107 protein-coding genes and 3 other annotated features (1 of these 110 running past the window's edge) are annotated in these 115,343 nt (G+C 48.6%); of the genes, 22 read left to right on the top strand and 85 right to left on the bottom strand.

The window, feature by feature from the left end; translation table 11 throughout:
• Nucleotides 1–4: 4 nt before the first annotated feature.
• From rpmI to dnaE, 28 genes are all read right to left on the bottom strand, one after another.
• On the bottom strand, nucleotides 5–211 hold the full coding sequence (gene rpmI, locus ACW9JV_RS05515; RefSeq protein ID WP_457332161.1) for a 50S ribosomal protein L35: 207 nt from the start codon (nucleotides 209–211) through the stop codon (nucleotides 5–7).
• A 43-nt stretch (nucleotides 212–254) separates the two neighbouring features.
• Complete coding sequence (gene infC, locus ACW9JV_RS05510) at nucleotides 255–764, bottom strand: translation initiation factor IF-3 (RefSeq protein ID WP_457332159.1); 510 nt, start codon at nucleotides 762–764, stop codon at nucleotides 255–257.
• Nucleotides 765–850: 86 nt separating this feature from the next.
• Nucleotides 851–972, bottom strand: a sequence feature (ribosomal protein L20 leader region).
• 57 nt (nucleotides 973–1,029) lie between these two features.
• Nucleotides 1,030–2,973, bottom strand: a complete 1,944-nt coding sequence (gene thrS / locus ACW9JV_RS05505) for a threonine--tRNA ligase (RefSeq protein WP_457332157.1) — start codon at nucleotides 2,971–2,973, stop codon at nucleotides 1,030–1,032.
• 206 nt (nucleotides 2,974–3,179) lie between these two features.
• A complete protein-coding gene (locus tag ACW9JV_RS05500; protein WP_457332155.1) occupies nucleotides 3,180–3,311 on the bottom strand; it encodes a hypothetical protein in 132 nt (43 codons plus the stop codon).
• Nucleotides 3,308–4,165, bottom strand: a complete 858-nt coding sequence (locus ACW9JV_RS05495) for a putative sporulation protein YtxC (protein WP_457332153.1) — start codon at nucleotides 4,163–4,165, stop codon at nucleotides 3,308–3,310. The genes ACW9JV_RS05500 and ACW9JV_RS05495 overlap by 4 nt, the downstream gene beginning before the upstream one ends.
• A 138-nt stretch (nucleotides 4,166–4,303) precedes the next feature.
• Nucleotides 4,304–5,413 (bottom strand): cyclic dehypoxanthinyl futalosine synthase, encoded by a 1,110-nt coding sequence (gene mqnC, locus ACW9JV_RS05490; RefSeq protein ID WP_457332151.1) that lies wholly within the window; start codon nucleotides 5,411–5,413, stop codon nucleotides 4,304–4,306.
• A 113-nt stretch (nucleotides 5,414–5,526) separates the two neighbouring features.
• Nucleotides 5,527–6,459 carry a primosomal protein DnaI gene (gene dnaI, locus ACW9JV_RS05485; protein ID WP_457332149.1) on the bottom strand — a complete coding sequence of 311 codons (933 nt, stop codon included), beginning with the start codon at nucleotides 6,457–6,459 and terminating at the stop codon, nucleotides 5,527–5,529.
• An 11-nt stretch (nucleotides 6,460–6,470) separates the two neighbouring features.
• Nucleotides 6,471–7,877, bottom strand: a complete 1,407-nt coding sequence (locus ACW9JV_RS05480; protein WP_457332147.1) for a replication initiation and membrane attachment family protein — start codon at nucleotides 7,875–7,877, stop codon at nucleotides 6,471–6,473.
• A 52-nt stretch (nucleotides 7,878–7,929) separates the two neighbouring features.
• Complete coding sequence (nrdR, locus tag ACW9JV_RS05475) at nucleotides 7,930–8,391, bottom strand: transcriptional regulator NrdR (protein WP_457332145.1); 462 nt, start codon at nucleotides 8,389–8,391, stop codon at nucleotides 7,930–7,932.
• A 137-nt stretch (nucleotides 8,392–8,528) separates the two neighbouring features.
• Complete coding sequence (locus ACW9JV_RS05470; protein WP_457332143.1) at nucleotides 8,529–9,557, bottom strand: glyceraldehyde-3-phosphate dehydrogenase; 1,029 nt, start codon at nucleotides 9,555–9,557, stop codon at nucleotides 8,529–8,531.
• Nucleotides 9,558–10,195: 638 nt separating this feature from the next.
• On the bottom strand, nucleotides 10,196–10,807 hold the full coding sequence (gene coaE, locus ACW9JV_RS05465) for a dephospho-CoA kinase (protein WP_457332141.1): 612 nt from the start codon (nucleotides 10,805–10,807) through the stop codon (nucleotides 10,196–10,198).
• Between the two features lie 27 nt (nucleotides 10,808–10,834).
• The gene (gene ytaF / locus ACW9JV_RS05460) at nucleotides 10,835–11,458 is read right to left on the bottom strand and encodes a sporulation membrane protein YtaF (protein WP_457332139.1); all 624 of its coding nucleotides are present in this window, start codon (nucleotides 11,456–11,458) and stop codon (nucleotides 10,835–10,837) included.
• 71 nt (nucleotides 11,459–11,529) lie between these two features.
• The gene (gene mutM / locus ACW9JV_RS05455) at nucleotides 11,530–12,357 is read right to left on the bottom strand and encodes a DNA-formamidopyrimidine glycosylase (protein WP_457332137.1); all 828 of its coding nucleotides are present in this window, start codon (nucleotides 12,355–12,357) and stop codon (nucleotides 11,530–11,532) included.
• Nucleotides 12,358–12,374: 17 nt separating this feature from the next.
• The gene (gene polA, locus ACW9JV_RS05450; protein ID WP_457332135.1) at nucleotides 12,375–14,996 is read right to left on the bottom strand and encodes a DNA polymerase I; all 2,622 of its coding nucleotides are present in this window, start codon (nucleotides 14,994–14,996) and stop codon (nucleotides 12,375–12,377) included.
• Nucleotides 14,997–15,101: 105 nt separating this feature from the next.
• Nucleotides 15,102–16,049 carry a protease modulator HflC gene (gene hflC, locus ACW9JV_RS05445; protein WP_457332133.1) on the bottom strand — a complete coding sequence of 316 codons (948 nt, stop codon included), beginning with the start codon at nucleotides 16,047–16,049 and terminating at the stop codon, nucleotides 15,102–15,104.
• The gene (gene hflK, locus ACW9JV_RS05440) at nucleotides 16,039–17,046 is read right to left on the bottom strand and encodes an FtsH protease activity modulator HflK (protein ID WP_457332131.1); all 1,008 of its coding nucleotides are present in this window, start codon (nucleotides 17,044–17,046) and stop codon (nucleotides 16,039–16,041) included. Before hflK ends, hflC begins: the two co-directional genes overlap by 11 nt.
• Before the next feature lie 373 nt (nucleotides 17,047–17,419).
• A complete protein-coding gene (gene pnpS, locus ACW9JV_RS05435; RefSeq protein ID WP_457332129.1) occupies nucleotides 17,420–19,171 on the bottom strand; it encodes a two-component system histidine kinase PnpS in 1,752 nt (583 codons plus the stop codon).
• Complete coding sequence (locus ACW9JV_RS05430; RefSeq protein WP_457334587.1) at nucleotides 19,168–19,881, bottom strand: response regulator transcription factor; 714 nt, start codon at nucleotides 19,879–19,881, stop codon at nucleotides 19,168–19,170. The genes pnpS and ACW9JV_RS05430 overlap by 4 nt, the downstream gene beginning before the upstream one ends.
• A gap of 128 nt (nucleotides 19,882–20,009) precedes the next feature.
• The gene (gene mdh / locus ACW9JV_RS05425) at nucleotides 20,010–20,954 is read right to left on the bottom strand and encodes a malate dehydrogenase (protein WP_457332127.1); all 945 of its coding nucleotides are present in this window, start codon (nucleotides 20,952–20,954) and stop codon (nucleotides 20,010–20,012) included.
• A gap of 15 nt (nucleotides 20,955–20,969) precedes the next feature.
• Nucleotides 20,970–22,262 carry an NADP-dependent isocitrate dehydrogenase gene (icd, locus tag ACW9JV_RS05420; RefSeq protein ID WP_457334585.1) on the bottom strand — a complete coding sequence of 431 codons (1,293 nt, stop codon included), beginning with the start codon at nucleotides 22,260–22,262 and terminating at the stop codon, nucleotides 20,970–20,972.
• A 24-nt stretch (nucleotides 22,263–22,286) separates the two neighbouring features.
• Nucleotides 22,287–23,402, bottom strand: coding sequence for a citrate synthase (gene citZ / locus ACW9JV_RS05415; RefSeq protein WP_457332125.1), 1,116 nt, complete (start codon nucleotides 23,400–23,402; stop codon nucleotides 22,287–22,289).
• A gap of 491 nt (nucleotides 23,403–23,893) precedes the next feature.
• Nucleotides 23,894–24,289: an FxsA family protein gene (locus ACW9JV_RS05410; protein WP_457332123.1), complete on the bottom strand. Its 396-nt coding sequence runs from the start codon at nucleotides 24,287–24,289 to the stop codon at nucleotides 23,894–23,896.
• 48 nt (nucleotides 24,290–24,337) lie between these two features.
• Nucleotides 24,338–26,092, bottom strand: a complete 1,755-nt coding sequence (pyk, locus tag ACW9JV_RS05405; protein WP_457332121.1) for a pyruvate kinase — start codon at nucleotides 26,090–26,092, stop codon at nucleotides 24,338–24,340.
• A gap of 58 nt (nucleotides 26,093–26,150) precedes the next feature.
• On the bottom strand, nucleotides 26,151–27,110 hold the full coding sequence (gene pfkA / locus ACW9JV_RS05400; protein ID WP_457332119.1) for a 6-phosphofructokinase: 960 nt from the start codon (nucleotides 27,108–27,110) through the stop codon (nucleotides 26,151–26,153).
• 102 nt (nucleotides 27,111–27,212) lie between these two features.
• Nucleotides 27,213–28,196: an acetyl-CoA carboxylase carboxyl transferase subunit alpha gene (accA, locus tag ACW9JV_RS05395; protein ID WP_457332117.1), complete on the bottom strand. Its 984-nt coding sequence runs from the start codon at nucleotides 28,194–28,196 to the stop codon at nucleotides 27,213–27,215.
• Nucleotides 28,193–29,065 carry an acetyl-CoA carboxylase, carboxyltransferase subunit beta gene (gene accD / locus ACW9JV_RS05390; protein WP_457332114.1) on the bottom strand — a complete coding sequence of 291 codons (873 nt, stop codon included), beginning with the start codon at nucleotides 29,063–29,065 and terminating at the stop codon, nucleotides 28,193–28,195. Before accD ends, accA begins: the two co-directional genes overlap by 4 nt.
• Before the next feature lie 92 nt (nucleotides 29,066–29,157).
• Nucleotides 29,158–30,396 carry an NAD(P)-dependent malic enzyme gene (locus ACW9JV_RS05385; protein WP_457334583.1) on the bottom strand — a complete coding sequence of 413 codons (1,239 nt, stop codon included), beginning with the start codon at nucleotides 30,394–30,396 and terminating at the stop codon, nucleotides 29,158–29,160.
• Nucleotides 30,397–30,500: 104 nt separating this feature from the next.
• A complete protein-coding gene (gene dnaE / locus ACW9JV_RS05380) occupies nucleotides 30,501–33,824 on the bottom strand; it encodes a DNA polymerase III subunit alpha (protein WP_457332112.1) in 3,324 nt (1,107 codons plus the stop codon).
• A gap of 140 nt (nucleotides 33,825–33,964) precedes the next feature.
• Between dnaE and ACW9JV_RS05375 the strand changes: the two genes are divergently transcribed.
• Together ACW9JV_RS05375 and ytrI are read left to right on the top strand one after the other, a co-directional pair.
• On the top strand, nucleotides 33,965–34,303 hold the full coding sequence (locus tag ACW9JV_RS05375; RefSeq protein WP_457332110.1) for a YtrH family sporulation protein: 339 nt from the start codon (nucleotides 33,965–33,967) through the stop codon (nucleotides 34,301–34,303).
• Nucleotides 34,300–34,806 carry a sporulation membrane protein YtrI gene (gene ytrI, locus ACW9JV_RS05370; protein ID WP_457332108.1) on the top strand — a complete coding sequence of 169 codons (507 nt, stop codon included), beginning with the start codon at nucleotides 34,300–34,302 and terminating at the stop codon, nucleotides 34,804–34,806. The genes ACW9JV_RS05375 and ytrI overlap by 4 nt, the downstream gene beginning before the upstream one ends.
• Before the next feature lie 18 nt (nucleotides 34,807–34,824).
• Here ytrI and ACW9JV_RS05365 read toward each other — a convergent pair whose 3' ends face one another.
• Nucleotides 34,825–35,775, bottom strand: coding sequence for a DHH family phosphoesterase (locus tag ACW9JV_RS05365; RefSeq protein ID WP_457332106.1), 951 nt, complete (start codon nucleotides 35,773–35,775; stop codon nucleotides 34,825–34,827).
• A gap of 90 nt (nucleotides 35,776–35,865) precedes the next feature.
• Between ACW9JV_RS05365 and ACW9JV_RS05360 the strand changes: the two genes are divergently transcribed.
• Nucleotides 35,866–36,177, top strand: coding sequence for a YtpI family protein (locus ACW9JV_RS05360; protein WP_457332104.1), 312 nt, complete (start codon nucleotides 35,866–35,868; stop codon nucleotides 36,175–36,177).
• A gap of 33 nt (nucleotides 36,178–36,210) precedes the next feature.
• On the opposite strand, the gene ACW9JV_RS05355 is transcribed toward ACW9JV_RS05360, so the two are convergent.
• The 4 genes from ACW9JV_RS05355 to ACW9JV_RS05340 form a co-directional block, all read right to left on the bottom strand.
• Nucleotides 36,211–37,521, bottom strand: coding sequence for a DRTGG domain-containing protein (locus tag ACW9JV_RS05355; RefSeq protein ID WP_457332102.1), 1,311 nt, complete (start codon nucleotides 37,519–37,521; stop codon nucleotides 36,211–36,213).
• Nucleotides 37,522–37,746: 225 nt separating this feature from the next.
• Entirely contained in the window at nucleotides 37,747–38,430 is a 684-nt protein-coding gene (locus tag ACW9JV_RS05350; protein ID WP_457332100.1) for a metal-dependent hydrolase, read from the bottom strand.
• Between the two features lie 80 nt (nucleotides 38,431–38,510).
• Nucleotides 38,511–38,894, bottom strand: coding sequence for a hypothetical protein (locus ACW9JV_RS05345; RefSeq protein ID WP_457332098.1), 384 nt, complete (start codon nucleotides 38,892–38,894; stop codon nucleotides 38,511–38,513).
• Between the two features lie 56 nt (nucleotides 38,895–38,950).
• On the bottom strand, nucleotides 38,951–39,709 hold the full coding sequence (locus ACW9JV_RS05340) for an SDR family oxidoreductase (protein WP_457332096.1): 759 nt from the start codon (nucleotides 39,707–39,709) through the stop codon (nucleotides 38,951–38,953).
• A gap of 166 nt (nucleotides 39,710–39,875) precedes the next feature.
• Between ACW9JV_RS05340 and ACW9JV_RS05335 the strand changes: the two genes are divergently transcribed.
• Nucleotides 39,876–40,310 (top strand): universal stress protein, encoded by a 435-nt coding sequence (locus ACW9JV_RS05335; RefSeq protein ID WP_457332094.1) that lies wholly within the window; start codon nucleotides 39,876–39,878, stop codon nucleotides 40,308–40,310.
• A gap of 111 nt (nucleotides 40,311–40,421) precedes the next feature.
• On the opposite strand, the gene argH is transcribed toward ACW9JV_RS05335, so the two are convergent.
• From argH to ACW9JV_RS05265, 14 genes are all read right to left on the bottom strand, one after another.
• Nucleotides 40,422–41,798 carry an argininosuccinate lyase gene (argH, locus tag ACW9JV_RS05330; RefSeq protein WP_457332092.1) on the bottom strand — a complete coding sequence of 459 codons (1,377 nt, stop codon included), beginning with the start codon at nucleotides 41,796–41,798 and terminating at the stop codon, nucleotides 40,422–40,424.
• Nucleotides 41,798–43,003 (bottom strand): argininosuccinate synthase, encoded by a 1,206-nt coding sequence (locus ACW9JV_RS05325; protein ID WP_457332090.1) that lies wholly within the window; start codon nucleotides 43,001–43,003, stop codon nucleotides 41,798–41,800. The genes argH and ACW9JV_RS05325 overlap by 1 nt, the downstream gene beginning before the upstream one ends.
• 340 nt (nucleotides 43,004–43,343) lie before the next feature.
• Nucleotides 43,344–44,534 (bottom strand): acetate/propionate family kinase, encoded by a 1,191-nt coding sequence (locus ACW9JV_RS05320; protein ID WP_457332088.1) that lies wholly within the window; start codon nucleotides 44,532–44,534, stop codon nucleotides 43,344–43,346.
• 458 nt (nucleotides 44,535–44,992) lie between these two features.
• Nucleotides 44,993–45,985 (bottom strand): class I SAM-dependent methyltransferase, encoded by a 993-nt coding sequence (locus tag ACW9JV_RS05315; RefSeq protein ID WP_457332086.1) that lies wholly within the window; start codon nucleotides 45,983–45,985, stop codon nucleotides 44,993–44,995.
• Between the two features lie 124 nt (nucleotides 45,986–46,109).
• Nucleotides 46,110–46,610, bottom strand: a complete 501-nt coding sequence (gene tpx, locus ACW9JV_RS05310; protein WP_457332084.1) for a thiol peroxidase — start codon at nucleotides 46,608–46,610, stop codon at nucleotides 46,110–46,112.
• A gap of 120 nt (nucleotides 46,611–46,730) precedes the next feature.
• The gene (gene ytfJ, locus ACW9JV_RS05305) at nucleotides 46,731–47,162 is read right to left on the bottom strand and encodes a GerW family sporulation protein (RefSeq protein WP_457332082.1); all 432 of its coding nucleotides are present in this window, start codon (nucleotides 47,160–47,162) and stop codon (nucleotides 46,731–46,733) included.
• Nucleotides 47,162–47,842, bottom strand: coding sequence for a DUF2953 domain-containing protein (locus ACW9JV_RS05300; RefSeq protein WP_457332080.1), 681 nt, complete (start codon nucleotides 47,840–47,842; stop codon nucleotides 47,162–47,164). The genes ytfJ and ACW9JV_RS05300 overlap by 1 nt, the downstream gene beginning before the upstream one ends.
• Before the next feature lie 99 nt (nucleotides 47,843–47,941).
• The gene (locus tag ACW9JV_RS05295) at nucleotides 47,942–48,466 is read right to left on the bottom strand and encodes an RDD family protein (protein ID WP_457332078.1); all 525 of its coding nucleotides are present in this window, start codon (nucleotides 48,464–48,466) and stop codon (nucleotides 47,942–47,944) included.
• 11 nt (nucleotides 48,467–48,477) lie between these two features.
• Nucleotides 48,478–49,473, bottom strand: a complete 996-nt coding sequence (gene sppA / locus ACW9JV_RS05290) for a signal peptide peptidase SppA (protein ID WP_457332076.1) — start codon at nucleotides 49,471–49,473, stop codon at nucleotides 48,478–48,480.
• Between the two features lie 14 nt (nucleotides 49,474–49,487).
• Nucleotides 49,488–51,083 carry an amidohydrolase gene (locus ACW9JV_RS05285; protein ID WP_457332074.1) on the bottom strand — a complete coding sequence of 532 codons (1,596 nt, stop codon included), beginning with the start codon at nucleotides 51,081–51,083 and terminating at the stop codon, nucleotides 49,488–49,490.
• Nucleotides 51,084–51,191: 108 nt separating this feature from the next.
• A complete protein-coding gene (gene thiI, locus ACW9JV_RS05280) occupies nucleotides 51,192–52,403 on the bottom strand; it encodes a tRNA uracil 4-sulfurtransferase ThiI (RefSeq protein WP_457334581.1) in 1,212 nt (403 codons plus the stop codon).
• Nucleotides 52,400–53,545 (bottom strand): cysteine desulfurase family protein, encoded by a 1,146-nt coding sequence (locus ACW9JV_RS05275; protein ID WP_457332072.1) that lies wholly within the window; start codon nucleotides 53,543–53,545, stop codon nucleotides 52,400–52,402. The genes thiI and ACW9JV_RS05275 overlap by 4 nt, the downstream gene beginning before the upstream one ends.
• A gap of 171 nt (nucleotides 53,546–53,716) precedes the next feature.
• Complete coding sequence (locus ACW9JV_RS05270) at nucleotides 53,717–54,145, bottom strand: hypothetical protein (protein ID WP_457332070.1); 429 nt, start codon at nucleotides 54,143–54,145, stop codon at nucleotides 53,717–53,719.
• A gap of 113 nt (nucleotides 54,146–54,258) precedes the next feature.
• Entirely contained in the window at nucleotides 54,259–55,941 is a 1,683-nt protein-coding gene (locus tag ACW9JV_RS05265; protein WP_457332068.1) for a septation ring formation regulator EzrA, read from the bottom strand.
• A gap of 212 nt (nucleotides 55,942–56,153) precedes the next feature.
• On the opposite strand from ACW9JV_RS05265, the gene hisJ reads away from it, so the two are divergent.
• A complete protein-coding gene (gene hisJ / locus ACW9JV_RS05260; RefSeq protein ID WP_457332066.1) occupies nucleotides 56,154–56,951 on the top strand; it encodes a histidinol-phosphatase HisJ in 798 nt (265 codons plus the stop codon).
• Between the two features lie 3 nt (nucleotides 56,952–56,954).
• On the opposite strand, the gene refZ is transcribed toward hisJ, so the two are convergent.
• On the bottom strand, nucleotides 56,955–57,602 hold the full coding sequence (gene refZ / locus ACW9JV_RS05255; RefSeq protein WP_457332064.1) for a forespore capture DNA-binding protein RefZ: 648 nt from the start codon (nucleotides 57,600–57,602) through the stop codon (nucleotides 56,955–56,957).
• A 186-nt stretch (nucleotides 57,603–57,788) separates the two neighbouring features.
• Between refZ and ACW9JV_RS05250 the strand changes: the two genes are divergently transcribed.
• Nucleotides 57,789–58,274: a GAF domain-containing protein gene (locus ACW9JV_RS05250; RefSeq protein WP_457332061.1), complete on the top strand. Its 486-nt coding sequence runs from the start codon at nucleotides 57,789–57,791 to the stop codon at nucleotides 58,272–58,274.
• Nucleotides 58,275–58,343: 69 nt separating this feature from the next.
• Here ACW9JV_RS05250 and ACW9JV_RS05245 read toward each other — a convergent pair whose 3' ends face one another.
• Nucleotides 58,344–60,074: a diguanylate cyclase domain-containing protein gene (locus tag ACW9JV_RS05245; RefSeq protein ID WP_457332059.1), complete on the bottom strand. Its 1,731-nt coding sequence runs from the start codon at nucleotides 60,072–60,074 to the stop codon at nucleotides 58,344–58,346.
• 419 nt (nucleotides 60,075–60,493) lie between these two features.
• Between ACW9JV_RS05245 and rpsD the strand changes: the two genes are divergently transcribed.
• Nucleotides 60,494–61,096 carry a 30S ribosomal protein S4 gene (rpsD, locus tag ACW9JV_RS05240; protein WP_457332057.1) on the top strand — a complete coding sequence of 201 codons (603 nt, stop codon included), beginning with the start codon at nucleotides 60,494–60,496 and terminating at the stop codon, nucleotides 61,094–61,096.
• Between the two features lie 263 nt (nucleotides 61,097–61,359).
• Here rpsD and tyrS read toward each other — a convergent pair whose 3' ends face one another.
• Nucleotides 61,360–62,637, bottom strand: a complete 1,278-nt coding sequence (gene tyrS / locus ACW9JV_RS05235; protein WP_457332055.1) for a tyrosine--tRNA ligase — start codon at nucleotides 62,635–62,637, stop codon at nucleotides 61,360–61,362.
• 50 nt (nucleotides 62,638–62,687) lie between these two features.
• Nucleotides 62,688–62,890 (bottom strand) — a binding site (T-box leader).
• A gap of 137 nt (nucleotides 62,891–63,027) precedes the next feature.
• Here tyrS and ACW9JV_RS05230 point away from each other — a divergent pair.
• Entirely contained in the window at nucleotides 63,028–66,003 is a 2,976-nt protein-coding gene (locus ACW9JV_RS05230) for a transglycosylase domain-containing protein (protein ID WP_457332053.1), read from the top strand.
• A gap of 25 nt (nucleotides 66,004–66,028) precedes the next feature.
• Here the strand turns inward: ACW9JV_RS05230 and acsA are convergent, their stop codons facing one another.
• Complete coding sequence (gene acsA / locus ACW9JV_RS05225; protein WP_457332051.1) at nucleotides 66,029–67,747, bottom strand: acetate--CoA ligase; 1,719 nt, start codon at nucleotides 67,745–67,747, stop codon at nucleotides 66,029–66,031.
• Nucleotides 67,748–68,016: 269 nt separating this feature from the next.
• Here acsA and ACW9JV_RS05220 point away from each other — a divergent pair, with 269 nt between their 5' ends.
• The 3 genes from ACW9JV_RS05220 to ACW9JV_RS05210 are packed head-to-tail and all read left to right on the top strand — an operon-like array spanning nucleotide 68,017 to nucleotide 70,533.
• A complete protein-coding gene (locus tag ACW9JV_RS05220; RefSeq protein WP_457332049.1) occupies nucleotides 68,017–68,649 on the top strand; it encodes a GNAT family N-acetyltransferase in 633 nt (210 codons plus the stop codon).
• Between the two features lie 58 nt (nucleotides 68,650–68,707).
• The gene (locus ACW9JV_RS05215) at nucleotides 68,708–69,355 is read left to right on the top strand and encodes an acetoin utilization AcuB family protein (RefSeq protein ID WP_457332047.1); all 648 of its coding nucleotides are present in this window, start codon (nucleotides 68,708–68,710) and stop codon (nucleotides 69,353–69,355) included.
• A complete protein-coding gene (locus tag ACW9JV_RS05210; RefSeq protein WP_457332045.1) occupies nucleotides 69,352–70,533 on the top strand; it encodes an acetoin utilization protein AcuC in 1,182 nt (393 codons plus the stop codon). Before ACW9JV_RS05215 ends, ACW9JV_RS05210 begins: the two co-directional genes overlap by 4 nt.
• Before the next feature lie 17 nt (nucleotides 70,534–70,550).
• Here ACW9JV_RS05210 and motS read toward each other — a convergent pair whose 3' ends face one another.
• The 4 genes from motS to ACW9JV_RS05190 form a co-directional block, all read right to left on the bottom strand.
• Nucleotides 70,551–71,318: a flagellar motor protein MotS gene (gene motS, locus ACW9JV_RS05205; RefSeq protein WP_457332043.1), complete on the bottom strand. Its 768-nt coding sequence runs from the start codon at nucleotides 71,316–71,318 to the stop codon at nucleotides 70,551–70,553.
• Nucleotides 71,308–72,117, bottom strand: coding sequence for a flagellar motor protein MotP (gene motP / locus ACW9JV_RS05200; RefSeq protein WP_457332041.1), 810 nt, complete (start codon nucleotides 72,115–72,117; stop codon nucleotides 71,308–71,310). The genes motS and motP overlap by 11 nt, the downstream gene beginning before the upstream one ends.
• Before the next feature lie 62 nt (nucleotides 72,118–72,179).
• Entirely contained in the window at nucleotides 72,180–73,181 is a 1,002-nt protein-coding gene (gene ccpA / locus ACW9JV_RS05195; RefSeq protein WP_457332039.1) for a catabolite control protein A, read from the bottom strand.
• Between the two features lie 249 nt (nucleotides 73,182–73,430).
• Entirely contained in the window at nucleotides 73,431–74,504 is a 1,074-nt protein-coding gene (locus tag ACW9JV_RS05190) for a bifunctional 3-deoxy-7-phosphoheptulonate synthase/chorismate mutase (RefSeq protein ID WP_457332037.1), read from the bottom strand.
• 203 nt (nucleotides 74,505–74,707) lie between these two features.
• Here ACW9JV_RS05190 and ACW9JV_RS05185 point away from each other — a divergent pair, with 203 nt between their 5' ends.
• Complete coding sequence (locus ACW9JV_RS05185; protein ID WP_457332036.1) at nucleotides 74,708–76,885, top strand: cell division FtsA domain-containing protein; 2,178 nt, start codon at nucleotides 74,708–74,710, stop codon at nucleotides 76,883–76,885.
• Between the two features lie 20 nt (nucleotides 76,886–76,905).
• Here the strand turns inward: ACW9JV_RS05185 and ACW9JV_RS05180 are convergent, their stop codons facing one another.
• The 10 genes from ACW9JV_RS05180 to ACW9JV_RS05135 all read right to left on the bottom strand — a co-directional run bounded on the left by ACW9JV_RS05180 (nucleotide 76,906) and on the right by ACW9JV_RS05135 (nucleotide 86,829).
• Nucleotides 76,906–77,340: a YtxH domain-containing protein gene (locus ACW9JV_RS05180; protein WP_457332034.1), complete on the bottom strand. Its 435-nt coding sequence runs from the start codon at nucleotides 77,338–77,340 to the stop codon at nucleotides 76,906–76,908.
• A gap of 6 nt (nucleotides 77,341–77,346) precedes the next feature.
• Nucleotides 77,347–77,802, bottom strand: coding sequence for a DUF948 domain-containing protein (locus tag ACW9JV_RS05175; RefSeq protein WP_457332032.1), 456 nt, complete (start codon nucleotides 77,800–77,802; stop codon nucleotides 77,347–77,349).
• 217 nt (nucleotides 77,803–78,019) lie between these two features.
• Nucleotides 78,020–79,321 (bottom strand): UDP-N-acetylmuramate--L-alanine ligase, encoded by a 1,302-nt coding sequence (gene murC, locus ACW9JV_RS05170; protein WP_457332030.1) that lies wholly within the window; start codon nucleotides 79,319–79,321, stop codon nucleotides 78,020–78,022.
• 174 nt (nucleotides 79,322–79,495) lie between these two features.
• On the bottom strand, nucleotides 79,496–80,158 hold the full coding sequence (locus ACW9JV_RS05165; protein ID WP_457332028.1) for a hypothetical protein: 663 nt from the start codon (nucleotides 80,156–80,158) through the stop codon (nucleotides 79,496–79,498).
• 21 nt (nucleotides 80,159–80,179) lie between these two features.
• Complete coding sequence (locus tag ACW9JV_RS05160) at nucleotides 80,180–81,274, bottom strand: nicotinate phosphoribosyltransferase (RefSeq protein WP_457332026.1); 1,095 nt, start codon at nucleotides 81,272–81,274, stop codon at nucleotides 80,180–80,182.
• A gap of 175 nt (nucleotides 81,275–81,449) precedes the next feature.
• Nucleotides 81,450–81,638: a hypothetical protein gene (locus tag ACW9JV_RS05155; protein ID WP_457332024.1), complete on the bottom strand. Its 189-nt coding sequence runs from the start codon at nucleotides 81,636–81,638 to the stop codon at nucleotides 81,450–81,452.
• A gap of 181 nt (nucleotides 81,639–81,819) precedes the next feature.
• On the bottom strand, nucleotides 81,820–84,039 hold the full coding sequence (locus ACW9JV_RS05150; protein ID WP_457332022.1) for a DNA translocase FtsK: 2,220 nt from the start codon (nucleotides 84,037–84,039) through the stop codon (nucleotides 81,820–81,822).
• 48 nt (nucleotides 84,040–84,087) lie between these two features.
• The gene (ytpR, locus tag ACW9JV_RS05145; RefSeq protein WP_457332020.1) at nucleotides 84,088–84,708 is read right to left on the bottom strand and encodes a YtpR family tRNA-binding protein; all 621 of its coding nucleotides are present in this window, start codon (nucleotides 84,706–84,708) and stop codon (nucleotides 84,088–84,090) included.
• A 64-nt stretch (nucleotides 84,709–84,772) separates the two neighbouring features.
• Nucleotides 84,773–85,570 carry a DUF1444 family protein gene (locus tag ACW9JV_RS05140; protein WP_457332018.1) on the bottom strand — a complete coding sequence of 266 codons (798 nt, stop codon included), beginning with the start codon at nucleotides 85,568–85,570 and terminating at the stop codon, nucleotides 84,773–84,775.
• Nucleotides 85,571–85,818: 248 nt separating this feature from the next.
• A complete protein-coding gene (locus ACW9JV_RS05135; protein WP_457332016.1) occupies nucleotides 85,819–86,829 on the bottom strand; it encodes a PTS transporter subunit IIC in 1,011 nt (336 codons plus the stop codon).
• Nucleotides 86,830–86,960: 131 nt separating this feature from the next.
• Between ACW9JV_RS05135 and ACW9JV_RS05130 the strand changes: the two genes are divergently transcribed.
• Nucleotides 86,961–87,407, top strand: a complete 447-nt coding sequence (locus ACW9JV_RS05130) for a YtoQ family protein (RefSeq protein ID WP_457332014.1) — start codon at nucleotides 86,961–86,963, stop codon at nucleotides 87,405–87,407.
• Nucleotides 87,408–87,622: 215 nt separating this feature from the next.
• Here ACW9JV_RS05130 and ACW9JV_RS05125 read toward each other — a convergent pair whose 3' ends face one another.
• Entirely contained in the window at nucleotides 87,623–88,138 is a 516-nt protein-coding gene (locus tag ACW9JV_RS05125; protein ID WP_457332012.1) for a DUF84 family protein, read from the bottom strand.
• A gap of 6 nt (nucleotides 88,139–88,144) precedes the next feature.
• Nucleotides 88,145–89,218, bottom strand: coding sequence for a M42 family metallopeptidase (locus tag ACW9JV_RS05120; RefSeq protein WP_457332010.1), 1,074 nt, complete (start codon nucleotides 89,216–89,218; stop codon nucleotides 88,145–88,147).
• Between the two features lie 143 nt (nucleotides 89,219–89,361).
• Between ACW9JV_RS05120 and ACW9JV_RS05115 the strand changes: the two genes are divergently transcribed.
• Nucleotides 89,362–89,667 carry a PepSY domain-containing protein gene (locus ACW9JV_RS05115; protein ID WP_457332008.1) on the top strand — a complete coding sequence of 102 codons (306 nt, stop codon included), beginning with the start codon at nucleotides 89,362–89,364 and terminating at the stop codon, nucleotides 89,665–89,667.
• 359 nt (nucleotides 89,668–90,026) lie between these two features.
• Here the strand turns inward: ACW9JV_RS05115 and ACW9JV_RS05110 are convergent, their stop codons facing one another.
• The 6 genes from ACW9JV_RS05110 to ACW9JV_RS05085 form a co-directional block, all read right to left on the bottom strand.
• The gene (locus tag ACW9JV_RS05110; protein ID WP_457332006.1) at nucleotides 90,027–91,925 is read right to left on the bottom strand and encodes a PTS fructose transporter subunit IIABC; all 1,899 of its coding nucleotides are present in this window, start codon (nucleotides 91,923–91,925) and stop codon (nucleotides 90,027–90,029) included.
• A 6-nt stretch (nucleotides 91,926–91,931) separates the two neighbouring features.
• A complete protein-coding gene (gene pfkB / locus ACW9JV_RS05105) occupies nucleotides 91,932–92,879 on the bottom strand; it encodes a 1-phosphofructokinase (protein ID WP_457332004.1) in 948 nt (315 codons plus the stop codon).
• Nucleotides 92,876–93,631: a DeoR/GlpR family DNA-binding transcription regulator gene (locus ACW9JV_RS05100; RefSeq protein WP_457332002.1), complete on the bottom strand. Its 756-nt coding sequence runs from the start codon at nucleotides 93,629–93,631 to the stop codon at nucleotides 92,876–92,878. Before ACW9JV_RS05100 ends, pfkB begins: the two co-directional genes overlap by 4 nt.
• Before the next feature lie 373 nt (nucleotides 93,632–94,004).
• Nucleotides 94,005–94,847 carry an MBL fold metallo-hydrolase gene (locus ACW9JV_RS05095; protein WP_457332000.1) on the bottom strand — a complete coding sequence of 281 codons (843 nt, stop codon included), beginning with the start codon at nucleotides 94,845–94,847 and terminating at the stop codon, nucleotides 94,005–94,007.
• Nucleotides 94,848–94,857: 10 nt separating this feature from the next.
• Entirely contained in the window at nucleotides 94,858–95,520 is a 663-nt protein-coding gene (gene trmB / locus ACW9JV_RS05090; protein ID WP_457331998.1) for a tRNA (guanosine(46)-N7)-methyltransferase TrmB, read from the bottom strand.
• Nucleotides 95,521–95,609: 89 nt separating this feature from the next.
• Complete coding sequence (locus tag ACW9JV_RS05085; RefSeq protein ID WP_457331996.1) at nucleotides 95,610–96,395, bottom strand: phosphotransferase; 786 nt, start codon at nucleotides 96,393–96,395, stop codon at nucleotides 95,610–95,612.
• Between the two features lie 347 nt (nucleotides 96,396–96,742).
• On the opposite strand from ACW9JV_RS05085, the gene purU reads away from it, so the two are divergent.
• A complete protein-coding gene (gene purU / locus ACW9JV_RS05080) occupies nucleotides 96,743–97,615 on the top strand; it encodes a formyltetrahydrofolate deformylase (protein ID WP_457331994.1) in 873 nt (290 codons plus the stop codon).
• Here the strand turns inward: purU and ACW9JV_RS05075 are convergent, their stop codons facing one another.
• Genes ACW9JV_RS05075 through thpR form a run of 4 tightly spaced genes read right to left on the bottom strand, consistent with a single transcriptional unit; the run spans nucleotide 97,616 to nucleotide 100,231 of the window.
• Nucleotides 97,616–98,566, bottom strand: coding sequence for a nuclease-related domain-containing protein (locus tag ACW9JV_RS05075; protein ID WP_457331992.1), 951 nt, complete (start codon nucleotides 98,564–98,566; stop codon nucleotides 97,616–97,618).
• A gap of 12 nt (nucleotides 98,567–98,578) precedes the next feature.
• Nucleotides 98,579–99,271, bottom strand: a complete 693-nt coding sequence (locus tag ACW9JV_RS05070; RefSeq protein ID WP_457331990.1) for an LrgB family protein — start codon at nucleotides 99,269–99,271, stop codon at nucleotides 98,579–98,581.
• Entirely contained in the window at nucleotides 99,264–99,629 is a 366-nt protein-coding gene (locus tag ACW9JV_RS05065) for a CidA/LrgA family protein (protein ID WP_457331988.1), read from the bottom strand. Before ACW9JV_RS05065 ends, ACW9JV_RS05070 begins: the two co-directional genes overlap by 8 nt.
• A 35-nt stretch (nucleotides 99,630–99,664) precedes the next feature.
• Nucleotides 99,665–100,231, bottom strand: a complete 567-nt coding sequence (gene thpR / locus ACW9JV_RS05060; RefSeq protein WP_457331986.1) for an RNA 2',3'-cyclic phosphodiesterase — start codon at nucleotides 100,229–100,231, stop codon at nucleotides 99,665–99,667.
• A 166-nt stretch (nucleotides 100,232–100,397) separates the two neighbouring features.
• On the opposite strand from thpR, the gene cysK reads away from it, so the two are divergent.
• Together cysK and ACW9JV_RS05050 are read left to right on the top strand one after the other, a co-directional pair.
• Nucleotides 100,398–101,336 carry a cysteine synthase A gene (cysK, locus tag ACW9JV_RS05055; protein ID WP_457331984.1) on the top strand — a complete coding sequence of 313 codons (939 nt, stop codon included), beginning with the start codon at nucleotides 100,398–100,400 and terminating at the stop codon, nucleotides 101,334–101,336.
• Nucleotides 101,337–101,673: 337 nt separating this feature from the next.
• Complete coding sequence (locus ACW9JV_RS05050; RefSeq protein WP_457331982.1) at nucleotides 101,674–101,892, top strand: DeoR family transcriptional regulator; 219 nt, start codon at nucleotides 101,674–101,676, stop codon at nucleotides 101,890–101,892.
• 48 nt (nucleotides 101,893–101,940) lie between these two features.
• Here the strand turns inward: ACW9JV_RS05050 and ACW9JV_RS05045 are convergent, their stop codons facing one another.
• The 5 genes from ACW9JV_RS05045 to ACW9JV_RS05025 form a co-directional block, all read right to left on the bottom strand.
• Entirely contained in the window at nucleotides 101,941–102,681 is a 741-nt protein-coding gene (locus tag ACW9JV_RS05045; protein ID WP_457331980.1) for a pseudouridine synthase, read from the bottom strand.
• On the bottom strand, nucleotides 102,668–103,363 hold the full coding sequence (locus ACW9JV_RS05040; RefSeq protein WP_457331978.1) for a hypothetical protein: 696 nt from the start codon (nucleotides 103,361–103,363) through the stop codon (nucleotides 102,668–102,670). The genes ACW9JV_RS05045 and ACW9JV_RS05040 overlap by 14 nt, the downstream gene beginning before the upstream one ends.
• Before the next feature lie 29 nt (nucleotides 103,364–103,392).
• Nucleotides 103,393–104,532, bottom strand: coding sequence for a putative lipid II flippase FtsW (ftsW, locus tag ACW9JV_RS05035; RefSeq protein ID WP_457331976.1), 1,140 nt, complete (start codon nucleotides 104,530–104,532; stop codon nucleotides 103,393–103,395).
• A gap of 125 nt (nucleotides 104,533–104,657) precedes the next feature.
• A complete protein-coding gene (locus ACW9JV_RS05030) occupies nucleotides 104,658–106,298 on the bottom strand; it encodes a putative polysaccharide biosynthesis protein (protein ID WP_457331974.1) in 1,641 nt (546 codons plus the stop codon).
• A gap of 66 nt (nucleotides 106,299–106,364) precedes the next feature.
• On the bottom strand, nucleotides 106,365–106,778 hold the full coding sequence (locus tag ACW9JV_RS05025; protein ID WP_457331972.1) for a secondary thiamine-phosphate synthase enzyme YjbQ: 414 nt from the start codon (nucleotides 106,776–106,778) through the stop codon (nucleotides 106,365–106,367).
• A gap of 93 nt (nucleotides 106,779–106,871) precedes the next feature.
• On the opposite strand from ACW9JV_RS05025, the gene ACW9JV_RS05020 reads away from it, so the two are divergent.
• Complete coding sequence (locus ACW9JV_RS05020; protein ID WP_457331970.1) at nucleotides 106,872–108,149, top strand: NAD(P)/FAD-dependent oxidoreductase; 1,278 nt, start codon at nucleotides 106,872–106,874, stop codon at nucleotides 108,147–108,149.
• Between the two features lie 56 nt (nucleotides 108,150–108,205).
• Here ACW9JV_RS05020 and leuS read toward each other — a convergent pair whose 3' ends face one another.
• Entirely contained in the window at nucleotides 108,206–110,629 is a 2,424-nt protein-coding gene (gene leuS, locus ACW9JV_RS05015; protein WP_457331968.1) for a leucine--tRNA ligase, read from the bottom strand.
• Nucleotides 110,630–110,716: 87 nt separating this feature from the next.
• Nucleotides 110,717–110,951: a binding site (T-box leader), on the bottom strand.
• 229 nt (nucleotides 110,952–111,180) lie between these two features.
• Between leuS and ACW9JV_RS05010 the strand changes: the two genes are divergently transcribed.
• Genes ACW9JV_RS05010 through ACW9JV_RS05000 form a run of 3 tightly spaced genes read left to right on the top strand, consistent with a single transcriptional unit; the run spans nucleotide 111,181 to nucleotide 113,301 of the window.
• Nucleotides 111,181–112,152, top strand: coding sequence for a TIGR01212 family radical SAM protein (locus ACW9JV_RS05010; RefSeq protein ID WP_457331966.1), 972 nt, complete (start codon nucleotides 111,181–111,183; stop codon nucleotides 112,150–112,152).
• Nucleotides 112,149–112,721: a class I SAM-dependent methyltransferase gene (locus ACW9JV_RS05005; protein ID WP_457331964.1), complete on the top strand. Its 573-nt coding sequence runs from the start codon at nucleotides 112,149–112,151 to the stop codon at nucleotides 112,719–112,721. The genes ACW9JV_RS05010 and ACW9JV_RS05005 overlap by 4 nt, the downstream gene beginning before the upstream one ends.
• 13 nt (nucleotides 112,722–112,734) lie before the next feature.
• The gene (locus ACW9JV_RS05000) at nucleotides 112,735–113,301 is read left to right on the top strand and encodes a beta-class carbonic anhydrase (RefSeq protein WP_457331962.1); all 567 of its coding nucleotides are present in this window, start codon (nucleotides 112,735–112,737) and stop codon (nucleotides 113,299–113,301) included.
• Nucleotides 113,302–113,316: 15 nt separating this feature from the next.
• Here the strand turns inward: ACW9JV_RS05000 and ACW9JV_RS04995 are convergent, their stop codons facing one another.
• Entirely contained in the window at nucleotides 113,317–114,399 is a 1,083-nt protein-coding gene (locus ACW9JV_RS04995) for a tetraprenyl-beta-curcumene synthase family protein (protein WP_457331960.1), read from the bottom strand.
• On the bottom strand, nucleotides 114,396–115,208 hold the full coding sequence (locus ACW9JV_RS04990) for an alpha/beta hydrolase (RefSeq protein WP_457331958.1): 813 nt from the start codon (nucleotides 115,206–115,208) through the stop codon (nucleotides 114,396–114,398). The genes ACW9JV_RS04995 and ACW9JV_RS04990 overlap by 4 nt, the downstream gene beginning before the upstream one ends.
• Nucleotides 115,209–115,333: 125 nt before the next feature.
• On the opposite strand from ACW9JV_RS04990, the gene ACW9JV_RS04985 reads away from it, so the two are divergent.
• A protein-coding gene (locus ACW9JV_RS04985; RefSeq protein WP_457331956.1) for a gamma carbonic anhydrase crosses the window boundary here: on the top strand, nucleotides 115,334–115,343 show its 5' end (the start). Its footprint extends 509 nt past the window's final position; the window shows 10 of its 519 coding nt (coding positions 1–10); the start codon lies at nucleotides 115,334–115,336; its stop codon lies beyond the right edge, outside the window.

Genomic DNA, 115,343 nt, shown 5'->3' with positions numbered 1-115,343 from the left:
TCTGTTACTTTCTTCTTTTATACGGGAGCAGGGTTTCCATCCGCTGATGATCGGTTTTATCCATGATAGCGGACTTGGCAAGCCGTTTTTTCTGCTTGGTTGTTTTATTGCGGAACAGGTGGCTGGTAAACGCATGGCTGCGCTTCAGTTTCCCGGTCCCGGTTTTTTTGAAGCGTTTGGCCGCCCCGCTGTGGTTTTTCATTTTAGGCATAGGTTCTTCCTCCTTCAGTATCATTCCATTGTGTTTAAACGAATTACTTCTCTTTATCCGCTTTTGGAGCAAGCATTAAGAACATGCTGCGCCCTTCCATCTTCGGCTTTGTTTCGATCGTAGCTATATCTTCGCATTCCTTGGCCATCCGGTCGAGCACTTCTTTTCCGATATCAGAATGCGTGATCATACGGCCACGGAAACGGATTGCCGCCTTGACCTTGTCGCCTTTCGATAAAAACTTGCGGGCGTTTTTCAGCTTCGTATTAAAGTCATGTTCTTCAATACTCGGACTGAGGCGTACTTCCTTGATATCAACGGTTTTCTGTTTCTTGCGTGCCTCTTTTTCTTTCTTCTGCTGCTCAAAACGATACTTCCCATAATCCATAATACGGCAAACCGGTGGCTTCGCATTTGGAGCTACCAGTACAAGATCAAGTTCGGCCTTTTCGGCAAGATCCAATGCTTCATTTTTTGACTTAACCCCGAGTTGTTCACCATTGGAATCAATGAGGCGTACCTCACGTGCACGGATTCCATCATTCACTTTCATATCATTACGAATAATGTGCCACCTCCAAAAAAATTACGAATCAAAGCAGCCAGTTGCGTATCACTTCTGATACAGCAGGTCTTTCGAGGCATAAAAAAGCGGGTGCAATGGACACACTGCACCCGCTGATTGATTTTCAAAAAGTACCGGACCTGCCAACAGCATTACGCGTCAGTCAGGTGAGAAGCGGGCGCTTCTGCTTGCTTTGGTTTCGGTTGTTCAAACACTTATTCAAGATACCACATGGTTATCATACTGTCAACAATCAATCCAGCCGGCGGTTGTCGATCTCATCTTTGATCCGGGCTGTAAACTCTTCCAGATCTGCAGATTCTGAATCCTGCTGCCCGTACCGGCGGACATTGACGGATCCGGCTTCGATTTCACGGTCGCCTATGACAAGCATATAGGGGATCTTTTTCGTCTGCGCTTCCCTGATTTTATACCCGATTTTCTCATCGCGTGTATCCACTTCCACCCGGACTCCTGCTTTCCGGAGCTCATCCTCCACTTTTTTAGCGTAGTCGAGATGCACGTCCGCCGATACCGGAATGACTTCTGCCTGGACCGGCGCGAGCCATGTCGGCAGGGCTCCTTTATACTCTTCAAGCAGAAATGCAATGAAACGTTCCATCGTGGAGACAATGCCGCGGTGGATGACAACCGGGCGGTGATCTTCTCCGTCCTGTCCGACATAGGTCAGGTCAAAGCGCTCCGGCATATGGAAATCAAGCTGCACGGTCGAAAGCGTTTCGTCTTTACCAAGCGCGGTTTTCACCTGTACGTCCAGTTTCGGCCCGTAAAACGCGGCTTCGCCGACCGCTTCAACGTAATCGACACCCATGCCGTCCATCGCTTCTTTCAGCATCGACTGCGCTTGTTCCCACATCTCATCATCGTCGACATACTTCTCTTCATCTTCCGGATCCCGGTAGGAAAGCCGGAAATAATAGTCGTTCAGGCCAAAATCCTTGTACACATGCTGTACGAGTTCAACCACGCGGATGAACTCCTCTTTCAGCTGATCCGGACGGGCAAAGATGTGCGCATCGTTCAGTGTCATCGCACGTACCCGCTGCAGACCGGCAAGCGATCCGGATTTCTCGTACCGGTGCATCATCCCGAGCTCCGCTATGCGTACCGGCAGATCGCGGTAGCTGTGGAACTGATCCTTAAACACCATCATGTGATGGGGGCAGTTCATCGGACGGATCACAAGCGTTTCATTATCCATTTCCATCGGTGGGAACATGTCGTCCTGATAATGGCCCCAATGTCCCGACGTTTTGTAGAGTTCGGAGCTTCCGAGCACCGGCGTATACACGTGGTCGTAGCCGAGACGTTCTTCCATATCCACAATATATCGCTCAATCGTGCGCCGAATGGTCGCTCCTTTCGGAAGCCAGAGCGGGAGTCCCTGCCCGACTTTCTGGTTGATGGCAAAAATGTCCAGTTCTTTGCCAAGCTTGCGGTGGTCCCGTTCTTTGGCTTCCTCCCGTTGTTTCAGGTACTCATCAAGATCAGCCTGCTTTTCAAAAGCAGTACCGTAAATGCGCTGCAGCATTTTATTATCGCTGTTGCCGCGCCAGTAAGCGCCTGAAATACTCATCAGCTTGAATGTCTTCAGTTTTGCCGTGTTCGGCACATGCACGCCGCGGCACAGGTCGAAAAATTCGCCCTGCTCGTAAATGGTCACCGGTTCCCCTTCCGGAATGTCATCAATCAGTTCGAGCTTCAGATCGTCCCCGATCTCGCGGTACATTTCTTTTGCTTCTTCCCGGGTCACTTCTTCACGGACAACTTCCAGGTTTTCATCAATGATTTTTTTCATTTCTTTTTCAATTACCGGCAGATCCTCCGGAGTAAGCTGATGCGGCATATCAATGTCATAGTAGAAGCCGTTCTCGATGACAGGACCGACTCCGAGCTTGACATCGCTGAACAGCCGTTTCACCGCCTGGACCATCAGATGGGCGGTGCTGTGCCGCAGAATGTGGAGTCCTTCCTCGCTATTTACCGTGATGATTTCGATGGCGCCATCGGTATGAATCGGCGTGCGCAAATCAATGTGCTCCCCGTTCCACTTCCCTGCCAATGCCTGCTTTTTCAGCCCCGGGCTGATCGAAGCAGCTATCTCTTCGGTTGTTACGCCTTCCTCAAATGCTTTCACGTTTCCGTCTGGAAATGTGATGTGAACCTGTGCTGCCATAGCTGATTCCTCCTTTTTCATATGTATAAAAAAACACCCCTTCCTTACTGGAAAGGGGCGTTTGCTGAACGCGGTTCCACCCTTGGTTTCAGATCTCTCCGCCGGATCTGCTCTCAAGACCGGATGTAACGTTCCGGCTCCGTCAACGGTTAATAGGCATTGCTGCCATTCCCCGCTGCAGCTCAAAGGGGGTGGAACAATCAGGTTTATCGAAAAGCTTTCAGCCGGCGGCTCTTCTCTCTGTAGAAAAACGGACAGATGTCCCGTGTCCTTGTCTCTGCTTTCGTGTCTTCGATTTTCATGCTTGTCATTATAGAATGTTCTTCTGTAAAAATCAAGCCTTCTTTCCTCCTTCAGGCCATGCAGATCTCGGGAGAACCGTCATATGCTCCTCAAAAATCATTTTCAAGGTCTGAACGGTACCGTCGTCGGCATCTGTATATAAATACAGATTTTCGGGCGCAAGACTCACCGCCGGACTGATGACCATATATTCAAACGGCAGCTGGTCCTCAAATACGATAGCCGGTTCCAAATAATCCAGCCGGGTCCATTCATCAATGACCTGTTTTTCTTCATTTAAAAAGACCGGCTCTTCCTGGAGAAGAATATGAACGGCGGAATGAAGCGGCCGTGTCCGTTTCCGGTAGTCCCGGCAGCCTTCGACCAGTGTCTGATACTCCTGCTCCCATTTGTACTCATCAATCGCAGCAGAAGCTGCTTTTACGAGCAGCTGATAATAGGCTCCAAAGCGGAAAGTGAACATCGGACGCCATTGTATGCTCCGATGGTGCTTGATTTCCTCGGCCATTTCCCGGTAAATAAAATGTTTCCGCTTCTGCAGTAAGGTGGTTTCCGGGACATCTTCCCGCTCGCCATTCAAAAGAGAATGGGCAATTTCTGCGATGGCAGGAGCTTCCTCTTTATAAAAAAAAGCTTCTTCAATGTACTCCTTCACCCACTTCCATTCTTTTTCCTGCACGATATAATCGCTTAAACTTGCGGCAAGGTACGGAACAAGACTTTCCCGCCATTCCGATTCACTACCGCCGAATTCCCAATGCAGCGCCGACTTATGTTTTTGGACAGCGCCGGCAGGAATTCCTTTCCTCTCCCACCTCTGCTGATCGCTCCGAAACATACGATACACGCCGAGGCTGTCCGCTTCATAATCAAAATCGATGGAAAACAATCCTTTATTCCCCCTTGCTCCCAGCTTCGCTGTATCTTTATTAATCTGTTCTGCTGTTCTATTCGTATGGATAAACAAAGGGAAACATGCCTAAAAGAAAAAGACTCCCAGTTTACTGGAAGTCTCCTGTCTTTCAGGTTAGTTCTGCATGACAAAATCTTTGTCCGCCGTCTCTTCTTCTTTAAAACGGTGGATGATGTTGTACTTGGTGTCCCGCTGCACCGGCGTTCGTCCTGTTTCACGGATCAGGCGGAGAATTTCATTCGTATTGACTTTATGTGTTGTTCCTGCTGCCGATACGACGTTTTCCTCCATCATCGTGCTGCCAAAGTCATTGCAGCCGAAATCCAGCGATTTCTTGCCGGTGACCGGTCCCATCGTCACCCAGGAAGATTGGAAGTTTGGAATGTTATCGAGGAACAGGCGCGAAATCGCCACGTTCTTCAGATAGCCTTCCGACGAAATAATTTCACCTTTCATGCCGTTATTGCCCGGCTGGAACGTCCAGGAAATAAACGCCAGAAAACAATTGGATTCATCCTGGGCATCCCGGATCCGCTGCAGGTGCAGGGCTCTTTCCTCAAATGTCTCCGTCAGGCCGATCACCATCGTGGCCGTGCCGTGCATACCCACTTTTTTCACGGTCTTCATACAGTCAATCCATTCCTGCCACGACGACTTCATGCGGCTTACTTTATGACGTGTTTTTTCCGTCAGGATTTCCGCTCCGCCGCCCGGCACCGAATCCAGGCCAGCATCTTTAAGTTCCTGCAGTACCTGCTCTATGGAAAGACCGGATACTTCCGACATTTTATAAATCTCCGACGGGGAGAACGAATGCATCGTAATACCCGGATAACGGTCTTTGATTTTTTTCAATAGATTCGTGTAATATTCAAACGGAAGATCCGGATTGGTTCCTCCCTGCATCAAAATCTCTGTGCCGTCCACGTCCTGTGTTTCCCCGATTTTTGCGAGAATCTCTTCATCATCCAGCACATAGCCTTCCGTCGATCCCGGCTTTCGGTAGAAAGCGCAGAAACGGCAGTATGTATCACACAGATTCGTATAGTTTACATTTCGTCCAATGACAAATGTCGTTTCCGGTTCCGGATGCCATTTCTTTGTTATTTCATTTGCCGCCGCGCCGATTTTCTCCGTTTCATCACTTTCATACAGCTTGACGGCATCTTCCATCGTCAGCCGTTCCCCCTGCAGGGCTTTGTTTAAAATCGGATCGATGCTCATGCTAACAACCTCCACTCAAAAATATGTGCATCGCCAGCGTTGGGGTTTGCGTTTCTGGTTCTTTTTTATTTTACCATATTTCCCAACACATGACGTACATCTTCCGAAAATCTTTACATTTCCCGCCGGTTTTTTCCATCGACAAAAACCGGGGTTGTCATATGACGTATCCGCTCCATGATCCGTTTGGCTTTCAGTTCTTCTATACCGCCCTTCTGGGAATAAGCAAGGTGATTTTCAAGTTCATCATAATCATAGTTGGATGTATAAACAGTCGGCAGCTTTTCCATCAGGCGGTAATGAAGGATGACGCCAAGTACATCATCACGTATCCAGGCTGAGGTTGTTTCCGCGCCGATATCATCAAGCATCAGCACTTCGGCATTTTTGACTTCATCCATTTTCTCCTGAACGGTGCCATCGGAGAGGGCCTGCTTCATTTCCCGGAAAAAGTCGGGAACGTACACAATCATCGATGATATATCCCGCGCCACCAGCTCGTTGGCGATGGCACCAATCATGAAGGTTTTGCCGACCCCGAATTTGCCGTGCAGATACAGGCCGGATGCATCTTCTCCGGGTGCTGCCTCAAAGGCGAATTTCAGACAGGCATTGCTCGCAGAAAGACGGCTGGCATGATCCTGATCAATATCATCAAACGAAGCTTCGAGAATTTCTTTCGGAATGTACATACTTTGAATCAGCGACTGCTGCCGCTTTTTTTCATCCGCCTGCTGCTTCAGGCGGCAGGGATGGTACCGTACCGTCAGCTGCCCGGTTTCAGAATAAAGCTCGGGCTGAAAGCCCTGCATCATATTCGGGCAGTTCTCCAGACCGGGGCACGCGTCACAGTTCTCCCGCTCCCGTTTATATTCAAATAGTTTCATCATGTTATTTTCAACCTGGGAACTGCCGATTTCCTCGTGCTGCTGCAGAAAGGACTGGATTTTCGGGTACGCCAGTACTTCCTCCCGCAGCTTCTCATAACGACGGCGCCAGTTTGAATCGTTCATGTATTGGTCTAACGACGACCGTATGGAATCCATGGTGGTTCACCTCATTGCTGCCGGCTGCTTTTACGCAGCCTGAGCATTTCCTCAAATTGCTCTTTCTCTTTGTTGAGCTTTTTTTCTTCTTCGGCTCCCGGTTCCTTTTTTTCATCCGCTGCCTTATCCTGTTCGAGCCATTTCGGCAGCTTGTCCTTACGCACATAAGGTCTGGGCTGACTGCCGGGGGAAGCAGAAGCTTTCGCCTGGCTTCGGTGTCTCTGCTGCTGATACTCCCATTTGGCCAGCTGCATCGCATCCTTCACGGTATGAATCTGTTTACGCCCCCACTGTCCTGCAATTTTCTGGACGAAATTCTGGTTCAGTTTCATATTGTTCATCCGCATCACATAATCAATCAGGACATTGACGACTCCAGGCTGGAGCTGATAGTCATACAGAAGAGATTCCACAAGCTTCACATCTCCGTGCGGAACTTTCGCGCCGTCGGCAATGGTTTCAAGAAAGGTGAGCGGAGAGGTCTGCTCATAAAAGAGGACCATCTGTTCATTTTCGTCGGCCGGTTCTTTATTGTTCATCGAACGGTATTCTTCCGGCTGGGTTCTTCTTCCGAGTGCCGGCGGCTCATTTCCGTATTCACTCCGGTACCATTCCTGAACCTGCCTCCGGAATTCATTTTCATCCAGCTTCTCCTCGTCATTGAGGGACCTCTGAACGATTCTGCTGATCTGAAGGGGTTCCAGGCGGTACACAAAAGCCATCCGCTGAATCGCCGCTCTCGCTTTGGAATCCAGCAGTTTATCACCGTCAATAAACACAGGCAGGTCGGCTTTCAACAGTTCAAAATCAAAATCGCCTTCCCGGAATGGAAGTTCCCCTTCATGCACCATTCCCTGATAGGCGTGGGAAGATTCGGTTTCCGCATCAGAGGCAGCTGATACCATTTCCGAATGCTGCAGCGACGTATAGACATCATTAAATGCCGCAGTCAACTCGCTATAAGCCTCTTTGTCCACCGATTCCATCATAAAACGACGCCGAAGTTCAATATACCGGCTTTTTCCGAGTCTATTAAACAAGAATACGCTCAAGACATCATTTTGAAAAAACTGGGCCGGTGTCATGGGTGGCTGCAATTCATAAACAAATAGTGCCGACGTTTCTTCTTTTCGATGAAAAGTGCGGAGGAGACCTATTCCTTCAAGGCCCCGGCGGGCTTCATAAATCTCATCAAGCGGCAGATTCAGCATAGCCATAAGTTCGTGATGCACTGATTCACTGCTTATGAAACTGTCTTTCTCCAATCTGCTCCAGAACATGGTATAGAGGGACACAGCTTTTGTGCCGATCAGAGGCTGATAAAGAAGCTGCAGTGTTTTATGGTCGCGTTCCCCGATATGATCTGCTGTCTGCACCTTGAACCGGTCTACCGGAAGAAGTTCTGTCCAATGTCTCATTTCCTGCTGTCCCCCTTCCCGGATCATGAACGGGCGGCCCGGTCCCGCCGCTTCATTCTTCGTCTTTGTTGATCAGGTCTTTCAGTTCATCTATAAAAACATTGATGTCCTTAAACTGCCTGTACACCGAGGCAAAACGAACATAAGCCACATCATCGACATCAGCCAGTCGTTCCATGACCCTCTCCCCGACTTCTTCACTTTTGATTTCCGATTTTCCTTCGCTTCGCAGATCCTGTTCTACATCATTTACGATGTGTTCCAGTGTTTCCAGAGCAACCGGACGTTTTTCGCAGGCCCTGATTAAGCCCCGCAGTATTTTTTCACGGCTGAACTCTTCTCTTGTACCTTCTTTTTTTACGACAATAAGCGGGATTTCTTCCACGATTTCAAACGTGGTAAAACGGTGATGGCAGGCATCGCATTCTCTGCGCCGGCGGATTGATTTGCCTTCATTGCTTGGTCTGGAATCCAGTACCCTTGTCCCATTGGAATGGCAGGCCGGACATTGCATTCTATCATCTCCACTACACGAACGACAGCAGACGTCCGGTTTCGTTCATTCATATACTCTATCATACCATTAACAAAAGCAGATTGGAAAGATGGGACAAAAGGGACCGGCAGGTGCGTTCCCTGCCGGTCCCTCTTTTATGCACTGATCACAGAGTCTTTTCTTAGAAACCATCCAACGTGGCATGCCAGATCGACCACTCTGCAGGAGTAGGCCCATTCGTTATCATACCAGGCAATGACTTTCACCTGCCTGTCGTTCACCACCATGGTGGACAAGCCGTCGATCACAGCAGAATGTGAATCTCCATTATAATCCACAGATACCAGTGGATTTCTGCTGAACGCGAGAATGCCTTCCAGATCTGAGGAAGATGCTTCCTCCAACTTCCGGTTTACTTCTTCTTCGGTTACCGTCTCCTGAACATCTACGACCAGATCTACCAACGACACATTCGGAGTGGGGACCCTCATAGCCATACCGTTTAATTTACCCTCAAGCTGCGGGAGAAGCGATCCGATCGAAGCTGCTGCTCCAGTAGAAGTCGGAATAATGGATTGACCGCATGATCTGGCACGGCGTAAATCTTTATGGGGATTATCAATGTTCATTTGATCATTGGTATAAGAATGAATGGTGGTCATCAAACCGCTTTCAATCCCGAATGAACGGTCCAGTACTTTTACAACCGGCGCCAGGCAGTTTGTCGTACAGGAAGCATTCGAAAGGACGTGATGGCGCTCTTTATCATAATCTGATTCATTGACTCCCATTACAATCATCGCATCTTCCTGTTTCCCAGGTGCAGTAATAATTACTTTTTTTGCTCCAGCCTCAAGGTGCCGTGCCGCCGCCTCTCTCTCCTTGAATTTTCCGGTCGCCTCCACCACAATATCTATGTTCCATTCGTCCCAGGGCAGATGCTCCGGTCTCCGTTCATTCACAATCTGAATCCGCTTTCCATTTACAATGAGAGCATCTTCTTCGGCCTTGACCTCCGCTTCAAACAACCCGTGTGTGGAATCAAATTTCAGCAGGTGGGCAAGCGTTTCCGCCGGATACCCCGCATTTACTGCAGCAATGTCGAGTTTGTCTTCCATCACCGCTTTTCGAAACACCATACGACCGATCCGCCCAAAACCGTTGACAGCTACCCTTGGTTGCATAAAGCATTTCCTCCCTGTACATTGTGTTATACTATAATAAAATTAATATAAAATTAGTATATCATATTTATGAAAAAATGTACCACTCAACAATAAAAAAAAGAGTCTGAGTCAAAAGGATATAAGCCAACTGAAAACCCGAATAAACGACTAGCTCGCTGCGGCCGGCCACTGCGCTTTCCATGGGGACGGCTTCAGCTAACTTGGTAAAGAAGACCGCTTTACCAAGTGGATCTTCAGCTCGTCCTCCCCCATAGGAGTCTCCGTGGCCGGCCTCCGCTGGTTAGAAAAGCAGGCTGCCCCCGTGGAAAGCGAAGTGTTTTGACGAAGCATTGTAGGATGCAAAACAAAAAGAGGTTGGGACGTTGGCGGAGGAAAGCACGAATGTCTTATGGTACTGTTTTAGGAGCCACATAGTAGCGGAGCCAAAATGCTTCGTCTCCTGCGGGAACAGCACGTGTCTCGAGACCCCACAGGGAGCGGTTTTCTCCCGAGGAGGCTCGAGCCGTGCCCGCGGAAAGCGAAGCATTTTGGCGCAGCGGTTTATCTTAGGAACAAAAGATGCCGAACGATTTTTAAAATCGTTCGGCATCTTTCTATATTATAAAGGTATTGTCCCACTCTCTTTTTCATTCATTTTATAATTTTGTCCCATCCTCGCCGATGTTCCATTCTTTTATTATTTGTTCCAGCAGTTTGAGCGACGATTCTTTGGAACCGTTATTATCAATAACAGCGTCCGCTTCCGCTTTTTTTTCCGTCATGGGCAGCTGGGAAGCGATGCGCCTGTCTGCATCTTCTTCCCCCGCCTGGTCCCGTTCCATTAAGCGTTTTTTCTGTTCCGTTTCCTCCACATATACCAGCAGTACTTTATCCACCATAAAATGCAGGTTATTTTCTATAAGAAGCGGAAGGTCGAATACGATGACGTCATATCCCTGCTCCTGCCGTTCGTTTTTTTTCTGCAGCATGCGCTGGCGGATGGCAGGATGCATGATTTGATTCAGAAGCTCGCGTTTGGCCGGATCCGCAAAAATAATATCCCCAAGTTTTTTCCTTGCCAGCGTTCCGTCCACTTCCAGTATTTCTGTGCCGAACTGTTCCACGATCTGTTCATATGCTTTTTCTCCCGGCTCCACTACTTCCCGCGCTGTCTGATCCGCATCTATGACAGGGAAGCCGTGTTGATGGAGGGCTTCGGAAATAAAACTTTTCCCGCTTGCGATGCCCCCGGTCAACCCGATAATCATCCTTTTCCTCCTTTACCGCTTCGATTTTTATAGATTCCACAGCCCCAGTCCTATCAGCAGAATGCCCGGCAGAAAGGAAAACTGACGGGTGAACCTGGTGCCGGCCAGCACCTGCCCGCCTTTCATGCCAAGCCACAGAAACAGTGCGCACATCATTCCTACGCCTCCTGCCAGCAAAAACGGGGACAAGCCGAGCAGGGAAGCTCCTATGCCTGCTCCCAGGGCATCCAGCGATAAAGCCGCACCGAGAAACACAGCCTCTTTTACACTAATTGTACCTGAATTGTCCCAGTCTGCTTCATCCGGTTTCTTTACGACAGTGAGAAGCTGTTTCCATGCTCCATCGTCCCGGCAAGGCGAAGTGTTCCGGGCCGTTACAACCCGGTCCCGGCATACTTGAATCACCGCCCAGAGGCCGATCAAAATAAGGATCACTCCACCTGCTGCATCTGTTACACCTGCAGGAAAAGAACGTTTCAAAAACCCCGCTGCCGCTCCTCCTGCAAGGACGGAAAGAGAAGAACAGATACTGATGCACACATAGGAGTAGAAGGGCAGGATCAATCTGCGGAGGCCGTAGGACAACCCGGCTCCGAAACTGTCCACACTGACCGCGAACGCCAAAATACTTAACGAAAATAGTGATGCCATCGGAAGAGCCCCTTCCTGCTGTAATCTACGTTACTATATGGCAGGGGGTCCGCCGATGTTCACAGGCGGGATCAGCTCCTTTGACAACGGGGACAGAAGTGGGTGCCGCGGCCCGCTGTTATTGTTTTTTCCACTGATCTGCCGCAGTTGCGGCATGGTTCTCCTTTTCTTCCATATACATTCAGTTCCAGTTGAAAATAACCGATGTCGCCGTTACCGTTCACATAGGATCGTACAGAGCTTCCACCTTTGTCTACTGCTCTTTCGATGGTTTCGGTAATCCTGTGGCGGAGCCGGTTCACCCGTTTTTTTGAGAGAGCGGATGCTTCAGCGTCAGGGCGGATACCGGCCTGAAAAAGGGCCTCATCAACATAAATATTACCGAGCCCCGCGATTTCCCGCTGATCAAGCAGCACTGTCTTGATATCCCGGCTGGTATTTTGACACCGCCGGTAAAGATAAGCCCCTGTGAATGATTTATCTCCAACGGGTTCGGGACCAAGCTGCCGGAGCGGCAGTTCGTCATCTTCTGTGCCTGCTTCAAATAAGTGCATCGTACCGAATTTCCGGACGTCTTTGTAACGTAGTTCAGACCCGTCGGTAAAATAAAACTGTACATGTGTATGATGGTCCGGCGGCTCTTCTCCCGCCATCTCATACTTTCCTTCCATCCGCAGGTGGGATACAAGAACGTAATCATCAAGGTGAAACAGGAGAAATTTTCCCCGGCGTCCGATACGCTGAATGGTCTGTCCTCCAATCTGCAGGCAGAATGCACCTGCATCATCCGGTTTTTTTATCATCCTGGGCCAGTTCACGACTGCTTTCTGGATTGTCTTTCTGCCTGCGAGCTTTTCAAGGGTGCGTCTGACCGTCTCCACTTCCGGCAGTTCCGGCATCTTTCTGTTCTCTCCTTCTACTTTGCATCGTACCAGGTTTCTCCGGAGGAAACATCGGCTTTCAGAGGAGCATCCAGCTTCATCGTCTGCTCCATCATTTCCGGCACCAGCTTATTCATCGTCTCCATCTCTTCCGGAGGTACTTCAAATATCAATTCGTCATGCACTTGAAGTAGCAGCCGGCTTTTCAGATTCTTGTCCGCCAGCACTTCACTTACTTCCACCATGGCTTTTTTGATGATATCGGCAGCCGTTCCCTGGATCGGCGTGTTCATTGCTGTACGTTCGGCAAACGAGCGCATATTGAAATTCCGGCTTGTGATTTCAGGAAGGTACCGCCTGCGGTACAGAAGCGTAGTGACATATCCCTGCTCACGTGCCTCTTCTTTAATATTGTCCATGTATTCTTTTACGTTCGGGTAACTCGACAGATAACTTTCAATAAACTCGCCTGCTTCCTTCCTTGTTATTCCGAGACTCTGAGACAGGCCGTAGTCGGAGATTCCATAGACGATCCCGAAATTCACAGCCTTCGCGCTTCTTCTCATATTAGAGGTGACCTCGTTTTCGGAAACACCGAACACATCCATGGCTGTCTTTGTATGAATGTCCATATCATTTTGAAACGCCTCGAGCAGACCCCGGTCTCCCGCAATATGAGCGAGCACGCGAAGTTCAATCTGGGAGTAGTCCGCCGCCAGTATCTTCCATCCTTTTTCGGAGGGAATGAATGCTTTCCGGATTTTCCTTCCTTCTTCCAGACGAACCGGGATGTTCTGCAGGTTCGGTTCTGTTGAACTGAGACGTCCCGTCTGGGTGATCGCCTGGTTAAAAATCGTATGAATTTTACTGGTATCCGGATGAATCACTTTTAAAAGTCCTTCGATATAGGTGGATTTCAGCTTGGACACCTGTCTGTAATGCAGCAGCTTGGGGATTATCTCGTGCTGGTCCGCCAGCTTTTCAAGCACATCAGCGGATGTGGAGTAGCCTGTCTTCGTTTTTTTAATCACCGGCAGCTGCAGTTTTTCAAACAGCACCGGCCCCAGTTGTTTCGGGGAATTGATGTTGAACGTTGTCCCCGCCAGTTCATGAATATCTTTTTCTAATTCTTCCAGCTTCGCATCGAGCTCTTCTCCCATTTTTTCAATCCGGGACTTGTCCACCTGTATGCCGTTGGTTTCCATCTCAGCCAGGACAAGAGAAAGAGGCATTTCAAGATCTGTGAATAATTCATATTGTTCATTGGCTTTCAGTTCATCTTCCAGGGTATCTTTTGTCGTAAACAGCGCTTCCGCTTTTCGGACAAGATGATCTGCCAATGGGGCTTCACCGGGTTTTATCCGCTTCGCCCCTTTTCCATATACCGCTTCGTCACTATTGACAATACGCTTATGTTTTCTGGCTGCGATATCAGCAGGGCTGTGCGAAGAGGCTGACGGATCAATTAAATAGGAAGCAATCAGCATATCAAAGGTGACCCCTGCCAATGGTGTATCCTGCCAGCTTAATGCGACAACACCGCGTTTGGTGTCCACCATATATTTCTCCTGCGAATGGTCAGCCGCCCATCTTCGAAACACATCTGAATCAAGTGCTGCTTTTGCCGGAATATAGTACCGGCCGTTCTTATTCACAACTGCCATTCCCCATATCCCGGCATTGTGGTAGTTATCATCCGGAACTTCGACAATAAGGGCAGATGGAGAAGTGAGCATGTCCTCCTCTATCTCCTGCACGATTTCATATGACAGCTCTTCCATTTCTGCTGCCTCTTCTTCATAATCAAACTTTTCCAGCAGTGTCTGAAATTCCAGTTCTTTAAAGAGATCTGTTACTGTTTTTTCATCGTAGTTCCCGCGTTTCAGGGATTCGAGAGTAACATCAAGCGGAGTGTCACGGTATATGACGGCGAGCTCCCTGCTCATCTGTGCCTGTTCCCGGTTTTCTTCCAGGCGTTCTTTCATTTTTTTTCCTGATATCTGATCAATAGAGGCCAGCACCCTCTCCACGCTTCCATATTCACCGAGAAGTTTCAGAGCGGTCTTTTCTCCGATGCCCGGAACGCCGGGGATATTATCCGAACTGTCCCCCATCAGGCCTTTCATGTCCACAATCCGTTCCGGAACAAATCCGTATTTTTCCTCGATCGCTTCGGTGTCATAGGTTTCCACATTGGTTATGCCCTTTTTTGTCAAAGCAACCGTCGTCTTATCAGAAACCAGCTGGAGAAGGTCCTTATCCCCTGAAAAAATTTTGACGATCCACCCTTTTTCCTCGGCCTGCCTCGACAACGTACCGATAATATCATCCGCTTCATAATTTTCTTTTTCCGTGTAGGAAATTCGAAAGGCGTCCAGCATTTCCCGGATGACCGGAAGCTGCTCCGACAGCTCCGTCGGTGTCTTCTGACGTCCGGATTTATATTCACCGTATGTTTCATGGCGGAATGTTGTTTTTCCAGCATCAAAGGCTACCAGAAGATGTGTCGGGTCCTCCTCTTCCAGAATTTTAAGGAGCATTGTCGTAAATCCATAAACAGCGTTGGTGTACACGCCTTTATCATTATTCAGAAGGGGCAGGGCAAAAAAAGCGCGGTACGCAATACTGTTTCCATCGATAAGTACTAACTTGTCCAAGTGCTTCCACCTCCACTTTCCACTCCGTTCTATAGTCCGTTCCTATTTTACCACAGCTGTTATGAAATTAGAAAAAGCAGCCTTTTTTAAGGGCTGCTTTTTCCATCACTCTACATATCCCATTAAGATACGAGCATACGGGGAGTCCGAAGGCAGAACAATAACCGTTTCATCATCCACCGTCGTCTCATACGTCTGTAATGTCTTATACAGTTCATAAAACTCAGGGTCACGACTGAAGGCATCGTTATAAATGGCGGCAGCTTCTGCTTCGCCTTCCCCGATGATCTCCTGGGCATCGGCTTCCGCGCTGGAAATCAGCTCTTTTACTTCCCGGTCGGTATTAGCCCGGATCCGGTTCGCCTCGGCATCCCCTTCGGAGAGATACTCCTGAGCCGTAGATTCCCGTTCTGATATCATGCGTTGATACACCGATTCTTCATTTTCTTCAGGGAGATCCGTCCGTTTCATACGAACATCCGTCACCGAAATACCGTAGTTGTCTGCTGACAGCAGTTCATTCACACGTTCCCGGACTCTTTCATTTATATCCCCGCGGGCTGATTCATTCTCTTCGTTTATAATCTGTTCGAAGTTCATCTCACCGAACTGGGACCGGATCACAGAGTTTATGAAATTTGCCATAATCGATTCTGCATTTTCCACCGTCCGTGCGTTGGCAATCATTGACTGCGGGTCATCAATACTCCAGACGACATAATTGTCGACAAGAACCCTTTTTTGATCAAGGGTATTTATCTCCGCTGAATTAATGTCATAATTCATCTGATACTTTGGAATCGAAGATACCTGCTGAATAAATGGTATTTTGGCATTCAGTCCCGGTTCTTCAGCAATCCTGACCACTTCCCCGAATTGGCTGATCACTTTGTATTCATCCTGCTTTACAATGAATACGTTCATGATACCGACGATGAGAAGAAACAGCAGTACAACAAGTATAATACCCGAACGTATCCATTTGGTCCACGATCCGGAAGAGAAGCGCCTTTCCTTCATATCAAATACATTACTGTTGTCGTCATTGGCCATCGGAACTGTCCCCCCCTTCCGGAACGTCTTCCGGGTCAATATCCTCCGGCGCTACCGACGGCTCGCCATTTTCTTTGTTTAACGGGCGGATCGGCAGGTAATTGACCGTCTCCTGCTGACTGTCAATGATATACAGTTCCGAATTTGGAAGGACATCTTCAAGCGTTTCCAGAACAAGACGCTGTCTGGTTACTTCCGGTTCGTTTATGTATTCTTCATACAAAGCATTGAACCGTGATGTTTCGCCGCGTGCTCCCTCCACCCGTTCAGTACTTTCTCCTTCAGCCCGGGAAATGATGGCATCCTCTTCCCCTTCCGCTTCGTTGATTTCCTGATTGCGATACCGGTTGGCTTTATTGATTTTAGTCTGTCGTTCTTCGCGTGCATCCGTTACCGCCGTAAAGGCCTGTCTGACTTCTTCGGTCGGCAGTTCTACATCCTGAAGCTTGACGTCTAAAACGGTAATCCCGATTTCATACCGTTCCACCAATTCTGTCAAAGATTCCAGAACCGTACCTTCGATTTCGGCACGCTGGTCTGTCAGCACAGCATCCACTTCCGAATTACCGATAACCCCGCGCAATGAAGCAGACGAAGCCTGGTAGAGAATATCGTCCGGCTGGCGGGCGTTGTATAAGTACGCTTCCGGATTCGTAATCCGCCACTGTACGACGAGATCGACGAATAATATGTTTTCATCACCGGTAATCATTTTCGCTTCATCTTCATACTCCGTTACTTCTCCGTCTTCAGTTGTGCTGTAACCGACGCTTGTCGTATTCGTGGAGCCCGGCAGAATTTCCACTTTCTGAACCGGCCACGGCAGCTTGAACTTCAGGCCCGGTTCCGTAATGGTTTCATTCACTTCCCCAAACGTAACCAGAGCTGCCTGCTCCGATTCATCGACGGTATACCATCCTGTAATTAAAAACAAGAGCAGAATGGCAATACCAAGAAGGGAAAAGAAACCTAATATTATCTGTTTAATGGTAAACACAGCCTGTCCCCCTTTTCCTTTCTGTGCCCCCTGCAGCAGTTCCCCTGTCCCTCGTGTGACAGGGAATACAATACCGACTTTTTCATTATATTATATTTACGTTCGTATTCCACCCCGTTTTTTCATATTTGTCATAAAAAAACAGTGAATGAGATAGATTCGGTTCACTATACCGGTTAAAAAAGATTCAAATGTAAAAAGGACGAAAGTCAAGGGGAGACTTTCGTCCTCAAAAGGGGATGTTGATTTCAACTATCCCTCAGCGGTGAAGGGATGGTCAGCCGCTGAGATATGAAATAGAAGAAACCGTTCATTATTAATGGTAGCGAAGAGACGTTAACACATCATGTAGCCTGTATTAAATTTTTGTAAATTATTTCTGCTGCCGTTCTACGGGAAACGTGATCGTAAATGTGGTTCCTGCATGTTTTTCACTTTCCACGTCGATGCTGCCGTAATGAGCTTCGACTAGATGCTTCACAATCGCAAGACCGAGGCCGGTCCCTCCAGAATGGCGGCTCCGGTCTTTATCCACCCGGTAAAACCGTTCAAAAATACGCGGCCATTCTTCTTTACTGATACCGATCCCCGAATCTGCCACGACAAACACGATATTGTCCCCTTCACGTTTCACTTCCGCACGTATCGTACCATTTTCCAGAGTATAAGCAATCGCGTTATTCATTAAATTAATCAGTATCTGTTTGATCCGTGCCGTATCTCCGTCCATGAAAAGATCATCGTCCCTGTAGGAGATGAGCTTCAGCCCTTTCTGTTGAACAGATGGATACAATAGTTCCATGACTTCATCAAATGTCCTCGAAACATCGACCTGCTGCCAGTTGAGCCGGAAAAACTCCTGTTCGATATGTGACAGTTCAAGCAGGTCGCTGATCAGTCCCTGCAGCCTGTCCCCTTCTTTCCAGATAATATCAAGAAACTGTTTCCTGGCTGTTTCATCCTCCATCGCGCCGTCAAGAAGGGTTTCTGTAAATCCTTTCAGTGAGGTTACCGGTGTTTTCAGTTCGTGCGAAACATTGGCAACGAAATCCTTGCGTACCTGCTCCAGCTTTTTCAGTTCCGTAATATCATGGAGGACCAGAACGATACCGCGCAGTTTGTCTTTCTCCCCTACAATGGGAGCGCCGAAGACGTCGTAATGATGTACTTCGATCCGGGAATTTAACTGTACCTGCTGCCTGATTTTTGTTTCTGTAAGAAAAATCCTCTGAATTAATTTAATAAGTTCCGGATCCTGAATCACTTCATGGTAAACCAGATGCAGCCACTGATCCGTATCCGAATCAAAAATATCTTTGCAGTGCTTGTTAATTAACGTAATATCACCGCGGTCGTTAATAAAAATCAACCCGCTGCCCATATTATCAATCAATGCTTCCAATCTCTCCTGCTGCGTCTGATACCGGGTCGTAATTTGATCCAGGTTGTAGGCCAGAATATTAATTGAACGGGTAAGCTGACTAACTTCGTCTTTGCCTGCCACATATGTTCTGGCTTTAAAATTACCTTTCGCAAGTTCATTGGCTACATCTGTCACTTGACCGATCGGACGTGTCAGCTGGTTGGCAATCCGGTAACTCAGCGTCATAATAATGACAAATGCCAGGGAAAAACTGATTCCAATGAAAAGCCAGATCTGCTGGTTCATTTCACCGAGCCGCTCAACGGGAACAGCCAGACGAATATAGCTTTCCCGTCCGTTTTGGGAAAAAGGGTAGGCATAAAACAGGGAGTCATCGTCATTGATCTCACTGTATCTGATATTGGCTCCTCCCGATTCATCCGCCTCTTCGATTTCCGGCACATGGATGTCGTTTTCCACCACTCCTTCCGCTGTTTCCGCATGAACCGTACCGTCTTTGTCAATGATGGTCACCCTGATATCCAGGCGCTCCTGCATGTTTTCAGCAAACGACTGCATCCTGTCTGTTTCCACATCTTCCAGAGCCAGCGCAGCGAGCGAAGCCTCCTTTCCCAGCCTTTCTTCCAGCTGATCTACATAAAAGCCTTTTAAAAGCTGTCCCACCAGTACGCCAAGCGCTGCCAGAACAAATAATATAACAATCAAAATGCCGAATATCAATCTCGTCCGGAATTTCATCATGAATGTGCCGGCTCCTCAAATTTGTAGCCGAGCCCTCTCACCGTTTTAATGTAGATGGGTTTTTTTGTATTTGGTTCAATTTTTTCTCTTAAATGGCTGATGTGCACATCTACAATTCGTGTATCTCCGACAAACTCATAATGCCAGACCGCGTTCAGCAGCTGATCCCTTGTCATTACCCGGCCTTTATTGTTGGATAAGTACAACAGCAGTTCAAATTCTTTAGGGGTCAGTTCCAGCTGATTTTCGTTAACATATACTTCATAATTATCCGGATAAATCGTTAAATGACCGATTTCCATTTTGGAATCGTCATGTTCGGGCGTTCCTTCTGCCGGTACTAACTCAATCCTCCGGAGAATCGCCTTTACCCGGGCAACCAGTTCTCTTGGGCTGAAAGGTTTCGTCATGTAATCATCAGCACCCAGTTCAAGGCCTAGCACTTTGTCAAATTCTTCATCTTTTGCCGTCAACATTAAGATAGGCACCTTTATTTTTTCCTGTCTAATCTGCCGGCAGACTTCCAGACCGTCCATTTCCGGAAGCATAAGATCCAGAACAATCAAATCATACGGTGTATTTTTAATTTTGTTCATCGCGGTCTGACCATCCATCGCTGTATCAACTTCATATCCGGACTGGCTGAGATTATACGAAATCAACGTAATAATGGATTCTTCATCATCGACAACAAGTAGTTTCTGCGACATATGTACCCCCATCCGGCGGGTCCCCCTTTTGACCCGTCCAACAAATTAACGGTTTCTTCTTAATCCCCGCTTGAACCTCATTTTCCTAAAAAAGTCAGCTGTTTCCAGAAACAGCTGACTTTACCTTTTTATTCGTCTGGAAGAGCTTCCATGACACTCCGGACAGATTCCACAGACTTGGACAGGGAAGCCTTTTCCTCTTCTGTCAGATCAATTTCAATGATTTGCTCCAAACCGTTTCCGCCCAGAATAGTAGGTACTCCAAGGTAGAGATCGGATTCACCATACTCTCCTTCCAGATACGCGATGGAAGGAAGAACACGTTTTTTATCTTTGACGATCGCTTCCACCATTTTTGTAAGCGAGGCAGCTGGAGCATAATACGCACTACCGCTTCCCAGAAGACCGACGATCTCGCCGCCTCCTTTCCGGGTCCGCTCTACAATGGCGTCGATGCGGTCCTGCGAAAGAAGCTTGGTAAGTGGTACGCCGCCAGCATTGGCATAGCGGATAAGCGGTACCATATCATCACCGTGGCCGCCCAGTACAAATCCCTGAATATCTTCTACGGACATTCCAAGTTCCTGAGCGACAAAGGTCTGAAAACGGGCGGTATCCAGCACGCCGGACTGGCCGATGACCCGGTTTTTCGGAAAACCGGATTCCTTAAATACAGTATAAGTCATCGCGTCCGCAGGGTTTGTCAGAACAATGATGCAGCACTCCGGAGAATGGTTAACCACCTGCCGGGTTACCGACTTCATGATATTTGCATTTGTATTCACGAGATCATCCCGGCTCATTCCGGGTTTCCGAGCAATTCCCGCCGTGATGACCACTACATCGGAACCGGCTGTATCTTCATAATTGGATGTGCCGGTGACATTCACATCGGAACCTTCCACCGGTGTCGCTTCAAGCATGTCCAGTGCTTTTCCCTTTGTCGGATCTTCCATATCCGGGACGTCTACCAGCACGACATCTCCGAGTTCCTTCTGGGCCGTCATCAATGCGGTCGTTGCACCGGTAAAACCGGCGCCTATTACGGAAATCTTTCTGCGGTTAATTCCCATCTGCCGGACCTCCTATTACTGCATGTTTTTGATCAGTTCATCACCGAATTCAGAGCATTTCACTTCTCTGGCTCCATCCATCAGTCTTGCAAAATCGTACGTAACTACTTTGCTTCCGATCGTTTTGTCCATGGAGGTTAGTACAAGATCAGCGGCTTCATTCCATCCCAGATGACGCAGAAGCAGTTCACCTGAAAGTATGAGAGACGATGGATTCACTTTGTCCATGCCTGCATATTTCGGTGCGGTACCGTGGGTGGCTTCAAAAATAGCGTGGCCGGATTCATAGTTAATATTCGCCCCAGGGGCAATGCCGATGCCGCCCACCTGTGCAGCAAGCGCGTCTGAAACGTAGTCTCCGTTCAGGTTCATCGTTGCGACAACGTCGAATTCTTTCGGACGAGTCAGAATCTGCTGAAGGAAGATGTCAGCAATAGCATCTTTGATAATGATTTTACCATCCGCTTTCGCTTTATCCTCCGCGGCATTTGCAGCTTCTTTGCCTTCTTTTTCGACAATCTCATCGTATTCCTGCCAAGTGAAGACTTTATCGCCGTATTCACGTTCAGCCAGTTCATATCCCCACGCCTTAAACGAGCCTTCTGTGAATTTCATAATGTTCCCTTTATGAACAAGTGTAACACTTTCGAGACCTTCTTCGAGCGCATAATCAATAGCAGCGCGGATCAGTCGTTCACTGCCTTCCTTGGATACGGGCTTAATGCCGATACCGGATGTTTCCGGAAAGCGGATGTTCTCTGCTCCCATTTCATCCTGAAGAAAATCAATAACTTTCTTTACTTCAGGGGAACCTTCCTTATATTCAATCCCGGCATAAATATCTTCAGTGTTTTCGCGAAAAATAGCCATATTTACGTCTTCCGGATTCTTAACCGGAGATGGTACGCCGGTGAAATGACGGACCGGACGAAGGCATGTGAAGAGATCCAGTTTCTGGCGGAGCGCCACATTCAGGGAACGGATGCCGCCTCCGATCGGCGTACTCAGAGGACCCTTAATGGCGATTAAGTATTCGCGGATCGTTTCCAGTGATTCGTCCGGCAGCCATTCGCCGGTATTGTTATAAGCTTTTTCTCCTACGAGCGTTTCTTTCCAGTGGATTTTTTTCTTGCCGTTATAGGCTTTTTCCACTGCCGCATCCAGGACACGGCTTGCTGCCGCCCAGATATCAGGTCCGGTTCCGTCTCCTTCGATATAAGGAACGACAGGTTCATCCGGTACATTCAGTACTCCGTTTGTTGTTGTAATTTTTTCTCCATTAGCCATAACAAAAACCTCCTGTTTTATGATTCAAAGGGTTGTTACCATCCATTACCGCTTTTCAACGGGAATATATTCCTGTTTATCCGGGCCGACATATTCCGCCCGCGGACGGATCAGCCGGTTGTCTGCATACTGTTCAAGAATGTGGGCCAGCCATCCGGAAACCCGGCTGGTTGCAAAAATCGGTGTGAACAGGTCGTGGTCGATACCGAGGCTGTGGTAAACAGATGCAGAATAAAAGTCCACATTCGGAAGCAGACCTTTTTCATTGGTAACAATATTTTCAATCTTTACGGACATGTCATACCACTTGGATTCGCCTGTGATTTCTGTCAGCCTGCGCGACATATCCCGCAGATGCTTGGCGCGGGGATCTCCGTTCTTGTATACACGATGGCCGAAGCCCATGATTTTTTCCTTGTTATCAAATACTTTCTGAATGTAGGAATCTACATTGTCCACATCCCCGATATCAGACAGCATCGCCATGACTCGTTCATTGGCTCCTCCGTGCAGAGGGCCTTTCAGAGCGCCGATCGCAGCAGTCACTCCGGAATAAATGTCGGACAGGGTTGCCACACAAACCCGGGCGGTGAACGTGGAAGCATTCAATTCGTGGTCCGCGTGAAGCACCAGCGCCTTGTTGAAGGCGGTTATCGATGTTTCATCCGGCTCTTCCCCGTTCAGCATGTAAAGAAAGTTCGCTGCAAAACTGAGGGAATCTTTCGGTGCCACTGGCTCTTTCCCATCACGGATACGGCTGAATCCGGTAACAACGGCGGGTATTTTGGCCTGTAGACGAACCGCTTTCCTCTTATTGGCTTCTTCCGTTAATTCATCCGCCTCCTCATCATAGAGGGCAAGCTGGGAAACAGCCGTACGCAGTGCTGCCATCGGATGAACATCCGACGTCTGATAAGCCTTCATATAATGAAAAATTTCATCCGGTACCTTCATGTTTCCGGCCAAATCTTTTGTCAGTTGATCCAGTTCGCTTTTTTTAGGCAGGCGGCCGTTCCATAGTAAAAAAATGACTTCTTCAAAGGAAGCATTTTCAGCCAGATCATCAATATGAAATCCTTGATACGTCAAGACATCATCAATAATGGAACTGACACTCGACGATGTTGCCACCACACCTTCAAGACCACGAGTTGTGCTCATTCCAACCTCTCCTTTACCTGAAAATAAAATACCAGTGTCCGCTGAAAGAAAATGCTTACATTTTACACTGCATAATGCGTGAATCATCGGGTGGATCAGAATACTCAGTCTGTTCTGCGCACAAATCGCTGCAGTTATCCTCCACTCACACTTCATCAGGGTGTTCCGGCCAAGTCATCTATGTAAGAAGGACGGGGTGAACCCATTTCATTATAAACATTTTTTAAAAAGTTGTGAATGTAAACATTACTTCTACGGTCACGCTGCAAAAATTCCGGGAGCAGGAACTCTTCCTTCCCCACCCCTTTCCTTATCAACAACAGAAAATGATGACTTTCGTTACAAGTGACTGATGTTTTCCCCGGCCGTTAAGCAGGATCATCTTAAACAATACTGTCCAAGGATGCGCTTTGTACATCCTTCCACATAGACTTCGTTATCATCCTACCACATTTATATCGTTTCTGTCATGTTTCAACAGACTGTCCAGTTTATTTTCTATGCAGGAATACAATGCTGCCGCTGTCCGCTAATTTTTTGAAGACTTTCTGAAGCAGAGCCTTAACAATACCTCTTGTGTAGGGAATCAATAAGAAGAAACCTGCAGCATCAGTAATAAACCCGGGAGTAAGCAGTACTGCCCCTCCAATCAGGATGCAGATTCCATCCAGCACAAGCGAACCCGGTACTTCATTGTTCTGCATCTGCAGGCGGGCGGTACGGATTGTCTCCATTCCCTCTTTTTTTGCCAGCCATGCTCCCAGAAGGCCTGTCAGGATAATCAAAAGAATAGTCGGCCACACCCCGATTGTGTTTCCGGATAGAATTAACACGCCTATTTCAAGAGCGGGCACAATAATTAATAGAAGCAGTAACCATTTTCCCATGATGGACAGACCTCCTTTGCATAAGCTGTGTTTTGTTACGTGCAATAATTAAAGGACACTTGCGTGGCCGCGGTAAAGATCTCCACGGGCACTGTCGACCGTGACTTCTTCCCCGTCTTCGAAGAGATCCATGGCGCCTTCAACACCCACGACAACAGGGGTTCCAAGATTAAGGCCCACCACCGCAGCATGGGAGGTCAATCCGCCTTCTTCGGTAACAACAGCTGAAGCTTTTTCAAACGCCGGCACCATATCTTTATCCGTATTATACGTCACAAGAATGTTTCCCTGCTGCATTTTTTCATTCGCTTCTTCGGCATTGCGGGCGGTTACAACATGACCCGAGGCTGTTTTTGTTCCTATGCCCTGTCCTTTACCGATTACTTCTCCTATGACATGGACTTTCATGATGTTGGTTGTTCCGGTTTCGCCCACTGGCACGCCGGCAGTGATGACCACCAGGTCGCCATGCCCGACCAGTCCTGATTTCAGGGATTCATGCACCGTGCTGTCAAGCATCTCATCCGTTGTTTCCGCTTTTCGGCCGAGAAGCGGTGTAACTCCCCATACAAGCGACAGCCGGCGGTATACTTTTTCATTGCTCGTTACTGCTGCAATAGGTGATTCCGGGCGGTATTTGGAAACAATTTTAGCTGTATAGCCGCTTTCAGTAGCCGTCAGGATAGCTCCGGCATCAAGATTATAGGCAGTGTGAGCTACCGACTGGCCGATGGAATTTGTGATGGAACGGTGGCTCTCTTTCGTCCGCTGGCTCAAGATGGCTCCATACTTCAAGGCGGACTCAGCTTTCATCGCAATGTTTCTCATTGTCTGCACAGTTTCGAGCGGATAATCACCGGCAGCCGTTTCTCCAGAAAGCATAATAGCGTCGGTACCGTCAAATATGGCATTCGCCACGTCACTGGCTTCGGCTCTTGTCGGCCGTGGATTCCACTGCATCGAATCCAGCATCTGGGTTGCCGTAATGACCGGCTTGGCAGATGTATTACAGTGTTTGATCAACTCTTTCTGGGCAAGCGGAACATCTTCCGGCGGAATCTCCACCCCAAGATCCCCCCGGGCAACCATCAGACCGTCGGAAACCTCAAGAATATCTTCAACATTTTCGATACCTTCCTGGTTTTCGATTTTCGGAATGATCTGAATGTCTTCCGCTCCTCTATTTTCCAGAATCTCTCTTATATCAAGAACGTCGGAAGGACGGCGGACAAACGATGCCGCTATAAAGTCAACACCCTGTTCCACCCCGAATTTAATATCTTCAGCATCTTTATCAGTAATACCGGGTAGATTGACTTTAACATTTGGAAGATTGACACCTTTTTTATTTTTTAATTCTCCGCTGTTCAGTACTTTGGTTTTTACATCATTACCATTAATATCTGTAACTTCGAGTTCTATTAAACCGTCATCCAGAAGAATTTTCTTACCCGGTTCCAGATCTTCGGCAATTCCGGGGTATGTAACAGAAATTTTCTCTTCCGTCCCTGCTGCTTCCTCCGGTGAGACGATCAGCTGCTGCCCTTCCTGAAGATGAACCGCTCCGTTTTTCATCGTATGGGTCCTGACCTCAGGTCCCTTTGTATCGAGCAGTATGCCGACGTTTTTGCCAATTTCGGCGGCGATCCGCCGTATCGTGTCGATTCGTCCCTTATGTTCTTCATAATCTCCATGGGAAAAGTTCAACCTGGCGACATCCATCCCCGCTTCGATAAGCTTTCTTATCATGTCCGGTGATTCACTTGCAGGGCCGATCGTGCAGACAATTTTCGTTTTTCGCATAATAGTCCTCCTCTTCTCTCCAGTTTTTATTATATCACAGCTCTCCCTGGCAGCGTCGTCAGATGGACAGTTCCTGGGAAAGCCGGTACATGTCTTTATCGATTGCGTGTTTTTCGCTGAGTACATCGCTGATACCTCGGTGCTCCACTTTATTGTTGATGATCCCCACCATGCAGCCTTCCACGTTATCCAGAAGCAGTTCTACGGCACTGGCAGCCAGTCTGCCGGCGAGGACCCGGTCGTATCCGGTCGGCGAGCCGCCGCGCTGAATATGCCCCAGCACGGTGACCCGTGTTTCGAGATCCGTCGCTTCCTTGATTTTCTGTCCGACTTCCGGACCACTTGCAACGCCCTCAGCTACAATGATAATGCTGTGTTTTTTGCCCCGCTCATGACCGCGGCGCAGCCTTTTAATGATATCCTCCATATTGTAGCTCTCTTCCGGGATCAGAATGGTTTCCGCCCCGTCCGCCAGTCCGGACCACAAGGCGAGATCTCCGGCATCCCGACCCATCACTTCGATAACATATGTTCTTTCATGAGACGTGGCTGTATCACGGATTTTGTCAATCGCATTGATAACCGTGTTCAGGGCTGTATCAAATCCGATAGTATAGTCGGTACCCGGAATGTCATTATCAATGGTTCCCGGCACGCCGATGGTTGGAAAACCTATCTCTGTCAGTTTTTCCGCCCCGCGGAATGAACCGTCGCCGCCGATAACAATAAGCCCTTCGATTCCGACAGCGTTCAGATTATCCACGGCAACCTGTCTTCCCTCCGGAGTTTTAAATTCTTCACAGCGGGCGGTGTACAGCTTTGTGCCGCCGCGGTGAATAATGTCCCCTACATCACCGATTTCCAGCTTATCAATGTCATTACTGATAAGCCCTGCAAATCCGTATTTCACACCATAGACTTCAACATCATGGTAAATGGCTTTCCGCACAACGGCACGGATTGCCGCATTCATTCCCGGAGAATCTCCACCGCTGGTCAATACTCCGATTTTTTTCATATCGTTCACACCCTTTGTAAAAAATGATTGCCAGATCGCCATACAATCGTCCAAATTTCATCAAGAAAAAATGCTTCCCGAGGAGTTCAGAAAGCATTGGTGTTATTCACCGGAAGAGACAGCGCTTTCACCAGCCGTTTGTCCGATTTGTTTGTACTTTTCGTAGCGCTGCTGTACCAATTCTTCTACAGACTGCGACTGCAGCGTATGTAACGAACGTTCCAGCACCTCATCCATATAGGCAGCCTGCTGTTTCAGATCCTTATGAGCACCTCCTCTTACTTCCGGAACCATTTCATCAATAACTCCCAGTTCTTTCAGATCCGGAGCGGTGATACGCATTGTTTCGGAAGCCTGCTTTGCAAAGGAGGCATCTTTCCAGAGAATAGAGGATGCCCCTTCCGGAGATATAACGGAGTACGTGGAGTTTTCGAGCATATGAATATAATTGCCGACACCAAGTCCCAATGCGCCTCCGCTTCCGCCTTCGCCGATAACGATACAGACCACAGGAACTTTCAGTCCCGCCATTTCCATTAAATTGCGGGCAATCGCTTCACTCTGTCCGCGCTCTTCGGCAGCTTTGCCTGGAAAAGCTCCTTTTGTGTCAATAAAGCATACTACGGGACGGGAAAATTTCTCCGCCTGTTTCATCAGGCGCAGCGCCTTTCGATATCCTTCCGGGTGCGGCATCCCGAAATTTCTCCTGAGATTTTCTTTTGTATCTTTTCCGCGCTGATGGCCTATCACAGTAACAGGGGAACCTTTATAGCGGGCAATGCCCCCTACAACCGCTTCGTCATCTCCGTAAAGGCGGTCACCATGCATTTCCATAAAATCGCTGAACAGTTCTTCAATGTAATCCAGTGTTGTCGGGCGTTCGCCGTGCCTGGCTATCTGTACCCGCTGCCAGGGCTGAAGGTTGCCGTAAATATCACTTTCAAGCTGTTCGAGACGCTCTTCCAGCCTGGCAATCTCACCAGATAGATCGATATCTTTTTCTTCCGTAAATGATTTTAATTCAGCAATTTTTTCCTTTAATTCAATAACAGGCTTTTCAAATGGCAGATAGCTGTGCACGTTCATTCACCCCCCTCTGTTTCTCTGCAGCCATGAAGATCAAGCAGCGTTACCAGTTCCTGCTTCAGCCGCTCCCTCGGAATGACCCGGTCCAGATGACCGTGCTGAAGGAGAAACTCTGCAGTCTGAAAATCTTCCGGAAGCTCTTCTCTAATCGTTTCCTCAATCACACGGCGCCCGGCAAAACCTATCATCGCTTTTGGTTCGGCAAAATTGTAATCCCCAAGCGACGCAAAACTGGCGGACACGCCGCCGGTGGTCGGATCTGTCATCACTGAAATATACAAGAGGCCTGCTTCATCCATCCGTTTCAGGGCAGCACTTGTTTTTGCCATCTGCATCAGGCTGAGAACTCCTTCCTGCATGCGTGCTCCGCCCGATGCCGAAAACATGATAAAGGGACGGCGCTTCTCAAGTGCATGTTCAATGGCACGTGTGATTTTTTCACCGGCTGCCGACCCCATACTCCCCATCCGGAACCTGGAGTCCATAACTCCCAGAACGACAGGGCAGCCTCCCATGTATCCTTCTCCGGTGACGATAGCTTCATTCAACCCTGTTTTTTTCCGATCTTTTTCCACCTTTTCCTGATACTCCGGGAAATCCAGTGGATCTGCTGACGTAATATGTTCGTCATATTCCGTAAACGTCTCTTCATCCAAAAGAAAGTGAATACGGTCATGCGCATTCATAGCCAGATGTCGACCGCAGCTGAAACAGACCATATGGTGCTTTTTCAGTTCTTTTGTATAAATAATAGACCGGCACTGGGGGCACTTCGTCATGACATTGCTGTTTCCGGGCGCGGCCTGTTCACGTTCGGATGGAATCGTCGCGTATTTTCTTTTTTTATTGAAAAAGTCTTTTAATGACACGAGGACACCTTCTTTTATCGTCTATGTGGGAAACAGGAAAGCCGCCTTCCTCCGGTACAGGCAGCTTCCGTGCTGTTTCCCCTTCCAGCGCGTTATTCTTTATCAATGATGGAGAGCCGGGTCGTTTTTTCTGCTACGTATCCGGGATCCACCTCTTTGCGCGCAACGCCGGTTTCCATCGCCGTTTTGGCAACAGCAGAGGCTACCGCAGGAGCCACACGCGGATCAAATGGAGCGGGAATGACGTAGTCCGGGTGCAGTTCGCTCTCTGCAAGAAGATCTGCGACTGCGTAAACCGCCGCCTTCTTCATCTCTTCATTTATGTGGGTGGCATTCACTTCCAGTGCTCCCCGGAAGATACCAGGAAATGCAAGGACATTGTTAACCTGGTTCGGAAAATCCGACCTTCCGGTTCCAATGACCGCAGCACCTGCCTCTTTCGCTTCTTCCGGCATAATCTCCGGGTCAGGATTTGCCATGGCAAAAATGACCGGATTGTCATTCATGCTCTGTACCATTTCCTTTGTAAGAGCACCGGCGACCGATACGCCGATAAACACATCCGTTCCCGCGATAACATCGGAGAGTTTTCCTTCCACTCTGTCTTTGTTTGTCACTTTTGCGATCTCCATCTTCTGGTCATTCATACCGGTTGTTCTTCCTTCGTAAATGGCCCCTTTGGAATCGCACAAAATAACGTCGCGGACGCCCATCCGCAGAAGAAGCTTGATGATGGCAATCCCTGCCGAACCCGCGCCGTTTACGACAATCTTCAGTTCGGACAGGGACTTGCCGCTCAGTTTTAATGCGTTAATCAGGCCGGCAGCCGTAACAATAGCTGTACCGTGCTGATCATCATGGAACACTGGAATATTGATTTCCTTTTTCAGCCGTTCTTCAATGATGAAGCAGTTCGGTGCCGCAATATCCTCCAGGTTTACGCCGCCGAAAGTGGGCTGAAGCAGCTTAACGGTCTCCACAATTCTGTCCACATCCGATGTATCCAGGCAGATTGGAAAAGCGTCCACTCCTGCAAATGATTTGAACAAAACCGCTTTGCCTTCCATGACGGGAAGAGCAGCCTCCGGCCCTATATTTCCCAGCCCCAGAACGGCTGAGCCATCTGAGACCACAGCAACCATATTGCCTTTCATCGTGTAGTCGAAAACCTTCTGTTTATCTTCAAAAATCGCTTTACAAGGTTCGGCCACTCCGGGGGAATAGGCAAGACTTAAATCTCTAGTGTTCCGTACAGGCACCTTGGATTTGGACTCCAGTTTCCCCTGGTTTTCCCGATGGATCTGCAATGCTTCTTCTCTCGTGGTTGGCAAATTCTCCACTCTCCTTCTTCCTTATCCGCGTACTGATGATTCCTCCGTATCAATTTGGTGCCACTGCAAAACTTATCTTATTATAACAGATGAAAATAACTTGTTCACCCTCTATGTTTCTTTAAAACAACAAATTCTTCAGGGAGGATAGTCTTCAGCTCCTGCAGCAGCGCGTCTTTTTCGCTGACCCGGTATTTATCCGAGAGCCTGACGGCTGTTTTTTCGTTTTCATAATACAGACAGACCGCGGTCCCTCCTGGGTACTGTTTTACAATCTCTTCGATTTTTTTAGCTTTACCGGTGCTGCGGCTGTCCAGTTTTAAATAAAGTACATCATCAACCGTCTGCTGCAGCTCTTCAAGATCCAGCACTTCCTCTACAAGCAGTTTATTTTCTTCCGTTTTTTTATCCCGGCGGCCGCGGAGAAGTATCGGCTGCTGTTCCTGAAGCAGACCGGAGGCGTTTCGGTACACGTTTGGGAAAAATACAGCTTCCATCGATCCCGTACCATCAGTCAGGCTTCCAAAGGCCATGGACTGTCCCTGCCTTGTCCTGACATGTTTGACCTCTTCCAGCACACCTGCCGCCCAGAAGGTGCGCCGCCCGCCGGGAAACTCTTCATGAAACGGCAGCGGTTCAAAAGGAGCAAGCACCTGTTCATATTTTTGAAGGGGATGCCCGGTCAGATAAAAACCCGCCGCTTCTTTTTCCGCTTCATATTTCTCCAGTTCTGTAAACGGAGGCATCTCCACAAATCGAAAGTCCATTCCTCCCTCTGATAAAAGCCCTCCCAGCTCTTTCTGGAATGCCACGTATTCCAGCGCACGGTCCAGCGAACCGAGCAGGACAGCGCGGTCGACACCAAACTCATCAAAAGCGCCGCCTTTGATAAGCATTTCCAGCGGCCTGCGCCGCAGCAGCTGCTCATCCATCCTCATCAAAAAATCGATAAATCCGCTGTATTTTCCACGTTTACGCTCTTCCACCAACAGGCGGGCCATGGCTGCATTCATGTATTTGATCGGCAGCAGGCCGAAGCGGATGGAATCGCGGAAAGCCTGAAAGACAGTAGTGCTTTCATTCACGGATGGAGGAAGGACATCAATATTGCTTCGTACGGCCTCTCTGATATATTCTCCCATCTTGTCAGGATTTCCGGATTGGAGGGTGAGGTGCGCAGCATAAAAATGGGCGGGGTAATGAGCTTTCAGATAGGCCAGATAATAAGCAATTAAACTGTAGGCGGCCGCATGGGAACGATTAAATCCATAATCTGCAAATTTTACAATAAGGTCATATACCTTTTCCGCTGTTTCTGTATGATAACCAAGAGCCATGGCCCCCTCCAGAAATCCGGCCCTCTCCTGTTCCAGCACATCCCTGTCTTTTTTACTTACCGCCCGCCGAAGAAGATCCGACTGACCGAAGGAATATCCTCCCATAATGGATGCAATCTGCATAATCTGTTCCTGGTACACAATAACTCCATACGTAGGAGCCAGAACTTTTTTCAGATCGTCATGAAGATAATCCGGTTCGACATTATTGTTTTTTCGCTCTGCATATACTGGTATATTTTCCATCGGTCCTGGTCTGTACAACGCATTTACGGCCGCAATATCCTCAAACCGCTCCGGACGTATCTGTTTCAGCGCGCGCCGCATACCGGCAGATTCCAGCTGGAAAATCCCGGTCGTGTCCCCCCGTGAAAGCAGGGCATAGGCAGGTTCATCATCAAGCGGAAGGCTGCGCAGATCGATGGTTTCTTTCTCCCTGTAACGAATCGACGCCGTAATCCGCTCGATAAGAGTCAAATTCCGCAGTCCGAGAAAATCCATCTTCAGCAGTCCGAGTTCTTCAAGTTCATGCATGGCGTATTGTGTTAAAAGAATCCCTTCGTCTTTTTTCATAAGAGGGACATGGTCAAACAGACGGCTTCCGCTCATCACAACGCCAGCTGCATGAACCGAGGTATGACGCGGCAGCCCTTCCAGCTGAACGGCAAGCCTGAACATCGCTTTGGCTGTCGCTTCTTTGTCCAGAAGCTCCCGCATCGCCTGGTTTTCCTGGTACGCCTTGTTCAGAGAGGCCCCCTGGCCCTGCGGAATATAGGAAGACAGCCTGTCTACCAGCGCCTGCGGTGCTTCCAGAATTCGTCCTGTATCACGAATCGCTGCCCGGGCTCCAAATGTACCAAACGTCACAATCTGGGCTACATGTTCACGGCCGTAAGTCCTGGCTGCGTATTCGATGACTTCATCCCGGCGGTAATCTGGAAAATCAATATCAATATCCGGCATATTCAGGCGTTCCGGATTGAGAAACCGCTCAAAAAGAAGATCATGGCGCACCGGGTCCACGTCGGTAATTTCCAGAGCATAGGAGACGATGCTTCCGGCCGCCGATCCTCTCCCGGGCCCCACAAGCATTCCCTGTTTTCTTGCAAAATCAACAAAGTCGGCGACGAGAAGAAAATAATCTTCAAACCCCATGTCGCGGATGATCGTTAATTCATGGCGGAGACGCTCCCAAATTTCCGCTCCCGGATCATCGTAGCGGCGTTCCACGCCTCTTTCGCATTGTTCTCTTAACAGAGACTCAGAAGTGTACCCTGATGGAAGGGGGAAAGAAGGAAGGAGCGGCTGATTAAAATCAATCGTCACCGTGCACCTTTCTGCAATCCGGTTCGTCTCCCGGACAGCCTCCGGTTCATGCTGCAGAAGGTAGTATTCCCCCTCTGTATCGTTTATCCATCCCTGATGTTTGATCTCCCCGCGCGCTACTTCTGTAAGAGGCTTTCCCGTCTCCACCGCCTTCAATGCAAGCAGCGCCTCCTGCTCTTCTGCAGCAGCCATATGGACGTTGAAGCCGGCAGCAAGAGGAAGACCGGCTTCACCGGCCAGACCTTTCCACGCCTGTACAAGCTCTTCTTCTCCATACACCGGCTGTCGTTCAAGATACAACGCCTCTGCTGCCGCCTTGTTCCATCCGCGGAGCACATCTACCGCTTTTGTGGTTTCCCCGTCACGAAGAAGAGCTGCCGGTTCACTTTCTGCATAAGGAAACAGAAGCACGGCGTTTTCCAGGATACCGGCTGTTCTTTCCATCGTTATCGTCTGTTCTGTCTGCTTTACAGTGGATAAACGCATCAGCTCCCGATAGCCGCTGTTGTTTTCCGCCAGCAATACCACAGGGTAACTTCCACTGCGTTCCATGCCTTCCACCCACAGCTCGAGTCCTATGATCGGCTTGATTCCGGCACTTACGCATTTTTTATAAAAAGGAACAACACCGTGCATGGCATTCTTATCGGTAATCGCAAGGGCTTTCATACCGAGGGCGGCAGCTTGTTGGATGAGGGTGTCCATCCGGGCTGTACTTTCCAGCAGACTGTATTCCGTATGAATATGTAAATGGACAAACTCCATATTCACCTGCTCCTTTGCCTCCGGTTCTACTTTTCAGTATGAACAGCTTTTCCAACGAAAACAAGCATATCCTTTTTGTTTATTTCTTATATTTATAGTACAGGCGAAACTGTGGTTGTCAACAGAAAGGGGATATACAGATGGTCAGCAGGGATTTTGCGGGAACCCTTGTGATGGATTTTTTTGTAGCTTTCGGTGTTATTATCGGCGGTTCCATTATAGGCGGGATGGGTGCATTGTTAATCGGAAAACCTCCCCTCTCGACCATTCATGATCTCGCATCCGGACTGAAAATCTGGGCGCTGGTAGCTGCGATCGGCGGCACATTCGATGCTATCACTTCGCTCGAACGAGGGTTATTTGCCGGAACTCACGCCGACATGTATAAGACCATCGCCATGATTTGTGCAGCACTTGGAGGGGCGAATACCGGAACATTAATTATTCAGTGGATCACACAGGAGCAGATATCTCCATGAGGATCCCCCCTTATTACAGAAGGCCGGGATGGCAGCGTTTTTTTGCCGGGATCGTTATTGGCGGCCTCGGCGGATGGGCTTTTTTTCTATTTCAGTTTGGTGCTGTTCACGAAGAACTCGTTATCAAATTGAATAAACAGCGTCTCCAGATTGAAGAACAGGAAGAACAGATCGAAGTTCTGCGCAGCGAAGAGCGCCGTCGGAACGAAGAAAATGAACAGAAACTGACCATTCAGGACATCGAGCTTTCGTTCACCAATGAAGAAAGCGCCGGCCTGAATGAACTCGCTCTGTATGAAATCAAGCAGCAGGCGGAAAGCGAAGTGAAATTTCTAAACGGAAAAAACATTGAGAGTGTCGTGGAAGGAAAAGAATTGATCAAAAAAGCTGTAGAAAATAAACAATACGAAACCGGCGATAAGAAGTACCGGCTTACGATCAGGGAAATGTACATTTACTCCACGCTGGAACTTCACCTGAAGATTGACCAGCCGGAAGACTAGAGCTCCGCCGTTATCCTGTTACAGAGTATAATCCCTGCAGGCTTCTTTCAATTCCTGAATCACTGTTTCCACTTCCTGTTTGTCTGCTGCTTTGGCGCCGGCAGCCATCGGATGCCCTCCGCCGTTGTGAGCTGCGGCAATCGTATTGATGACAGGTCCTTTGGAGCGCAGGCGTACCCTGTAGTGCTCTTCTTCTTCGACAAAAAACACCCAGGCTTTTAATCCTCTTGTTTCTGCAAATGCGTTGATAAGGGCGGAAGACTCATTAATCGTAATATGATAACGGTCGAGTGCCTCTTTTGGAAGATGAACAATGCCGAGCCCTTCCGGCGTCAACTCAAATTGCTGAAGGACCTCGCCTTTCAGGCGGACAAGTTTTTCGTCATTCTCGTAAAAACGGGTGAACAGTTCCGTTGTGTCAAACGGAAAACGGAGCACTTCAGCTGCCAGCTTGAGCGTTTCCGGCGTGGTATTGGAAAACTGAAAACGCCCGGTGTCTCCGACAATGCCGGCGTACAACAGCCTCGCCGCTGCTGTCGTCATCTCCCACCCCCGGTTACTCCGGGCAGTGAGAAACAGATCAATAACCATTTCGGAAGTGGAGCTTGCTTCCGTGTTCACCCAGCTTGGTTCTCCATACAGTTCAACCTCCGGATGATGGTCTATTTTTACTATTTGATCAGCTTCCTTCCATTTCTCTCCGTCGATCCGCTCCGTGTTCGCTGTATCACATATAACAGCGAGAAAAGTACCGGAGGCTAACGTTTCTTCCTCTCCCCGAATCTCCGTCAGAAAGGAAAGGGAAGGTTCATTTTCCCCAATCGTCCACACGTCTTTTTCCGGATAATTATGCTGAATCAACTCCGCCAGCCCCGCCTGGGAGCCGAACGCATCCGGATCCGGCTTTTCATGGCGGTAAATTCCGATTCGGGAATACCTCTCAATGGTTTGCAATATATTCTGTTTCATGCTATCTTCCTTTCTGTCAGCTTTCATGTTATAACGGTTCCGGCCTTGACCATGCGGCGGAAACAGACACCGGCACGAGGAGGGAAAAAAGTGACCCCTGTTTTTATCATTATCCTTACAGCGGCACTTGCTATGTATGTATATTACAAAGTAAAAGCCGTCCGTACAAAAGCCCATGCTTACCGAAGATGGGTCCAGGCCAAAGCCAATATCAGTCTCGGGCTGTTTATGGCAGCGTTTGGGGCAAATCTTCTGCAGTTAATCCGCGGTCCGGTGGATATTATTGTCGGATTAGTGTTTCTCCTTGTCGGCGCTGCCAATATCCTTCTTGGGTGGAGAGCCTACCGCATACACGGCCCCTATGCGGCAGAAGAAGCTAAAAGACAGCGTCTGGACAACTAAGAAAAGAGCAGGCTTTCTGCCTGCTTTTTTTGTTTATCGGTCAAGCATCTGGGCCATTAAGAGAGCTTTCCCGACGATATCCCCTTCATGGTACAATTCAACATCCACTTTGCCATGCCTTCTTCCGACTTCCAGAAGTTTTCCTTTCATATCAATCGTGCTTTCGATCTGCACCGGTTTGATAAAGTAGAGGGTGATGTTCTCCACTACAATGTCCCCGCGTTTATATTGGCGGAGCAGACGGCTTCCCGTCTCTGTGACGAGAGTGGAGAGCACGCCATAGGAGATCATACCGAGATGATTCGTCATCTGCGGCGTGACGTCACACTGGTACTGATAGTCGGAATCCCCGCTGGTTTCATGAAACCGTCCGGTCACCAGATCATCAATTGTTTCTCCTACATGAGGCTGGCGCTGGGTTACCTGCAGTGCCTTGAGCACATCCTGACGGCTGATGACGCCGAGCATCCGGTTCTGTTCATCAATCACAGGGAGCAGCTCAATACCTTCCCACACCATAACATGTGCCACAGAAGCGACCGATGTTTTTTCTTTCACGGTAATCGGGTTTTTCGTCATGATCTGTTCAATCGGCACGGTCATATCTGCACCAAGTACATCTTTGGCTGCCACCATCCCGCGGACTTTCATATCGTCATCAATGACCGGATAACGGCTGTGGCTTGTATTATTATTAATTTCGTGCCACTTCCCGACATTGTTGTCCACAGACAGAAAAAAGGTGTCTTGCAGTGGAATCAGAATGTCATCCACCAGTACAATTTCTTTTTTGATCAGCTGGTCATAAATAGCGCGGTTAATCATGGTTGCCACTGTAAACGTATCATAGGTGGTCGAGATAACCGGAAGTTCCAGTTCATCCGCGAGGGCAATGACATTTTCATTTGTATCAAAGCCTCCAGTGATCAATACCGCGGCGCCGGCTTCCAGCGCCAGCTTGTGAACCTGATACCGGTTTCCTACGATCAAGAGATTCCCCGGTTCCACGTACCGCATCATGGCTTCAAGCTTCATTGCGCCGATAACAAAGCGGTTCAGCGTTTTATGGAGGCCGTTTCTTCCCCCGAGCACCTGGCCGTCTACAATATTAACGACTTCCGCGTACGTCAATTTTTCAATATTATCTTTCTGTTTCTTTTCAATACGGATCGTACCGACCCGTTCGATCGTGCTCACAATTCCCTGATTTTCAGCTTCTTTTATGGCACGGTATGCGGTGCCTTCACTAACATTCAACGATTTGGCCACCCGGCGGACCGAAATTTTTTCCCCGACGCCAAGATCGGTAATATGCTGCAGAATCTGTTCATGTTTTGTCGGCATCCTGCTTCCACCTCTTTTCCGGCTGAAACTGTATCAATTTTCTATTCATTCTGTATTAACTTTCATTATACGTATGCGAAAAGAGGAAAGCAAGGTGGTTCATTGTTTAACGTATCTGAAACAATGATGTAAGCGTTTACCATAGGGACATGGAACTTTCTGCTATATAAAAAAGCTGTTTCAATGCATGCGAATCAGCATTGAAACAGCTTTCCTGCTTTCTCATTATAGATCGATGGATTCTCCAGCTTTCAGCGCTTTTCCTTTCACCGGAGAAATCGATTCGATAAAGGCATCCCCGTCCTGCTCAATCGGCGGGAAGGTATTATAATGCACCGGTACGACACAGCCTGGATTAACCCATTGTACAGCCTGCGCTGCATCTTCGGGACCCATCGTAAAATTGTCACCAATCGGAACAAACAATAGATCCACATTATGGCGGTCTCCAATTAGTTTGATGTCCGAGAACAGTCCGGTATCTCCCATATGATAGACTGTTTTTCCTTCCGCTTCGAACAAAATGCCCGCCGGCATGCCGGTATATACAATCTTCTGATTTTCTTCTTCGGTGTAGGAAGATCCGTGGAAAGCCTGCGTCAGTTTCACCCGGCCGAAATCAAATGTATAACTTCCTCCAATGTGCATCGGATGGGTATCAAGACCCTGCCAGCCAAGGTAGGTTGCCAGTTCGAACGGCGCCACAACAAAGGAATTGTTACGTTTCGCTATGTCCACCGTATCGCCGACATGATCATTATGTCCATGGGTTAATAGAATAATGTCCGGGTTCACCTGATCTGCGCTCAGATCACACTGTCCGTTACCGGTAATAAAGGGATCAATTAAAATACTTTTTCCGTTCGCTTCAATATGCACTACAGAATGACCATGGTACGTTACTTTCATTCATCATGCCCTCCTTTTCTTTTTACCGGTAATGCTTTTTCCTTTTTATTTTCTGGATTAAACTTCTTTTTGGAATAGCTTTAAGACTGTGGTTCTTTTTCCCACAGCCATGTGTGAAGCTCTCCTTCTGAATCCTGCCAGCGGATATCCAGCCGTTTGAGCGGCGGAAGTTCCGTGCGGCGGAAGGCTTCCGCCAATTCTTCTTTGGTGGAGGACGGGGAAATATCCGTCTGTTCGTATATCGCTTCAACATGAGGCTGCGCCTGTTCTCCGTGCCATGCGCTGCCATCTGCATGATATTCATAACTGTCCGGACTATTGTATTCCCAGTGATAGTACGTTCCTTTATCCGTCTGGGCAGTTGCCTGAAACAGGAATATTTTCTGAAGGGAAGCGGCTTCTGCACTGCTGGTGCCGGCTGCAAACAGCAGACATACAGCCACTGCCGTCAGTAAGCGTGTCATATCCATCACCTCTGCCGGATAGGATGTACGACATTGTCCGTTTTTATACGAGGATGTCAGCGCCGTTTATGCAGGACATCCACTCCGCCGGTAATTTCGAGAACCGATCCGGTAATCATATCCGATTGTTCCTCACATAAAAAAGTGATGGCCCGCGCAATATCATCACCGGTCGCCGGCCTTCCCACCGGTGTCAGGCTGTCCTCAACCCGGCGGGCTTCTGCTATGGACGCTTCCTTGTAATCTGACGTCACAACCCCCGGGCATACCATATTAACGGTTATTCCGTTTTCTGCCTCTTCGATGGATACGGTCTTTGTAAGAGAGACCAGGCCGGACTTTGCCGCCGCATATGCGGACCGGTATATCCACGCCGGGGCATCACCGGCTCCCTGAAACCCGTAGGTCACAATCCTTCCGTACTGCTGATCCCTCATCACGGGAATAACCTGTTGAAAGAGGTGAAACACCGCCGATAAATTACCGTTGATCATCTGTTCCCATTCCTGCCGGGTATAGTCCATTAATTTCTTTCTTTCGAAAACATATGGGCCTGCATTACTCACGAGCACATCAAGTCTGCCAAACTGTCCTACTGCTGATGCTGTCATTCGTTTGATATCTTCCGCTTTTGTTATATCAGCCTGAACAACATAAAGACGTTCCCGGAAGGAAGACCATTCCTGTTTTAATGCTTCGGCAGCCTCTTCATCACGGTGATAGCTGACTGTTACATGATAACCATTGTGCAGAAAACGTTCCGCAGCTTTTTTTCCAAGTCCTTTGGTACCGGCTGTAATCAGAGCGTGCCTCATTCCGCAACCTCCTTCGATCAATCCTGAACCAACTGTGATATGTACAGGATTATTATACATGATTCATATACGAAGGGAAAAATTTTGATGTTTGTCCACACCAATAAGAGGGAATTTTTTAGTATTGAAAGCTATAAAGCTATATCCAGAAAGCAGGAGGGATATCATGACAACTTACCAAAATGTGCTGGTTGCCGTGGATGGTTCGGAGGAATCCAAAGCTGCTCTGAATAAAGCGGTGAATATGGCCGTTGAAAATGATGCATCCCTTATCATCGCTCATATCATCGATACCCGTACCTTTGCCACCATTGAACAGTATGACAGAACGGTTGTCTCCCGTGCTGAAAATTACGGTCGGGAGCTTCTCGAACAGTTTAAGGAAGAAGCAAAACAGGCCGGTGTAGAAGATGTTACCACCGTTATTGAGTTTGGTTCACCGAGAGTGAAAATTCCAAAAGATATCGCCAAACGGTACAATGTGGATTTGATCATTACCGGCGCGACCGGGTTAAACACAGTCGAGCGGATACTCATAGGAAGTGTATCGGAGGGCGTTGCCAGACAGGCTGCATGTGATGTCCTGATCGTCCGTTCCTGAAACCGTATACTCTGATAACGTCAAAAAAGGCCCGAACGTTTTGGTGCAGCACCGCTCGGGCCTTTTACGTTTGTGTGCCGTTGTGTCAACATACATCCCTGATCATCTGATTCAGTGCTCCTGAATGATTTGTTCTGCTTTTTCCAATGCACGGCGCACTTGTTCAAATCCTGTACCGCCGGCGCTGTTCCGTCTTTTTACCACCGTGGACGGTTTAAGCACTTCATAGATATCTTCCTCAAACAGGGAGCTCGCCGCTTGATACTCTTCCAAAGGAAGATCGAGCAGGTAGATTTCCTTCTCTATACATTGCAGTACCAGTTTTCCTACAATCTCGTGGGCTTCCCGGAACGGCAGTCCTTTTGAAGCAAGATAGTCAGCAAGTTCGGTTGCATTGGAAAAATCCGAATGGGTCTCTTTTTCCATTACGCCGGTGTTCACTTTCATCGTTTCAATCATACCGCTGAATATCTTCAAAGAACCCTCGAGCGTCGTGACTGTATCAAACATGCCTTCTTTGTCTTCCTGCATATCTTTGTTATATGCAAGAGGGAGTCCCTTTAAGAGTGTCAGCAGGGAGACAAAATTGCCGTACACCCGGCCGGTTTTGCCGCGCACGAGCTCCGCCATATCCGGGTTCTTCTTCTGCGGCATGATACTGCTGCCGGTGGCAAACGTGTCATCCAGTTCAATAAAGTTAAACTCCTGGCTGGACCATAGAATCAATTCCTCGGAAAAACGAGATAAATGCATCATAACCATCGATGCAGCGCTCATGAATTCAAGGATAAAATCCCGGTCGCTTACCGCATCCAGACTGTTTTCATACACTCCGTCAAAACCGAGCAGATCCGCTGCATAGTCCCGGTCAATCGGGAACGTCGTCCCGGCAAGCGCACCGGCGCCGAGAGGGGAGACATTCAGGCGTTTCAGGCTGTCTTCCAGCCTGCCGTAGTCCCGTTCCAGCATCCAGAAATAAGCCATCAGATGATGGGCAAATGACACAGGCTGTGCCCGCTGCAGATGGGTATAACCCGGTATAATCGTTTCGACATGCTGTTCGGCCTGCCCGAGCAGTGCCTGCTGAAGCTGTTTGATGTTTCCCATGATCTCGCGCGTATGTTTTTGCAGGTACAGATGCATGTCCGTGGCAATCTGGTCGTTCCTGCTCCGCCCGGTATGAAGCTTTCCGCCGATCGGTCCTATTTCATCCGTCAGCATTTTTTCCAGATTTAGATGAATATCCTCATTCTGCACGGAATATTCCAGCTCATCTTTTTCTGCTTTTTCCATCAGATTGTTGAGCCCTGTCTTTATTGTGGAAGCTTCCTCTTCTGTAAGAATGTTGCAGTATTCGAGCATTTTAACATGGGCTAGACTGCCCTCGATATCCTCCTGCACCAATTCTTTATCAAAAGGAATGGATGCCCCGAAGGCATCCACCCATTCCTCTGCACTCTTTGTAAATCTCCCGCCCCACAGTTTCATTAGACGTTGACACCTTTCTTGTTCACCATGCTGTGGACTTTGGTCGGCAGTCCCCACAGATTGATAAATCCAATAGCGGATTGATGGTCAAATTCATCATCAGGGGTGTAAGTGGCAAGCTTTTCATTGTAGAGAGAAAGCTCTGATTTTCTTCCTTCGACTACTGCATGCCCCTTAAACAGCTTCACTCTGACAAGGCCGGTTACATTCTGCTGGGTTTCTGCAAGAAATGCTTCCAGTCCGTTTCTGATCTGGGAGAACCAGAGTCCCTCATAAATAACTTCGGAAAGCTTCTTCTCAATTGTCGGTTTGAAGTGTGCCACTTCTTTTGGAAGAGTGAGATCTTCCAGTTCCTTGTGTGCCTGAATCAATGTCATCGCACCCGGGCATTCATACACTTCTCTGGATTTAATACCGACCATTCTGTTTTCCACGTGGTCGATTCTGCCTACTCCGTGTTTTCCGGCCATCATATTCAGTTCCAGGATCAGCTCATCCAACGGATAAGCGGTGCCGTTCAATGCGACCGGTTTTCCCTGCTTGAATTCAATTTCCACCATATCCGGCTCATCCGGTGTTTTTTCAAGCGGTGCAGTCAGTTCATAAGCCCCTTCCGGAGGTGTTGCCCAAGGATCTTCCAGGACACCGCACTCATTACTTCTTCCCCAGAGGTTCTGATCCACGGAATACGGATTATCAAGATCAATTGGGATCGGGATTTCGTGACTTTTCGCATATTCAATCTCTTCATCTCTCGACCAGCCCCAGCTTCTCACCGGCGCAAGAACTTCCAATTCCGGGTTAAGTGCCTGAATAGAGACTTCAAATCTCACCTGGTCGTTTCCTTTTCCGGTACAGCCGTGAGCCACCGCATCAGCATTGGTCTGTTCCGCGATTTCAACAAGCTTCTTTGAAATCAAAGGTCTGGAAAGAGCGGAAACGAGTGGATATTTCTGTTCATATAATGTATGAGCCTGCATAGCCGGAAGGACAAATTCTTCGGCGAATTCTTTTGTTGCATCGACCGTATAGGATTGCACCGCTCCTACCTGCAGCGCCTTGTCTTTCACAAATTCAAGATCATTTCCTTCTCCTACATCGAGGCCTACCGCCACCACATCATATCCCTGGTCGGTGAGCCACCGAATCGCTACAGATGTGTCCAGTCCTCCGGAATACGCCAAAACAACTTTCTTGTTCGCCATGTTTATGATACCCTCCATCTTCAGATGAATATTAATACTGAAGTTATTATTTTTATACATCAATGAGCAAAAATAGGAGAGGCCTCCGCCTCACGATTCGTTCGTCTGCATTCGATGTTTACTGTTATCAATAACTTTAACAAGAGATTCATGTTTTTGCAATACTTATTCATAAAAAAGCATAAAAATTTATTTTTATGTCCTTCCCGGAGTGAGAAATAAAAAAGATAAAAAACCGCTGTATCAGGTTTATTTACATTCCCGAGAGATGTTTTCTGCTACCTGTACAGCGGTCTTGCTATATTATAAAAAATACATTTTTATTCAATAAACTGCCCTTTCACTGAAGGCCGAGTCTCATCGTGTCCCTTGCAATCATCACTTCTTCATTGGTCGGAATGATAAGCACTTTCACCGGTGATCCGTCTTTGTTGATAAACGTTTCTTCTCCACGGGTTTTATTTGCTTCTTCATCCAGGTGGATGCCCATGAATTCGAGTCCGTTGCATACCTGCTGACGGACCGTGCTGCTGTTTTCTCCGACTCCCGCCGTGAAAATAACAGCATCAATGCCGTTCATGCTGGCTGCATACGTCCCAATGTATTTATGAATACGAGTTGTATAAATGTCAAGCGCCGTCTGTGCTTTTTCATCTCCGGCATTTCCTTTTTCCTCCACATCCCGAAGGTCACTGGACGTTCCGCTCAAACCGAGAATACCGCTCTTTTTATTCAGCATCGTGATAATGTCACCTGAAGACTGGCCGGTTTTCTCCATCATATATGGAATAAGCGCCGGGTCGATGTTGCCGGAACGGGTTCCCATGGTCACTCCCGCAAGCGGTGTGAAGCCCATCGATGTATCGACAGAGCGGCCGCCGTCAATGGCCGTGACACTTACTCCGTTTCCGATATGGCAGGAAACCAGTTTAAGGTCTTCCTGCGGCTGATCCATAAGGTCTGCCGCCCGCTGTCCGACATACTTGTGCGACGTTCCGTGAAAGCCGTACTTGCGGATCCCGTATTGTTCATAATACTCGTAAGGAACACTGTACATGTATCTTGATTTCGGCATCGTCTGATGAAACGCGGTATCAAAAACCGCAACGTCCGGGACATTCGGCAGGATCTCCCGGAAGGCGCGGATCCCCGTTAAATTGGCCGGATTATGAAGCGGAGCAAGTTCACTGACTTCTTCAATGGCTTCTATCACTTCTTCGGTGATCCGCACGGAATCGGCAAATTTTTCGCCGCCGTGCACTACGCGGTGGCCTATCCCTTCTATGTCATCCAGTGACGCAATAATATGGTTGGCAGTCAGACTGTCGAGAAGCTTCTTGACCGCTTCTTCATGATCGGAAATATCGAGTTGTTCCGAGAACTCTTCTTCTCCCCATTCGATCTCCATTTCCGCTCCATCCAGCCCTATTCGTTCTATCTGGCCCTTTGCCGCCAGTTCTTCTTCAGGCATGCGGAGCAGCTGAAATTTCAGCGATGAGCTCCCCGCATTCACAGCCATAATTATTGACATGAATAACGCTCCTTTATATGCAGTTCCATCTCATTTTCACCTTTTCCATTTAAACACCCGGATTCCTGAAATGCAAGGCACCAGCCGGCTTTCTGCTATATTCAACAAATTCAGACTTGTATGCGCTATAAAAAGAGCATAGGACAAAATTATAAAATGAATGAAAAATTCCGAACGATTCTTAAGTGAATCATTCGGAATTTTTGTTTTGCATCCTACAACGCTTCGTCAACACACTTCGCTTTCCACGGGGGGAGCCTTATTTTCAAACCAGCGGAGGCCGGCCACGGAGACTCTTACGTGCCAGGACGAGCTGAAGATCCACTTGGTAAAGCGGTCTTCTTTACCAAGTTAGCTGAAGCCGTCCCCATGGAAAGCGCAGTGGCCGGCCGCAGCGAGCTAGTCGTTTATCCGGGTTTTCAGTTGGCTTCTATCCTTTTGTCTCAGACTCTTCGTGATCAGGATGTGAAACCTTCTTCTTTGAACCATTTGTCCATCTGCTTCATCATATCAAGAAGAGCGTCCTGGTTGTTGAACGACGGCAGTTCAGCAAGCAGAGCCTGACCGGGCTGTACAACCTCCGGCCCTTTTTTCTGAAGAAGCCAGATGCTTTTACCGGCCTGATTGTTTTTGAACATGGAGGATGGAAGCTGCAGCAGACCGAGAATAACTGCTTCATCCTTGATGTAGGCGTGAAGGGCTTCTGCTTCTTCGCTTTCAAACATAAAATTGGGGATGAGAAGGACAAAAAAGCCGCCTGGTTTCAGGTGGTTCATGCATTTTTCAATCAGCAGATGGTGAACGTAGGAATGTCCCTCCTGTGCCTGCAGCCGGAACGGAGCAGCAACATCATCTTTCGGATAGTATCCGATGGGAAGATCGGAAACAACGGCATCCGCTTCCGGAGACGCCAACTGTTCAATACTGTCCTGATGAAACAGCTCCACATCGTGTTCCTGCAGGTTTGAAAGGACATAAGCAATGTTCAGAAGCGTCTCATCGACTTCCGCCCCGTACGCAGCCGTGTCGCGGGACAACTGGTTCAGCACCGCACTTAATAAATTCGCGGTGCCGGCTGCGGGGTCGAGAACGGCCAGACTTTCCCGCTTCGCCGTCAGCTTTTCCACGAGATAGCCCATAAACATAGCCACCGCATCCGGCGTCATGGCATGATGCGGCTGGACGGCTTCTTTCATGCCTTTGATGACCGCCAGCTGAAAGGCTTTACGTATTTCTTCCTTTTTCATTTCTTCCGGAAGCTCCTGATCCAGTTTATCAGCCAGCCGTGTCTTTTCTTCGTCGGGAAGAGACTGGACCACCTGATGCTGAAATATATTCTCTCCTGCTTCCGCCAAAGCTTCGAGATACGTGACATCCGTGTGCTGCTGAATTGAAACAGCCATTTCATCTATTAACGTGTGGAGTTTTTCCACTGCTGTTGCTGGTTCCACTCTCATACCGCCCTTTCTCGTTTCGTGCTTTCCTTTCGAAAGTATAGCAGAAAAGCACATCCGGTTAAAATGTCCTGCCGTAAAAAAGCCCTTCCCCCATCATTGGAGAAAGAGCCGGTGTTATTTATTCCGCGGCCTTGGCAGCAGCTATCGCTGCATCATAGTCCGGATGGTTGGTTGCCTCCGGCACATATTCCGCGTACGTGACTTCACCTTGGCTGTTGATGACAAACACGGAGCGGGCGAGCAGGCGCAGTTCTTCCATTGCCGTTCCATAGTTTCTGCCGAAGGAAAGATCGCGGTGGTCCGAGAGCACCTGGATGTTTTCGATGCCGGCAGCGCCGCACCATCTTTTCTGGGCAAATGGCAGGTCACAGCTGATCGTTAGCACTTCGACCCCCTCCAGATTCGCTGCTTCTTCGTTAAAACGGCGGGTCTGCTGATCACATACACCGGTATCAAGCGACGGTACCACACTGATCAGCCGAACGTTTCCTTTTGAATCGTTCAGCGTCACTTCCGATAAATCGTTGGCAAGAACGGTGAAATCCGGAGCCTCTTCTCCTGGTTTCACTTCACTGCCCATCAGAGTCATTGGTGTTCCCTTAAACGTTACTTCCGCCATCCTGTTTCCTCCTTTAAAGGTAATATGTACACGTTCATCGTACGCTTTTTTACACTTTTTATCAATTAGAAAGACAGATCATAAAGAAAACCCGGCAGCGTGTATCTGCCGGGTACCGTTTTAAATGGGAGGTTCTTCCCTATTATCACGCTGTGATGTCTGTGACGCTGCATCCGTTCCTTTCAGCATGTCCTGGATTTTTTCCACCACCTGAGGGGTAAATTCAAGCAGTTTTTCGTAAAGGTGCGTATTTTCATCAAGGTGAACCATATTGATGCCTTTCGATCCTACAATGAGAAAAGCAATTGGTGTGATCGACACACCTCCGCCGCTTCCGCCTCCAAATGGATGCTCAAGCGCCGTTTCCGACCGCTCGCGGCCGTAAAATTCACTGCCGCCGGCTGCAAATCCAAAACCTACTTTCGTAACCGGAATGATAACGCTGCCGTCCGGAGTTTCCACGGGATCGCCGACGATGGTATTGACGTCCACCATTTCCTTTAAATTTTCCATTGCTGTTCTCATTAATCCTTGAATGGGGTGATCCGTCATCAGGATGCTTCCTCCCTTCTCCTTTCGGCTTTTGATTTTTTCCAGAGAGCAAAAATGTTTCCTCTCACGTGTGTCATGACCCGAATGCCGGTAATGATAGCATGCCCGAGACGTACCGTTACCATACATGTCAACTCGGTTTCAAACTGCCGATTCTGAAAATCCGGCGACACGTCCACTTCAGGTCTGCATGTCATCTGCATTACCGCTGACAAAAGACCGGCCGCCGTTTGCTTCACCGACCATGACAACCCGGAAAGAAGCCCTGTCCACGCCGCATCACCGGTCCCGAAACGCGTCTTCCAGCTGAACCTTTTGATTTTCCATTTATTTAAAAATGAAAAGAAGAGAGGGCGCATGTCGTCCAGATGCCGGAGCCAGACACTCAGTGCCTGCCACTGGCTCTGCAGTTCCTGCGGCGTTTCTTTCCGTTCTTTTTCCCTGGCTTCTCCAAGGTTGGTCCCTGTCTTTTCCTTTGCAACGATGGAACCGGTCTCTTCCTCAAGAGACAGCACCGGCAGGTCGATTTTTTTATAAAAAATGTGCCAGAACGATACCCTCATCAGAATATCCTGTTTTTTTTGCGCATACTGAAAATGGAGCCTCACGGTAACCGGCGTCACCACAGTGAGAAAACAAAGAATGAAAAGCACCGCTGTCGCTCCTATCATCCAATCCATACGTTCCGCCGCCTTTTACCATGTTAGTTCCATTATAACCATAACTTCCCATTCTTAACCCTAAAAAACGTCCAGCTCTGTCAGCTGGACGTTTTGAAGTTACTTATCCACATGAACGACACGGGTGTCGGCGATGGAGTCATGAACGCCTTCTTTTTGATCGGTGAAACCAACAATGACATAAAGTATATTCGTGATCCAGAGACTGCGGTGAATAAACCGGCCGACAATCTCCCGGAATACGAGGTCGTGCCAACGAAGCGGATGCTGGTCTTTACGGATAACTCTCAATCCGAACACCATTTTCCCAAGTGTCTGCGTCTGCCATTTTGTCATAAGCAGAAAATAAAGATAAGCCGTCAGGGCGCTTAATATCCCCTGCACCGTAAACCATCCCAGCACCGACATCGATTCGGCACCTGAAAACCAGAGGGGACTGAGGAGCAGCCCGTTCAGGCTGAATACAATGACAAGATCGAGCAGATAAGCCCAGAATCTCATCCAGAAACCTGCATATTGGACGGGCGCAGGGTCCGGAGATTTTGAACGGACTTCCTCCCGGGAATCAACCTGTTCTTCTTCCTGGTCTTTTTCTTCTTTATGATAATCGGAATAACTGTCCATCCGGATCCCTCCTATTCTGTATATAAATACATCGCTCTCGGGGCATTGGAATCCATCAGCAGATCCTTAATGCCGAGCAGATCAGCATCTTCAAGAATAAGGCTCCGTGCGGAAGTGCCGAGGAATTGATTGAAGGTGAATGCTTCCGACTGATAACGGACAACCGTTGGATCATTCATTCCTTCCTCTTCTTCCATTAATGCAATGGTATCGTCCAAGGTGCCGAGTTCATCCACCAGCCCGAGTTCCAGAGCCTGTTCCCCTGAATAAACGCGGCCGTCGCCAATGTCACGGACTTCTTCTTCAGACATATCCCGGCCTTCTGCGATCACAGAAACGAAGTCCTGATAAAAATCATCCACAAGCCGCTGCAGGATCTGCTCTTCATTTTCTGTCATGTCCCTGCTTCCGGACATAATATCTTTGTACTGCCCGCTTTTGATCGTCTGAAAATCAATCCCGAGTTCTTCCGCTAAATCGGAGTAATTAACACTCTGCATAATGACGCCGATAGATCCGGTAACAGTGGCAGAGTGGGCCACGATGTTATCGGCTGGCGCTGAAATATAATACCCGCCGGAAGCAGCTGTGTTCCCCATCGACACATACACCGGCTTTTCAGTTTCTTCCTGAATCTCTACGATTCTGTCATGGATTTCATCGCTTTCCACAACACCTCCGCCCGGAGTATTCACTTCCAGAATAATACCATTTACCGAATTGTTTTCACCTGCGCTTTTCAGGGTGCGGAGAAACTGCTGATGATTATACGTTCCCGCATTCATGATTCCCGGAGTCTGTCCGGTGTCCTGAATGGTACCCTGCAGGTCGATCACCGCTATTTTGCCGCCGACTCCCTGTTCCATTACCTTTTCCTGTACATTATCATTTCCCGATATCACCTTATCCACATTCGTCGTCGCCAGCGAACCGGCAAACTGGAACCCGATGGAGACGACAAACAATATCGCTGCAATTCCTAAAGCAATCCATCGTTTTGCACTCAATACCCTTACCTCCTTTAATTGGTCAATGTTCCGTACTGAAGTTCTCCATCTACAACAACAGCTTTCACATTTATATGCACGATATCATCCAGCGGTATCTGAAAGATATCCTGCTCCAGTATCGTAAAATCTGCACGGTATCCGGGAGCAATCACCCCGAATTCCTTTTCAGCGGAGACAGCTTTTGCACTCCCCTGCGTATACAGCTGCACGGCTTCATAACGGCTCAGCTTCTGTGCAGGCAGCCAGCCGTCATGATTCTCCTCCGGTATCCGGCGCGCCACAGCTGCGTGAATACCTTCAAGCGGAGAAACGGGTTCAATCGGAGCATCAGAACTTCCTGCACAATCAATCCCTGCCTCGAGCAGAGTCCTCCAGGCAAAAGAGTAGTGCAGCCGCTCTTCTCCCAATCTTTCCACGACCCATGGAAAGTCGGATACGACAAAACGGGGCTGCAGATCAAACACGACGTTCATGTTCTGTAGACGTCTTACCAAATCTCCGGGAGTTACCTGCCCATGGATCAGACGGTCTCTTGTGCCTGCGGGAGGGGGATTTTTTTCAAGAACATCCATCGTATATTCCAACGCAAGATCCCCGATTACATGCACTGCCACCGGCATTTTTTCATCCCGTGCTCTGCTAACGATGTTTTCCATTTCTGCCCTCGTATGAACAGCAACACCGCGTGTATCCCTGGCATCGTTATACGGTTCCCGAAGCAGGGCTGTTCTTGCGCCGAGTGCTCCATCGGCGAAGATTTTCACCGCTCCGAATGAAAGGGATTTGTTCACAGGACCTAAACAGTATCCATCCCTGCGCATGTCTTCGAGTACTTCATGGTGGACAAGAAGATTCGTCCGGAACTTCAGGTTTTCATGGTTGATCACATCTTCAAAAACCCGAAATGTTCTCCTGAAACCGCCGTAATAGTTAAGATCTTCTGTATGGCCGCCTGTCAGGCCGTTCCTGAGCATTTGCCGGACGGCTTCCTGGAGCGCTTCCCGAAGCTCTTCATCACGTACCGGAGGCATGACCTGCCTGACCATGTCTGCCGCCGTATCCAGCAGATAACCCGTCGGCCTGCCGGTTTCGTCTCGGACAATGATTCCTCCCGGGGGATCGGGAGTCTCTTCTGAAATGCCCGCCAGACGAAGCGCTTCAGAATTGACAAGCGCTGCGTGCCTGCAAATTCTCGTCAGCAGCAGAGGATGCCCGGACGATATCTCATCCAGTTCATTGCGGTGAAAAATTTTCCGATCCAGAAAGTTATTTTCGTTCCATCCTTCTCCTGTCAGCCATTTCCCGGATGACAGCCGGCTTTTTTTCTCCAGCAGCGCCTGTTTTATTTCTTCTGCCGACTGCATCCGCGAAAGGTCGAGGCTCATCAGCGTTTCCCCAAGACCGAGCATATGTAAATGGCTGTCCTGAAAGCCGGGATACATGAAAGCTCCCTTCAGATCCATTTCCTCGGCAGGCACATATCTGGATCGTAATTCCTGTTCGGAGCCAGCCGCTTTAATCCATCCATTTTCTATGTATACCGCTTCCGCTGTCCTTCCCTCCGCCTCCATGGTGTAAATGGATCCATTGAACCACAATTGTCCCATCGGTACTGCCGCCTTTCCTTGAGAATTTACGTTTGAAACGCAATTCAGTTTCAGAATTTCTGCAATACAGCATATAACGGGGGCTATCCGAAAAAGACAGCCCCTATCCTAGAGAAGAGAGTCCATATCTTTTTCTGCGGCCCCGGATTCTCCTCCAAATGTCAATATTTCTGTATTTGCCACTGCTTCTTCAATATACGGCTTAAAATCCAGCCCTTTTTCAAACCGGGCGGCTTTTTCACGCTTTGGTTTTGTTACTGAATCCGACGGGAGAAATATCGTACAGCAGTCTTCGTAAGGCTGAATCGAAATAGGATACGTCCCTATTTTCTCAGATATATCTATCACTTCCTGCTTATCCATCGTGACCAGCGGCCGGAGAATCGGCATGTTGGTCACTTCGTTAATGGTATGCATGCTTTCGAGGGTCTGGGAGGCCACCTGTCCCAGACTCTCCCCGTTTGCCAGAGCTTTTATCTCCCGCTGTGCCGCAATGTTTTCTGTAATACGGAGCATCATCCGACGCATAACGGTCATGGCATAGTTGGACGGGATGGCGGAATGAATAGCCTTCTGCAGTTCTGTGAAAGGTACGACATGCAGCGTCACCGGTCCTCCGAAGGTGGTCAGGACCTTTGTGAGGTCTTCCACCTTTTTTCTCGCCCGTTCGTTGGTATAGGGAGGACTGTGGAAATGGACCGCTTCCAGTTCCGCTCCCCGTTTCATCGACAGATACCCTGCCACCGGACTGTCGATGCCTCCGGAAAGCATGAGCATTACTTTACCGGCCGTTCCCACCGGCAGACCTCCAGGCCCATCGACCCGGCCGCAGGTAATATAGGTCCCCTGTTCACGGATTTCAACATTGATTTCCACATCCGGATGATGAACATCAACTGCGGCACCTTCCGTATTTTTCAGCACATGTCCGCCGATGATGTGATTGACATCCTGAGAGGAAATCGGAAATGGCTTATAGGACCTCCGGGCATTAACTTTGAACGTCTTTTTCGCGCCGTCGAGCTGCTGAAACGCCTGCAGTGCGGTTTCCTTAATAACCTCAATGTCATTGGATGCTTTCATTGCCGGGCTGAATGAAGAAATCCCGAAAACATGACGGAGCGGTTCCATCACGTCCTCCAGGTTCTCCCCGTTCAGTTCAATCATCGTGCGCCCAAAGGTGCGTTTCACCTTGCAGCGAGGGCTCCCGCTCACGGCAAAACGGATATTACGGGCCAGTGTATGTTCAAACTGAGCCCTGTTCTTCCCTTTCAGCGCCAACTCTCCATATCTGATTAATATATGATCATATTCCATTATTTTTTCTCTCCCATTACTTTCATCATTTCAGGCACGGCTTTCTGCAGCGTCCGGACAAACTGCTCGACTTCCCACTCTTGCGTGTCGTGGGAAAAACTTGCCCGTACCGCACTCGCTGCCCGTTCCATACCAAGCCCCGCTCCAAGAAGAACTGCGCTTGGTTCCTGGAGCTTGGAAGAGCAGGCAGACTTTGTCGATACATGAATATGATTTCTCGTTAACTCTTGGACAAGCACTTCGGGTTTCATACCCGGGAAGGAAACGTTGACGATGTGCGGTGCAGATCCCAACTGCGGTGTATTCACGACAGCTCCCTCTATCTCCTGGAGGCTGCCGATAAGCTGCTGTTTCAGATGTTCAAGTTGGCCGCCCTGAACCTGTCGTTTATGATGGGATAAACGCAGTGCTTTAGCCATGGCTGTAATGCCGGGAACATTTTCCGTGCCTGCCCGCACCTGCTGTTCCTGACTCCCCCCGTGGAAAAGAGACGATAAACCGATTCCCTGCCTTACAACCAATACTCCAGTACCTTTCAGGCCGTGAAACTTATGGGCGGATATGGAACACAAATCAATGTTCTGCAGGTCCAGCGGCACATGAGCTGCTCCCTGAACATGGTCTGTATGAAAAAGCAGTTTAGGGAACTGTTTCAATGCGCGCCCCATTTCTTCCACAGGATTTATCGTTCCCAGCTCATTGTTTACATGTATAATCGAAACCAGTATCGTGTCGTCCCGTACAGCATGTAATACATCTTCCACAGCAACCCGGCCCTGCTCGTCAGCGTCAAGATAGGTTACCTCGAAACCGAACGATTCCAGATCCTGAAACGCTTCTTTTACAGAAGGATGTTCCACTGAAGACGTTACCAGGTGTTTTCCTCTCTCCTGGTACTTCATGGCAACCCCTTTCACAGCCAGGTTATTGCTTTCCGTCCCTCCGGATGTAAAAACGACTTCCTCCGGGCGTATGTGCAGAAGGTCTGCTATCGAAGCCCTTCCTTTATTCAGCAGGGTTTCTGCCTCCACTCCCGGGTGATGAAGAGATGAGGGATTCCCGAAGTAATCAGATGCTGCTTTATAATAGGCATCGAGCACTTCCGGCCATGGTTTTGTCGTTGCACTGTTATCTAAATAAACCATCCGTGCCCCTCCTTCTATAATACAATGTCATAATAAATTCAGCAGATTGCAACATCTAATATTAACACATTTCCTTATTTAAGAAAATCCACCACACCCTTAGGTTTTTCTGCCTTTTGTACACAATGAAAACACAAAACACTGCCCCGCAGACGGAGCAGTGTTTTGTGTTTATTCTTCAATCATCTGCAGCAGCTTATCTACAGAAATGCTTTCATTTTCCGGTCCAAGCGAAATTGCTTCGGATTCTACCATATCTGATGATGGATTATCTTCTTCCGGCGGGGAAGAAGCCTGTCTATCCAATGAAGCAGTCAACGGTTCTTCCCTTTTTCCGGATGCCGTTTGGGAGTCCTTATCCGGTCTGCTTTCTTCAGATTGTTCTTCGACCGAAGAACTGGTATTGTCCTCTGAAATCTCTTCTTCGACGGGCGGATGAACACCTAAAGCCTCATCAAGTTCTGCGGCCAGTTCTTCCGTTGTTCGTTCTTCCCGGGGCTCCGTATCTTCTCCGTCGTTGAACATAAACATTGTTCCTGCCGCCCCAAGCACCGCAAAACAAATAAGCATTACTGTTCCGAGCATGTAAATTGGTCTCAATGTCCGCCCTCCTTTCACACAAGACTATTATATCACCAGGCCCTGAGAGAAAAAAGGACTTTTGTTCCAATTACGAAAAACAAGTAGCTGAGTTTTAGGTATTTATACTCATTTTAATTCATTTCGAGTTTCTGCATGGCATGGGGTTCTTTTCGTTCCACCGCCTGCACAGCAGTGTTGACAGCTTCATCATAGTACCCTTTTTTAAAAAGATCTTCCGCCTCAACCAATGCATCATGAATTACTTCTGAACTACTTCTGTAACGATTCCCGAACTGGATCGCCCGTTCAGCGAGACGTGCCTGTTCTATGGTCGCATGCAGCTGCTGATGTACTTTTTGGACATAATGATCGGCATCTTCCACAGAAGCGTTCACTCTGCCCATTTCCACAGGGGTTTTTTCCAAAATGGAAGCTGCTGCATTCAGACGTTCTTCAGCGGCATCCATTTCATTCAGCAGGGTGGAGGGGACTTTCGGCAGATAGGAACGTTCCAGGGTCATTCTGTCACGAAGCAGCTGCCGTCGCAGAGAACGGAGGGTCTCCAGTGCTTTGAGCTCATCTTTACGCAGCATATAGAGCTTTTCTTTTGAACGCCGGATGCTTTGATCGATGCCGGCCATTTCTTTTTTCAGCTGTTCCAAGGTTTTTTTCAGACCTGTGAAAGGCTGTTTCCGGTTTTCCTGTACATCCTGAAATACACGCCATTCCTGGAGTGTATTCTGCATCGATTTTTCCACATCTTCCTGCCGCTTCTGCTCTTCATCAGGAATCCGGTAGCTCTCTCCCACCTTTTCCCGTTCCTCCCCGAGGGAAGCAACCTGCTCCTCAAGACGCGTCAGTTCTTCCCGGGCCTCCTCGGTATTCTCTTCTACAAATTGACGGGCTTCGACTTCTTTTTCCAGCTTACGGTACGTTTCCTCCATGAAGGTCCGGATATCCTGCAGACGTTCCTGCACGCGTTCGAGCTCAAGATTTTCCACGGCCTTTTTCAAGTCGGGGAGTTCTCCGCGGATGTTGTTAATTTCAGCCGGAATATCATAATGTTCAACGATATAGCCTTCCTGTTCCATTTCTTCAAGACCCTTTTCCAGCTCGGTGCAGTCGGCAGGCAGATCCGTTTCAATATCCACGAGCAGTGCCGGGACCGTACCCATGTTGTGCTCTTCCTGCTTCAGCTCTGTATGAAGTCGGCTTAATATCTGGTTGGCTTTAGAGTAATTGCCGGCCTCTCTTTCTTCCTCGAATTCGGCGATGGAATCTTCCATATTCTTCAAGCGGCGGTCAAATACGGGAGCTGTGCTTCCAAGTGACAGCCGGTTTTCCGCCAGGTACTCGCGCAGTTTCTCCAGCATTTCACGGTTTTCGGTGATACCGGCCCGGTTTTCTTCTTCACTATGTATAAGCTGGCCGACTTCCCGAAATATCTTTTGAATGTGGGAATCAATATCCTGAAGCTGTTTCTCCACTCCGTCTGCCAGGGACCGGGCTTTGCCGAAGCGGTATTTGTTCGCCCATTCTTCAATATCAAAGAGCGCTTCTTCGATGTCGGGAAGATGGGTGCCGAGAATGTCTTCCCATTCCTTCCGCCATTCTTCGAATTTTTCCTCCGTTTCTCCTGACATCTGCAGCCCTTTCACTTTTGCGATCTCATCGGCTACCGGTTTTGAGGCAATTTCTGTTTTCCACTGTTCCAGCCGGTCCACGCTTTTATAAATGCCGCGCCGGGAGACGGCACCATATATAATAACCACTGCTATAATCAGGGCGGCTGTTATCATTGTATAATATACCATGAGTCTTCACTCCAGTTTCTGCACACTTTACTTATATCTTCTTCTATTCTTCTTCGACAGAATTCGTTCATTTCCTGCTGAATGAGTCAATTTATTCATATATTCGTGTTTTTTATGTAAAAGTTATCTTTATGATAACATGGAAATACTTCTCATGTGGGAGAAGATGAAAGAAAAATAAAAATTTATCGGGAACAGCTGGAGGAGAGGACATGCCTGTAAAACGAGACGGTCATATACATACGCCATACTGCCCGCACGGATCCACCGACTCTTTTCATGACTATATCGAACATGCTCTGGATGGAGGACTTCATACGATTACATTCACCGAGCATGCCCCGCTGCCTGAAGGCTTTACCGATCCCGTGCCGGATCAGGACAGTTCCATGCGTCGTGACGAGCTTGAACACTATATTGCCGATATTGAACAGCTTAAAAAGGAATACAGCCGGGATATCACGATTTACACCGGGTTGGAAATTGATTATATTAAAGGATTTGAAATGCAGTCAAAAAGCCTGTTGAATGATATCGGGCCCTATCTGGACGACAGCATCCTGTCCGTTCATTTCCTGTCGGCCGGCGGTTCTTATGTCTGTCTGGATTACAGTCCGGAGAGTTTTGCAGACCTGATTCAAAAGACCGGATCAGCAGAAAACGTCGCCGCGCTCTATTTCGATACCCTGCACCAATCCATAACCAGCGATCTCGGCCCCTGGAAACCGGAGCGGATCGGCCATATGACGCTGGTAAAAAAATTTCAGAAGAAATTTCCGAACGTGCAGACCTCTCCCTACATTTCGGCCGTACTTGATGCTGTCAGCAGACAGAACATGAGCCTGGATTACAACGGCGCCGGTCTTTTCAAAACATGGTGTCGGGAGCCTTATCCCGACAACAGCACGGCCCATGAAGCATTAAAACGCGGTATCCCGCTCATTTACGGTTCTGATGCCCATCAAGCAGCCGACGTGCTGCAGGGAATCCGGAATATGACTGCTCTCTGACGATTATGAATATACCGGAAGAGTGCCTCTGTGTTCTTTATAGCCCGAATCAACAATGGTGCTTTGTATCCAGTTTCGTATTTCTTTTAGGTACAGAGTCACAAACGGCGCCTGCTGCGGCTGCATGTGAAATACTTCCCGCACATATTGGTGATGCAAAAAAGGCATTAGTATCATGCTCCGAACGTGCATGATTGTCCAGTGGGAAGGTGCGGGGTGAAATACTCCTTCCTCCACTCCTTTTTGAAGGACAAGCGCATAAAGGTGTTTTTCTTTCATCAGGTACGTCGATGTCAGTTCCCGGACAAACATGGAATCCAGTGTCATTTCCCGCAGGACGAAACGGGCCCGGAAATGATGCTTCTGCATGTAAAGCAGAACATGTTCAGCCATATCCATCAACGTCTCAAAGGCGTTTTTTCCGCCCGACACGGCCACGTCTTCCAGGCCGCTGATATACCCTTCCAGAAAATCAACGACGAGCGCTTCGAGAAGGCCCTGTTTGCCGCCGAAATAATAGGAAATGAGGGACAGATTCACCCCCGTCCGTCCTGCAATATCCCGTACCGATGTTCCGTGGAATCCTTTATTTGTAAACAATACGGCTGCAGCCTGAATAATTCGGCCGCGGGTATCTTCCATTTCCGGCATCCTGCATCTCCTCCTGTCAGGTTCCGTGTCTTCTTACGTTATACCAGTAACTTCCTCAGGTCCTCCTCTTTTTCCTTTAAAAACCTGTCGACATTTCCGGCTGTCTTTCGCGGTTTTTGTGAAAAGACGACGGGGGATGAATTGTGCTATACTTCCGGTGAACGTTGTATGGAAGGAGTAAGAATCATGTTTGAACCCGTCTCCTATCAAGGTACACTGCAGGACAACTACAACATGCTGCACAAACAGCTGATTTCCCTTATCGAAGGTGAGACAGATCGGACAGCCAACCTGGCCAATGCCTCCGCTTTGCTTCACCAGTTTCTCGAGGAAGTGAACTGGACAGGGTTTTACCTGTATCATCCTGTTGATCATGAACTGGTGCTCGGACCGTTTCAGGGACTTCCTGCCTGCATCCGGATCCCTTTGGAAAAAGGTGTATGCGGAACCAGCGCCGCCGGAAAACGAACCGTCAGAGTGGATGACGTCACACAGTTTCCCGGACATATCGCCTGCGATGCCGCTTCCCGATCTGAAATGGTCGTCCCCCTTCAGAAAGAGGGGGAGCTGATTGGTGTACTCGATATTGACAGCCCGGTTCACAACCGCTTCAGCACAGAGGATCAGAAATATCTGGAGCATTTTGCCGAAACTCTTTCGAGTTACCTTTGATCATCGGTGGTCGGTACGCCCTAAAAAGACCGCTGTCTCTATTTCCTGAAAAACAGAGACAGCGGTCTTTTATATTTCATAAACAACCTGATTTTTCCCGCCGCGTTTAGCCCGGTAGAGGGCCTGGTCGGCTCTTAGAAACAATTCGTCGAGCGTTATTTCTTCCGAGCTTGTCCAGGATGCCGCTCCGCAGGAAATCGTAACAGGAGGGTGGGAAGCTGTTTCCACATGCCTGACAATCCGGTCCGCCACTTTTCTTCCGTCTTCAGCAGAAGCCTGGGGCAGATACACAGCCAGTTCTTCCCCTCCCCACCTTGCAGCCGTGTCATCCGAGCGGATATTCTGCTCAATAATTTTCCCCACCTGGACGATAATGCTGTCACCTGTCTGGTGGCCGTACCCATCATTAATTTCCTTGAAATTATCAATATCAAAAAGTAAAAAAGTCCCCTGCTTCTCTTTCCGGAGCGATTCTCCTACACTTTGGTCGAGATAATGCCTTGAATGAAGCTTTGTCAGGTGGTCGGTAATCACAAGCTTTTCCAGTTTTTCATGCAGCACCGCATTCATAAAGGCAAGCGTGGAATGATGGATAAGAGACTGCAGCAGCTTAAACTGATGAAACGTAAACATTTTTGTCCCGCTTCCAAGGACAATGACCGCCCCTTTCAATTCATTGCTCTGCTTCATCGGAACGGCCATCATGGAACGGTATCCATCAAAATGGTATGCGGACTCCTCTATGAGATCTCCGATGAATACGGCTTCATGATGGCGTTCAAAATGGTTCATCACCTGGAATATAGTTTCCACACGTTCCGGTTCCCTGAAGTACTTATCATTCAAAATACGCAGATTACGCACATCGTCCATAAGGATGTACCCCTGTCTGCTTCCAGGGATAAACTTCTCGATCTGCTTCTGCATGCTGCCCACGGTCTCATCCAGATTTCGTTTCGAATTTAAAAGGTGTGACGTTTCATTGATGAGCTGTAAATCTTTAATCAATGTCCGCGACTGCTGATACAGTTCGGCATTCTCCAGCGCACTGCCGCCGGTATCGGCCAGTGTCTTCATGTAATCCCGCTCCTTTTCATCGTCCACGAGCGGTTTGGCCGCTTCCATGCTCAGTACACCATACACCCCCTGTTTACCATGCAGTGGTATATAGAGGACAGCCGCCCCCGGCTCTTCTGCCGGAGCCGTCTGAATCTGCCCGAGAAGATACGTCTGCTTCATCTGTTCATTAATATTCTGAAAACCGAATGAACAGTCAATATGAGCCAGTTCCTTCTGCACTTCCCAGTCCTGTGCAAGATGCAGACCGATACGGCTTCCGGGATAGATAAACTCCAGTGATTTTACAATTTCTTTCAGTACGGCTGCAGCTTTCATGGAGGAATGGAATTTCTTCGTCACCTGTACCATAAGGGCATACCTCTGATCTCCCCCATTGTCATTTCCGTCCTGCTCCTGAAGTCTCCGTTTGATAACAGGTACCAGGCCGCTCAGAAAAAAAGATAGCCCGCTGCTGTTAGGATGGTCCTCTTTCACCAACCCGGCAGCGTTCCAAGATGCTCCTGCTGTACGAAATGATTTTTCCTTCCGCACAAAACGTGCATGTTCTGTTTCACATGGTACGTCTCCCACTCTGCAGGAGGATACAGTTTCTCCCTGGTCATTCTGCAGAAAAAGGATGCAGGGGGCAAACAAATCCCGGACTTCTGTTTCATCCAGTATATCCTCCCACATCCGCCGGTATTGTGCTGGTTCTCCTGATGAAAACTGTTCATTTTTCATACTTTCCACCACCGTTGCAATTTTTTCCCCCTTGTCCCTTTGTGCGGCTCCAAAAAATTAATTCTTTATACCTGTGACTTATTTCTATATTGCATTATAACGTATTTAAGTGAAAATTTCTGTATTTTTTTTGAAAGAAATGAAATTATCTGTATTCTTGTTCATTTCCCGACGATATTGACTTTGCCTCCGGAAAATTATATAATGACTTTTGTGTTAAAAGACAGCCTGGACATACTTGATGTGTGCACCCTTGTCATTTTGTTCCTTGCATCCGCGGCTGATGAGATGATGTAAGGTGTATTGCGTACCCCCTAGCTGTCGGGGCGAAGATACATGAAAACAAAATGAGCATGTCAGGAGATTGTCAATGGTCTTCTTTTTCCAATACTTTTCATCATAAAAGGAGGCGCTCTTGTATGGCACGATATACAGGACCTACTTGGAAAAAATCCCGCCGTTTCGGCGTTTCGCTGAGCGGCACAGGTAAAGAACTCGAAAAACGCCCGTATCCTCCGGGTGAACACGGACCGACTCAGCGTCGGAAGCTTTCCGAATACGGCGAGCAGCTTCAGGAAAAACAGAAGCTCCGTTACATGTACGGACTGAATGAAAAGCAGTTTCTCCGCACATTCAAACAGGCAGGCAATCTGCCGGGTGTGCACGGTGAAAACTTCCTCATTCTTCTCGAATCCCGTCTCGACAACATTGTATACCGTCTCGGACTGGCCCGTACCCGTAAAGGTGCCCGTCAGCTCGTGACACACGGTCATATTACCGTAGACGGCGGACGGGTGGACGTTCCTTCCTACCGTCTCAAGCCGGGACAGACGATCAGCGTGCGCGAAAAGTCCCAGAATCTTTCGGTTATCAATGACGCGCTGGAAGCAAGCAGTTTCGTACCGGAATTTCTTACTTTTGATGAAGATAAGAAAGAAGGCACTTACAGCCGTTATCCGGAACGTTCCGAGCTTCCGTCTGAAATCACAGAAGCGCTTATCGTTGAATTCTATTCCCGTTAATCGCTGCAGTTTGCGGGATACCATTCAAAAACCCCCGGGATGTTGGAAGATCAACATCCCGGGGGTTTTTTATTATATATTATTAGTTTTCTCCTGCGGTACCTTTTGCGACATTATTTTGGCGGAACGCGGGCGTTTATCGGCGGTTCATCGCTGGTTATCGGCGGTTTCCATCGATTTATCAGCGGTTCACCACCGTTTACCGGCGGAACCGCTGCAGTAAAAAAACGAAGCTGCCCTTTTGGAAGAGGCAGCTTCGTTTGTTATGCAAATTGAACGAGAAAGTACTTTTTCTTGCCGCGGCGGATGACGGTAAAGGCATCGTCAATTTTATCCTCTACTCCGACCACTTTGTCCAGATCCTGGCAGCGGTCTCCGTTAATATATACCGCACCGTTGGAAATATCCTCGCGCGCCTGTCTTTTCGACGACGCAATACCGGCCTCAACAAGCAGATCGATCAACCCGATCTCTTCTTGCTCCACCACGTGGCTTGGCACATCCTTGAAACCTTGCTGTACTTCATGTGCACTCAACTGTTTTACATCCCCATTTTTTCCAAATAAGGCTTCTGTAATATTCTGAGCCTGCTGCAGCGCCTGCTCCCCATGTACGAATGCTGTCACTTCTTCGGCGAGACGGCGCTGTGCGGCGCGCTCCTCCGGCCGATTCTCTAGTTCCTGCTCATAGAGGGCGATCTCACTTTCAGAAAGGAACGTGAAATAATGGAGAAACTTGATCACATCTCTGTCGTCGGTATTAATCAGAAACTGGTAAAACTCATACGGCGACGTTTTTTCCGGATCAAGCCAGACAGCGCCGCCTTCGGATTTGCCGAATTTCTCGCCATCGGCTTTCGTAACAAGAGGAATCGTGAAACCGTATGCTTCCGGCTGTTCTCCTTCCTCGCCGCCTTTCATGCGGCGTATCAGTTCCAGCCCGGCGGTGATATTGCCCCACTGATCACTGCCGCCGATCTGCAGCTGGCAGTTTTTCTCTTCGTGCAGATGGTGAAAATCAAGAGACTGCAGAATCTGATAACTGAATTCGGTAAACGAAATACCTGTCTGGATTCTTGCGTCCACTGATTCTTTGGATAACATATAATTCAGGCTGAAGTGTTTTCCTACATCCCGTAAAAACGAGGTGACGGTCATGCTTCCGATCCAGTCATAGTTATTCACAACTTCCGCTTTTCTGCCGCCTTCAAAATCCAGGTATTTCTGGAGCTGACTTTTGATCCGGTCGGTGTACATGTTCACGACATCTTCTTCGTTCAATGTCCGTTCCGCTTTTTTGCCGCTTGGATCACCAATCAGACCTGTAGCTCCACCGACAAGCGCCAGCGGTTGATGGCCGGCAAGCTGGAACCGGCGAAGCGTAATAATTGTCAGCAGATGGCCGACGTGAAGGCTGTCACCGGTCGGATCAAACCCGCAGTATAACGTCACCTGTTTATCTCGAAGGAGCTTCTGCAGCCCCTCTTCATCCGTAACCTGATTAACCAGACCTCTGTTCTGTAAATCCTGAAAAATATCCATATCTCTTTTCTCCTTCTTTATAAATTAAAAAATCGTCCCCTCCGTCATACGGAAGGGACGATTGTTATCGCGGTACCACCCTTGTTGAAAGCAGATGCTTTCCCCTTTGGTTCTATAACGGGAATGCCCGTTCCATTCAAAATGGAAAAAGCTCCAGCACGTAATTCCTTTCATTCTTTGTACCGGCTTTCAGCAGCCGCCGGTTCTCTGTCCACAGGGAGAATAAAGTACTTCATACCTTCAAAGCCTGTTTTTCAATATTAACACTATCCTTCTTTTACCATATTCTTTTTTCCTCTGTCAACGCCGTTTGATAAAAATCCCCAAAATCCATAGGAAGCACTGTCTTGGTATGCTATAATATCGTTGATGTTTAGGAGGAATCATACCATGAAAAATTTTCTTGAAAAACTGAATCAACGCTTTGATTCCTGGAAAAACAAACCGCTGGTCAAGGGGCTGAATATCACCTCCTATGTGTTCTGGAATTTCATCCTCATCTCTTTTGTACTGCTCCTCTGCCTCGGTCTTTTCGCAGGAGGAGCTGGAGCGGGATATTTTCTGTCGCTTGTTGAAGACCAGGAAGCTTACAGCAAAGAAGAATTTGAAAACCAGGTCTACAATTATGAGGAAATCAGCGGTATTTATTTTAATGACGGTGAATTTCTAGGGGAAATTCCTGCCAGACTTGAACGAAAAGAAAGACCGTTGGAAGAAATGTCCGATCATTTAATTCATGCTGTTATATCCACTGAAGACGAATACTTTTTCGAACATGACGGGATCGTTCCAAAAGCGTTATTGCGTGCCACGTATCAGGAAGTGTCCAATGCCGGCACCCAGACAGGCGGAAGTACGCTTACACAACAGATTGTTAAAAATCAGATCCTTACGAATGAAGTCTCGTTTGAGCGTAAAGCAAAAGAAATTGCGCTTGCTCTCCGAATGGAAAACTATTTTGACAAGGATTCCATACTGGAAGCCTATTTAAACATTGTGCCTTTCGGACGTAATTCGGATGGAAGAAACATCGCAGGTGCCCAGTCCGCCGCCGAGGGCATTTTCGGGGTGGATGTGACGGAATTGAATCCTGCCCAGGCTGCCTTTATTGCCGGTCTTCCCAAAAACCCTTATATCTACACCCCTTTTGAACAGGGAGGAAAGGTTAAGGAAGATTTTGAAGAAGGCTTGAACCGGATGGAGCTTGTTCTTGAAAACATGAGGGAAAATGAGTACATTACCGAGGAAGAATACCAAACGGCTCTCGATTACGATATTAGAGCAAATCTTGCAGAACCACAGGGCAGCGTAGTCGAAAATTACCCCTATTTGACATATGAAACACAACGCAGAGCCGAACGCATTATCCGGGAGGATCTGATGAACGAGGCCGGTGTCAACCTGGATGAGATGGAAGAGGGAGAACGCCGGGAAACGTTGAATCAATATAAAGCACAGGCTGACAGCGAACTCGCTCTTGGCGGCTACAATGTTCATGTTACTGTGAAAAAGAATATATATGACGCCATGCAGGAAGCTGCCGCCAATTCTGATTGGTATGGCCCGGATAGACAGGGAGAAGACGGCGTGGAACAGGAACAGGTCGGCGCCATGATGATCGACAACCAGAACGGCGCGATTCTTAGTTTCGTCGGAGGACGTAATTTTGACCAGAATAATTTAAATCACGCCACCCAGGCATACCGGCAGAACGGTTCGACGATTAAACCGCTTCTTGACTATGCGCCGGCGATGGAACAAGGTCTCGTCCAGCCCGGTACCATTCTTCCCGACGTCCCTGGTGATTACGAAAACGGAGATGGCAGCTACAAAAACTACGGAGACAGTTATCAGGGATTTGTAAGTGTCCGTGAGGGGCTGAAAGAGTCGAGGAACTCTCCGGCCGTCCGCACATTCGAGAGATTGAATAAAGAAACAGCGAGGCAGACGCTGTTGGACTTAGGTTTTGACAATATCGGCCCGAATGAGCCGTATCCTTCTGCGGCGATAGGTGGACTGACATACGGCACAACCGTGGAAACCAATACAAATGCATTTTCCACGTTCGGCAACAACGGAAAGTATCATGATTCCTACATGATTGAGCGGATTGAAACAAAAGACGGGGAAACCATTTATGAGCATGAACCGGAGATCAATGAAGTGTTTTCCCCTCAGACTACGTTTCTGACCGTTGATATACTGCGTGATGTTCTCGAACCCGGCGGTACCGCAAGCGCTCTTCCGGGGATGATGAACTTTGGTGGAGACTGGGCCGGAAAAACCGGGACCACAGACGACACTTACGATTCCTGGTTTGTCGGTTTCAACTCAAATGTTACCTTTGGTATTTGGATAGGCTATGACACCCCGCAGGAAATCGCAAACTATTATAAAGGATTAAGTTACGGAGCACGAACGCAGCAGATCTGGGCGGATCACATGAATGCTGCTTATCAGGCAGATAGAGAAGATAATGATGACTCCATCTTTGGACTGGATGACAGATTTCAGCAGCCGGACGGTATCGTAAGACAGACAATCTGCGGCATTTCCGGTAAACTCCCAAGTTCAGAGTGCGAGGAAGCCGGTTTTACCACCACCGACTACTTCAATGAGAAGTACGTGCCGACGGATACGGATGACAGCCTGCAGCAGGAAGCTTACGTCACTATTAATGGGTCCCGTTATCAGGCATACAGTTCCACTCCTTCCGCATTTACGAAAAGCGGCGTGTCCATTAATGAAGATTATTTTGACGTGGATGAAGTATCCGAGTACCTTCCGGATGAATGGGAAAATGTAACCCCTGAACGGGAAGCACCGGATAATGGACGGGCGCCGTCTCCAGTAGCCAATGTCTCTTACAGCGGAAACAGCATTTCGTGGTCCCGGCACCGTGACAGTGACATTGTCGGCTATCGAATTTACAGCACCAGTGGAGATTTGGTCGGAAGTGTACGCGGCAATACCACCACATCTTACAACACCGGGACGGGAGCCTATTTTGTGACAGCTGTGGATTCACGCGGCCGGGAATCGAGCCAGTCCGCCACGACTGAACCTTCCGTTATTGTCGATGACGGCAGTGAAGAAAATGACAGTGATAATGACGGAACAGATAACAATTCATCCAGTGAAAACAGCGGGGATAACGCTAATAACGACGGCAGCGGTGAGGAAAACACCTCTGATGATGAAAACAATGATCAGCAGGATGATAACGGCAGTTCCTCTGAAGGATCAGAGCAGGAAGGTAACACGAACGACAGCAGCAGCGGCGGTGAAAACGGAACAGATGACAGTTCTGGAACCAGCGGAGACGATACAAATACAGACGACGACAATAAGGAAGCCGCTGAGTAACTCAGCGGCTTCCTTTTTTCTTTTTTTAGTCATCCATGGTGGACAAATCGCCTGTCGGGAGATCAAGCTCCCATGCTTTCAGTACGCGGCGCATAATCTTACCGCTCCGTGTCTTCGGCAGTTTGTCGCGGAATTCAAGCTCACGCGGTGTAGCATGCGCGGAAAGTCCCTTCTTCACGAAAGTTCGAATTTCTTCTTTCAGCTCATCCGTCGCTTCTTCGCCGTCAAGCAGTGCTACAAAGGCTTTGATGATTTCCCCGCGGACAGGATCCGGTTTGCCGATGACGCCTGCCTCTGCAACAGCTGGGTGTTCGAGCAGCTTGCTTTCCACTTCAAACGGACCGACACGTTCTCCTGCCGTCATGATGACATCATCAATTCTTCCCTGGAACCAGAAATATCCGTCTTCATCCATATAGGCAGAATCTCCGGAGACATACCAGTCGTTCAGCTCAAAATAGCTGTCGTACTTCTCCGGGCGGTTCCAGATCGATCTCATCATGGAAGGCCAGCCTTTCGCGATAGCCAGATTCCCCATCCGGTTCGGCGGAAGTTCATTGCCCTGGTCATCTACAATGGCTGCTTTTATACCCGGGAGAGGTTTGCCCATCGAACCGGCTTTAATGGTCATGGATGGATAGTTGGTAATCATCATCGCGCCGGTTTCGGTCATCCACCAAGTATCATGAATACGCAGGTTAAAGACCTTTTCCCCCCAAGTGACAACCTCCGGATTCAACGGTTCACCGACACTCAGAATATGACGCAGACTGGAAAGGTCATATTTTTGGACAATTTCATCACCAGCGCTCATCAGCATCCGGAAGGCTGTCGGTGCACTGTACCAGACAGAGACGTTAAAACGTTCAAGCGTTGCATACCAGTCTTCAGGGCTGAAACGTCCTCCCCGTACAACATTGGTCGTCCCGGTCAGCCACGGTCCGAAAATACCATAAGACGTTCCGGTTACCCAGCCCGGGTCGGCTGTACACCAGTATACATCGCCTTCCTGAAGATCCAGCACCCACTTGGCCGTCTGATAATGCTGAATCATGGCGTTATGAACATGCAGCACACCTTTTGGTTTACCGGTGGAGCCGGATGTATAATGAAGAATAAGGCCGTCTTCCCGATCCACCCATTCTACATCAAATGCATCCGAGGCATTTTCCATACGGGTCTGAAAGTCGTAATGTGGTCCTTCTTCTTTCACACCTTCTCCAAGTACAAATACCGTGTCCAGGTGCGGAAGGTCATCCACCGGCACTCGTTCAAGAAGCGTCGGAGTGGTGACGATCGACTTGGCTTCACTGTCTTCCAGGCGGTCCCGTACCGCTCCTTCCATAAACGCTTCAAACAACGGACCCACAATCGCGCCGATTTTAATAGCACCGAGAACAGCAAAATATAATTCCGGGGAACGGGGCATGAAGATAAACACCCGGTCTCCTTTTTGAATACCCGCCTCCTTCATCACATTGGCGGCTTTGTTGGTCCATTGCTTCATCTCTTCAAACGTATACTGTTCATCTCTGTTGGCGTCACTGTAATATAACGCAACCTGGTTTTTCTTTTCAGGAGAATCTGCAAAACGGTCGATGGCTTCGTGAGCCAGGTTCACTTTTCCTGTTTCATACCAGCTGAATTCTTTTTCGACCTCTCGCCAGTCAAACGTCTTAACGGCATTCTCATAGTCTTTCAGATTGTACTGCCCATCTACTGGTGGAAGCGTTTGCACTTTCATATATAACCTTCCTCTCCTCTTATGTATTTGTGTTCTAATACACATTATAATATATTAAAACTGTTACTTCAATTTTATTTACATTTTCACCACACTCCCTGTGTCATTTTTATTACTGTTATTATTTCTATTCCACTTCAGTCTATAATTAAACCAGATGTTTGTAAAATTCAGTTATCCATGTTGAACTCAAATTCATTCTGCCTGAATTCCGCTTGATCATGTATAATGGCTGTAACAATAATTGTCTCTATAAAGGTGGTACTCGGATGATCCATAAGAAGACGTATTTTTCAGAGGAAATCGACGTGGACGGGCGTACGCTCCTTATGGAAGGTCCCCTTTCCGGCACCAGGATTCATAATTATGACTTTCACGAAGGACTCACCGCCTTCCGCAAACCGGAGGAACAAAAAAAAGCATTAATTGGTATTGCCGATCTGCCGGAAGGGCGTATCAATGCTGTCGTCGATGAAGAAACGATCGTCGGATATGTTACGTTTGTTTATCCTGATCCGCTTGAACGCTGGTCGGAAGCAGAAATGGACACCCTTCTCGAATTGGGGGCCGTCGAGATCGCTGAAGAATACCGCGGTGCAAAAATAGGAAGCCGGCTTCTGGAATTCTCCATGCGGGACGATGCCATGGAAGATTATATTATCATCACGACAGAATATTACTGGCACTGGGATTTAAAAAACAGTGAGCTTTCCGTGTGGGACTATAGAAAGGTGATGGAGAAAATGATGAATGCTGGAGGACTGAAATGGATGGCGACAGATGATCCGGAGATATGTTCCCACCCGGCAAACTGCCTGATGGTAAGGATCGGGGACCGGGTTGGAAATGATGACATCGAGCGGTTTGACAACATCCGTTTCACCACCCGGTATATGTTTTAAAACCTGCAGCAACTGTACCAAACGTTGTAATCATTGATGAAGATGAGGTGGTTTTTCCATGCTAGTTGAAGAAATCATGAACAGCGATCCGGTGTGCATCCATGCCGATGATCTTATTGAAACAGCGGTAGAATACATTCACCGGCATAAAATCAGGCACATACCCGTGGTCGATAATAACAACATTCTCACCGGGATCGTTTCGGACCGGGATATCCGTGATGCATCCCCGTCTATTTTCCACACCCGGTCCAGGGAAGAACACCTGAAAAATCCTGTTTCCCGGATCATGACCTATCCTGTCATTACAGCCAGCCGGCTCGATGTGGTAGAAGAAGCGGCTTTCATCCTCTATGACAAGGATATCAGCGCCCTTCCTGTCATTGAAGACGATGACAAGCTTGCCGGTATTCTAACGGAAACAAATGTCCTTCATACGCTTGTCGAATTAACCGGTGCGCATCAACCTTCCTCCCGGATTGAAATTAAAGTGGAAGATCAGCCGGGGGAACTGGCGGTCATCACATCCATTTTCCAGAGAAAACGGATAAATGTCATCAGCGTTCTCGTTTATCCGGGAAAGGATGACACCCATAAATATTTGTCTTTCCGCGTACAGACGATGGATCCCCGCGACATTATACAAACATTGGAAAAAGCAGGATATGAAGTAAGCTGGCCGCGGATCCCGGGGATGAATGAATGATGCAGGAAGCAGCTTTTGTCTATTCAGAAGAGCAGCTGGCTTACAAATTCAGTGAAGATCATCCATTCAACCACCTCCGTCTCACCTTGACTTATGACCTTCTCCGCCATCTCGGGGCTTTAGACGACCAGCATGTCACAGCTCCGAGAATGGCTTCGGATGAAGAAATCGCCCTGGTTCACGATTCGTCCTACATCGAAGCGGTAAAAGCCGGCGGAAGCGGAACACTCAACCGAGGGACTGCCAATAATTACGGGCTCGGGACAGAAGACACACCGGTCTTTCCCAACATGCACGAAGCCGCGGCTCTTCTCGCAGGAGGAACATTGACAGCGGTGGACCTTGTCATGGAAGGGCAAGCCGGACATGCCCTTAATCTCGGCGGGGGGCTTCATCACGGATTCCGAGGGAAAGCATCCGGTTTCTGCATTTATAATGACAGTGCCATTGCCATTGAGTACATGAAGAAACATTACGGAGCCCGGGTTCTTTATGTCGATACCGATGCCCACCACGGCGACGGCGTGCAGTTTGCCTTCTATGATGATCCGGATGTCTGTACGCTTTCCATCCATGAAACCGGTCGTTATCTGTTTCCCGGTACCGGCGATGTTCACGAAAAAGGAAGCGGCCAGGGGTACGGCTTATCCCTGAACATTCCGGTGGATGCATTTACGGAAGATGCATCGTTTCTGGAAAACTTTGAACAGGCCCTTGAAGAAACCGCCGCTTTTTTTAAACCGGACGTCATCTTAACGCAGAACGGCGCTGATGCCCATTATTATGATCCACTCACGCATCTATCCGCAACAATTGATGCCTACCGGGAGATTCCACGCGCTGCCCACCGCGTTGCCCACAAATACTGCGGAGGGAAATGGATCGGCGTCGGCGGCGGCGGATATGACATGTGGAGGGTTGTTCCACGGGCATGGGCGATGATCTGGCTTGAAATGACCAATCAGAGCCACCTGCTCGACACACCGATTCCCTCCTCCTGGCTTGAAGCTTGGGAGTCCAGATCCCCAGTTCCGCTTCCCCGGTACTGGAGCGATCCGGAAAATATGTATCCTGTCATTCCAAGGCGTGGAGAAATAACGGAGAAAAACAGAAAGACCCTTGAAAAAGCACTGTACCACTTGCGAAATGAGCAGAAGAACAAAAAAGAGCGCGGATAACGAAATCCGTGCTCCTTTTATGCACCACCTGCCGACTGTTCCAGTTCTTCTTCGAATTCCGGATCCGAAATAACAACAACGACCCTGCGGTTTTCACGCATATTCTCTTCTGAATCATTTGGTGCGATCGGCCGGGAAGCTCCGTAACCGACAGCAAGAAAACGCTCCGGCTTCAGGGAATGATTACCGCTTAAGTATCGGATGACGCTGCTCGCTCTTGCCGAAGACAATTCCCAGTTCGAAGGATACCGGTACGTGGATATCGGCCGGTCATCCGTATGACCTTCCACTTTCACCAGATTCGGCAGGGACTGCAGAAGGGTGCCTACTTTATTTAAAAATGGCTCCGCATCGGTCAGGATCTCAGCTTCGCCCGTTTCAAACAGAAGCTGCTCCTGCAAAACGAGAACTACCCCCCGGTCGTCTCTTGTAGCTGAAATCTGATCATTGAGTTCATTTTCTTCCAGGTATTCCTGAACTTCCTGCAGCAGCCTGTCCAGCTCCCTATCTTCTTCCGACTGCTCTCCGGCTGCTTCTTCGGTTTCATCTTCCCCTTCATTCGGGGAATTGCTTTGATTCGGTTCTTCCATCTCAACTACAGACGGCAGATTCTCAAGAATCTCTCTGTTCTGAAAAGAATCAGCTATGGCTTCAAATTTCTTGGCATCAATCACAGACATGGAAAACAGCATCACAAAAAAGACAAGAACCAGCAGAATCATATCCGAAAACGTCGTCATCCATCTCGGCGACCCCTTTTCGGGTTCTTTGCTTCTACGCTTCATTTGCCAGTTCCTCCTGTTGCTCCGGTTCATCTTCTTTGCCGTTCTCTTTTACGAACGCGCTTAATTTCTCTTCAAGAATTTTTGGATTCTGCCCGGATTGAACACCAATCACCCCTTCAATGATGATCTGTTTCACAAACACCTCATCTTCGGTTTTCTGTTCCAGTTTGGCTGCCACCGGCAGAAACAGCATATTGGCAAGAACCGTACCATACAGCGTAGTGATCAGCGCAAGCGCCATATTCGGGCCGAGTGTCGCCGGATCTTCCAGGTCCTGAAGCATAAGTACCAGTCCGACAAGTGTACCGACCATCCCCCAGGCCGGGGCATATTCCCCTGCTTTTTCAAAGAGACGCCGTCCTTTTTTATGGCGCTCTTCCATCGCGACAACTTCGGCCATCATAATATCCTTGATAATGTCCGGTTCAATACCGTCTACGGCAAGAAGAATCCCTTTTTTGATAAAAGGATCTTCTACGTCATCCAGACCGGCTTCCAGCGCCAGCAGTCCTTCTCTCCGCGCTTTGGTGGAAAGATCGGAAAACGTGTCAATAAGGCCGTTCAGATCATTTTCTTTATGACGGAATGCTTCTCTTGCCACTGAAGGAAGAAGTTTCAGATCCTGAGACGAAAAACCGATCAGAAGGGCAGCAATAACACCGCCCAGCACGATCGATAATGACGCCACCTGAACAAAAAACACGACAGACGCGAGGCCCGCATTGTTATATACTGCGAACAGCAGTGTACTAACCCCTACTACTATTCCAATAGGTGTCAATAAATCAAATTTCTTCATAAAATAATCCCTGACTCCCTGTAAATATTTTCAGCAGCTGCGATGCGGGCACAGATCAGCAGTTAGAAAGAGGTGGAATCCCGGTATTCAAGAAGATGCGGAAGAACAACAACTTCATCCTCTACATCTTCCTTGTTCATGTACTTGGTCAGTAAACGCATCGATACAGCACCGATATCGTACATCGGCTGCACAACAGTGGTCAGCGTCGGCCTTACCATCTGCGCCAGACGTGTATTATCAAAACCAACAACCTGTACATCCTCGGGAACCTTCCATCCCTTGTCCTGAAGGCCGTGAATGACTCCCAGCGCCATCTCATCCGTTGCCGCAAAGATAGCGGAAGGAGCCTTGTCCAGTTCCATTAACTGCTGTGCAGCTTCCAGCCCTGCGTCATACGTGTAATCACCAACAGCTGTCAGATTTTCATCAAACCCGTCTCCAAGTTCTTCGCATGCTTTTTTGTAACCGCTGAATTTCTGAAATCCATTGACAGGATCTTCAAGCGGTCCGCTTACCATGCCGACTCTATCCGCTCCTGATTGTATCAGTTCAGCTACCGCATCAAACGCAGCCTGTTGATAGTCAATGTTGACCGACGGCATTTCTTTTTCCTCATCCAGTGTTGCTGCCAGGACAATCGGGACCGAGGAACGTTTGAAGGTTTCAGCATGCTCTTCTGTGATTTCTCCTCCCATAAACAGAATACCGTCCACTTGTTTTTCAAGCATCGTATTGATTAAGTGGATTTCTTTTTCTTTGTTCTGGTCAGAGTTACACAAAATGATATTATACTTGTACATCGTGGCGATATCTTCAATTCCTCTCGCAAGTTCAGCAAAGAAGATGCTGGAAATATCCGGTATAATCACGCCGACGGTGGTTGTTTTTTTACTGGCCAGTCCCCGTGCCACAGCATTGGGACGATACCCCAGTCCTTCAATGGCGTCCAGAACTTTCTTCCGGGTGGCGGGCTTTACGTTCGGATTGCCGTTCACCACCCGGGAGACGGTTGCCATCGAAACTCCTGCTTCTCGTGCCACATCGTAAATTGTTGTATTCACTGGAAAACCTCCTCTATTTTCCTTTCATTCTTTTTTCATACGTACTGTAATCATATTATAACTGAAGGAGGTTCCGCAATTCCTTTCACAGGTTATATCGGTACTTCTGCCGAAAATTCCACCGTTTTGTACAAATTCGGGGAAATTTCCTTCAGGTGCAAGAGAGACAGCCGCCAGCCGGAACCACTGCTAAAGACGGATAAACCCAAAAATGCGCCCCCCAAAAAAAATGGAGGGCGCATGCACCGTTTACTTATATAGGCCGGCTTCGCGGAGATTCTGCACGAAGGTGTGGAACTGTTCGATGTCCATCTGCTGGGCAGAATCGGACAGAGCCACTGCCGGATCAGGATGTACTTCGGCCATCACTCCGTCGGCACCTATCGCAAGCGCTGCCTTGGCAGTCGGTTCAAGAAGATCACGGCGGCCGGTGGAGTGTGTCACATCAATAAACACGGGAAGGTGTGTTTCTTTCTTCAGAATCGGTACCGCAGAAATGTCCAGCGTATTTCTGGTCGCTTTTTCATACGTGCGGATTCCCCGTTCACACAGCATCAGGTTATTGTTGCCATTGGCGAGAACGTATTCTGCAGCTTTCATGAATTCATCAATGGTAGCGGACAGTCCCCGTTTCAATAGAACCGGCGTCTGATGAGAACCTACTTCTTTCAGAAGGTCAAAGTTCTGCATATTCCGCGCACCAATCTGGATAACATCTACATAATCCGCTGCCATGGCGACATCCTGAGGATTCATAATTTCACTGATAACCGTCATATCCAGTTCGTCTCCCACACGTTTCAGGATTTCAAGCCCTTCTTTTCCGAGACCCTGGAAATCATAGGGGGAGCTGCGTGGCTTAAACGCTCCGCCTCTCAGCAGATTCAAACCTTCTTCTTTCATCGCGGACGCTACTTCGTAAACCTGTTCATAACTTTCGACGGAGCAGGGGCCGGTAATCAGACGCTGTTTCCCGTCTCCCACTTTTTCACCCTTCAGGTTAACAATCGTGTCCTCCGGTTTTTTCTTTCTCGATACAAGCAGTGCTTTACGGTTGTCATCTTCCTGAAGCTCCAGGCTGGCCTGGAAAATCTGTTTAAACAAATGCTGCAGCGTGCTCGTTTCAAACGGTCCCTCATTGTTTTCCGTAATCATGTCGAGCATTTTCCGTTCACGTACCGGATCAAACCGGTTCTGCCCGGCCCGGTTCTTAACTCTGCCGATTTCCTGTACGAGTCCGGCCCGTTTATTAATAAGCTCCAACAGCTGCAGGTTCACATCATCCAGCTGTTCTCTAAGTGCTTCCAGTTCTTCATTACTCATCTCTTCCCCACTCCTTACGTGATTTCCCTTTTCTTTTGATATGTGTTACATTTTTTATGATTAAGACCTATTATAAAAGAAGAAAGAAGAAATGTCAGCCCTTTTTTCTTTATTAATTAAACGCTTTTAAGTGTTAAAGTATTTTTTGCCTTAATACCAGCTTATTTTGTAATCAGTATTAAATCTTTTTTGAGGTGTTGGAGATGATGACACATAATGGGGAGATGATGTACGCACTGGACATCGGCACCCGATCTGTAACCGGATTGATTCTGAAACAGCATCAAGGTTCTTATCAATTGATGGATGTCGAATCGAGGGAGCATAAAGAACGGTCGATGATGGACGGGCAGATTCACAACGTTGCAGCCGTAAGTGAAGTCATCCAGGAAACAAAGGCAGCGCTGGAGGAGCGGCATGGTCCTTTACATAAAGTCTGCGTGGCAGCAGCAGGAAGGTCGCTGAAAACCCAGCGTGCCTCCATGGAACTTGACATTTCCGCCCAGCCGGGTGTCTATCAGGAAGACATCCCGCCGCTGGAACTGGGCGCCGTCCAGAAAGCCCAGCACCAGCTTGCCTTTGCAGCCGAGGAGGATTCGGACAAAAGCCTGCAGTATCATTGTGTCGGTTATTCTGTCGTGGCGTACTATCTGGACGAGGAAGAAATAGGAAGTTTATTGGATCAGTCAGGAGAGAAAGCATCCGTCGACGTCATCGCAACGTTCCTTCCAAAAGTCGTGGTGGAATCTCTGATAAGCGCTCTCCACCGGGCTGATCTGGAACTCGAAGCACTCACGCTTGAACCGATTGCCGCAATAAATGTATTAATTCCTCCGTCCATGCGCCGGCTGAATGTGGCGCTGGTCGACATCGGCGCCGGCACATCCGATATTGCGCTCACCGACCTCGGAACCGTTACCGCCTACGGGATGGTTCCCGTTGCTGGAGATGAAGTAACCGAAGCTCTGAGCGATGAATTCCTGCTCGATTTCCCAGATGCTGAACGGGTGAAAAGAGATATAGCATCAGGCAACCCCATTACCGTAACAGATATTCTGGGAATGGAGACCGAATATTCACCGGATGAGGTCACGGCTCCGATCCGGCCGGTCATCGGGCAGCTCGCCGCTGAAATCAGTTCTGAAATCATGACCCTGAACACGAAAGCTCCCAAAGCCGTCATGCTGGTCGGGGGAGGAAGTATGACCCCCGAAATTGCGAAACACTTGAGTGAAGCACTTAACCTCCCGGAAAACAGGGTGGCGGTCCGGGATATTGAAGCAGTGAAAAACCTGTCTTATGAAGGGATACATCCGGGACCGGAATTGGTTACACCGGTCGGCATCGCCATCGCGGCAAAAGAACACCCCGTTGAATACATCCCGGTGTATGTGAACGGAAAATCCATCCGGCTTTTTGATGTGAAGAGCCTCACCATCGGAGACGCTGTACTGGCTTCCGGCCTTTCCATCCGCAGGTTGTACGGAAAGCCCGGCGAAGCCATCGTTATCACATTAAACAATCGTGTCGTATCGATCCCCGGAACGAGAGGAGAAGCTCCGGTGATAAAACAGAACGGACTCTCCGCTTCCATAAAAGACTCCATCTCCCCCGGGGATGAAATCGAGCTGGAACAGGGAGAACACGGCACTCCGGCCGCTGCCGTATTCAGAGATATTATCGATGAACCACCGGAAATGACTCTCTTTATAAATGACGAAACATATATCATCCCCTCCATGTATGTAAAAAACGGGAGCAGCGTGTCGCCGGAAACTGTATTAAAAGACCGGGATGATTTGGTCTGCAGGCTTCCCGAGACAGCTGCCGAAGCGTGGAATGTCATGAACTGGGAGGCACCGGCTGCCGCCGAAAAGACACACTGCTTCCTGGACGGTGTGGAAGTGCCCTTTCCGGTAGAGTCATCTTTCCATATTAACGGGGTTCCAGTCTCTTTTGAGCACCCTGTACGTTCAGGTGATCGTATTACAGTCTCTGATAAAGAATGCACTGTTACACTGCGCCGTCTTCTCGAAAGTCAAAATATGAAGGCCGCAGCACAGCAGCAGGTTTATTTTAACCAGGAACCGGTTGATATGGAAACGAAAATGGTTGAAGCATTTATAAACGGAGAAACAGCTGGGCTGGATGAATCGGTAAAACCAGGCGACGAAATCACTACGGAAAAAACAGGGACTCCGCCGGATTTCATTCTTCAGGATGTCTTCTCCTATGTAACAGTAGATCTCCAGCATGATGGCGGAAAAAAGTGGCACCTGACAAAAAACGGTCAGCCTGCCTCTTTCACGGAACCTATCCACGGTGGAGATCATATTGAACTTCTTCTCGTCCATAAGGACGAAAAACGCTCTGCCGATTAACCGGCAGAGCGTTTATTCTTTTATGTCTGATCTTTTTCCTCTGTGGAAGCGTGGAGGTCCCGTACATCTTCTTTTACGTTATCAACAGCTTCCTGTTCCGCTTCCAGATCTTCAGATAATTCTTCAGCCAGCTCATCCGCTGTTTTTTCCTCGTTTCCATCACCGCTTGTGGAGGTCGAACCTTTCACCCGGTCATACAGCTGGGTCGACTGATCCGAAACATTCTTTGCAAGTTCCGAGGACTTTTCCTTCGCAACACTTGCCCACTGTGTGCCCTTTTCGTAAGCTTCGCTGGTTAATTCACTTGTTTTTTCTTTCGCAGAGTATGCTCCCTCCGATAACTCCCCGCGCAGCTCTCTTCCTGATTTCGGAGCCATTAAAAGGGCAGAGCAGGCACCTACAATACCGCCGATCAACGTGCCGATAACAAAATCTTTCGTGTTCATTTCAGACATCTTTCATCATCCTCCTGTCGTATACGAATTGTCATTCTGATTTACTTCTTTTTTCTTCTTTTTGTCCTGCCATTTCGCATAAAGATCAATCGCGGCATTACCCCATTGTACAGCCTGAGCAACCTGCTCGGACTGCTGCCGGGTGTGACGGCTGATCGAATCCGACATATCTTTGAACGAATAGTTGACATTCTCCAAAGAGTCTCCTACATCTTTCAGAGACGTAAATAAACCGTTCAATGATTCGGTTTTATGTTGTACATCATCTGCAATAACGTTCGTTTTCTGGATAAGCTGTTCGGATTCATTCGTGATTCCTTCCACCTGTTTTTCCATGCGCTCCATCGTGGTAGACACTTTTTCCATCGTTCCGGCTGCAGCTTTTAATGTTTTAATAAGATAAATAACTAAGACGGCGATGGAAAGCGCGACAATCAGCGCACTTATGTACACTAGCTCCATTGAACGATTACACCTCCCTTGATGTAAGTGTACCACGAATAACATCACATAAAACATTAAAATCTACACCGGCTGTCCAAAACAGGGCTTCTTCCACCTCTATTCGACAGAGGTGCAAAAATCCCTTGTGCTTTCTTAACATTCTATTATTATTGTTTCCCTCATTGATTGTTAAAAAATGCCTTTTTTCCTGTAAGTTGGAAAAAAGGCATTTTTATCATGATACAAGCTGCTGCTCGTAAGCTGCCTGGAATTTTTGAATATCCCCGGCCCCCATGAACAGGAGCACCCCGTCTTCATGCCTTTCCAGAGCGTCAACCTCATCCTCTGTAATGACAATAGCTCCGGGTATTTTCTCCTGAAGATCTTCAATGGACAATGCGCCGTCCTCTTCACGGGCGGATCCGAAAATATCACAGAGATAGACTTGATCAGCTTCCTGAAGACTCTCCGCAAAATCATCAAGAAAGGCTTTCGTTCTGGAGAACGTGTGCGGCTGAAACACACCTACAATCTCCCGCCCCGCATATTTCTGCCGGGCCGCTTCCACCGTAGCCTTGATTTCCGTTGGATGATGTGCGTAATCATCGATGAGTATCTGTCTTCCTGCTTCTTTTTCCGTAAACCGACGTTTTACCCCAGGAAACGACGCCAGCTGTTCTTTCATGGTTTCCGCGGGAACATCTTCGTAATGGCAGAGTGCTATCACACCAAGTGCATTAAGCACATTGTGTCTTCCATATCCGGGGATGGTGAAGGTACCAAACCGGTCTCCGCGGATTTTAACATCAAATGTCGTTCCCTGTTCATCAGCCTGAATGTTTTCCGCGTTGAAATCATATTTTCCTTCCATTCCGTAATATACAATCGGCACCGGAACATTCAATGTCTGCAGGTATTCATCGTCTCCACACGCCACAATGCCTTTTTTGACATTACGGGCCATTTCCTCAAATGCCCGGATCACATCTTCAACATCCTCAAAATAGTCGGGGTGGTCAAAGTCGATATTGGTCATGATCGCATAATCCGGTTCATAATGGAGAAAGTGACGTCTGTATTCACACGCCTCAAAGACAAAAAAACTGCTGTCTTCTTCTCCCTTGCCGGAACCGTCCCCGATCAGATAGGACGTCGGTTTATACGCTCCGATCACATGAGCAAGCAGCCCTGTTGTCGATGTTTTACCATGAGACCCGGTTACAGCAATGGAGGTGAACTGCTGTATGAATTCCCCAAGAAATGAAGGATACCGGTGAATGTCAAGGCTGCGTTCCTGTGCCTCTTTTATTTCTGGATTGGCTTCTCCATAGGCCGGAGATGCAATAACATGCTGATTCTCTGAGATATTTTCTTTCTGGAACGGAAAAATGGGAATCCCTTTACGTTCCAGCGGCAGCTGCGTAAAAAATTGCTTATCTACATCTGAACCCTGGACGTTATATTTCATATCGTGAAGAATCTGCGCCAGAGCACTCATTCCTGAACCTTTAATGCCTATAAAATGATAGGTCGTCATAGTTGTGGCCCTCCATCTTATCCTACTGCCCGGACCGCTGCGGGAACCGGGACGAAAATACACGGGCGTTTCCTTCCGGTTTCATTCTCTTTTCACATACCTTCATCATTATATCAGAATCGTATCGAAGCTCCAATACGAAAACCACTGCTCCGAAGAGAACCGCACATCCGGTCACTTCTTCATGTCGGCGTACAAAAGCCACGACACCCCATTTTCCTTCATGAACCGGAGGCGCTGATTTTCCTCTTCTTTTTCTTCCATCCGTCTCCGCCACGCTGCCAAGCCGGCGTCGTTCTCCGGGATGGAAAGGTTGACAGCAGGGCTGAACACCCTGTTTTCAAATCCGCAGTGAACCGGGCGGGCCAGTACAGTGGACACCGCCCGGGGGAGCAGAAAGTCTCCGGTTAAAGGAGTGAGCTTTTTTTCTTCTTCTTTCCAGAGCGGGGCGGCGGTAAGAGAGCCGTTCTCCATCTCCAACACACGGAATGGTTCCAGTGCGGCAGTCAGCACAAGACCTGCCAGCTGCATCCGGGCCGGCGGCAGCATCGAAGCTTTTTCTTTTACAAATAGGTCAAAAAGTCTGCTTCCGATAACAGTGATATAATCAAAAGCAAACCAGTCCTCAAATAAGCGCCGCCACGGTTCTTCTTCCAAATCTGCCGGATCCTGTCCTGTCTGTTCTGCAAACAAATGCTTTGCCCGCACTTTTTCACGTAGATTTGTATTATGTTTGAGCCACTCCGAATATGCATCCAGCAGTTCCATCAGATCATGATCCGCCTGATTCTGTTTCTGCCTGCGGTATTTCGCAAAATCCGGAACATTGGATATCATCGGTTCCTTCCCCTTCCGCGTTCAGACTCTTTCCAGACGGGGATTAGGCCGGTAAACCCGTCCTGCTTTGGCTTCATGCTTATCATTTATCTTTACATTGTCTCCTGTGAATCCGATGTGAATATTCAAGAGACTGCTCCCGACGCCGTATAAATCAATTGGTACGTTCATGTCTTCGTATTCATGGATTTTTTCCGCAGTAAAACCTCCGCTGGCCACAATTTTCACATGCTGGTACCCTTCCTGGTCCAAAGCATCACGGAGCGCAAACAACAGTTTTGGATTTACACCACGCGGGTCAAAGGCCCCCATCACTTCAGGGTGGCGGCAGAAATACTGATCCACCATATGATTGGAGGTGTCCACACGGACCCCTTTCAGTTCATCGCCGAAGTCGCGCGCCAGTTTCAGGGAATCCGTAATCACATCATTATTATAATCCACCAGAGCCATAAGCTCATCATCTGGATACGTTTCTTTGTAGGCACGGCTCGCCGCCACCACATCCCCTTCGAATAACTGGATCAAGGCATGCGGCATCGTTCCCATTCCTTTTTTCCCCCACCACTCACTCATGGCGTGGGTTGCCTGTGCTTTAGACCCGCCGATGTAGGCGGAATAGCCGTCACCGGCCTGCTGGGTGAAATGATCATCACGGTCGCCCATAAAAATCACCGGTTTCTGTGCCCCGGATTTTCTTGCTGCTTTTACGACATTATATACATTCGTGGCAACAGATGTGCGGCGTGCAAATATGCCGTCTATCAGCCCTTCCAGATGTCCAAAATTCTGATAGGGACCCTCGATAGTGAGCACCGTTTCAAACGGTTCTACCTTATCGCCGTCTTCCAGCGAGTAAATAGTCAGTTCCTCCGGATTCTTCGCAAAGGTTTTAATTAATGCAATCACTTCATCCGTGCCACAGAGCACCGCTTGTTTTTTTTGAAAAAACTGCATCGTGACATGTTCATTTGATTTGTATTTTTCCGCTATTTCCCTTGTTTTCAGGAAATAGACGGCGGAAAACCAGCCTTCTCCGACCCGTTCATCAAATTTGAACGTTTCATTCGTTAATCGCTTGATGTCTCCCTGCATTTTCAACTCGATTTCTTTCATCTGCCTGCTCCTTATAGATCAAAAGTATTTCTCCTATGTATAAAGGTATAACAAAAAGCTGTTTCAAAGAAGCACACGGCCGATGCAGCCCGTTTCACCTGCACGCCTTATACTTTTTGAAACAGCCTCCGTTCAAGCAACCTCGTTTCTGGTTGATCCTTTGTTTTCACATGTCCTAATGAACCACGGCACCTTGTCCCTGCTCCATAATAACAGCTTCGATAATTTCCTGTACATCTGTCTCATTAACATCACGCAGTCCATCCTGAAGCACGATGGGAATTTCCTTTTCCTCCTGTTTCAAAAGCTCCAAGGCTTCCGGATACAAAAATTCCAGTAATACATCAAGCTGAATCTGTTCCATAAGAGCTCCTCCTTCTTAAGAAGTATGCTTTCTTCGGAATTCAGCCCCTGCTCCGTCTCTGGTTACGGTGAAGCACTTGCACGGTGCACAGGCAGGTCATAAGAATGCTGTGTTTCTTATTACTTTCTATCATATAGAACGTGGGAAGCAAAGACAAGCCTTTTGCTGTAACGTGTCTTTCTCAACCGCTGATCTGCTGTTCCACTTCATGTCCGCTCAGCAGTACCCTGCGGGGTTTACTGCCGTTTGCTTCAGAAATAATGCCCTGATTTTCCATCATATCAATCAGTCGGGCTGCGCGGTTGTAGCCAATGGAAAAATGCCTCTGCAAAAGAGAGGATGACGCTCCGCCCTGTTCACATACAAAACGGCATGCCTCTGGAAACAGTTCATCACTGTTTTCTTCCTGTTCCGCTTTCTTCAAAAGGTCTTCGCGCTGAAACATATAGGCCGGCTCTTTCTGTTTTTTCGCGTAATCTGTTACGGCATCAATTTCTTCATCCGTCACAAACGTCCCCTGCACCCGCAGAGGTTTCGACGTTCCATTCTGATGAAAAAGCATGTCTCCTTTGCCTATCAACCGTTCTGCACCTCCGGAATCCAGGATCGTACGGGAGTCTGCCTGGGAGGAAACAGCAAAGGCGGTCCGGCTTGGAATATTGGCTTTGATTAATCCCGTTATCACATCAACGGAAGGACGCTGTGTAGCCACCAGCAGATGGATGCCGCATGCACGGGCTTTCTGGGCAATCCGGCAGATGGCATCTTCCACGTCCTGCGGAGAAACCATCATTAAATCGGCCAATTCATCGATTACGATGACCATATATGGCATTTTGTCCGCTTTGCTCTCCATCTTTTCGTTGTATTTCTTGATATCACGGACCCCTTCCGCCGCCAGTTTTTCATAACGTTCGTTCATTTCAGCAACTGCCCGCTTCAAACCGGCCGTCGCTTCTTTTGCGTCGTTGATCACCGGTGTCACAAGGTGGGGAATATCTTTGTAGGATGCAAGCTCCACCATTTTTGGATCAATCAGCATCAGCTTCACTTCGTCGGGATCTGCTTTATACAAAAGGCTTAGAAGGATCGAATTAATGCATACACTTTTACCGGAGCCGGTTGCACCAGCGATTAGACCATGCGGCATGTCCTGAAGGTCAGTGACGATCGGGGCGCCGGAAATATCCATCCCCATGGCCACCGTTAACGGGGAGTTTTTCCGTATGAATACATCCCGGCGGAGAATTTCCCGCAGCAGTACAGGTTCACTTTCCGCATTCGGCACTTCTATCCCGATCGTTCCTTTTCCGGGGATCGGAGCCTCCATCCTCAAGTCTTTTGCCGCCATGGCAAGTTTCAAATCGTCGGTGAGATTCGTCACCTTATTGACCTTCACTCCGGCAGCAGGCTGGACTTCATAACGTGTTACGGAAGGCCCTTTTGTCATGTCGACGACTTCGGCATCCACGTTAAAATTCTGCAGCGTCTCCTCCAGACGGTTTTTCTGATGAGACAGGTCTTCTTCCTCTTCCCCGGTTTTTCTTTGAGGCTGCTTCAGCAGCTGGATAGAAGGAAAATGGTAACCGGAAGACTGCTGCGGCGAAGCTGGTTTTTTCGATGGTGCAGAAGCTTGTCGGTTTCCGGCATGCCGTAGTACATTAAACGGAACCTTCGGCCCTTTATCCGCCTCTTCTGTCCCGGTTTGTGCTGCTTCCTGCCGCTCCCGGTTTCGGCGCCTTCGTTCCTGCCGTGTCAGCGTTTTACGATCGGGGTCAGACCGAACGTCAGCGGACTGAGCGGCTTCCGAAACTCCTTCTTCAGTTCCAATTTCTTCCCCTTCATCTGTATCTGCTGCATCGTCTGCTTCTTCCCTGGTTTCAAAGGCAGAAGGTTCTTCAAGTGTTTCATCCTCTGATGATGCCGTTTCATCAGCCGTTTCGTTTTCCATTGGAAGAAACTCCCTGTCGGAATCATCATGTTTTTTTAAATAGCTGGAATGAAGAGGCACCCTTTCAAAACCAAAAATGGGAGAGGGAATATCCTCCGGCGAAAAATCATTTCCCTGGAAATAAGCGAGTTGTTCGTTCTGTTTTTCGGAAGTTTTAACCTCCTCCGGATTCTGGTTCACAGGAGCAGCGGTCGATTCCTGCTGTTTTTTTTCTTTTGGAGGTGCTGCAGAGGGTGTCTCATTCTGTTTTCGTTCCCGTACTGCTCTTTCCGACACACTTTTAGGATAAAAGTGCCTCATTTTTACATAGGACCCGGACTGTTTATGAAGCTGCGGGGGCCGGTCTGCCTCCCGGATCTCCATTCCTTTTCCTTCCTGCCCGGCAGGCTCTTCGTTTCCGAAAAAGAAACGCTGCATTTTTTCTTTTATTCTCTGAAAAGAACCAGCCATATTATCCTTCTCCTCTTTCCGGAATATCATTATAAATAGTATCCGCCGTTACCGGCTTCGGAACTGCATCAAAAAATCCCCGCCGGTTGAATAAGAATCGTCCAGCACCAGAATTCCTTTTTCTTCTGAAGCTTCAGGCAGCATCAATTCTTTGGCCGAACAAATCATTCCATTGGAGGAAACGCCCCGCAGCTTTGACTTTTTTATTTTCATTCCGGATGGCATAAACGCACCCGGTAATGCAACGACCACCTTTTGGTCTTTTTTTACGTTCGGCGCCCCGCAGACGATCTGCAGCGTTTCCCTGCCGGTATCCACCTGACAGACACTCAGCTTGTCTGCATCCGGATGTTTTTTCCGCTCCGTCACATAACCGACAATAAAAGAAGGTTCTTCAGGAAACGCTGCATCCTGCCCCAGTCCATTCTGTGCCAGGGCGTTCTGAATAAGCTCTTTCAGACTGTCGGTAAGGGCACACAACCCGATCTGGTTTACGTTTCCATAGGAAGAAGCATGGAAAATGTGAAACCCTGCCGTTTCCCCTGTCTCTTCGTGATACAGGCGGACCACATCCCCCTGCTTTTCTATTTCCCGTTTTGGTTTGTCTATTTCTTTCAGGGAAACGAGCAGCGTGTCCCCGATACCTTTATTATTGTAGAAAACATTCATGTGTTCTTCTCCTTTATCCGTAAAATTCCACTGTCATTGTAGCACAAACCCGGCCGGGACGCCTTTATTTTCCGGGTTTTTTCCTTGCGAGAATAAAGATTGGTTCCAGGGTACCTTCTTCGTATAAAAACGGAAGGGCTGTTACAGGTATCCGTCCGTTATTAAAAAAGCGGAACGCCATCTGTCCCAATACGTCATACCCTGCGTCATTCTGAATATCGGCAATAATCAGCACATCCTGGTGCGGCACGGCAACAGCTGTATCCCCCGTTATACGCTGGTCCATTTCTTCCATAAAGCTGTCATGGAGCAGACGGCTGGCATCATATCCATCATTTGAATTAATGAAATAAAATGTATTTCCTGCCACTTCATCCGTTTTGTAGTCATTCGAAAGCTGACGTACATTAAACAGCGCAATTTCTTTAATCTGTTCTGTCGTATAGCCTTCTTTTGATATCGTTTCTTCTTCGAGCATCGTGTACGCATCGCCTAAATCTAGGGCGTAATAAATTCTGGTCTCGGCTGTATGTTCTGAAAAAAGCAGGGTTCTGCCTTCTTTCGTCTCTGTTGGAAATGATGTGGAGCGCAGCACCGGATATATACTTTTTTCCCGTCCCTGAATAACGATATTGCGCTCCATGGCTTCAAAAGAGGCATTGATGAACACAGCCGCTTCTTCCAAGGCTTTTTCGTGATTCGTGTCGTTTTTAGCGAGCAGTTTGTTCAGATCAAGGTCGAGCCCTTTATTTAACCCGGTGTGCTCCACCCGCAGCGAACTTTTTTCTTCATCAAAAATAAAGGTCCGGTCTTCTTTTGCGAGCTGCTTTTCCAGCCGTTCGCGGAATTCCTGTATATCCATATCAATCTCTCCTCAAGCTTGATTTCATAGTTATTGGTATCTGCTATAGTTTAACACGAACAAAACTGAGACTTAAATCAAGAGGAATGAACCATTTTAGGTACAAAGACGCTGTTCCAGATTTGAATATTTAAGTTTCCCTAAAGAATTATATAAAAAAGGAATCGACCATGTCATGTTATAAACGACTAACGTTTCGTTTTTGTGCTCAAAAAAGCCGGCATAACACCGGCTTTTTATTTTACGTATTATCCCTGATCGATTTTCATGTCTCCGGCTGCAATCCACTGTTTTTTTCTCATCCACTCGGATACGGCAAGACTGACAAGGGCGGGGCCGGCGAAGTGGATCAGCAGTATGGCGAGAAGTACATCCACGTGAAAACCCATCACCGAAAACGTCATCATCTGTCCGACGAGGCCGCTGGTTCCCATTCCGGCACCGGATGGGTTGTTTTCCATCAAAAAAACCATCGTCGACAACGGCGCAAATACAGCGCCGGCTATCGTCGGCGGCAGAAGAATGATTGGTTTTCTTACAATATTGGGCACCTGCAGCATCGATGTACCGATTCCCAGTGCTGCCAGTCCGGATACCCCGTTTTCCCGGTAGCTGCTCACGGCAAATCCAACCATTTGGGCCGCGCACCCTACCGCAGCGGCACCGGCGGCAATCCCTTCAAGTTCAATCATGATCGCAATCGCCGCGCTCGAAATCGGAGCGGTTAATGCCAGCCCCATCAACACCGCCACGATAATTCCCATTACAAATGGCTGACGTTCTGTCGCCCACATCACGGCTTCACCAAAACCAACCATTCCTGCATCAATAACCGGACCCAGGAAATAGGCTGTTGTGTAACCAGCGGCGATCGTAACAAAAGGCGTCACGATGATATCCAGCCTCGTTTCTTTTGATACCAGTTTCCCAATCTCCACGGATAAGAGTGCAGCCAGAAAAGCTCCGGCCGGGCCGCCGAGTTCCGCCCCTGATGCTCCGGTAATAACAGCGGAAAACATAACAAGCGGAGGTGCTTTCAGACCATATGCTACCGCTGCGCCTACCGCCGGTCCCATTAAGTCCATCGCAAGCTGTCCCATGTCCACGAAAAACGGAAGGGTCAGCTGTTCTCCAATCGTGCGGATGATTAGACCGATTATTAATGAAGAAAAGAGGCCCAGTGCCATAAAGCTTAAGGCTGTTATCCCATATGTCTTTACAGATATATTTACACCTTTGCGTAAAAAAAATTCCTTCATGTTTCTCCCCCACCCTGAAGAATTTGTGATATATTTCACTTTTATCTTACCTTGTTCTATTTACATTGACAAGAGGAGGGAACCCTTTCATGCTGTTCCTATACGTAATTTTACACAAGGGAGTGGGAAGTATGGAATTGAACGTATACCTGGCAGGACAGATTCACGATGACTGGAGACAGGAGTTGAGGGACATGGCAGGCAGACGGGAGCTGCCGCTGCAGTTTTTTGGTCCGATGGAAAATCACAGCCGTTCGGATAACATCGGGGAAGAAATCCTCGGCAGGCAGCATGATCCTGTCCAGAAAGATGATGCCGCGTCTGACTTCAACAACCTCCGCACCCAGATTCTTATGCAGAAAGCCGATGTCGTCATTGCGCTCTTCGGGGAAAAGTATAAACAGTGGAATACAGCCATGGATGCCGGAGCTGCTGCTGCAATGGGCAAACCACTGATTCTTATCCGCCCGGAGGAACTCCATCACCCTACTAAAGAACTGGCCAACAAGGCCAATGTTGTTGTAGAAACAAAAGAGCAGGCCCTGCAGGCTCTCTCCTATGTCTTCGAAACCGAATAGAGCCAAAGACCAGGGAAACGTGCTGCGCTTTTTTGAGGAAAAGGGGGATGAGGACACTGGAAGTTCACATTTTGCCCATAGTGTCCGCCAACGAGGTTCTCGAAGTCACTATGCCCCTTTTCACAAATAATTAGTGGTTCCCGGCGTTCATCCGGAAACCACTATTGCCTTATTTCAACGCCGTTGGTGTTCTCTTCATTGCATGAGCCGCGTTTTTATTTTTCCTCCGAATAAAAACGCCACTGTCCATACAAGAGACGTACGGTGTGTGTAAACATCTCCGAGCGGGATATCGCCCCCGCTGTAAATATCCCGACTGCTCCTTCATTCCGGCTGACGTCATGCCTGTTCGTGTACCTGTTCATGACCGTTTTCAATTCGCTGCCGGTACGGAGTCCTTCTGCAATCTCGTCCGGAAGTTTAAGCTTGGCACCGGCGGCGGTAATCAGGCTTTTTCTGTCAGCCATAGCTCCCCAGTTGCACAGATAAAGCCCATCTGCCATCTCCATCACGCCGCCTTCCAAACCAATGCCGATATCGGCACCCCGGGTGAGAACAGCTTCCGCGCGGTGCTCTGCTCCTGTTTTCGTTTCTTCTTCCGAAAACGGCTGGAGTGACACCCCGCTTTCTACCTCATATCCTTCTATTTCATACCCAAGACCGGCAAAAACCGCCGATACAGCCTGTTTTTTTGCTTCATTGGTTGATCCGACGGCGCATATCGATGTCATCGAAGATCATACCCCTTTTTGGATGGTTTCCAGAGCGTTCTGATCCGTGGTTTCCACCAGTTTCACGAGCAGTTCTTTCGCCGCCGCATAATCATCCACATGCAGAATCGAAGCGGCTGTATGGATGTATCGGGAGCAGACACCGATGACGGCGGAAGGAACGCCTTCATTCGATGTATGTACTCTTCCTGCGTCCGTTCCGCCCTGGGAAACAAAATACTGATAAGGAATATCGTTGGATTCAGCTGTGTCCAGCACGAATTCACGCATGCCGCGGTGGGTGATCATTGTCTGGTCAAAAATTCGCAGCAACGCTCCTTTGCCGAGATGGCCGAATGCATCACTGCCCCCTGCAGCATCATTGGCAGGACTGGCATCCATGGCGTAAAACACGTCCGGCTGAATCATGCGGGAAGCTGTCGCAGCGCCGCGGAGGCCGACCTCTTCCTGCACCGTCGCACCGGAATAGACCACATTGGGATGATCGATATGCTGCAGCTCTTTCAATAATTCGATCGACAAGCCGGCACCGTACCGGTTATCCCATGCTTTCGCCATTATTTTTTTATCGTTGGCCATCGGTGTGAACGGGCATACCGGCAGGATCGACTGGCCGGGTTTTACTCCGATCTGTTCAGCATCTTCTTTGTCGTCTGCTCCGATATCAATATACATTTTTTTCAGCGGCATCGGCTGCTGCCGCTGCGACTCCTCCAGCAGATGAGGCGGCGTTGACCCGATCACTCCCGGGACCGGACCGTTGTCTGTTATAACCTGAACCCGTTGTGCCAGCAGAACCTGGCTCCACCAGCCGCCAAGCGTTTCAAACTGAATCATTCCTTTTTTGTTGATGTGGGTCACCATAAATCCGACTTCGTCCATGTGGCCGGCTGCCATGACTTTCGGACCCCCGGCATCTCCTGTTTTTTTCCCAAACACACTGCCGAGTTTATCCTGCACGATTTCCTCACTGACTGCCTGCAGTTCTTCTTTCATAAAGGCTCTTACCTGATTTTCAAAACCGGGAGCTCCCGGCAGTTCCGTTAATGTCTGAAACATCTGTCTCGTCTCGTCGTTCATGCCTGTCTCCTTTCCGAAAACGCTCTGCTTCATATTCTAGCGGAAGCAGACCGTTTTTTCCACCGATAGACATATTTACGTTTGGAATCAAGCTTATTTTAGGCTATACTTGTACTAAATGAGACAGGAAAGGCAGGGATAGGATGAAAACAAGAGATATTCTTATTGGAGCAGGCGTTGGCTTGATTGCTGGATATGCATTGAAAGAATGTACCGGAAGCAGCCATATTTCTCCGGAAAAAGCGCTGAAGACCGTAAAGGAAAATATTCAGGATCATATACCTGTCAACGGGTCATGGATTCATATGACCGCTGAAGATTACAAAAAGGACGACCTGGAATATAAAGTGTACCGCGGTGGCATCTCCAGTACAAAAGAAGGCGAAACCAAACAGATGGATTTCATCGTAGACGCCAAAACCGGTACCATTCTGGAACTGACATCGTAATTAAAAGAGTCTGAGACAAAACCATCAAAAGATAACAAAATTCCGAACGATTCTGTCATGAATCGTTCGGAATTTTATTGTACTTCGCGCATCGCTTCGTCAAAATACTTCGCTTTCCGTGGGCACGGCTCGAAGAGAGGATGATCGGCTAAAACCGGCACGTCCTGTGCCAACGCCGACCTGACCCGCTTCCTGCGGGCCTTCGGCAGAAAAGCCCTGCCTGCGGGGTATCGAGACACGTGCTGTTCCCACAGGAGTCTTCGTATTTTGACTACGCTATATGGGTGCCTCTCAACCTGGAATCCGAAATGTTTGGTTTTTTACCACCGACATACTCTTTTGTCCCAGACTCTTTTTTCTTATCTGACCGGTCGTTTCAGGAATCCAACCAGCAGTGCGGTTACGATTGTTCCGATCAATATCGCGGCAAGATAGAGCAGGGGATTGGTTCCCTGAATGGTCGGGACAACAAAGACACCTCCGTGCGGAGCCGGCAGTCCGGCGCCGAACAGCATCGCAAAGGCTCCGGCTGTGGCAGAACCAGCGATGATGGACGGAATGACACGTCCCGGATCGGCTGCCGCAAACGGAATCGCTCCTTCTGTAATAAAGAATGCTCCCATAAAATAGCTGGACAAGCCGGCGTCCCGCTCTTCTTTCGTAAACTTATTCCGGAACACGCTGGTCGCAAGGGCGATACCAAGCGGCGGTACCATGCCGCCTGCCATGATGGCAGCATGAGGTGCGAAGTTTCCGGCATCAATCATCGCAATGCCAAACGTGAACGCCGCCTTGTTGACAGGACCTCCCATATCAACAGCCATCATACCTCCGAGTATAAGACCGAGCAGCACAATATTGCCTGTTCCCATACCGTCCAGCAGATTTTGAAGTCCTGTATTCAGCCAGCTGACCGGAGGATTGATCACAAAAGCCATCAGCAGACCGACGATGAAAATGTTAAACACAGGGTAAAACAGAATCGTTTTAATGCCATCAAGGACTTTCGGCAGGCCAGCCAATGCTTTTTTCATTAGAATGGCTACGTAGCCGGCCAGAAAACCGGCAATTAATCCGCCAAGAAAGCCGGCGCCGCCGGTGGTTGCCATAAACCCGCCGATCATGCCGGGCGCAAAACCGGGACGGTCTGCAATGCTCATCGCGATAAATCCGGCCAGGACGGCGACCATTAACTGAAAGGCATGCTCTCCGCCGATGGAATTCAACGCTGCAGCAAATTGATTGTACGTTTCATGTTCCGGATCCGCCGAATTAATGCCGAAAAAGAATGATACTGCCATCAATACCCCGCCGCCGACGACGAACGGAAGCATATTCGACACACCATTCATGAGATGTTTGTAAAAGCCGGTGCGGCCTTTACTGTCACTCGAACTGTCCTGCTCTTCTCCTTCTCCTGCATGATACACCGGTGCCTGGTTATTCATGACCTGATCAATCAACTCTTCCGGCCGCTTCATGCCGTCACCGACTCCCTTGATGAGTACCGGCCGACCGTCAAAACGTTCCATTTCCACTTTCGTATCAGAAGCAATGATAATACCGTCAGCGTTGGCAATTTCTTCTGATGTCAATGGATTACCGATACCATCTGATCCATTCGTCTCCACTTTGATGGAGAGACCTTTCTCTTTCGCTTTTTCCTTCAGGGCATCTGCGGCCATAAACGTATGGGCGATACCTGTCGGGCAGCCTGTCACAGCAAGAATCTGCGGTGTTGAGGCATCTCTTGTGTTTCTGCCTGCCGATGAAGATTGTTCCTCTTCCTGTGCTCCCAGTTTCTCTTCTTCTTTTTGATCAATAAGTGCAAGAATCTCGTCTTCCGAGGAAGCGTTTAATAGATCCGCCCGGAAATTTTCATCCATCAACAGGGTGGACAGTCTCGACAACGTCTGCAGATGATCCTGATTGGCTCCTTCACTTGCTGCAATCATGAAAAACAGATGAGCCGGCTGTCCATCCAGCGACTCGTAATCTGTGCCTTCCTGCGAACGTCCGAATGCGATCGCCGGGGTCTTCACCGCGTCCGTCTTGGCATGGGGAATCGCAATCCCTTCCCCGATACCGGTGGAACTCTCCCGTTCCCTGGAATGAATGGCTTCTCTGAATTCAGCCGGATCGGACAAACGCCCGGCTTTATCCAGTTGATTTACCAGTTCGTCGATGACACCATTTTTAGTATCTGCCTGCAGATCGAGAATCATCGTCTCTTTCTGCAGCAGTTCAGTAATTTTCATTGTGTTTCACCCCTTTTTTGAATTCACGCGGCTCTCTTCGTCCAGCGGCTCCACTTTTATCTCTCTTTGGAGCTCTTCCACTTCATCTTTGGTACAGAATGTTTCAGAAAACGCCGTAGCGCTTCCGGCAGCCGAGGCAAATGCGAGAATATCCTCAGGGCTGTCGAACGTTTTCCTTCCCGCAATAAAGCCGGCTACCAGTGAATCTCCTGCCCCGACAGAGTTGACCGCTTTGCGTTTCGGAGGGACGGCCCGGCAGGCACCTTCCGGATGAAGATAAACCGCTCCTTCACCGGCCATGGAAACAATAACATGTTCGATGCCGTACGCTTCCATTAATTTTCTGCCGTAATACGCGGCATCGTCTGCCTGCTCAATCGAGACATCATAAAGTTCTCCAAGTTCGTTGTGATTCGGCTTTATAAAATACGGCCCGGCTTTCAATGCTTCTTTTAACGGCTCCCCGCTTGTGTCGAGATACACCCGGACCTTCTGCCGTTTCAAGGTGTGCAAAAGTTCCCGATAATACGAGGACCCGAGCATGGCGGGAAGACTGCCGGCGAGAACAACCTCATCTCCTTCTTCGAGCTGTTCAAGTCCGGATTCGAGAGCTTTGGTGTGCTGATCCGTGACGGCAGGTGATGTGCCGTTCACTTCTGTTTCCTCATCCCCCCTTATTTTGACGTTAATCCGTGTATCCCCGTCGACAGCGGTGAAATCAGTATGAATGCCTTCCCTTTTCAACACATCTTTAATATAACTGCCGGTAAAGCCTCCGATGAAACCGAGCGCGGTATTCGGCATTCCGAGGCGGTACAGTACCCGGGATACGTTAATTCCTTTGCCGCCTGGATATTTGATATCCTCCCGCGACCGGTTGACTGTTCCTTCCCGGAATCCGGGAACGTCTACGACATAATCCAGAGCTGGATTAAGGGTTACCGTATAAATCATGTTTTCACGACCTTTACTTCTGTTCGTTGCTGCAGCTTCTCAAGCTGTTCGTTATCGATCCCCGCCGAGGTAATAATAGATGCGCGTTCCACCTCTGCGACACTGGCAAAAGAAATTTCGCCCAATTTGGAGTGGTCGACGAGCACCCATGATCTCGAGGATAAAGAGAGTGCCGTTTTCTTTACATAAGCTTCCTCCGGATCCGGAGTGGTATAACCATTTTCTGCATCCACCGCATTCATTCCAAGAAAACAGGCATCGAAACGGAATTCGCGCAGGGACATGGCTGCTTTTTCACCGGTCAGAGCGGAAGTACCGGGTTTTGCCTTGCCGCCGGTCACATACGTCTGAACACCCTGCTCCAGGAGAAGCGGCACATGGGGGATGCCGTTGGTCACCACGACTACCTTTTTGCCTGCTAAATGAGGAATGACCTCCACGGTGGTCGTTCCGGCATCGAGGAACAAACAGTCATGGTCTTTAATCATGGAAGCTACTTCTGCGGCAAGCCTTCTTTTTTCTTCCTGATTAACACTTTGCTTTTCGGCAACCGTGGGTTCTTCCAGTTTTCGTTTTAACAGGGATGCCCCTCCGTGTAAGCGCTTTACATACTTTTCAGATTCCAGCTCGGTCAAATCCCGTCTGATTGTTGATTCAGATGCCCCCACAGCCGAAACCAATTCCTGTACAGACGCTGTCTCCCGGGACTGCAGCACTTTTAATATCTCTTCTCTGCGTTCTGTATGAAGCATATCTAATCTCTGCCTCCTATCAGCATAAAAAGGAAACGCTTACCTCTTTCTATCTGCTTCCAGTATATACTCGTTTTCAATCAAAATCAATCAATAACAATCAATTTTCCGTAAAAAGTGATTGTTTTCATTCAATTATTTGAAACAACAAAAAGAGTCTGGGACAAAAGGATAGAAGCCAACTGAAAACCCGAATAAACGACTAGCTCGCTGCAGCCGGCTTCCGCTGGTTAGAAAAGCAGGCTGCCCCCGTGGAAAGTGAAGTGTTTTGACGAAGCGTTGTAGGATGCAAAACAAAAATTCCGAATGATTCACTTAAGAATCGTTCGGAATTTTTCATTCATTTTATAATTTTGTCCCATTCTCTAAAAACCTATGACCTCCGCAGTACCTGCTGGTGTATATTTTTATCTTCATCAAACTGCAGCGCCCTGTATTTATAGTCATGGTAAAAGGTGTACCAGGCCTGGTTTCTGTAACCGATATCCATATATTTTTCTTTCACGGCAATGGAGTCGATGGGATAATCATCATAGGCGGTTACCCACAGCACGTGTTGGTGAGCATGCGTCGGCATATTGTCCGCCATATGAATCAGCATTTTTCCATCCTGTTCGATGGTAATGATGCTCATGCCGCGGCTGTGGCCGCCTGTTTTCTGCATCGTAATTCCCGGTGCGGGGCTGTATGATGTTTCATACGTTTCCACGCGGTGGCGCACCGGCTTCCAGTTTTGTTCCCAGTATGTGTTCGCTGACCGGATATTAGGATGTTTCGTTTCTTCCCATTCCTCGGCCGAAGTGCGGATCACCGCGTTCTCAAAGGCCGGAACATCTTTGCCGTCCTGATGCTTCACCAGACCGGCAGCATGATCATAATGCATGTGTGTCATCAGTACATCCTCAATATCAGCCGTTGTTAATCCGAGATCATGCAGATCCTCTACAGCATAGGATTCTTCCGTAATACCAAAATTCCGTATCTGTTTTTCAGTAAAACGGCCGCTGCCGATCCCGGCTTCAATCAGCATTGTTCTGCCGTTTCCCTGTACCAGTATTGGATCGCTCCGCATCTCCACCTGGTTTTTTTCGTTTGCGGGATATTTACCCGACCAGAGTGGTTTCGGCACCACTCCGAAAACGGCACCGCCATCGAGATGAGTAACGCCTCCTCTGAGCCAGGTCAGGGTATAATCCCCGAACGTCAGCTGATCCACAGAACCCCTCCTATTCGTCGATTTCCTTCGCGTGTTCCGGGTAAAAAGCTTCCAGTCTGTAAATCGGCTGTCCTTTCTGGTAGAACTTCCTCTCGTACTCTGTCATGATATTATGTTCCATTCCGCTGTTATGAAGATCAAGAGATATATTCTTCAGGACCATACCATACCTCGACATGCTCTCCAGGCTGTATTCAAACAGTTTTTGATTATCGGTTTTCATATGGATATCGTGCCCGTTTTGCAGTACTTTTTCATACAGGGATAAAAAGGTTTTATAGGTCAGCCTTCTTTTTTCATGGCGGGTTTTAGGCCACGGATCGGTAAAATTGATAAACAGGCGCTCTATTTCATTTTCCCTGAAAAAATCCAGCAGATCGATGACATCCCCGTGTATAAAACGGACATTGTCCCGTCGTTCATGCAGGAGACGCTGCAGACCTGTAACAAGCACACTTTCGTATTTTTCCATTCCGATAAAATTGATATCCGGGTAGGCCCGGCTCATTTCATCAATAAATTTTCCTTTGCCTGTACCAAGTTCCACGTATATCGGCCGGCTGTTGCCAAATAGGTCTTTCCATCCGCCCGGCACCTGGGACGGGTCTGAAATGACAAATTCCGGATGGTTCCTGATCCAGTCTTTTGCCCACGGTTTATGACGCAGTCTCAATGCTATTCCTCCTGTTTCATGCAGCGGAAGGTTTTTCGATACTGGAAAAGTCCGGCATCACAAAGCCGGACTTTCCTTGACTGTCCTTTTTAAACAGTACCGTATACTAACTGACGGAGATAATCTGTCCACGAAGATGCCTGCTCATAAGAACCTTTATTCCGATAGTAAAAGGCATGATCCAGAGCATTTGCTGTTACATACCAGTGCATCCGCCGTTTCAGGTTCCGGGTGAGCGGCAGTCCGTAATGATGAAGCCACTGTTCCCATTCCTCCACCGGTATATATTCATATAACAGCAGTCCCAGATCAAAAGCAGGATCAGCAACCGTCGCCCCGTCCCAGTCAATTAAATATAATTCGTGGTCGGAATTGATCATCCAGTTATTATGGTTCATATCACAGTGACAAACAACGAGCGGAGAAGCTGTCACTTCCTGATAATCGGCAAGCAGATAATGAAGGGCTTCCTGAAATAATGGAGGATGAGATTCATCATGCTGCATCTGCGTTTTTAGATTTTCAACGATGATCGACGGCGTCAGCGGTTCGTTTCCAATGCGTTTAAACATATCAAGCAGTTCGCTGGATGCATGAATTTTACTCAATAATTCAGCCACATCCGCACGATTCATATCAGAGGCACGCAGTTCCCTTCCGTGCACCCACCGCTGCGCGGTAATGACATCACCGTTTTCGAGCCGTTTTGTCCATAATAACTTGGGAACAATTCCTTCGGCAGAAAGTACTGCTAAAAACGGGGACGAGTTGCGTTTCAAAAACAACTTCTGTTCTCCAGCCCAGGCTATATACGCTTCTCCGGTCGTTCCGCCTGCGGGTTCAACGGTCCATTCATTTCCCAATAGAAGATCCATACCTTCACCCTCGTTTTCACAGTTTCCTCTTTCAACCATCAAGGTCCGGCAGAAGTCCGTCTGTTTCTCTAAAATAAATTCTATAATATCAAAAATCTGTATGAAACCGCATCATACCGGTAAGTCCCAGATTTTCAAGCATGATCGATGTCGTAAAAGAGCGAATCGTTTTTTATAGTATCAAAGATTTTTATGAATCGTCAATGACAACCTCTGTTCGCTCCGGGGACGGGAAGAGGCGGCTGATGCAGGCATGTGCCGTCCCGGGGTTCTTCTTCTTTTTTTTACCTTGCAGGAGTGATATAGTAAATGACGTATGAATGATATGAAATTGGAGGATTATTGTCATGCACGACACCCATTTATCCAACCGGGCCCGGCTGCTTATCTCCTGTCCGGACCAGCCCGGCATCGTGGCTGCTGTATCGCAGTATCTGCAGGAGCAGCATGCCAATATTGTACAGTCCGATCAATACAGCACAGATCCGGAGGGCGGAACATTTTTCATGCGTATTGAATTTACGCTTCCCTCTTTTGAAGAAGGATTCCACCGTATTCTTCAGGACTTTGCTCCGATCGCCGACTCTTTCCAGATGAGCTGGAGACTGGAGCAGGAACGAAAAAGAAAAAAAATGGCCGTTTTTGTATCCAAAGAAGACCACTGCCTTCTGGAACTGTTGTGGCGCTGGCGTTCCGGTGAACTGGAAGTGGACATCCCTGTCGTCATCAGCAATCACGATCAGCTCCGTGATATTGTCGAAAGTTACGGCATCCCTTTCCGGCACATTCCGGTAACCAAAGATACAAAAGCAGAAGCCGAACAGAAACAGAAAGAGATACTGGAATCCTATAACATTGATTTTATCGTGCTTGCCCGTTACATGCAGATTCTATCTCCTTCTTTTGTGGAAACCTTCCGGCACAAAGTCATCAATATCCATCACTCTTTCCTGCCGGCTTTTATCGGGGCCAATCCGTATCAAAAAGCTTTTGACCGCGGGGTGAAGTTGATCGGAGCCACTGCCCATTATATCACCGATGATCTCGATGAAGGTCCGATTATTGATCAGGAAGTGCTGCGGGTTAATCACCGCTATTCTGCAGAAGAATTGAAAATCGCCGGCCGGAATGTAGAAAAAATTGCCCTGGCCCGCGCCGTGGACTGGCATATCCAGGACAAAATTCTCGTTTTTGAAAACAAAACCATCATTTTTAACTGATCAATCTTCCCCTTCCCTATCTTCCATCTCCTCCCTCCGCCTGAAGGAAGTCGTCAGCGTATGCTGCAGTAAGGTTTCTGCCGCATACAGCTGATTTTTCTTGATGGGCGAGGGATTTCGTTTAATTTTATCAAACCAGGCATCGTGATTTCTTTTGTCCGCCATCTCCACTTTCATTCCCGCCACCCGGTGGTCGATAACTGAAGAAGGAGACCATACAGCCCGATGCAGCTCCATCTCCGGGGACTCCTCCTTGAAAATAGACTGGATGACGCTCGTCATCCGGTTCAGGGAGATGACCGGATTAATGATCCGCTTCCTGCTTTTGTGCACATACTCATTCCAGTAGCGGCCCGACGATGTTTCAAAAACACTGTTTTTCTCTCCGGGAAGATAAGCGAGACAGATGATCGCAGTCGGGCTGACAAGAATGATATCCATATCAAGCGGTGCGCGGCCGACAGAAAAGACCGGATAATACAGGACGAGATAATTATCAGGCAGGTTGCGCAGCAGGAATCTTAGAATCTGATCGTATTTATACATGGGATCCATACGTGATTCTTCCAGCAGCGAAGCACTTGCCCAACGCAGCTGAGCCATGAACAGGTCCTCATAAAACAGATCTTTCAGTTCATCGAGAGACTTTCCTTCATAAAACAGCGTCCGTTCATCCGCATCATGGTTCTGGTTTCGTTTTTTTCCCCGCTCCTGGAACTGTTTCAGCCGGCTGAGGGCACCGTGGAGCATTCCGTTTTCGGCTTCTTCCAGCCAATCCTCCAATGATTCTTCCTGCGTGGACTCGAAAGGCCGGTCGTTATTCACCTTTCTCCAGTCCCGTTTCATCGCTTCCCAGCGTTCTTTTTTCAGCCGGGAAAAACGGCTCAGATACCGCTGCATATCATGCATGTATCTTGACGTATAATCTTCCAGTTTTATTAAGTGAGCCACATTGCTGCCTCCTCATGAAAAGAAAATCGCTGTCAGTAACGGGGTGATAAATGACAGAAGCAGAGCACTCAGGGTCATGGCAACCGATCCTGCCGTCCCTTCAAGTTCACTATTTTCAAGAGCTTTTGCTGTACCGATCGCATGTGAAGCGCTTCCCAGTGCGATTCCTTTCGCTAATGTCCTGGTAATTCCAACCGATGAAAATAAATAAGATGCTGTTACCACCCCGCCGATTCCTGCAACCATCACAAAGACAGCTGCAACAGCTGGAATGCCGCCGGCCGTGTCGGCAATATCCATTGCAACGGGGGTGGTAACCGACTTTGGCAGGACCGTGGCAATCAGTTCATCGTTTATGCCCAGCCATTTCGAGGGGAAATATCCCGACACGACGCCGGATACTGCTCCAACCGATACACCTGCAGTAAGCGGGAGTGCATACTTTTTCAGGATTTCCCGCTGCTTGTACAACGGCAGGGCCAGCGCCACAACAGCAGGGCCCAGCAGCCTCTCAATCCATTGTCCTCCTGTCATGTAGGTCGAATAAGAGATATCTGTTATTAATAAAACCAAAACAATCGTTATCGTTCCAGTAACAATAGGAAGGGTGAAAGGGTAGGGAAAACGCCGGTAAAACCGGCGGACAGCCATATATACCATGATTGTTCCCGCTGCAGCGGCAAATGCCGTAAGCCATTCAGTCATCGAGCCCCCTCCTTTTCAACAGAAGCTGAACCGTCCATCCGGATGTTACCAGAACAAGCAGGGTACTGACGTAAGCAGTAACAATAAGCCATATCCCATCACCGGCAAACAGGCCCGCATAGGCAATGATCCCAGCCGTAACCGGAAGAAAAAGGAGCGGCATATGGGACAGAAGCAGCGACGCCCCTTTCTCCACCCAGGATGGGTTCACCACCTTCAGGGAAAAACAGAGAAGCAGCAGCAGCATCCCTATGATACTGCCGGGGATCATAATCTGGAACATTTCCTGAATCCAGACACCTGTATAATAAAAGATAAATAGAATAGCGATGTGAAACATCATTCGAATGGTTTCCATTATTATCCTCTACCTACCAACATTTCATTGACGTCTTATTTTCCTTTATCGACAGAAAGCGGAAAGGTATCCACTCTTTCATACTTGGGTTCCTGATGAAGGTGTGTTCGAAACAGCACAGCTTCCTTCACCTGCCAGGTCATTGTTTCCAGTTCCGGAACCAATTCCGCACAGTCGGAAAAAGACGCGCTCCCCGTCCATTTCCTTGCGATTGTAATATGAGGCCGGTACGCCCTTTTTTCTTCTGAAAACCCGAGGGACGTGCAGCTTTTTGATACATCCTGCTGCAAAAAGACCAGTTCTTCCGGACAGTCCGTGTCCGCCCATAACACTTTTGGAGCATCATAGGATCCGAAATATCCGATCCCCCCTGTTTTCATGGTAAAAACCGGACTCCTCCGGCAGCTTCTTTTCACTTTCCCGGCCGTCTTCTGAACGGTCCGTTCTTCTGCTGCCCCCAGAAAAAACAGGGTGATGTGATAATCTTCAGGGTGCACCCAATTTTTAAATGAAAATTCCCCGGATACCGTTGTTCTCCACGCAGCGATTCTTTCTTTTATCTGTTCCGGCAGCGCCAGCGCAATAAAATAGTGTGCTTCCATACCGAACCTCCTTCCGCTTGCAATCGTGCTCCTCTCATTATATCGAAAGAAACAGATATTGGCTAAAAACAGATTCATCCCTGCCTCTTTGTGTAAATAGAAGATAAAGGAAAGGATATGTTACGATAAGGTCTACAATCGATTAGAGGAAAAGGAAGTGACCGCCATGTACACTGTATCAAATATCTCCGACTTAGTAGGAGACACCCCTTTGGTTAAACTGAACCGCCTCCCTGCCGAAGAGGGAGCTGACATATATCTGAAGCTTGAATTCCAGAATCCGAGCGGCAGCGTAAAAGACCGTGCCTCCAGAAATATGATCGTACAGGCAGAAAGCAAAGGACTTCTGGATCCGGATTCTGTCATCATTGAGCCTACCTCCGGCAACACCGGAATCGGTTTGGCCATGAACGCCTCCGCTAAAGGCTATCGCTGTATTCTGGTGATGCCGGACACCATGTCCACAGAACGTATTAATTTACTGAAAGCTTACGGAGCGGAGGTGGAGCTCACGCCCGGCAGGAAAAAGATGCCTGGAGCCATAGAACGTGCGCATGAGCTCGTAGAGGAGATACCATCCAGCTTTATGCCGATGCAGTTTGAAAATGAAGACAACCCGGACGCGCACCGTACAGGTACCGCGGAAGAAATTAAAGAAGCATTGGACGAGCTGGGAAAACCTCTCGGCGCGTTTGTCGCCGCATCCGGCACAGGAGGGACGATTACCGGAACAGGGGAATCACTCCGCTCTTCCTACCCGGATGCAGCCATTCATGTCGTGGAACCAAAAGGATCACCGGTTTTATCGGGCGGAGAACCAGGTCCGCATAAACTGGTCGGCACCAGCCCCGGCTTTATACCGCCTGTCCTCAACCAGGATATATACAGCCATATTTATAAAATTCCCGACGAAGATGCGTATAAAACAGCCCGCGACCTTGCCTGTAAAGAAGGCATTCTCGTCGGACCCTCCTCCGGCGCGGCTTGTTTCGCCGGAATGGAAACGGCCCGGCAGATGAATCCCGGCGAAATCGTTGTCGTCATCGCCTGTGACACTGGAGAACGCTATCTTTCCACCGACCTTTTTGCAAGCAGCGAAGATTAAAAGAAAGAGGAGGAAGCATCTGTACTTGGTGCTTCCTGTTTCTTTGTAAACACTCTTCCGAAAAAATATGACTTTTCTATATTTTTTATTAAGTATTGCAAAAATCATTTTGATGTGCTTTGCGTGCACAGAAGAATTATTGTATAATGCAACTACAACATTGGGGGCCATTGATAGGATGGATCCATTCATGTACCATTGATCGTTTTGGACCTTGTTACACTACTGCATCAAACAACAACCCCTGCATCGTTTTCCTGTCAATGCGGAAACAGTACAGCATGATGAACGCCCCGGGAGAACATCTCCCCATTCATTAAAGCTAAGGAGTGGTTTTTTGAGGCCATCAACCGACCGCATGATCACCCGGGTAAAATCGATTTATCTTTATATCAAAGAGAAAGGAACGGTGACAACGAGGGAACTGGTTGACGAATTCGGAATCACCCAGCGGACGATTCAGCGGGACCTGAATGTGCTGGAATACAATCAATTGGTGCACAGCCCTTCCAGAGGGAAATGGACATTGACAAAGAAGAAAGTGAAAGTATCCTGATATTTAATAATGAAAGACGTATAAAGACGGAACCGCCGGACTGCTTCATCAGCGCGGCGGTTCCGTCTTGTCACGATGATAGGCTTCTTCCAGCAGCTGCTGGACTTCTTCTTCTTCCATCTCACGGTATTCTCCGGCTTCCAGCTCTTCATCAAGCTCCAGCGAACCGATCTGGACACGTTTTAAATAAAGAACCTTTTTCCCTACTGCTTCAAACATCCGTTTCACCTGATGATATTTTCCTTCCCTGATGGTCACTCTTACACGGTCCGGATCTTGCGGCATCAGCTCAAGTTCAGCCGGCTTCGCTTCATAACCATCATCAAGGGTAATGCCTTCCGTGAACGCGTCTGCATCTTCCTGTGACGCCGGCCGGTCCAGCAGCACCTCATAGATTTTCGGCACTCCTTTCTTCGGCGACGTCAGGGCATGGGCGAACTTTCCGTCATTGGTGAGAAGAAGCATCCCTTCTGTATCCTTATCCAAACGGCCCACTGGAAATGGATGACGCACCACGTCTTCCCATTCCAGTACATCCAGCACGGTTTCATGCATGTCATCTTCCGTGGCACAGATGATGCCCGCCGGTTTATGCATCATTAAGTAAATAAATCTGCGGTATACAAGCGTCTCTCCTTTCACTTCAATGTTCTGGGTCTCCGGATCGAGGTGGACGGCCCCGTTTGTAATTTTCTTCCCGTCCGCTGTAACAGCTCCCTGTTTAAGGAGCTTTTTGACGTCTTTTCTCGTACCGAAACCGGTATCGGCCAGTAATTTATCCGCTCTCATCCATGTTCTCTCCTTTTTTCTGCTGCAGCTCCCGCCATATCTGTTTGGCAAAACTTCCGTGCGCTCCTTTTAGATGAGCATCGGTTACGCCTGCTGGAATGCCGGCAAACACGGCTTTCTGTACCTCCGGTGAAACATTCTGCTGTTCCAGACGCTCCTCGAGAGCGTCGATCATGTTCATCGTTTCCTCCACCGCTGTTTTATTCGCTCGTTCCACCATTTCCTCTGTTCCTTCAGCTACCTGAATAAAAGGACCGAGCCATTTCCGGACAAATTCACGTTCCTTTCTATATTCCTCCGGCATAACAAACAGAGCTCCATTCTTTTCTTTTTCAGCCTGTACAGCATGTCCGGGAAATTTAAGAGGAACAATCCGGAAGTCCGGCAGAGTATGCTGTACGGTTTCTGCATACAGCGATGTAGACATCAGATAAAAGATGCTGCGCGGAGCAAAATAGGTTCGATACTCCCGTAAAAAAGGGATGACAGCTTCCGGTGGGAGTGCCAGCAGAATGTGATGGTGTCCGGAAAAGGAGGAAGGAGGACAGAAACGGATCCGGGGATCGGAGGCTGATGCCTGTTCCACTTTCCAGGAAGTGCGGTTGAAAATGTGAAAATGTTTTTCCCCCTGATGGAGCGAAAGAATCATTTTCGTTAGTTTACCGTATCCTGCGATCAGCATCTCATTTCCCCCTTCGTCTTTCTGCATCATTATGCAGCAGATTGTTCATCTCTTTCCCTTTTGGCCCGTTTCCCTTCTCTTGAAATATTTGCGAGGATACCAATACCGGTCATGGAAACAAGCAGGGAGGACCCTCCATAACTTAAAAACGGAAAAGGAAGTCCGGTAATCGGCAGCAGTCCTGTTGCTGCTCCGGCGTTTACAACAGACTGGCTGCCAATCTGGAAGACGATACCGAAAGCCAGAAGCGTCCCGAACGTCTGCCGGCAGCGGATGCCTGCCTTTATCCCCCTCCAGACAATGGTCAACAGACAGATAATAACAAATCCAATGCCGAAGATGCCTAATTCCTCGGCAATGACCGCTAAAATAAAATCCGTATGGGGATCCGGCAGATAATGCATTTTCTGCACACTCTGTCCGAGACCCGTTCCTGTCAATCCTCCATGTGCCATGGATATATACGACTGTATAAGCTGATAGGCACCTCCACTTGCGCGTTCGGCCGTTTCAAAAGGATCCCGGAATGCAATCAGACGCTGCATACGGTATGACTCACTGATGGCAAAATAGGTGATCACGCTTCCGGACAAAAGAGCAAGAACTGTTATATGCCTCATTTTCGCTCCGGAGAGAAAAACGATGATCCCTGCTGTCATTAATATCGCAGCAGCCGTTCCAAGATCCGGCTGAAGCATGATGAGAGAGAACACAAATACAACCAGGACAAGCGGAGGGATCACTCCGCTGACGAATTTATTAATGTAGGACTGCTTCTGGGAGTAAACCTGGGCCAGGTAAATAATTACCGCCAGCTTCACAAATTCGGACGGCTGTATGGTAAACGAGCCAATCGAAATCCAGCTCGTCGCGCCGCGGATGTTTGTCCCGATCAAAAGAACGAGAATAAGAAGCAGAATCGTCCCGGCAATCAACAGCGGAGAAAGTCTTTTCAGAGCTTCGTAACGGAAATGCATAAAGAAAAACAGAAGTCCACTGCCGACAGTCAGCCAGATCAGCTGTCTGTCAAAAAAATGGGAAGGGTTGTCATACACATCAATAGCCAGCGGAAAACTGGCACTGTATATCATGATGACACCAAATACACTGAGCAGCATCGCTGCGCTTATTAACCACCAGTCATAATCTTTGTAACGTCTTGTTTTCATTGTACCTCCAGGGTAACTGCGCGTCCCTTCAGCATTATTATTACCCGATTTTCGGGTGTTGCTATATTATACCACCGGCTGCGGCCCTGAAAAAGAGGACCTGGTCCTTGTTTCAGGATTATCCCTCATGGAGCAGTTTTTCCCGGCCGTCTCAGGAAAGTAAAACGATTCCCGAGAACCATGCCTGCCAGCCCGGTTTTTATACTTAAAATAAAATACACTCCTGCTCCCGCGGCTACACTGAACATTTCTACCAGAAACGCATGCTGCCAGGACTGCAGCGGAAACATTGTCTCCGCCCCCTCCTTCACAATGGTGGCAGCCGCAGCCATCACAACAGTAAGAACAACGATCAGCATCGCACGCTTCGTTAATTTGCGGTAATTAAAACCTGTAAATCGAGCGATCCCCCGTATATTCATGCCAACAGCTGCAGCATAGCCGGCGAGCGTGCTGAAACTACCTCCCACAGGTCCCATATAATACAGAAACAGATAAGCCGTCATTCCTTTAATACAAAGCCCGATGAACAGAGAAGCAACGACATAGCTCTGTCTATTGATTCCCTGCAGAACGGCTGCCGTCACGGAAAAAATGGAAAAGAAGACGGCGGCGGGCGCGTAATATCGCAGGATGTATCCGCCAAGTTCCATATCATCTATACCGAAAAGGACGGCAAACGTCGGATAGGACAGAACCATCAACCCGGCTGCTGCCGGCACGGCAAGAAAAAGAATGACCTGATACGTCTGCGTAATCTGACGCTGGAGCATCTCTTTGTTGTCATTGGTATACGCATTCGTAATCGCCGGGATTAACGTCACAGACATCGCGGTAGCCAGAGCGACGGGAATTAAAATCAGCTTATGGGCGGATCCTGAAAACGCCCCGTATGCCCTTTCCGCCGCCCTCTGCGTAAATTCCTGTGAGGCTGTCAGGGCATTGTTGAATGTAAACAGGTCAATCATCTGAAAAAGAGGAATGGCAAGTCCGACAAACGATAACGGCAGCGCATATGAAAGCAGTTCTTTATACATGGTGCTTAAAGGAATATTGTAATCCGTGGTGCTTTTCTCCAGCTGCTCGTGCAGAAAACGGCGGCGTTTCCGCCAATACATGAGCAGCACAGCCAGTGAACCAACTCCTCCGACAAATGCGCCGAACGTGGCAATGCCGACAGCCGTTCCCCGGTCCCCGCCGAAGATATGCAGCACCGCAAACGCCATCGATAAAATAAAGGTGATGCGTACGATCTGTTCCACTACCTGCGAAACAGCGGTGGGTCCCATCGACTGAAATCCCTGAAAATAGCCGCGGATAATAGACATACCGGGAATGAGAAGAAGCGCCGCGCTCACCATTCGTATCGTGAACACAACATCACTCATGTCATTTCCGCCGATGGCATCCGGACTTGGGATAATCCAGCCCGCTATGAACGGAGCTGTGAAAAACATAAGGAGAAAAGCCAGAAAACCGGTCCCTGTCATAATCACAAGGCCGGACTGAAACAGGCGTCGGCCGGTCCGGTAATCCCCGAGCGCATTATATTTGGACACGAATTTGGACACTGCCATCGGCACGCCGAGTGTCGCCAGGCTTAACAGAATGGTATAAGGCTGGTATCCGTACTGGTAAAGCGCCATACCCTGCTGTCCGACGAGAGCAACAAAAGGGAACACAAACATCATCCCGAGGAACTTGGATGAAAACTGGGCTGCCGATAACAGCATCGTGCCCCGTAAAAATTTATTTGAATCGGCCATTACTTCCACTCCAATCAGCATCGCTGATATTGCATAACATCTGACATTTTACCACAAACCAGCCGTCTATACTTCTCGAGCGTCAGCGATTCCCTTCACGTACATAGTGCGCTGCCGAGGTCCGTCGAATTCACAGAAGTAAATACCCTGCCAGGTTCCCAGAACGATCCGTCCCTCGTCTATGATCAACGTCTGCTGCGTTCCGACTGTGGAAGCCTTTAAGTGGGAGGCCGAGTTCCCCTCCGCATGCCTGTATTTCGGATGATTCCACGGATACACTTCATCCAGTTTCATGAGCATATCGTGTTTCACATCCGGGTCTGCGTTTTCATTGACCGTAATCCCTGCCGTGGTATGCGGACAGTACACCACAAGGAGCCCGTTTTTTAATCCCTGCTTCTGTACCCATTGTTCCACCTCCCGCGTTACGTCCACCATTTCATCATGCTGTTTTGTATGTATCGTCATTTTTTCAAGCATGCATTCTCCTCCTTCTTTTGACAACGTCTTTCATTCTGGATAACCTAAGCTTATCATCTTTTTTGCAACTGATTAAATAAGGCGGGAATAACTATGAAATACAATACGATTATTATCGGAGGCGGTCCGGCCGGTTTAATGGCTGCGACGGCGGCTGCAGAACACGGAGCGAGTGTCCTGATTGTCGATAAAGGGAAAAAGCTCGGGCGCAAACTGGCCATCTCCGGCGGCGGACGCTGCAACGTAACCAACCGTATGGAGCAGAAAGAGCTGATCGAACACATCCCGGGAAACGGTCGGTTTATGTACAGTCCCTTTTCCATTTTTAACAACGAAGACATCATCGCCTTTTTTGAAAACCTCGGCATTCCTCTAAAAGAAGAAGACATGGGGCGGATGTTTCCCGTGAACGACAAAGCCATCACGGTCGTACAGACCCTGCTTCAGAAAATAGAGGATCTCGGTGTCAATACACGGCTTCAGACCAAAGTCGATTCCCTCACGTTTAACAGCAGCCGGGTGACCGGTATGAAACTCGATAATGGCGAAACACTCGAAGCCGATACGGTAATTGTCGCGACCGGAGGCCGATCCGTCCCGAACACCGGCAGCACCGGGGACGGCTACCCTTGGGCCGAAGCGGCCGGACATACCATTACAGAACTCTATCCGACGGAAGTTCCCATTACGTCGTCCGAGTCTTTTATTCAGCAGAAGACCCTGCAGGGGTTGTCGCTGTCGGGAGTTGCCTTAACCGTCTACAATCCGAAAGGGAAGAAAATAAAAACACACCGCGGAGACATGATTTTTACCCATTTCGGTATTTCCGGACCGATTGTCCTGCGCTGCAGCCAATACGTCGTAAAGGCATTAAAAAAACATCAGACGTCAACCCTTCCGATGGGGCTGTCCCTGTTTCCCGGCACCAATAACGAAACCATGTTTCAACAGCTCGCAGACGCCAAAAAGAAAGAAGGAGCTAAAGCTTCCAAAAATGCGTTGAAACACTTCGCACAGGAGCGCCTGTTATCCTTTTTTCTTGATCAGGCAGCCATCCCGGAATCTCAACCGCTTCAGGATATTCCAAACGACGCGCTCCGACGTCTTGCCGGCCTGCTGACTGACTTCCGGTTTGAAGTCAACGGTACGCTCTCCATAGAAGATGCTTTTGTGACCGGGGGCGGCATTTCGATTAAAGAAATCCACCCGAAGCGGATGGAATCCAAAATCACCGAGGGACTCTTTTTCTGCGGTGAAATTCTTGATATTCACGCCTATACCGGTGGATTCAACATCACGTGTGCCTTTTCAACCGGATATACGGCCGGAAGAGCAGCAGCAGAATCAGCAGATTCCTTTTCTGCCACGTGAAATCAGTCCGAACGTGTAAAAGCAGCTGTTCCCCGTCGAAGAGGAACAGCTGCTTTTTATCCGGCAACGACAATATTGACGAGTCTACCGGGGACGGCAATGACTTTGCGGATCGTTTTTCCTTCTATTTCTTCGCTGATTTTCTCGTTTTCTCTGGCAAGCTCTTCAAGCTTTTCCTGATCGGCGTCTTTCGGCACAACTGCTTTAGCGCGTACTTTACCGTTCACCTGAAGGACGATTTCCACTTCATCTTCCACGAGCATATTCTCGTCATAGGACGGCCACGGCTCATAGGCGATCGTACCTTCATGGCCGAGCAGTTCCCAGATTTCTTCCGCGATATGGGGAGACACCGGCGACAACAGCTTAATGAATCCTTCCATCAACGGTTTCGGCAGCGTCTCCTGCTTGTAGGCTTCATTGATAAACACCATCAGCTGGCTGATACCTGTATTAAACCGCAGGTGGCTGAACTCTTCCGTTACTTTATGAACGGTTTTATGGTAGGTCCTTTCAAACTCTTCGCTGCCGCCGTCCTTTGTGACAGCACTGCTGAGAGCCTGCTTTTCATCCGTGAAGATCCGCCATACCCGGTCCAGGAAGCGGCGGGCGCCGTCAAGACCGTTTTCCGACCAGGCGACTGACGCTTCCAGCGGCCCCATAAACATTTCATAGAGGCGGAGAGTATCAGCCCCATGTGTTTTAATGATATCGTCCGGGTTCACGACATTGCCTTTGGATTTACTCATTTTCTCGTTGTTTTCGCCAAGGATCATGCCCTGGTTATAGAGACGCTGAAACGGCTCCTTCGTCGGAACCACACCAATGTCATACAGCACTTTGTGCCAAAAGCGGGCATAAAGCAGGTGCAGCACAGCATGCTCTGCGCCGCCGACATAGATATCCACCGGAAGCCAGTGCTTCAGCTTTTCTTCATCGGCCAGCTTTTCCTCGTTATCCGGATCGATGAATCGCAGGTAATACCAGCAGCTTCCGGCCCACTGCGGCATCGTATTCGTTTCACGGCGCCCTTTCATGCCTGTAGCCGGATCGGTCACTTCCAGCCAGCCTTCAGCGTTGGCAAGCGGGGACTCTCCGTTGCCGGACGGCTTAAATTCGTCCAGTTCCGGCAGTTCCAGAGGCAGTTCATCTTCGGGCACCGGCGTGAGGGAACCATCTTCCCAATGAATCATCGGGATAGGCTCACCCCAGTAGCGCTGACGGCTGAAAAGCCAGTCGCGGAGGCGGTACGTCACTTCTTTCTTCCCTTTACCTTCCTGCTCCAGGCGTTCTGTCATGGCTGAAATCGCCTCATCGGTATGAAGGCCGTTCAGGAATTCGGAATTCACATGAGGACCGTCTCCTTCATATGCTTCTTCCTCTAAATTGCCTCCCTGTACGACTTCTACAATCGGGAGGTCGAATTTTTCAGCAAATTCGTAGTCCCTCTGGTCATGACCCGGCACCGCCATAATGGCTCCGCTTCCGTAGCTGACAAGGACGTAGTCGGCGATCCAGATCGGCAGTTTTTCCCCGTTCACCGGATTAACAGCATACGCTCCGGTAAACACACCGGTCTTCTCTTTCTGCAGCTCGGTCCGTTCCAGGTCGCTTTTCGTACCGACTTCCTGTTTATAGGCTTTTACAGCCTCTCTCTGTTCTTCTGTCGTAATCTCATCAATCAATTCATGTTCAGGGGCAAACACACAGTAGGTGGCTCCAAACAACGTGTCCGGCCGGGTTGTGAAGGCAGTGAATGTCTCCTCATGACCTTCTATATCAAAATAGACTTCCGCTCCTTCCGAGCGGCCGATCCAGTTCCGCTGCATATCCTTGACACTTTCCGGCCAGTCCAGCTCATCCAGATCTTCAAGCAGACGGTCGGCGTAATCTGTAATTTTCAGCATCCACTGTTTCATCGGACGGCGTTCAACCGGATGATCGCCGCGTTCACTGCGGCCGTCTATCACTTCTTCATTGGCCAGAACGGTCCCAAGAGCCGGGCACCAGTTGACAGCTACTTCATCAAGATAAGCGAGACCTTCTTTGTACAGCTGGATAAAAATCCACTGCGTCCACTTGTAGTAGTCCGGATCGGTGGTGTTAATTTCCCGGTCCCAGTCATAGGAAAACCCGAGCGCTTTAATCTGGCGTTTGAACGTTTCGATGTTTGCCTGCGTGAACTCGCCCGGATTCTTTCCTGTATCAAGAGCAAACTGCTCTGCCGGCAGTCCAAACGCGTCCCACCCCATCGGATGAAGAACGTTGTACCCCTGCATCCGCTTCATGCGGGAAATGATATCCGTCGCTGTATATCCTTCCGGATGGCCGACATGAAGCCCGGCCCCAGATGGATAAGGAAACATATCCAGCGCGTAAAATTTCGCGCCGGCCTCCGGATCATCCGGCGTTTTGAAAATAGTATTGTTTTCCCAGTACTGCTGCCATTTCTTTTCAATATCCTGGTGGGGAAAAGCCATCGTATATGTACCTCCTTTGTTTATCGTACCCGTTTTCATTTTTCCGGTGATATATCCATAAAAAAACCCCCGCCCCTACCTGCTTCCTATAGGGACGAGAGGTTGTTTCTTTCAGCTGCCATTCCCGCGGTACCACCCTGATTGGCATGCATAAGATGCACGCCCGCTGTTGATGTCCCTAACGCGGATATACGGCAGAAGATACTGTTTTTTCTCTTCTGCAACTTAAAGGGGAGTTCACAGTTCCCTTCGTACGGCTTTCACCATCCGCCGTCTCTCTGTGTCCAGGTGCACTGTTACTATTCCTTCTCACCGTTATTCCCATATTAACGAAGCTTCATCCGGATCTCGTTCAATACTTGATATTTTATGAATTCATGCCCCTTCTGTCAAGAATTCTCAAGACAGGGAGACGGAATCTTTCATCTATCACATATTAACCATCCTATCATATATCAGAGTTATCTTGAAGCCTGCGGGTGTCTGTTTGGACGAAACAGTGAAACGTGCTAAAATACAGTAGTATAGCGTGTAGAAGGAGAGATTCAATCATGGCGCTCGATGAACAGGAAACCCATCCTCTGAAATGGGGAGAAAAAAGGTATCATACATGGAACTACCACCTTCGGGAACATTTCGGCGAAAAGATTTTTAAAATTCCTCTCGATGGAGGCTTTACCTGTCCGAACCGGGACGGCCAGGCAGCTTCCGGGGGATGCACGTTCTGTTCCGCCCGGGGTTCCGGCGATTTCGCCGGTGACCGGAAGGATGACCTCGTGACACAGTTTCACGAGATTAAAGACCGTATGCACCAAAAATGGAAAAACGGTAAATATATCGGTTATTTCCAGGCTTTCAGCAACACGTATGCACCGGTGGAAGAGCTGCGGGAAATGTTTGAAGTTATTCTCGAACAGGATGGTGTTGTCGGTCTTGCCATTGCCACCCGTCCCGACTGTCTTCCGGATGATGTCGTGGAGTATCTTGCTGAATTAAATGAACGTACGTATCTCTGGGTCGAACTCGGCCTGCAGACCGTTCATGAAAGCACAGCTGAACTTATCAACCGGGCGCACGACTTTGAATGTTACAAAGAAGGAGTGAACAAACTCCGCGCACACGGCATCCGGGTCTGCTCCCATATTATCGACGGGCTTCCGCAGGAAACCCATGAGATGATGAAAGAGACCGCGGCGGAAGTTGCGAAACTGGATGTCCAGGGCATTAAGATTCATCTCCTCCATCTGCTTAAGCACACACCGATGGTGCATCAATATGAACAGGGACTTCTCGAATTTATGGACATGGAGGAGTACGTGAATCTTGTTGTAAACCAGATTGAACTGCTTCCTCCGGATATGGTGATCCACCGCCTTACCGGCGACGGACCGGCGGATCTTTTGATCGGACCAATGTGGAGCCTGAATAAATGGGAGGTTCTGAACGCGATTGATGCCGAGCTGGAACGCCGCAACAGCTGGCAGGGCAGATATTATCAGCCGGAGGCGGCACTGTCGCGATGACGCTTCCCAACGTGCTGACGTTTGCGAAAGAATGGATCGAACGTTCTCTTGAAGATGGGGATACCGCCATCGATGCCACGGCGGGCAACGGGAAGGACACTCTCCATCTTGCCCGGTGTGTAGGTGGTACAGGCAGCGTATATAGTTTTGATATTCAGAAGCAGGCCCTCAAGCAGACAAAACAGCTGCTAATAGACCACCATCTGCTTGAACGGACCATTCTCGTTCCGGAAGGACATGAGAACGCGGCTTCCCGTATACCGGAAGACAGCCGGCAGAAACTGAAGACGGCCGTTTTCAATCTCGGGTATCTTCCCGGGGGTGACAAAACCGTCACCACCCGGGCCGAAACGACGATACAGGCTGTCTCAGGTCTGCTTGATATCATGAAAAGTGGAAGCCTCATCTTTGTTGTCGTTTATCCAGGACATCCCGAAGGAAAAATCGAAAAAGACAGACTCGAAGCATATGCATCGGAGCTTTCACAGAAGAAGGTCCAGGTGCTCCGCTATGAATTTATGAATCAGGTCAACAACCCGCCCTTTTTACTAATTTTTGAAAAAAGATAGGAAGTGAATGAACATGACAGTTATCGATTCCATACTTTCCTTTAATGAAAAATTTGTATCCAGTAAAGAATATGAACCCATGCAGACGTCGAAATTCCCGGACAAAAAAATCGTTATTCTGACATGCATGGATACCCGCCTGATTGAGTTGCTTCCACGGGCCCTCAATCTCAAAAACGGAGATGCAAAAATTATTAAAAACGCCGGGGCTATGGTTACAGATCCGTATGACAGCATTATGCGGAGCATCATTGTGGCATTGTATGCCCTTCAGGCCGAAGAAGTCGCAGTGATCGGGCATTACGGCTGCGGCATGACCGGACTGACATCGGATGCCATTTTTGATCAGGCTGAAGCACGCGGGGCCGATACAGCTCGTCTGGAGGAAGCAGCCTATGCCGGTATCGACCTGGACAAATGGATGCACGGATTCAACGACGTCGAAGAGAATGTCAGAAACAGCGCCGGCATTATTCGAAACCACCCGCTCCTTCCAGCAGGAACTCCCGTTCATGGACTTGCCATCTCCCCTGAAACAGGTGAGCTCACCGTTATCGAAAAAGCAGCCGCTTCCTCATGAAGCCGCTGCTTTTCTTTATTTTCCTCCATATACATCCTTTGAGTTCCGCCGGTACATCCACGTATTCACATAGAAGAAAGCAGCCGGCAAGCCGCCGAAACGGATGAAACGCTTTGCCGTTTTTTTCATCGACAGATCTGTCTGTACTTTTTCATCCGCCAGGTAAATGGCAAACAGCCCTTTCACAACCAGAGAATGAAACGCGGCATCCGGTAATTTCCGTACACTCCGCTCCGCCTCTTTTTTAAAGAAACGGACCCGCTCCACCATCTTTTCTTCATCGTCGTACTGCGCACAGAAATTCAGCTCATCATCGGCAATATCTTCCTGCTGATCAATGAAATAATCAAGCAGGATATGAACACCCTGGACATAAGGAAAATACGCGGATTTTATGGAACGGGCCTGTATTTCTGCCATATGGGATCTTGAAGCATACGCTCCCAAAGCGAAAATGCCGAGAGTAGAGCCGGTACAGGCATTAAATTCGTACCACTCGATATCCGGAAGAATGGGTTTCATCTCTTCAAACCAGGCCGTCAGCCTCGGAATCCGATCTTCTTTCTGGACGTGCTTATGCACCTGCAGGGTTCTGTAATAAAGAGAGAGCTCTTCCATGTATTCCTGTGCGCTCCAGAAACCCGGAAGCTCCACCAGTGTTTCCTGACAGGTTTCCACTAATGCTTTCAAATATCCGCCGTCATCCTGATCTTCACGGTACATGTAGTAGTTCTGCACGTCGCTGCCCGGTGCAAGGGCATGCTTTAATGCCTGGTGAAGCATCTGAAAATCATCGGGATTCTGAGATTCGCTCCAGTCACAGAGCCCATCCAGATAATCGCAGATTGTCTGGTAGGCAATAATAAAACGCAGCAGATTCTCCCGTCTCTTTTCATCAGAGGTAAACATGGCATAAACAGCGCCGCCTTCACAATGGAAAGCCTTGTTTTCGATGCTGTCCAGGGCCTGTTTCCGAAGTTCAGTATTCGGGATTTCTTCTGCTTTCTTCCGCCACTCTCCAAGCAGCCGGTGCACATCCGGAATGATTTCCCGGTAAATATGATACATCATCGTCCATGGTGTGGTTGGAACCTTCACTGTGATCCTCCTTCTTCCTTCTTCTTTGTTTCCAGGCGCTGCTCCACAAAATGCATCATGAACCGAAACACTTCTTCTCTCTCCGGTTCCTGCAGCAGTTCATGATATAATCCTTTCCATTCACGATAGGCACAATCTGAGATGCCAAGCTGGCTAAACCAGCGCCGCACGGCAGACGCATCCACAACATAATCCTGTCCGGCCTGCATGACAAGAGTGGATACATCCGGATAACGATCCGTATAGAGCTGACTCTGTTTCACCGCTTTTGTCAGCTCCTTGTACCACCGCAGCGTTACCGTTGATACGATTAGGTCATCCTGCCGGTATGCCGCCCGTGTGTCCGAATCTCTTGTCAACCGCTCCGCCGTTACACCCGAATCCGAACGCCAGGACGGAACCACGCGGTGCATCATTTTCGCGGTGATATCCGCCGCTTTATTTGGGTAGTCATACAGCCCCAGACACGGGGAGGTGAGAATGACACCCTGAACTGGTACATATTTTTCCATTAATGTCCGCACAGTGATTAAGCCTCCCATGCTGTGCCCCAGCAGAAAAACCGGCAGATGAAGGGAAGCCGCTTCTTTATACCAGCTGTACAGTGTTTCTATGTACTGATCGAACCGGTCGATGTGCCCTCTTTTTCCTCTTGTTTTCCCATGCCCAGGCAGATCCCCGCTTATCACATGAAAGCCCGAGCTGTTCAGACGGCTGATCCATCCGCGGTAACGGCCGTGATGCTCACCGGCTCCGTGTATTATGATTATAGTGCCCCGGGCATTATCCGTTAACCACGTTTTTAACATCTGTCATTCCTGCCTTTCCTGCTATGCAGAAAATCCCGATCTCCTGCACTATCCATTTTACTATGATTTTTGCTAAACTTACATTAAAGAAAGGAAAATTCTATGAATGAGCAGGAGGTTTCGACATGCTCTATC

This window comes from Salibacterium sp. K-3 (assembly GCF_054052005.1).
Note: the sequence above shows the minus strand (reverse complement) of the source record. Positions and strands in the feature narration are given on the sequence as shown.

Bases quoted from the DNA above. Each gene is read 5' to 3' on its own strand.
- rpmI (WP_457332161.1), bottom strand. From the start codon at position 211: ATGCCTAAAATGAAAAACCACAGCGGGGCGGCCAAACGCTTCAAAAAA.
- infC (WP_457332159.1), bottom strand. From the start codon at position 764: ATGAAAGTGAATGATGGAATCCGTGCACGTGAGGTACGCCTCATTGAT.
- thrS (WP_457332157.1), bottom strand. From the start codon at position 2,973: ATGGCAGCACAGGTTCACATCACATTTCCAGACGGAAACGTGAAAGCA.
- mqnC (WP_457332151.1), bottom strand. From the start codon at position 5,413: ATGAGCATCGATCCGATTTTAAACAAAGCCCTGCAGGGGGAACGGCTG.
- dnaI (WP_457332149.1), bottom strand. From the start codon at position 6,459: ATGGATTCCATACGGTCGTCGTTAGACCAATACATGAACGATTCAAAC.
- ACW9JV_RS05480 (WP_457332147.1), bottom strand. From the start codon at position 7,877: ATGAGACATTGGACAGAACTTCTTCCGGTAGACCGGTTCAAGGTGCAG.
- nrdR (WP_457332145.1), bottom strand. From the start codon at position 8,391: ATGCAATGTCCGGCCTGCCATTCCAATGGGACAAGGGTACTGGATTCC.
- ACW9JV_RS05470 (WP_457332143.1), bottom strand. From the start codon at position 9,557: ATGCAACCAAGGGTAGCTGTCAACGGTTTTGGGCGGATCGGTCGTATG.
- coaE (WP_457332141.1), bottom strand. From the start codon at position 10,807: ATGATTATCGGGTTGACCGGGGGCATCGCAAGCGGGAAAAGTTTTATT.
- ytaF (WP_457332139.1), bottom strand. From the start codon at position 11,458: ATGGCATCACTATTTTCGTTAAGTATTTTGGCGTTCGCGGTCAGTGTG.
- mutM (WP_457332137.1), bottom strand. From the start codon at position 12,357: ATGCCGGAACTGCCGGAAGTGGAGACGGTCAGACGCACCCTTGAAAAG.
- hflC (WP_457332133.1), bottom strand. From the start codon at position 16,049: ATGGCCAATGACGACAACAGTAATGTATTTGATATGAAGGAAAGGCGC.
- pnpS (WP_457332129.1), bottom strand. From the start codon at position 19,171: ATGATGAAATTCCGGACGAGATTGATATTCGGCATTTTGATTGTTATA.
- ACW9JV_RS05430 (WP_457334587.1), bottom strand. From the start codon at position 19,881: ATGTCGCAGAAACTACTTGTTGTCGATGATGAAGAATCCATTATTACG.
- mdh (WP_457332127.1), bottom strand. From the start codon at position 20,954: ATGGGAATTAACCGCAGAAAGATTTCCGTAATAGGCGCCGGTTTTACC.
- citZ (WP_457332125.1), bottom strand. From the start codon at position 23,402: ATGAGCACAACTCGTGGTCTTGAAGGTGTGGTGGCAACATCGTCGAGT.
- ACW9JV_RS05410 (WP_457332123.1), bottom strand. From the start codon at position 24,289: ATGGGAAAATGGTTACTGCTTCTATTAATTATTGTGCCCGCTCTTGAA.
- pyk (WP_457332121.1), bottom strand. From the start codon at position 26,092: ATGCGAAAAACGAAAATTGTCTGCACGATCGGCCCTGCAAGTGAATCA.
- pfkA (WP_457332119.1), bottom strand. From the start codon at position 27,110: ATGAAAAAAATCGGAGTATTGACCAGCGGTGGAGATTCTCCGGGAATG.
- accA (WP_457332117.1), bottom strand. From the start codon at position 28,196: ATGAACGTGCACAGCTATCTGCCATTTGAAAAGCCTGTTATTGAATTA.
- dnaE (WP_457332112.1), bottom strand. From the start codon at position 33,824: ATGGAGTTTGTCCATTTACATATTCATACGGAATACAGTCTGCTGGAA.
- ACW9JV_RS05375 (WP_457332110.1), top strand. From the start codon at position 33,965: ATGGTCAGCAGGGATTTTGCGGGAACCCTTGTGATGGATTTTTTTGTA.
- ytrI (WP_457332108.1), top strand. From the start codon at position 34,300: ATGAGGATCCCCCCTTATTACAGAAGGCCGGGATGGCAGCGTTTTTTT.
- ACW9JV_RS05365 (WP_457332106.1), bottom strand. From the start codon at position 35,775: ATGAAACAGAATATATTGCAAACCATTGAGAGGTATTCCCGAATCGGA.
- ACW9JV_RS05355 (WP_457332102.1), bottom strand. From the start codon at position 37,521: ATGCCGACAAAACATGAACAGATTCTGCAGCATATTACCGATCTTGGC.
- ACW9JV_RS05350 (WP_457332100.1), bottom strand. From the start codon at position 38,430: ATGAAAGTAACGTACCATGGTCATTCTGTAGTGCATATTGAAGCGAAC.
- ACW9JV_RS05345 (WP_457332098.1), bottom strand. From the start codon at position 38,894: ATGACACGCTTACTGACGGCAGTGGCTGTATGTCTGCTGTTTGCAGCC.
- ACW9JV_RS05340 (WP_457332096.1), bottom strand. From the start codon at position 39,709: ATGAGGCACGCTCTGATTACAGCCGGTACCAAAGGACTTGGAAAAAAA.
- ACW9JV_RS05335 (WP_457332094.1), top strand. From the start codon at position 39,876: ATGACAACTTACCAAAATGTGCTGGTTGCCGTGGATGGTTCGGAGGAA.
- argH (WP_457332092.1), bottom strand. From the start codon at position 41,798: ATGAAACTGTGGGGCGGGAGATTTACAAAGAGTGCAGAGGAATGGGTG.
- ACW9JV_RS05325 (WP_457332090.1), bottom strand. From the start codon at position 43,003: ATGGCGAACAAGAAAGTTGTTTTGGCGTATTCCGGAGGACTGGACACA.
- ACW9JV_RS05320 (WP_457332088.1), bottom strand. From the start codon at position 44,534: ATGTCAATAATTATGGCTGTGAATGCGGGGAGCTCATCGCTGAAATTT.
- tpx (WP_457332084.1), bottom strand. From the start codon at position 46,610: ATGGCGGAAGTAACGTTTAAGGGAACACCAATGACTCTGATGGGCAGT.
- ytfJ (WP_457332082.1), bottom strand. From the start codon at position 47,162: ATGACGGATCACCCCATTCAAGGATTAATGAGAACAGCAATGGAAAAT.
- ACW9JV_RS05300 (WP_457332080.1), bottom strand. From the start codon at position 47,842: ATGGATTGGATGATAGGAGCGACAGCGGTGCTTTTCATTCTTTGTTTT.
- ACW9JV_RS05295 (WP_457332078.1), bottom strand. From the start codon at position 48,466: ATGGACAGTTATTCCGATTATCATAAAGAAGAAAAAGACCAGGAAGAA.
- ACW9JV_RS05285 (WP_457332074.1), bottom strand. From the start codon at position 51,083: ATGGGACAATTGTGGTTCAATGGATCCATTTACACCATGGAGGCGGAG.
- ACW9JV_RS05275 (WP_457332072.1), bottom strand. From the start codon at position 53,545: ATGGTTTATTTAGATAACAGTGCAACGACAAAACCATGGCCGGAAGTG.
- ACW9JV_RS05265 (WP_457332068.1), bottom strand. From the start codon at position 55,941: ATGGTATATTATACAATGATAACAGCCGCCCTGATTATAGCAGTGGTT.
- hisJ (WP_457332066.1), top strand. From the start codon at position 56,154: ATGCCTGTAAAACGAGACGGTCATATACATACGCCATACTGCCCGCAC.
- refZ (WP_457332064.1), bottom strand. From the start codon at position 57,602: ATGCCGGAAATGGAAGATACCCGCGGCCGAATTATTCAGGCTGCAGCC.
- ACW9JV_RS05250 (WP_457332061.1), top strand. From the start codon at position 57,789: ATGTTTGAACCCGTCTCCTATCAAGGTACACTGCAGGACAACTACAAC.
- ACW9JV_RS05245 (WP_457332059.1), bottom strand. From the start codon at position 60,074: ATGAAAAATGAACAGTTTTCATCAGGAGAACCAGCACAATACCGGCGG.
- rpsD (WP_457332057.1), top strand. From the start codon at position 60,494: ATGGCACGATATACAGGACCTACTTGGAAAAAATCCCGCCGTTTCGGC.
- tyrS (WP_457332055.1), bottom strand. From the start codon at position 62,637: ATGGATATTTTTCAGGATTTACAGAACAGAGGTCTGGTTAATCAGGTT.
- ACW9JV_RS05230 (WP_457332053.1), top strand. From the start codon at position 63,028: ATGAAAAATTTTCTTGAAAAACTGAATCAACGCTTTGATTCCTGGAAA.
- acsA (WP_457332051.1), bottom strand. From the start codon at position 67,747: ATGAAAGTGCAAACGCTTCCACCAGTAGATGGGCAGTACAATCTGAAA.
- ACW9JV_RS05220 (WP_457332049.1), top strand. From the start codon at position 68,017: ATGATCCATAAGAAGACGTATTTTTCAGAGGAAATCGACGTGGACGGG.
- ACW9JV_RS05215 (WP_457332047.1), top strand. From the start codon at position 68,708: ATGCTAGTTGAAGAAATCATGAACAGCGATCCGGTGTGCATCCATGCC.
- ACW9JV_RS05210 (WP_457332045.1), top strand. From the start codon at position 69,352: ATGATGCAGGAAGCAGCTTTTGTCTATTCAGAAGAGCAGCTGGCTTAC.
- motS (WP_457332043.1), bottom strand. From the start codon at position 71,318: ATGAAGCGTAGAAGCAAAGAACCCGAAAAGGGGTCGCCGAGATGGATG.
- motP (WP_457332041.1), bottom strand. From the start codon at position 72,117: ATGAAGAAATTTGATTTATTGACACCTATTGGAATAGTAGTAGGGGTT.
- ACW9JV_RS05190 (WP_457332037.1), bottom strand. From the start codon at position 74,504: ATGAGTAATGAAGAACTGGAAGCACTTAGAGAACAGCTGGATGATGTG.
- ACW9JV_RS05185 (WP_457332036.1), top strand. From the start codon at position 74,708: ATGATGACACATAATGGGGAGATGATGTACGCACTGGACATCGGCACC.
- ACW9JV_RS05180 (WP_457332034.1), bottom strand. From the start codon at position 77,340: ATGTCTGAAATGAACACGAAAGATTTTGTTATCGGCACGTTGATCGGC.
- ACW9JV_RS05175 (WP_457332032.1), bottom strand. From the start codon at position 77,802: ATGGAGCTAGTGTACATAAGTGCGCTGATTGTCGCGCTTTCCATCGCC.
- murC (WP_457332030.1), bottom strand. From the start codon at position 79,321: ATGACGACCTATCATTTTATAGGCATTAAAGGTTCAGGAATGAGTGCT.
- ACW9JV_RS05165 (WP_457332028.1), bottom strand. From the start codon at position 80,158: ATGATATCCAATGTTCCGGATTTTGCGAAATACCGCAGGCAGAAACAG.
- ACW9JV_RS05160 (WP_457332026.1), bottom strand. From the start codon at position 81,274: ATGAAAGAAATCGAGTTGAAAATGCAGGGAGACATCAAGCGATTAACG.
- ACW9JV_RS05155 (WP_457332024.1), bottom strand. From the start codon at position 81,638: ATGGAACAGATTCAGCTTGATGTATTACTGGAATTTTTGTATCCGGAA.
- ACW9JV_RS05150 (WP_457332022.1), bottom strand. From the start codon at position 84,039: ATGGCTGGTTCTTTTCAGAGAATAAAAGAAAAAATGCAGCGTTTCTTT.
- ytpR (WP_457332020.1), bottom strand. From the start codon at position 84,708: ATGAATGTTTTCTACAATAATAAAGGTATCGGGGACACGCTGCTCGTT.
- ACW9JV_RS05140 (WP_457332018.1), bottom strand. From the start codon at position 85,570: ATGGATATACAGGAATTCCGCGAACGGCTGGAAAAGCAGCTCGCAAAA.
- ACW9JV_RS05135 (WP_457332016.1), bottom strand. From the start codon at position 86,829: ATGAAGGAATTTTTTTTACGCAAAGGTGTAAATATATCTGTAAAGACA.
- ACW9JV_RS05130 (WP_457332014.1), top strand. From the start codon at position 86,961: ATGGAATTGAACGTATACCTGGCAGGACAGATTCACGATGACTGGAGA.
- ACW9JV_RS05125 (WP_457332012.1), bottom strand. From the start codon at position 88,138: ATGACATCGATATGCGCCGTCGGATCAACCAATGAAGCAAAAAAACAG.
- ACW9JV_RS05120 (WP_457332010.1), bottom strand. From the start codon at position 89,218: ATGAACGACGAGACGAGACAGATGTTTCAGACATTAACGGAACTGCCG.
- ACW9JV_RS05115 (WP_457332008.1), top strand. From the start codon at position 89,362: ATGAAAACAAGAGATATTCTTATTGGAGCAGGCGTTGGCTTGATTGCT.
- ACW9JV_RS05110 (WP_457332006.1), bottom strand. From the start codon at position 91,925: ATGAAAATTACTGAACTGCTGCAGAAAGAGACGATGATTCTCGATCTG.
- pfkB (WP_457332004.1), bottom strand. From the start codon at position 92,879: ATGATTTATACGGTAACCCTTAATCCAGCTCTGGATTATGTCGTAGAC.
- ACW9JV_RS05100 (WP_457332002.1), bottom strand. From the start codon at position 93,631: ATGCTTCATACAGAACGCAGAGAAGAGATATTAAAAGTGCTGCAGTCC.
- ACW9JV_RS05085 (WP_457331996.1), bottom strand. From the start codon at position 96,395: ATGGATCTTCTATTGGGAAATGAATGGACCGTTGAACCCGCAGGCGGA.
- purU (WP_457331994.1), top strand. From the start codon at position 96,743: ATGCACGACACCCATTTATCCAACCGGGCCCGGCTGCTTATCTCCTGT.
- ACW9JV_RS05070 (WP_457331990.1), bottom strand. From the start codon at position 99,271: ATGACTGAATGGCTTACGGCATTTGCCGCTGCAGCGGGAACAATCATG.
- ACW9JV_RS05065 (WP_457331988.1), bottom strand. From the start codon at position 99,629: ATGGAAACCATTCGAATGATGTTTCACATCGCTATTCTATTTATCTTT.
- thpR (WP_457331986.1), bottom strand. From the start codon at position 100,231: ATGGAAGCACACTATTTTATTGCGCTGGCGCTGCCGGAACAGATAAAA.
- cysK (WP_457331984.1), top strand. From the start codon at position 100,398: ATGTACACTGTATCAAATATCTCCGACTTAGTAGGAGACACCCCTTTG.
- ACW9JV_RS05045 (WP_457331980.1), bottom strand. From the start codon at position 102,681: ATGAGAGCGGATAAATTACTGGCCGATACCGGTTTCGGTACGAGAAAA.
- ACW9JV_RS05040 (WP_457331978.1), bottom strand. From the start codon at position 103,363: ATGCTGATCGCAGGATACGGTAAACTAACGAAAATGATTCTTTCGCTC.
- ftsW (WP_457331976.1), bottom strand. From the start codon at position 104,532: ATGAAAACAAGACGTTACAAAGATTATGACTGGTGGTTAATAAGCGCA.
- ACW9JV_RS05030 (WP_457331974.1), bottom strand. From the start codon at position 106,298: ATGGCCGATTCAAATAAATTTTTACGGGGCACGATGCTGTTATCGGCA.
- ACW9JV_RS05025 (WP_457331972.1), bottom strand. From the start codon at position 106,778: ATGCTTGAAAAAATGACGATACATACAAAACAGCATGATGAAATGGTG.
- ACW9JV_RS05020 (WP_457331970.1), top strand. From the start codon at position 106,872: ATGAAATACAATACGATTATTATCGGAGGCGGTCCGGCCGGTTTAATG.
- leuS (WP_457331968.1), bottom strand. From the start codon at position 110,629: ATGGCTTTTCCCCACCAGGATATTGAAAAGAAATGGCAGCAGTACTGG.
- ACW9JV_RS05010 (WP_457331966.1), top strand. From the start codon at position 111,181: ATGGCGCTCGATGAACAGGAAACCCATCCTCTGAAATGGGGAGAAAAA.
- ACW9JV_RS05005 (WP_457331964.1), top strand. From the start codon at position 112,149: ATGACGCTTCCCAACGTGCTGACGTTTGCGAAAGAATGGATCGAACGT.
- ACW9JV_RS05000 (WP_457331962.1), top strand. From the start codon at position 112,735: ATGACAGTTATCGATTCCATACTTTCCTTTAATGAAAAATTTGTATCC.
- ACW9JV_RS04990 (WP_457331958.1), bottom strand. From the start codon at position 115,208: ATGTTAAAAACGTGGTTAACGGATAATGCCCGGGGCACTATAATCATA.